61 protein-coding genes and 1 tRNA gene (1 of these 62 running past the window's edge) are annotated in these 115,343 nt (G+C 54.6%); 25 read left to right on the top strand and 37 right to left on the bottom strand.

Annotated features, from left to right (window positions below):
- From Pla22_RS14095 to Pla22_RS14045, 11 genes are all read left to right on the top strand, one after another.
- Positions 1-7,225: the 3' end of a PKD domain-containing protein gene (locus tag Pla22_RS14095; RefSeq protein ID WP_146515494.1), read on the top strand. The gene continues 17,831 nt to the left of window position 1, outside the view; only the last 7,225 of its 25,056 coding nucleotides appear in the window; its start codon lies off the left edge, out of view; the stop codon is at positions 7,223-7,225.
- A gap of 125 nt (positions 7,226-7,350) precedes the next feature.
- Positions 7,351-8,289 (top strand): DUF1559 domain-containing protein, encoded by a 939-nt coding sequence (locus Pla22_RS14090; RefSeq protein ID WP_146515493.1) that lies wholly within the window; start codon positions 7,351-7,353, stop codon positions 8,287-8,289.
- Positions 8,290-8,406: 117 nt separating this feature from the next.
- On the top strand, positions 8,407-8,793 hold the full coding sequence (locus tag Pla22_RS14085; protein WP_146515492.1) for a BlaI/MecI/CopY family transcriptional regulator: 387 nt from the start codon (positions 8,407-8,409) through the stop codon (positions 8,791-8,793).
- Positions 8,790-9,884, top strand: a complete 1,095-nt coding sequence (locus Pla22_RS14080) for a M56 family metallopeptidase (RefSeq protein WP_146515491.1) — start codon at positions 8,790-8,792, stop codon at positions 9,882-9,884. Before Pla22_RS14085 ends, Pla22_RS14080 begins: the two co-directional genes overlap by 4 nt.
- 194 nt (positions 9,885-10,078) lie before the next feature.
- On the top strand, positions 10,079-12,547 hold the full coding sequence (locus Pla22_RS14075) for a glycosyltransferase (RefSeq protein WP_146515490.1): 2,469 nt from the start codon (positions 10,079-10,081) through the stop codon (positions 12,545-12,547).
- A complete protein-coding gene (locus Pla22_RS14070; RefSeq protein WP_146515489.1) occupies positions 12,544-12,858 on the top strand; it encodes a hypothetical protein in 315 nt (104 codons plus the stop codon). The genes Pla22_RS14075 and Pla22_RS14070 overlap by 4 nt, the downstream gene beginning before the upstream one ends.
- Positions 12,855-14,045 carry an LptF/LptG family permease gene (locus Pla22_RS14065; protein ID WP_146515488.1) on the top strand — a complete coding sequence of 397 codons (1,191 nt, stop codon included), beginning with the start codon at positions 12,855-12,857 and terminating at the stop codon, positions 14,043-14,045. Before Pla22_RS14070 ends, Pla22_RS14065 begins: the two co-directional genes overlap by 4 nt.
- Positions 14,046-14,058: 13 nt before the next feature.
- On the top strand, positions 14,059-15,825 hold the full coding sequence (locus Pla22_RS14060) for an ArnT family glycosyltransferase (RefSeq protein ID WP_390620268.1): 1,767 nt from the start codon (positions 14,059-14,061) through the stop codon (positions 15,823-15,825).
- 82 nt (positions 15,826-15,907) lie between these two features.
- A complete protein-coding gene (locus Pla22_RS14055; protein ID WP_146515486.1) occupies positions 15,908-16,852 on the top strand; it encodes a DUF1207 domain-containing protein in 945 nt (314 codons plus the stop codon).
- 366 nt (positions 16,853-17,218) lie between these two features.
- Complete coding sequence (locus Pla22_RS14050; protein ID WP_207310386.1) at positions 17,219-18,505, top strand: alpha/beta hydrolase; 1,287 nt, start codon at positions 17,219-17,221, stop codon at positions 18,503-18,505.
- Between the two features lie 41 nt (positions 18,506-18,546).
- Positions 18,547-19,395, top strand: coding sequence for an alpha/beta hydrolase family esterase (locus Pla22_RS14045; RefSeq protein WP_146515485.1), 849 nt, complete (start codon positions 18,547-18,549; stop codon positions 19,393-19,395).
- Between the two features lie 114 nt (positions 19,396-19,509).
- Here Pla22_RS14045 and Pla22_RS14040 read toward each other — a convergent pair whose 3' ends face one another.
- The 5 genes from Pla22_RS14040 to Pla22_RS14020 all read right to left on the bottom strand — a co-directional run bounded on the left by Pla22_RS14040 (position 19,510) and on the right by Pla22_RS14020 (position 28,966).
- The gene (locus tag Pla22_RS14040) at positions 19,510-20,877 is read right to left on the bottom strand and encodes a hemolysin family protein (protein WP_165440669.1); all 1,368 of its coding nucleotides are present in this window, start codon (positions 20,875-20,877) and stop codon (positions 19,510-19,512) included.
- A gap of 200 nt (positions 20,878-21,077) precedes the next feature.
- Positions 21,078-24,668: a mechanosensitive ion channel domain-containing protein gene (locus Pla22_RS14035; protein WP_146515483.1), complete on the bottom strand. Its 3,591-nt coding sequence runs from the start codon at positions 24,666-24,668 to the stop codon at positions 21,078-21,080.
- Between the two features lie 205 nt (positions 24,669-24,873).
- Positions 24,874-26,028: a sialidase family protein gene (locus Pla22_RS14030; protein WP_146515482.1), complete on the bottom strand. Its 1,155-nt coding sequence runs from the start codon at positions 26,026-26,028 to the stop codon at positions 24,874-24,876.
- A gap of 410 nt (positions 26,029-26,438) precedes the next feature.
- Positions 26,439-28,037, bottom strand: coding sequence for an ATP-binding response regulator (locus Pla22_RS14025; protein WP_146515481.1), 1,599 nt, complete (start codon positions 28,035-28,037; stop codon positions 26,439-26,441).
- The gene (locus Pla22_RS14020; RefSeq protein ID WP_165440668.1) at positions 28,034-28,966 is read right to left on the bottom strand and encodes a response regulator; all 933 of its coding nucleotides are present in this window, start codon (positions 28,964-28,966) and stop codon (positions 28,034-28,036) included. Before Pla22_RS14020 ends, Pla22_RS14025 begins: the two co-directional genes overlap by 4 nt.
- Before the next feature lie 61 nt (positions 28,967-29,027).
- Between Pla22_RS14020 and Pla22_RS25245 the strand changes: the two genes are divergently transcribed.
- Positions 29,028-29,177, top strand: a complete 150-nt coding sequence (locus Pla22_RS25245) for a hypothetical protein (protein WP_165440667.1) — start codon at positions 29,028-29,030, stop codon at positions 29,175-29,177.
- Between the two features lie 241 nt (positions 29,178-29,418).
- Here the strand turns inward: Pla22_RS25245 and Pla22_RS14015 are convergent, their stop codons facing one another.
- On the bottom strand, positions 29,419-29,853 hold the full coding sequence (locus Pla22_RS14015) for a response regulator (RefSeq protein WP_146515479.1): 435 nt from the start codon (positions 29,851-29,853) through the stop codon (positions 29,419-29,421).
- Positions 29,853-31,064 (bottom strand): sensor histidine kinase, encoded by a 1,212-nt coding sequence (locus Pla22_RS14010; protein WP_146515478.1) that lies wholly within the window; start codon positions 31,062-31,064, stop codon positions 29,853-29,855. The genes Pla22_RS14015 and Pla22_RS14010 overlap by 1 nt, the downstream gene beginning before the upstream one ends.
- 461 nt (positions 31,065-31,525) lie before the next feature.
- Between Pla22_RS14010 and Pla22_RS14005 the strand changes: the two genes are divergently transcribed.
- From Pla22_RS14005 to Pla22_RS14000, 3 genes are all read left to right on the top strand, one after another.
- Entirely contained in the window at positions 31,526-33,928 is a 2,403-nt protein-coding gene (locus Pla22_RS14005; protein WP_165440666.1) for a CehA/McbA family metallohydrolase, read from the top strand.
- Between the two features lie 476 nt (positions 33,929-34,404).
- Positions 34,405-34,566, top strand: coding sequence for a hypothetical protein (locus Pla22_RS25240; protein ID WP_165440665.1), 162 nt, complete (start codon positions 34,405-34,407; stop codon positions 34,564-34,566).
- An 18-nt stretch (positions 34,567-34,584) separates the two neighbouring features.
- The gene (locus Pla22_RS14000; protein WP_146515477.1) at positions 34,585-35,541 is read left to right on the top strand and encodes a hypothetical protein; all 957 of its coding nucleotides are present in this window, start codon (positions 34,585-34,587) and stop codon (positions 35,539-35,541) included.
- 296 nt (positions 35,542-35,837) lie between these two features.
- On the opposite strand, the gene Pla22_RS13995 is transcribed toward Pla22_RS14000, so the two are convergent.
- Positions 35,838-37,040: a response regulator gene (locus Pla22_RS13995; protein ID WP_165440664.1), complete on the bottom strand. Its 1,203-nt coding sequence runs from the start codon at positions 37,038-37,040 to the stop codon at positions 35,838-35,840.
- A gap of 397 nt (positions 37,041-37,437) precedes the next feature.
- Between Pla22_RS13995 and Pla22_RS13990 the strand changes: the two genes are divergently transcribed.
- On the top strand, positions 37,438-39,717 hold the full coding sequence (locus tag Pla22_RS13990) for an arginine/lysine/ornithine decarboxylase (protein ID WP_146515475.1): 2,280 nt from the start codon (positions 37,438-37,440) through the stop codon (positions 39,715-39,717).
- Positions 39,718-39,987: 270 nt separating this feature from the next.
- Here Pla22_RS13990 and Pla22_RS13985 read toward each other — a convergent pair whose 3' ends face one another.
- Both Pla22_RS13985 and Pla22_RS13980 read right to left on the bottom strand, forming a co-directional pair.
- Positions 39,988-40,389: a hypothetical protein gene (locus Pla22_RS13985; RefSeq protein WP_146515474.1), complete on the bottom strand. Its 402-nt coding sequence runs from the start codon at positions 40,387-40,389 to the stop codon at positions 39,988-39,990.
- Between the two features lie 101 nt (positions 40,390-40,490).
- Positions 40,491-41,150: a phenylalanine--tRNA ligase beta subunit-related protein gene (locus tag Pla22_RS13980; RefSeq protein ID WP_146515473.1), complete on the bottom strand. Its 660-nt coding sequence runs from the start codon at positions 41,148-41,150 to the stop codon at positions 40,491-40,493.
- Positions 41,151-41,447: 297 nt separating this feature from the next.
- On the opposite strand from Pla22_RS13980, the gene Pla22_RS13975 reads away from it, so the two are divergent.
- Together Pla22_RS13975 and Pla22_RS13970 are read left to right on the top strand one after the other, a co-directional pair.
- Positions 41,448-43,097: a prenyltransferase/squalene oxidase repeat-containing protein gene (locus Pla22_RS13975; RefSeq protein WP_146515472.1), complete on the top strand. Its 1,650-nt coding sequence runs from the start codon at positions 41,448-41,450 to the stop codon at positions 43,095-43,097.
- 289 nt (positions 43,098-43,386) lie between these two features.
- Positions 43,387-44,580: a phosphorylase family protein gene (locus tag Pla22_RS13970; RefSeq protein ID WP_146515471.1), complete on the top strand. Its 1,194-nt coding sequence runs from the start codon at positions 43,387-43,389 to the stop codon at positions 44,578-44,580.
- A 51-nt stretch (positions 44,581-44,631) separates the two neighbouring features.
- Here Pla22_RS13970 and Pla22_RS13965 read toward each other — a convergent pair whose 3' ends face one another.
- Complete coding sequence (locus Pla22_RS13965; protein WP_146515470.1) at positions 44,632-45,573, bottom strand: DMT family transporter; 942 nt, start codon at positions 45,571-45,573, stop codon at positions 44,632-44,634.
- Positions 45,574-45,982: 409 nt separating this feature from the next.
- On the opposite strand from Pla22_RS13965, the gene Pla22_RS13960 reads away from it, so the two are divergent.
- Complete coding sequence (locus Pla22_RS13960) at positions 45,983-48,004, top strand: tetratricopeptide repeat protein (RefSeq protein WP_146515469.1); 2,022 nt, start codon at positions 45,983-45,985, stop codon at positions 48,002-48,004.
- Between the two features lie 43 nt (positions 48,005-48,047).
- Here the strand turns inward: Pla22_RS13960 and Pla22_RS13955 are convergent, their stop codons facing one another.
- From Pla22_RS13955 to Pla22_RS13910, 10 genes are all read right to left on the bottom strand, one after another.
- A complete protein-coding gene (locus tag Pla22_RS13955; RefSeq protein ID WP_146515468.1) occupies positions 48,048-48,926 on the bottom strand; it encodes a glycerophosphodiester phosphodiesterase family protein in 879 nt (292 codons plus the stop codon).
- Positions 48,923-50,953: a glycosyl hydrolase gene (locus Pla22_RS13950; protein ID WP_146515467.1), complete on the bottom strand. Its 2,031-nt coding sequence runs from the start codon at positions 50,951-50,953 to the stop codon at positions 48,923-48,925. The genes Pla22_RS13955 and Pla22_RS13950 overlap by 4 nt, the downstream gene beginning before the upstream one ends.
- A gap of 238 nt (positions 50,954-51,191) precedes the next feature.
- Positions 51,192-51,764, bottom strand: a complete 573-nt coding sequence (locus tag Pla22_RS13945) for an NADPH-dependent FMN reductase (RefSeq protein WP_146515466.1) — start codon at positions 51,762-51,764, stop codon at positions 51,192-51,194.
- A 447-nt stretch (positions 51,765-52,211) separates the two neighbouring features.
- Complete coding sequence (locus Pla22_RS13940) at positions 52,212-56,321, bottom strand: M56 family metallopeptidase (RefSeq protein WP_390620289.1); 4,110 nt, start codon at positions 56,319-56,321, stop codon at positions 52,212-52,214.
- A gap of 4 nt (positions 56,322-56,325) precedes the next feature.
- Positions 56,326-56,727 carry a BlaI/MecI/CopY family transcriptional regulator gene (locus Pla22_RS13935; protein ID WP_146515464.1) on the bottom strand — a complete coding sequence of 134 codons (402 nt, stop codon included), beginning with the start codon at positions 56,725-56,727 and terminating at the stop codon, positions 56,326-56,328.
- 325 nt (positions 56,728-57,052) lie between these two features.
- Positions 57,053-57,484 carry an arsenate reductase ArsC gene (locus tag Pla22_RS13930; RefSeq protein WP_146515463.1) on the bottom strand — a complete coding sequence of 144 codons (432 nt, stop codon included), beginning with the start codon at positions 57,482-57,484 and terminating at the stop codon, positions 57,053-57,055.
- A gap of 38 nt (positions 57,485-57,522) precedes the next feature.
- On the bottom strand, positions 57,523-59,298 hold the full coding sequence (gene arsA / locus Pla22_RS13925) for an arsenical pump-driving ATPase (protein WP_146515462.1): 1,776 nt from the start codon (positions 59,296-59,298) through the stop codon (positions 57,523-57,525).
- Positions 59,299-59,476: 178 nt separating this feature from the next.
- Complete coding sequence (gene arsD, locus Pla22_RS13920) at positions 59,477-59,851, bottom strand: arsenite efflux transporter metallochaperone ArsD (protein WP_146515461.1); 375 nt, start codon at positions 59,849-59,851, stop codon at positions 59,477-59,479.
- 85 nt (positions 59,852-59,936) lie between these two features.
- On the bottom strand, positions 59,937-60,266 hold the full coding sequence (locus tag Pla22_RS13915) for an ArsR/SmtB family transcription factor (protein WP_207310385.1): 330 nt from the start codon (positions 60,264-60,266) through the stop codon (positions 59,937-59,939).
- Between the two features lie 117 nt (positions 60,267-60,383).
- On the bottom strand, positions 60,384-61,376 hold the full coding sequence (locus Pla22_RS13910; RefSeq protein WP_146515460.1) for a TlpA disulfide reductase family protein: 993 nt from the start codon (positions 61,374-61,376) through the stop codon (positions 60,384-60,386).
- A gap of 281 nt (positions 61,377-61,657) precedes the next feature.
- On the opposite strand from Pla22_RS13910, the gene Pla22_RS13905 reads away from it, so the two are divergent.
- Positions 61,658-62,842, top strand: a complete 1,185-nt coding sequence (locus Pla22_RS13905) for a glycoside hydrolase family 5 protein (RefSeq protein WP_146515459.1) — start codon at positions 61,658-61,660, stop codon at positions 62,840-62,842.
- A 105-nt stretch (positions 62,843-62,947) separates the two neighbouring features.
- Here the strand turns inward: Pla22_RS13905 and Pla22_RS13900 are convergent, their stop codons facing one another.
- The 4 genes from Pla22_RS13900 to Pla22_RS13885 all read right to left on the bottom strand — a co-directional run bounded on the left by Pla22_RS13900 (position 62,948) and on the right by Pla22_RS13885 (position 66,764).
- Entirely contained in the window at positions 62,948-63,937 is a 990-nt protein-coding gene (locus Pla22_RS13900; RefSeq protein ID WP_146515458.1) for an NAD(P)H-quinone oxidoreductase, read from the bottom strand.
- Positions 63,938-64,118: 181 nt separating this feature from the next.
- Positions 64,119-64,262 carry a hypothetical protein gene (locus Pla22_RS25235; protein ID WP_165440663.1) on the bottom strand — a complete coding sequence of 48 codons (144 nt, stop codon included), beginning with the start codon at positions 64,260-64,262 and terminating at the stop codon, positions 64,119-64,121.
- A 196-nt stretch (positions 64,263-64,458) separates the two neighbouring features.
- Entirely contained in the window at positions 64,459-65,703 is a 1,245-nt protein-coding gene (arsB, locus tag Pla22_RS13890) for an ACR3 family arsenite efflux transporter (RefSeq protein WP_146515456.1), read from the bottom strand.
- Positions 65,704-66,533: 830 nt separating this feature from the next.
- Positions 66,534-66,764: a PEP-CTERM sorting domain-containing protein gene (locus Pla22_RS13885; protein WP_146515455.1), complete on the bottom strand. Its 231-nt coding sequence runs from the start codon at positions 66,762-66,764 to the stop codon at positions 66,534-66,536.
- A gap of 430 nt (positions 66,765-67,194) precedes the next feature.
- Between Pla22_RS13885 and Pla22_RS26045 the strand changes: the two genes are divergently transcribed.
- Positions 67,195-68,181 carry a hypothetical protein gene (locus Pla22_RS26045; protein WP_242632060.1) on the top strand — a complete coding sequence of 329 codons (987 nt, stop codon included), beginning with the start codon at positions 67,195-67,197 and terminating at the stop codon, positions 68,179-68,181.
- 123 nt (positions 68,182-68,304) lie between these two features.
- On the opposite strand, the gene Pla22_RS13875 is transcribed toward Pla22_RS26045, so the two are convergent.
- From Pla22_RS13875 to Pla22_RS13850, 6 genes are all read right to left on the bottom strand, one after another.
- On the bottom strand, positions 68,305-69,294 hold the full coding sequence (locus Pla22_RS13875; RefSeq protein WP_146515454.1) for a transposase: 990 nt from the start codon (positions 69,292-69,294) through the stop codon (positions 68,305-68,307).
- A gap of 618 nt (positions 69,295-69,912) precedes the next feature.
- Positions 69,913-69,986 (bottom strand) — tRNA-Val (locus Pla22_RS13870).
- A 42-nt stretch (positions 69,987-70,028) separates the two neighbouring features.
- Positions 70,029-70,712 carry a rhombosortase gene (rrtA, locus tag Pla22_RS13865; protein WP_165440662.1) on the bottom strand — a complete coding sequence of 228 codons (684 nt, stop codon included), beginning with the start codon at positions 70,710-70,712 and terminating at the stop codon, positions 70,029-70,031.
- 244 nt (positions 70,713-70,956) lie between these two features.
- Complete coding sequence (mprA, locus tag Pla22_RS13860; RefSeq protein WP_146515452.1) at positions 70,957-73,104, bottom strand: MprA protease, GlyGly-CTERM protein-sorting domain-containing form; 2,148 nt, start codon at positions 73,102-73,104, stop codon at positions 70,957-70,959.
- 753 nt (positions 73,105-73,857) lie between these two features.
- Positions 73,858-74,409, bottom strand: a complete 552-nt coding sequence (locus tag Pla22_RS13855) for a rhomboid family intramembrane serine protease (RefSeq protein WP_242632059.1) — start codon at positions 74,407-74,409, stop codon at positions 73,858-73,860.
- Between the two features lie 274 nt (positions 74,410-74,683).
- On the bottom strand, positions 74,684-77,176 hold the full coding sequence (locus tag Pla22_RS13850; protein ID WP_146515450.1) for a DEAD/DEAH box helicase: 2,493 nt from the start codon (positions 77,174-77,176) through the stop codon (positions 74,684-74,686).
- A gap of 129 nt (positions 77,177-77,305) precedes the next feature.
- On the opposite strand from Pla22_RS13850, the gene Pla22_RS13845 reads away from it, so the two are divergent.
- A complete protein-coding gene (locus tag Pla22_RS13845) occupies positions 77,306-78,643 on the top strand; it encodes a glycerate kinase type-2 family protein (protein ID WP_146515449.1) in 1,338 nt (445 codons plus the stop codon).
- Positions 78,644-78,667: 24 nt separating this feature from the next.
- Here the strand turns inward: Pla22_RS13845 and Pla22_RS13840 are convergent, their stop codons facing one another.
- Positions 78,668-79,036, bottom strand: coding sequence for a hypothetical protein (locus tag Pla22_RS13840; RefSeq protein WP_146515448.1), 369 nt, complete (start codon positions 79,034-79,036; stop codon positions 78,668-78,670).
- Positions 79,037-79,320: 284 nt separating this feature from the next.
- On the opposite strand from Pla22_RS13840, the gene Pla22_RS13835 reads away from it, so the two are divergent.
- Together Pla22_RS13835 and Pla22_RS13830 are read left to right on the top strand one after the other, a co-directional pair.
- Positions 79,321-79,530, top strand: a complete 210-nt coding sequence (locus tag Pla22_RS13835) for a hypothetical protein (RefSeq protein ID WP_146515447.1) — start codon at positions 79,321-79,323, stop codon at positions 79,528-79,530.
- Positions 79,531-79,547: 17 nt separating this feature from the next.
- Positions 79,548-80,237 (top strand): HAD-IA family hydrolase, encoded by a 690-nt coding sequence (locus tag Pla22_RS13830; protein WP_146515446.1) that lies wholly within the window; start codon positions 79,548-79,550, stop codon positions 80,235-80,237.
- A gap of 29 nt (positions 80,238-80,266) precedes the next feature.
- Here the strand turns inward: Pla22_RS13830 and ligA are convergent, their stop codons facing one another.
- Genes ligA through Pla22_RS13805 form a run of 5 tightly spaced genes read right to left on the bottom strand, consistent with a single transcriptional unit; the run spans position 80,267 to position 89,177 of the window.
- Complete coding sequence (gene ligA / locus Pla22_RS13825; RefSeq protein WP_146515445.1) at positions 80,267-82,312, bottom strand: NAD-dependent DNA ligase LigA; 2,046 nt, start codon at positions 82,310-82,312, stop codon at positions 80,267-80,269.
- 53 nt (positions 82,313-82,365) lie between these two features.
- Positions 82,366-84,525 carry a site-2 protease family protein gene (locus tag Pla22_RS13820; protein ID WP_146515444.1) on the bottom strand — a complete coding sequence of 720 codons (2,160 nt, stop codon included), beginning with the start codon at positions 84,523-84,525 and terminating at the stop codon, positions 82,366-82,368.
- Positions 84,526-84,583: 58 nt separating this feature from the next.
- Positions 84,584-86,119, bottom strand: coding sequence for an efflux RND transporter periplasmic adaptor subunit (locus Pla22_RS13815; RefSeq protein ID WP_146515443.1), 1,536 nt, complete (start codon positions 86,117-86,119; stop codon positions 84,584-84,586).
- The gene (locus tag Pla22_RS13810) at positions 86,116-87,069 is read right to left on the bottom strand and encodes an efflux RND transporter periplasmic adaptor subunit (RefSeq protein ID WP_165440661.1); all 954 of its coding nucleotides are present in this window, start codon (positions 87,067-87,069) and stop codon (positions 86,116-86,118) included. The genes Pla22_RS13815 and Pla22_RS13810 overlap by 4 nt, the downstream gene beginning before the upstream one ends.
- Positions 87,066-89,177, bottom strand: coding sequence for a TolC family protein (locus tag Pla22_RS13805; RefSeq protein WP_146515441.1), 2,112 nt, complete (start codon positions 89,175-89,177; stop codon positions 87,066-87,068). The genes Pla22_RS13810 and Pla22_RS13805 overlap by 4 nt, the downstream gene beginning before the upstream one ends.
- A 336-nt stretch (positions 89,178-89,513) precedes the next feature.
- On the opposite strand from Pla22_RS13805, the gene Pla22_RS13800 reads away from it, so the two are divergent.
- A partial coding sequence (locus Pla22_RS13800; RefSeq protein ID WP_146515440.1) for a LamG-like jellyroll fold domain-containing protein occupies positions 89,514-115,343 on the top strand: 25,830 nt, incomplete at its 3' end.

Below are 115,343 nucleotides of genomic sequence, written 5' to 3'. Positions count from 1 at the left end.
CTTTGCCGCTGATGATGGCAGTGGTAGGCGATTATGGATCAGTGACGCGAGCGGAAACACCTATGTCCTTTCGACGACCATTGACGCCTCCAAAATTGAAAATTTGGTGGATGTCAACGGAACGCTGTTTTTCAACATTGGAAGTGAACTTTACCTCAGCGATGGAACCGACAGCGGGACAAAATTCACTCGCCAACTCTCGTCGACTGCGTTCACGGGACTTGGCCGGATTGATAGCTTAGAAATCAACAAGAAGCTTGTTTCGATCGTTCGGCTCAGCAGCGAACAGGTCTTGATCACAGTGACCAATACCGACGGCGAAGAAGTTTCGTCAGCGACGTTGTCCGCCGACAGTTCCGTCCATGTCAATGGTTTTGGGAAATGGGATAACCAACTTGTCGTGGGCTATCAAACTCACGACGGACCGGGGCAAGGGTTCAAGCACTTCGTCGACCTGATGGATCTTGACTCCGGCAGTTTGACGAATCTTGCGACCGAGATCGACGACAACTATGTGGGCGACTTCACGAACTTTGTCCAATCCGGCGATCTCAAGATCTTCGAAGGCTATCGCAGTGACAACATACTCGGCAACGAATTATGGGTTTCTGATTTAACGGCCGCGGGTACCCAAATGCTCGCGCAAACCGGTGGTGGAAGTGGCAGCGAAGGTGGCGTGATTACGCTACGGTTCTCCGGTGGTCGCAATGACATGGAAATCACCGGCGATGAACGCGATGAAGCAGTCGTGTTCGCGATGACTGCCACCTTCCCATCAACAACGGCATTGGTGGACATCGACCTGACGCCCTACGTCGAACAACTGCGATCACTATTCGACCAAGGATATCGTTCAATCGTTGCAACCATGTCGATGAGCTCAGGCGAGGCGACGATCATTGATCCGTTTGACGGAAACAACACGGGTCTGTACTTCGAAAAGTCGGGCGGCATGATCGGCCAACTGCTTGATTCGGAAGGGCGCTTGATCGCAAGCGACTTCAGTTCCTACGACTTACGCAACCTACCGGCTGGTGAGTACTACGTTGGTGTTTCGAGGGCTCCGGGCAGGTCAATTGACTCGCCCGCGGACTATTCGCTGGAAATTGATCCGCCTGGGTTGGGTAGCGCTCACGCAACGGAGTCCAACGATGTGTTGCGAGGCGGTGACGGGGACGACATCGTGGCCGGTGGTCCGGGGAATGATCGCATCGTTGGCGATAGCGGCGACGACGTTTTGATTGGCGAGCTGTTTGAATTTGTGGATGCGACATCGAGTGACGTCACACGTGGCGATTTGACTTCGTCACCTTACGCGGAAACTCGTAGCGAACGTCAATTGCGAGATCCGATCGCTGTCATTGGCGTCGACGTCAATGACTTGGGAATTGGTGAGATCAACATTGGCAATCCAGAGATCGCCGAACGCATCGCCGATCAACTCGGGGTAACAATCCAAACGCTTGTCGATGGCTCGATGAAATTCTCTCGCCCCGTCACGGCGACCGACCTTGCGGGGATTACTGAGTTAGACCTTTCGCTTCTTGGCCTCGATGACATTGTCGGTGTCGAGCACTTGGTCGGGTTAGAGTCACTCGACCTAGGCAACAACAATCTTGCGTCCAACGACCTCGCCGTCTTACGTCCGGCTGCGGCGGGCGCTCGCGGATTGTCAAACCTGCGATACCTGAATCTGGAAGGCAATCGCCTTGTTGCACTTGGCAACTTGAATTCACTGACGTCACTTCGCGCATTGAATCTTTCTCGCCAACGTGACCTTGCCATCACCAATGTGAATCCGCTGTCGGTGCTGGACCAACTTGTGTTCCTGAGCGTGGCGGGCAACCAAGTAGAAGATTTGTCGCCGTTGTCGAATCTGACTCAGTTGCGCGTCCTAGATGTGTCCGGCAATCTGTTCTATCCCAGTTCGGCTCCTGCGGTCGCGTTGCAGCAATTGCTGGGCAGCATTGGCGTGGATGCTTCATCGGCAACCTCAGATCCGGCTTGGAATGTTCACTCATCGAACACGGCGCTTGGTGGTTCGTACTTGGCGCTTGCGCCATCCGATGACGGCGAAGCGCGATGGAGCTTTGAAAAGCTCGTACGCGGTACCACTTACGAAGTCTATGCGTCGTGGCACGCCGACACCTCTCACAATCCGACGGCAACCTATACCAGCGATGGCGTGACGATTGGAACGGCCGACCAACGCATCGCCAGCAGTCAGCGTCCACTTGGCGAAGCCTCGCTCGATCGGATCGGAACCTTCACCGCCGACAGCGATACGGTTGAAATTTCAGTCGGGCATGGTAGCGGAAGCGGAACCACCGTTGCCGATGCGATCTTACTACGCCCGGTAAGCGGATCACCTGCCGATTCGCTGGTTCACCTTGATTTGCGAGGCACGGTCCTTAGCAATGAAGACCGCGCGGTCGTTCTCGGTGAAATGTTATCTCGAAATGGCGTGCTCCACGTCGACGACAATGAGTCTCCGGTTTGGTCGGGCCTTCCGGATGGCATCTCGATCGACGTCGGGGACACCACCGCAATTGAAGATTTGAATCAGTACGTTGATGACGCCGAGAATACAACGATCACGTTCTCTGCGACATCGAGTGACCCAGCGGTTGCATTGCGTTTGCAAGGTAGCGACCTGAAAATTTCGGCAACGTCCGAAGTTGCGAACGTGGTGTACGTAGAAGTCAAAGCTACTGATGCAGCGGGTCTTAGCAGCACGATCACGATTCCCGTCGCGATTGGCTTGCCACTCATCTCAGGTGTCGTTGCTGACGAAAGTGACCAACCCGTGGAAGGTGCCACGGTCAATGCAACGTCGGAAAATGGAAAGGTTTCAACGCTGACGGGTCGCGACGGACGCTATTGGATCCTAGGCGATGCAGGTGCAGTTACGCTTTCGGTCGACCTAGGTCAGAAATTCCAAAAGTCGTCCCCCGATATACAACTCGAGTTCAGTCGACCGGCGTTTGAATCCGACCAGAATTTCAGCGTCACGCGTGGAGTCATCATCTCGGGCACCGCCGGCGACAACGAGGGAGACTTAGTTTCGTTGGTCGCCAGTTCGACGATACCGGGCGGTTCCTACAAGTGGACAGTCGGCGGCGGGCCAGTCTCGGACGTGGTCGGTGAGAACGCACAAAACTTCCAATTCAAGCCAACGGACTCGCGTGTCTATACGGTTCTGCTTGAATACTCCGTCAACGGAAACACCTACATCGAGAATGCGTATTTCTCATTCGGAGAAGTCGTCGGTGTCGCCAGTGATATCGCTGACATCACCTCGCCGGAAGGTCGATTCAGTGAAACGCTGACCATTATTGATGATGGCGGTCTGGACGATACATACAAGCTGTCGATTCACTATGGCGACGGTCGGGTCGATGATTTTGCAAGCCACGTGGGCCCCACTTTCGCATTCGATCATGTCTATTCGGATGCAGGAACTTATCAGATCGTCATTTTGGTCGATGATAATGGCACCGCGAGTGAGAGCGAGTTCACGCTCAACGTCACCGAGACCATACCGTCTCTATCTATCGATCTCGATGAACCGTTCCAAGCTATCGAGCGCGAAGGTAATCTCGAGTTTGGTCTGATTGATCCCTCACGATCAGCAAACCGCTACGAATGGCAGTTCTCGGTGGACTGGGGCGACGGTTCGCCCGTCGAGTCCTTTAATGACCGCGTCAGTTTTACACCGATTGCATCAGGGGTGCGTGCAACCTTTGATTCTTCGCACAACTACGCCGAGGGGACCTACAAGGTGACCTACATCGTGGTCGACGACGATGGCGAGGAACATACTCAAACGCTTGACGTTGTCGTTCGCAACGCCGCACCGATGCTCTCGCTTACCGTGCCAAGTGAAGTTCTCGAAGACGAACTGTTTACGGCGTCTGTGAGTGTGGTCGACGACGATACCGACCCTGTGATCGTATGGGATTTTGGCGACGGTGATGTACCGCAGTTGGGCGAAACGGTCATCCACCGCTTCAGTGGTCCCGGCGAATACGTGGCAACGGTATCGGTGACCGATACGGACGGTGTCACGGTCACTCGTTCGCAAACCATTACAGTGACCGGCGTGAATGACGCACCGCGGCTAGCCCCTATTCCGCCAACGGTGATCACCGAGACCTTTGCTTGGTCGCTGCAAGTCCAGGTGACGGACAACGACGACGATGAAGTTTTCGTTTGGAATGTTCAAAATGCCCCCGCCGGGCTAACGATTAGCGATAGCGGATTGATCCAATGGACACCAACGTTGAGCCAAGGCTTTGGTGAGTACGAGTTCACAGTCTCGGCAACCGACTTAGCCGGCGTTACCGCCACTGCACGCGTCCAAGTTGACGTGGTGGACACCGGGTCGATTTCGGGAACGGTATTCCAAGACGACAATGGATCGGGAATCCAGGAACTAGGCGAACGCGGAAGAGCGGCCAACGTTTCGTTGGACCTCGGTAACAACGGAACCATCGACTACACGACGCGCGCCGACCTCGACGGACGCTACTCGTTTGAAAATCTTGCCATCGGACTTTACCGAGTCGTGGTGAGCGTGCCGAACGGATTCGTCGCCACTTCGCCTGAAGTTCAATTAGTCGATCTTTCGACTCCTTCGGCGATTGAAACGGTGCCCACCGGGGTCAACAACGACATCGATGGGGATGGGGTCAACAACTTGGACGAACAAAACAGTCCCGCCGGCGTTGATGGCAACGGCGATGGCATTGCCGATTGGCAACAAGGCAATGTGATCTCAGTCATGACCGACGGAGGTCCCGTAACCGTGGTGTCACCGATTGGTACTTTGTTGAATGAGGTAACGGTCACCGAACCGGCGCAAAGCACTCAAGACATTCTGTTTCCGTATGATCGGATCAGCTTTACGGTGTCCGGTGTCGCTACCGGAAGCATCGCCAATGTGGAATTGATCTACGGCGTGGACTCAAGCATCAATGCTGTGTTCGCCGTCGATGAATCTCAGCCCGCCGACCTGGTGTTTCGTCAAATCGGCAGCGAGCGTGGTGAGCGAACACGGTTGCTAGGCGACCGTGTTGTAACGGGTGTTCGTGAGGGCGGTGTTAGCGATACAGACACATCGGCAACCAAGCTCGCGGTCTCGTTGCAATTGGCTTCCGTCGACATGGGAACGGATTTGCTGCAGCGATCTGAGATTGGCAACCTTGATAAAGGCATTGCGGTTGCAGACGAAGCGACCGGTGATGGCTTCATCATGCACAGTGCCGAAAGCGTCCACTCGCGATTCGCCGATGCATCCATTCCGTATCAAAACAGCGACCACATGGTGGCAGTTCGATTCTTCGCCGGCAGTTGGCAACTCAATAACAATCGCACGTGGATCAATTTCACTCCGCGATCATCCGATCGTTTGATCGCTTCGGTCGACTTCACCAACGACGCTATCGAATCGCTTCAAGGTTTCAGTGGTGTGACCGATGGCATTCAACGCGGTTACCTTTCGGGTGACTTGACCTTCCAAGCCAACCGCTGGGACGACCGTCCTAACGTGGGCGAATTTAGCGTTCAGGGGACTGAGTTCTTCTCTCTGCAAAGCCTGCCTCCAACGGTTCGCATTCCAATCGGCACCATCAATCGCGGAATTGCAGTTCAGGAAAGTGCCAGCGGAACCGGGTATGTGTTGTTGAGCCACGAAAGTGTTCACACCCGTTTCGCAGACGATCCACCATTCCGCTTTAACAGCGACCGTATGATTGTTGTTCGACTGAATGATTCGGTGTGGCAATACAACGACAATCAAAAGTGGGTCGACTTCGATCCTCGCCCAAGCGACCGACTGATCGCTTCCGTTGACATGGATGCCGATACCATCACTTCCCTTCGTGATGCGGAAGGAAGTGTTGGTGGAATTGCACAAGGCTACGCCGTCAGCGACCTTACCTTTGCGGCCAACGTCTTCAATGGGCAAACCAACGCCAATGAATTCACGATCACGGGAACCTATATCGAAGTCGACGTAGTCATCGCCCCGACGAGTTTTGATCTAGGCGATGTTAACTCAGGTATCGGAGTTCACGATGATGCATCGGGAACGGGATACGTGTTGTATTCCGACCAACCGATCGCTGATCGTTTCGCAGACAGCCCAGGGCACGCCAATAACAGCGAGCGGTTAATCGCAGTCCAGTATCAAGATGGCCATTGGGTCTACAGCGACAATCAAACGTGGGTTTCGTTCATCCCACAGAACTCAGATCGGTTGATCGCCAAACTGGATTTCAGCGCCGACACGATCGAAAGCTTACAAGGACAAACGGGCTTCGTGCGTGGCATCCAACTAGGTTTCACTAGTGGCGACCTGACCTTTGCCGCGGATCGCTTTGCAGACGCTTTCAACAACGGCGAATTCACCGTCGGTGGCACTGAATTTAGCGCCCCCGTTCTTTCAACGCCAACGCAATCTGTGGCTATGGGGGCCAATCAATCGCTCATCGCGGTGCAGGACGACGCAACGGGAAGAGGATACTTGATGTATAGCACTCGGTCGTTGCGAGATCGGTTTGGCGAAGCCAATATCTTCGCCGGAACGGCCGACCACGTTGTCGCGGTTCGCTATCAGAACGGAACTTGGCAATGGAACGACAATCAACAATGGAATGTCTTTACACCAGATGCCGGTGACCGCCTGCTCGCGAGCGTTGACTTCGATTTGGACACCGTCGCACCGATGACGAATGCGGTCAGTACGTTCCGAGGCATTTCGCAAGGCTACGTCGGTGGCGATCTTGTGTTCTTCGCCAATCGCTTTGGTCCTAGCCCTAACTCTGGTGAGTTCACCATCGACGGGTCCTACTTTGAATTGCCGATCGGATCGACTGCCGAAACCGCTTCACGCGCAACACTTCTCGACAGCAATCGTGACGGAATCATCTCTGCTTCAGACGCACTGCGGATCATCAACCGCTTGGCAGTAGTTGCGGAGCCTGATGAGTTCACTGCACCGCCACCGTTTGACCCCAATGCCGACGGCAAGGTCACAGCGCTCGATGCGTTGATGATCATTAACGAACTCGCTCGCGAAAGCTCTGATGGTGAGTCCGAGGGATGGTCCCAGTCAGAAAACGAAGCCCTATCGAACACGCCTTTGAACCCATTGGCGGTGGATCGAGCGATCGGAATTTCCGACGACGACGATTCCACCGACGCCGCGGCGTTGCTTTTCTAATTGCGGCTTCCTTTCGGCTGATTTGCTTGCACTAGTGGCATAGCAATCTGCCTGACATTCCTGGCATTGCCTAATTACTAAAGAATCAGTAACTTAAGAAGCATCAAACGAAAAAGGACTTTCTGATGCCTCTTCAATCTGAGTTATCCCGCTCCCGCAGCGCACGTCGCCTTGCTTTTGAAAGCCGCCGTGCGTTCACAGTTTTGGAACTTTTGGTTTCCATTTCCGTGGTCGGTCTATTGGTCGGCTTGCTTTTACCGGCCGTCAATTCAGCCCGCGAAGCGACTCGCCGCATTCAATGCGTTGATCATCTACGCGAGGTAGGTTTGGCGCTGCACAACCACCACGATGCAAAGAAAAGTCTGCCGGCGGGTTGGAAGTTTGACCCAAGTGGCGAAACGGCGTTTGGCTGGGCCGTAGAACTGCTTCCGTATTTAGGACAACCTGGGCTGTTTGATCAGATCGATTGCAAGCTGCCCGTTCAACATCCCATTCATGACCACGCTCGGACGACGACGCTGGAAGTCTTGCTTTGCCCGTCCGACATCATCGACCCCATGTTCGCTTTGCATGAGGAATCCGAAGAAGACGAAGATGACGAAGACGAAGATGAGGAAGACGAACATCCTGTTCACGTTTACGAATTGGGAACTGAGCCCATCGAACTGATGCGATTGCCGACAGCAAATTATGTCGGTGTCTTTGGAACGCTCGAATCTGATGACAGTGTCCCAGCCCCAATCGGTGATGGAGCGTTCCTGGAGAATCGCCTTGTGCGTTTTCGCGACTTCCAACGCGGACTTTCTCATACGTTCATCGTGGGAGAACGAAAAATGGCGCAGGTTCCCTCGACTTGGTTCGGCGTCCACCTTGAAGGCGAAGACGCAGCGGCTCGGATCGTGGGTTCGGCGTTAGAAGGCATCAATCAACCGCTCGCCGACGAGTGTGACTTTTCGAGTCGGCATCCCGGCGGCGCAAATTTCTTATGGGGTGATGGCCACGTTTCGTTTCTCACCGAAAGCTTGGACCTCGATGAGTATCACCAGTGGTCCAAACTTCGTTGACCCAATTATCGTTGACCTCACTACCAAAGCGTGACGGCGTAGAACATCGCGACGCCGACGTCACCGCCCTTCACCGCCCACGCTACACGAATCCCTAAACCGTTTGGAATAGAGCTGATGCCGAACAAAAACAACAGCACAGAGTTGACCAAATGCGAAGCCGAAGTGATGGACATCGTTTGGGCAAAGGGAACGGTCACGGTGAATGACGTCGTCGAAAGTATCGGTCGCGACCTCGCCTATACCACAGTGATGACGACGATGAAGATCCTTGAGGACAAGCAATTCGTTCAACGGGGGAAGAAGATCGGACGTGCCTACACGTATTCGGCTCGGGTGTCACAACAAGCGGTTCGCGAGGGCATGCTCAATTCGTTGATCGATCAAATTTTTGGCGGCTCAGCCCGATCGTTGGTCTTAAGTCTAATTCAATCCGACACCGTGACGGCTTCGGACATTGAAGCAGTCAAGACGGCAGCCAAGAAGTTGGAGAAGCCATCATGAGTGCCTCGCTTGTTTTTGAAACCATCGTAACGTTGTGTTTCCACGTCGCCGTGATCGTCGCGCTTACCGCATTCCTAACGCGTTGGGTAAATGACGCTCGTCAGAATTCCCGAATGTGGACGATTTGCTTTGTATTGATTCTGTCGTTCATTGTTGCCGCGTTTCTGCTCCCCCACCGTCGGTTGATTGTTGTTTCGGATATGCTGCCGCAATCCACGCTCGCTCAATTGGTGGCATGGCAACGCATGTTTGTTGCGGCACTGGTGATCGTGTGGACGGCCGGAGTATCCGTCTCGTTGCTTTCACGAGGGATCCGTTGCTTCGCACTGTCTCGTTTCCTGGTTCGAAGTTGCCAATCTCTGACAGTTTCCCAACGGCAATCGCTTCCCTTGGATGACAGTGAACTCGATCCAACGACTCAGGTTCTGGTGTCGGATAAAATCCAGGGCCCGTTTTGTTGGCAATTGCACAAACCAACCATTGTGATTCCCCGCTACGTTCTCGACGGTGATTCGACCATCCTGCGTCACGTTTTGCTGCACGAGGTGGAACACTTGCGAACAAACCATCCGATGCAGCATTTTTTGCAGGGAGCATGTTCGACTCTATTTTGGTTCCATCCCGCCATCAAAGTGGCAGCCCAGGGTGCAGAGATTACCCGCGAATTTGTGTGTGACGAGCACGTGACTTCATCGGACGGTAAGTACGCTTCCTACCTGAGAACGCTGGTCAGTATCGCGGAACAATGTGGCAGCGTTTCATGCACGGAAGTTCCCAAGGGCACGCTCGCGTTCGGGAACCAGAAATCTGCGTTGATCAAACGTAGCGATCGAATCGTTCACTTGGCGACCCATCCGGCTAAGCCGAAACGCGTTCGCACAGTGATGGGCACTGCCGGCTTGATCGTCGGTGCAATTCTTGTCAGTCAAGTTTGGTTGCCCACCAACGCGACTGCGTCCACACGGAGTCACTGGTCACCTTGGCCGACTTGGTCCGCGACCACACTGCATAGCTTCGGAGTCAACGCTCGAGACTTTGAACGATTCGATGAGCGAAGCGACATGCACGAGTGGATCTCGGGCGACCGCTAACTACCTGTCACAATCATCCACGTGAGCCACTGGTCACCAAAACGCTCGCGGATTCATTATCTAGAAACAAATCTTAACTAGCTCGACTGGGCTGATGCTCCATCTCGGTTAGACGTTGAATGATTGAAATCGTCCTCTTACCGTCGACCTAACTACTAAACCTTTCGTAACTCAGGAGTGCAAGGACGCACCCAATGAACCACACTGAACACCCCACAAGCATCTCGTTAGTGCTTCCCGCATGGAATGAATGCGAAGTGATCGAACGGGCAATCAGCGAAGCCGACTTGGCGCTTCGCCAAGTTGCGTCCGACTATGAGATCATCGTTGTTGATGATGGCAGTACCGACGGGACGGACCAACTCGTGCAAAAGGTGGCATCGAGCAATCCGAACGTACGATTGGTTCGGCATGATCCCAACCAAGGATACGGCGCAGCGCTTCGCAGCGGATTCGCTGCGGCTGACAAAGAGCTGGTTGTTTTCACCGATGCTGATTGCCAGTTCGATCTCACTGAACTGGACCGCTTCGTGCTGCTTTCGCGACGCTACGACGTTGTTTGCGGATATCGGATCGACCGAAAGGACACGGCGCTACGTTGTCTGTACTCCAAAGTTTACAACCTCTTGGTACGAGTGTTGTTGCGGACGGGCGTTCGCGACGTCGACTGCGCGATGAAGATGTTTCATCGCGACACCGTCAAACACCTCAAGATCACGGGCAATGGTTTTCTCGTGAACTCTGAAATTCTCACCCAAGCTAGGCGACACGGTTGCTCCATCGTCGAAGTCGGCGTCTCGCACCGAGCACGTGTAGATGGAATGAGTACCGTTTCGATCCGCCACATTCCTAAGGTGCTGACAAGTCTAGCGAGATACTGGTGGAACGACGTTCAATTTCCCAGGTCACCTCATGAGTCAATGCCACAAACGGATGCTCGATCGCCCCAACTATCGAAACGGGAGAGACGATTCGATGCATTTGCTCGTCACACCGGCGGCACAGGCGGCCTTCAAGTTGGTTTGCTGATCATCGCCGCGATCTTCTTGTTGTCGAATTTGAACTATCCGCTGATTGATCGAGACGAGACTCGTTACGCCGAGATTCCGCGGGAAATGCTCGCGACGGGCAATTGGATTTTGCCGCAGTTGAACTTCGAAACCTACTACGACAAACCGCCACTGCTGTACTGGTTGACTGCTATTAGTTTTCAACTTTTCGGAATCACGGAATGGGCTGCACGCTTGGTGCCGGCATTGGCAGCCTGGGGCACGCTTGCATCGACCATGTGGTTTGGCACGCGCCATTTCGGCTCACGTATTGGTCTGCTCAGCGGCATCGTGCTGATGTTGTCAGTCGGTTTTGCGTTTACCAGTCGCTACTTAATCCTGGATGGATTGTTTTCGCTGCTAGTGACGTCGTCGCTGTTCACTGCCTACGAATCCATCCGCGGCGATCGAGTGAATTGGTTTTGGTGGGTTTTGTCGGCTGGGTTGTGTGGCCTCGCGTTCCTTGCCAAAGGCCCACTCGCACTCGTGCTTTGGCTGCCACCGATTGTCGTATTCACATGGCTGAGTGAAGGTTATGCCCAACCCAAGTGGCGACACTTTTGGGTGCTCGGTTCCGTCGTAGCAGTCATCGTTGCGCCCTGGCTCGTTGCGGTCACGATGCAGGACGACCAGTTCCTTTTGGAATTCTTTTATCGTCACCATGTTCGTCGCTTCGCTGGCGAGTATCACGTTCAACCGTTCTGGTACTTCATTCCGGTGCTGTTGATTGCTGGACATCCCTGGACTTTCTTGACGATTCCCTACGCGACGTTCTTACTGGGTGATTCTCAGGCGAAAAACTTTCGTCGCCCACCGCTGTTGGGTTTCCTATGTTTGTGGAGCGGTTGGTGCTTCGCATTCTTTTCGATATCACTTTGCAAGCTTCCAACTTACCTATTGCCCGCGGCACCCGCCTTCGCACTGATGATCGGCCAGTACCTCGATCAGGTTTTGGACGATTCCTCGGCCTCATCACCTCACTGGTTCGCGCGTCATTGGTCCGCAAGTGGTGCAACGCTGGCAACGTGCCTCGCAGGAATCGGTTTTGTGGTCTTTGTGGTGATCACTCGAACGGATCTTTCCACGACATCCATGTTGTGGGGAGTGCTGTGGACAACGCTACTAGCTTCGACCGTTGCTTTCGCTCGACGAGCCAAGCGAGACCAGCTTGCGTGGGCGTCCACAGTCGCCGTCGGCTTCCTGCTATCGGTCATGGTGATGCATCAATTTGTGCCAGCCTACAGTCGCGCGCAGTCACTCTTTGGTCCTCAATCACCATTGAATCTGGTGATGAAGAAGGAGCTCGATGCTCAAATCCCTATTGCCACGATCGCGCATGAATTTTCCGGAGTCCCGTTTTACCTTCATCGAAGCGACATCGAGAACATAGACCGTGTCGACGATCACCAAATCGAACGGTTCGTCACTTTGCATAAGCACTCGGTCCTAGTCGTCGAATCACGAGTGACATCTGACGAACTGGCAAAGCACCTGCCGCAACATTCAAGAGCCAGGACACTTGGTCGTCGCGGGCAGGCACAGGTTTTCGAAGTGACGCGAGATGAAACGGTAAACCAGATTGCCGAAGGTCCGACGCCCGAGGTGAAACGATGACCAAACGCCGGATGGGGCTACGCATGCGACATCGGTTTGAGAAGTGCGCAGCTCGCTTGATTGCCACTCAGTTAGTCGTCACTCGGCTAGTCGCCACTTGGCTAATCGTCGCTCGGTTGACCGTCCCCGGGTTAACCGTCACCTGCTTGGTGTTCACGAAGGTGATCGTCACTCTGTTGCAACATCGTCATTTCGTCGTCCGTCCCACGATTAGCGTACAAGAACGACGGTATGTTCAACAACTGATCGAACGACTGGAACGTCAGCAAGACACATCGCTGCAAGGCATCCAGCAGGAGACTCGATCATGACTTTGTTGCAGCGAAGAATCGCGAGAGACATAACGTTCACCTTTTTGGTCGCTTTGACGGCACTGACCTTGATGGTGATGGTGATCGGGGTCGCCCGGGAAGCACTCAGCCAGGGTCTGGGCATTTCGAGCGTCCTGCAAATGATTCCGTTTGCGTTACCCAACGCTCTTTCACTGGCGGTTCCCGGAACCGCATTGCTGAGCGTGTGCGTGGTGTACGGCCGAATGTCGGCGGACAATGAATTTACCGCGTTGCAGTCCGTTGGTATTTCTCCTTTGCCAGCGATGATGCCCGCGATCGTTATCACCACCGTCTTAAGTCTGGCGACGGTAGGGTTGATCAACATGGCGTTCACTTGGGGATTCCACGGCGTCCAAAAGGTTGTGATCTCTTCGGTCGAAAGCATCGCCTATCGGGTGCTTGAACGAGAACTTCGCTTTCAACACGAAAACTTGACCTTATCCGTTGCCGACGTCGACGGTCGTCACCTGATTTCGCCGGTAATCAATATCCGTCGTCCCGGACAAGAAACGATTTCCATTACGGCGCAAGTTGCTGAACTGTCGTACAACGACGCAGCCGAGGGACTTACGCTTAGCATCACCAACGGCAGTGCAAGCATGGGCGAGAAAGCTTCGTTCATGTTTCCTGACACGTTCGTTCATACCGTTCCATTGTCGAAGCACCACAACGAAGACGTGATGTCCGCAAATCCGTCTCACATGCGGATGCGAGAGTTGCCCACCGCGATGGTGCAACAATCAAGCGACATTCATCGACGTGAGGGCGAGATCGCGGTGCACACGGCGTTCTCGATACTCACGTCGCGGCCCGAAGAACTCGGCGGCACTGAATCTAATTCTCGCATTGCCTCTTTGAGTTCTAGCCGACGTCGCGTCCACCGCTTGGACACCGAGATGCATCGGCGTTGGGCTAGCGGATTCACTTGCCTAGCCCTCGCGCTAGTGGGAATTCCCCTGGCCATTCGGCTGAAGACATCAGACACGATGACAACCTTTGCGATCGTCTTCCTGCCGACGCTATTGGTCTACTACCCAATTTTTGCATTGACGCTGAACCTCGCCAAAGAAGGCAGCCTCGTGGCGCAAGGGGTTTGGATTGCCAATGGAATATTCCTGTTGATCAGCTTCGTAATGATGCGACGCGTAATCTATTGCCCCAGTTAAAGAGAACCAGCACGTGATATCGTCCTCGACATACCAACTTCGTTATTGGTGGAACACGATTGCATTTCCAACATCAAGGTACGAAGCGATTTCTGCCAATGATTGCTGGAGCCGACGACAAGAACGCTTCGCCTTTGTGTCACTCTTCATTGCGTCAAGCTTGGTGATGCTGCCGAATTTGTCGTATCCGCTGATGGACCCGGATGAAACTCGGTACGCTCAAATCGCTTTGGAGATGGTTCAATCACGCGATTGGATCACTCCTACGCTTCAAGGCGACGCGTATCTCGACAAACCGCCGCTGATGTATTGGCTTACCGCGGCAAGCTTTAACCTATGGGGCCAAAGCGAAACCGCAGCGCGTTTGCCATCGGTAATCGCAGCTTTGACGACGGTCATGCTGACGTTCGTGCTTGGCCGAAGGCTGGTCGGCAGTCGTGCCGCGTGGCTTGGATCCTGTGCGCTAATTTTGTGCGGTGGCTTTGTGTTGGCCGGACGATTCCTGATCCTTGATTCAATGCTCAGCCTTTTTGTGCTTACTTGCTTACTGACCGGGTACATCGCCGTTCGAGAATCTAATCACCGGTGGGCATGGTGGATTGCGTCGGGTGTCGCTTGCGCCCTTGGTGTATTGACGAAGGGCCCGGTTGCCTTGGTTCTATGCGCTCCTCCGCTGGTCATGAGCGGATGGCTGCGCAACGATCAAACTCGGGTGCGTCTATTCCATTGGGCTGCCTTTGCCGTCCCGATGGCATTGGTATGCGTTCCTTGGTACGTCGCAGTGTGGAAGCTTAACAGCAACTTCGGCGACTATTTCTTTTTGGAACATAACCTCAAACGGTTCACCGAGGGATCGAACCACGAACAGCCCTTCTGGTTCTACTTGCCTGTTCTATTTGCGGGGATGTTTCCTGCTTCGCTGTTGCTGCCTTCGCTCGCCGTATTCCTGGTTAGCCGTTCTGATCGGAAGCGATTGCTGCGATCACAAGACTTGGGATTCGTGTTTTGCAGCAGCGTTTGGATCTTATTCTTCTTTTCAATCGCCCGGTGCAAACTGCCCACGTACATCCTGCCTGCCATTCCGCTGATTTGTCTGTTGTTAGGCAGCATGCTGCACCACACCGTATTCAATTCAAAATTGCAAAACCGGATTACGGAGTTTCTCAAACCGTTTCCCAAACGATCCAACTTAATTCTTGTGGTGGCTTGCTTGATCATCTTAGGCGTCGATTTTTGGCTGACCAATCAAGGGCTGTCGGGTCGTGTTTCCGGGGTCAGTATGGCGGTTCTGCTTGTTTGCATAGTCGTTGTTCTTACCACCGTCGCAAGATGGAAACGAAGCGATTGCGAGACGCATCGAAGCTGGGCGATGACAGCATTGATTGCGGTGGCGTTACTAGCCTTCTCGGCAAGTTGGTTCTTACCCAGGTTAGCAACTCGCCTTTCCGTCTATGCTCACACCGAAAAGATTATCGAACAGTCGCCGGGAACGCCGATTGTCTTTTACGGTGAACGACCGCACGCTGCGTCGCTGCGAATGTCATCGGATGGCGTCGTGTATTTTCCGCTTGAAAGGGACGCCGATTTTGCGTATTTCGTGAAGTCCCACGGTCAAGTCCTTGTGATCATGCACCGAAGCCAAGTCGCCGAGACTTCCTGTATGATCCAAGCCACTCACCAACTCAGTTCCACGGGCACTCATCGCCATCTTTTCTGGGCCAAGCCGTTGCCTTACGTGGCCAAACAAACCGCGGGCACAGACTCGGCGGAGATTCGCTAGAGTGCAGGTGTTGTTAAGATTCATCGCTATCCTAGTGGTCCTGTGCGCGGCACGGGTGTCGGCGGTCGCACAGTTTGACGTGATGTCGCCGCCAACTCTAAACACGGCAGCCACGGATGACCTCGACGATTTTGCTTCGTCCGATCTCGCCGCTACGCCTATCAACGCGTCCCACTTTGTCGACGCTTCCGATTTCGAACCACAAGTTCTCGGGCCGGTGGTTGGAAACGGGTCGGTGGTTGGGAACACGAACGGTAACCGCGAGGTTTGGGATTGGCATTTGCTACCCGATGGCTTGCTTTGGCATTCCTACCTGGCCGACCCTCACGAACCTCGCATGTCGTTGATGGTGTTTCGCGACCAACGTGGTGGTGAGTACTGGGACGCTACCTTGGGTGGACGCATGGGACTTCTTCGATATGGCACCGGTGAAGCCAAACGCCCCACTGGCTGGCAGTGGGATTTGGAAGGTGCGGTGATGACTCGATTGGACCGAAAGAACTCGCAAGATGTTGAGTCGATGGACTTCCGATTCGGAACCGAAATGACCGCCGCCGAGGGTCCTTGGGCTATGAAAGTCGGATACTTCCATGTCAGCTCGCACGTCGGTGACGAGTACGTCGAACGCAATCCCACGTTTCAGCGGATCAACTACGTCACCGAGTCATGGATCATCGGCAGCAGCTATCGCCCCGTGGATTCAATGCGTCTGTACGCGGAATTTGCTGACGCGTTCATTCAATCCGGCGGAGCGAAACGATATCAGGTTCAAACCGGATACGAGTACACTCCGCTTGCAAAAGTGGCCAGGCGCGGCGCACCATTCGCCGCCGTCCACCTCAATTTGCGTGAGGCCGTCGACTACGAGGCATCCACAACCATGCAAGTAGGCTGGGCGTTCCACGGGCCCGATTCAGGTCGCCGGCTTCGTTTCGGAGGCCAGTTCGGCGACGGTCCCACCAGCCAGTACGAATTTTTCACCCGCCGAGAGCAATACGTTGGCCTGGGTGTCTGGCTGGACTTCTAAGCACCGTCTTGAAGGAAGCCTTCCGAGATCTCCGCTCTGGTATCTCTGCTCTGGTATCTCTGCTTCGTTATCTTTGCTCTGTAATCTTTGCTCCGATATGGAAACCGGCTTGGTTGCGACTTGATGCGCAATTTTAAAAGTTGCGTTTGAGCGTAACTTTTGGCTCTCTTTTGGGTTCCATCATCAGTAACCTATGGAGCTTCTTCCCGCGGACCAACGATTGAGTCGTGCCGATTTCACTTCGGCTCTGACATTGCTTGATCTCGGTAACCGGTTGGCGTGGAAAGCTCATCACTTCGGAATGTCAGCGAGACTGCTTTTATGCTTTTTAACCAAGCCACCCAAACGCTCCGCTTCCTAACGCTTATGAGTTCGCTGTTTTGCGTGACTTTGGTAATGGCCCAGGACGCCGACAACACAGACGTCACCGATAACAACGAAACCATGCGGGATGCGACCGCACGGCCACGACGGCCTTTGAACAATCGTGCCCATCGCAATATGGACGCCACCAAGGCGTACCGAGACCTTGCTTACACCGCCGATGCGCACCCGCGTCAAACGCTTGATCTGTTTGTGCCCGAACAATCCGACGGACCAGTGCCGTTAATCATTTGGGTACATGGAGGTGGATGGGCTGCGGGCAGCAAAGACAGTTGCCCGCCGCTGCGATCTGGATACACGCAACGGGGATACGCGGTGGCGAGCATTGGCTATCGTTTGAGTGGTGATGCTGTTTTCCCCGCACAAATCGAAGACTGCAAAGCTGCCGTCCGTTGGTTGCGTGCTCACAGCAAACAGTACAACCTCGACTCGGAACACTTCGCTGCTTGGGGCAGTTCCGCTGGCGGGCACCTGGTCGCGTTGCTGGGGACAAGCGGACACGAAACGTCGTTTGACGTCGGAGACCACCTCGATCAATCCAGCCGCGTGCAAGCGGTATGCGACTACTATGGACCGACCGATCTTTTGCAGATGGACTCGCACGCCATCCCCAGCGCCGTTCTCAAGCACAACTCACCGAGATCCCCGGAATCGCGATTGATTGGTGGCCCCATCCTAGAAAATAAAGACAAGGCCGCTCGCGTTAACCCAATTCCCTATATCACCAAAGATGCGCCGCCATTCTTGATCGTGCATGGTGATCAAGACCCAACGGTAGCACACCATCAAAGCCAACTTCTCTACAACGCATTGAAAGAAGCGGGCGTTCGCGTTCGTTTTCATACGCTCGAGGGCGCTGGGCACGGCAACGGTTTCGGCGGCCCAGAACTCGACGCCATGGTTCAAGGATTCTTTGATCAACATCTCAAAGGAAAATCCCCCAGTGATGATCAACTAATCGCCATTGCAACCAGCAGTCCAGCGGTAAATCGCAATCCGAACGCCAAACCATCGGCGCTAGTACCGCAGACACGTCGGCCACTCGCAGAACAACGCTCAGATCAGCGACGCGGTATACCCTGGCAGGTGATCGAGCGGCGGGAAGATTCCAATTCCGACGGACGAGTTTCGCGATCGGAGTTCAAGGGTCCGCCGATTCTATTCAACCGACTCGATCGCAACGGTGACGGTAACCTGACTCAGGAAGACTTTGCCGACGACGCTGGCGAACGAGACGACGCCAAAACATCTGAAGCCGTGCCCAACTGAAGCTGCCCTCAACTAAAGCCGTACCATTGAAGAGGTTCCCGATGATTCACTACCGCTGGCTCGTTGTCGCCCTTGCCTTATCAACTACGTCGTTGGTGGAAGCGCAGACACAGTCCCCCACGGCTGAACAAGAGCCACAAGCCACAAAGCGTGAATCACAACAACGCACTTGGCAAATCGACGGAGTGTCGCGGCAGGCCATCATCGTATCACCTGCATCGGCAAAAACAGATCCAACCCCCTTGGTCTTTGTCTTTCATGGACATGGTGGCAATAAGAACCAAGTCCTTCGTTCGTACGCGATTGACAAGCAATGGCCCGAGGCGATTGTGGTTAGTCCTCAAGGCCTCAACACACCGGGCGTGCTGACGGACCCCAATGGAAAACGACCAGGCTGGCAAAGTTCGCCTGGAGCCCAAGGAGACCGCGACCTGAAATTTTTTGACGCGATGCTGGAGAGCATTCTCGAAGATTACAAGGTCGACCAACAGCGAATCTATGCGACCGGCCATTCCAATGGCGCATCGTTCACGTACCTGCTATGGGCTGTTCGGGGCGATACCTTTGCTGCGGTCGCGCCGAGTTCGGGAGCAATTCGACCAGACATTCGCAAACGGCTCAGCCCCAAACCTGCCATGATCATCGCGGGGGAAAGCGATCCGTTGGTAAAGTTTGCGTGGCAATCGGCTTCCATCGAATTTGTCAAGCAACTCAACCAGTGCAGCAAACAACCGAAAACGCAGGGGAAAGTCACCCAGTATTCGTCTCACATCAACGCGCCACTTTATGCCTACGTTCATTCCGGTGGGCATAGGTTTGAAAAGGACGCGGTGCCGTCCATGGTCGAGTTCTTTCAAGACCAATCCAAGCCTACGCCAATCGAAAAATAGCAGCTTGGTGCAGGCTGGCGAACGCGTTTTGGCTTAGCGAGGCCACATCCTGGCCGAGGCATCTAGGACAGCCGATCGCCGTTCGAACAGAGCCAATTGTCACCAAACGGTTGACTAAGCGAGAGTCTTGTCGATCTTGAATCGCACTAAGGTCGCGCTCTCGTGCTTCATTTCGAGCACTTCGGCGATGGCCCCTTCCAGCTCGATCACGTCGCCCTGACTAAGCAGACTTTGCCGAAACTCGGTAAGCAGTCCACTGATGGTGTCCGCGTCTTCGGATTCCTGTAAAGGGACTCCCATTCGCTGACGAGCTTCATCGAGCGGCGTCGTGCCCACGACCAAGAATTGGCCAGCTTCTTCGGGCACGATGTTGGGTTCGGCCGTGTCAAACTCGTCATCCACTTCACCCACAATTCGCTCAAGGACGTTTTCGAGTGTGACCATGCCCGTGATGGTTCCATATTCATCAATGACGAACGCCATTAATTGATGCGTCGCTTGGAAATGACGAAGCACACGACTGATCGGCATGGTTTCGGGAACCTTGCGAGGCGGCCGCATGATGGTGCGAACATCAAACGCCTGATCATCCTGGGAAACGTTCAGCAAGTCTTTGATGTGAACGACACCTAGAACTTTGTCGAGCGAGCGATCGCATACCGGATACCGAGTGTGCATGGTTCGGCGAACCAGATCGCGAAAGACCGACAACGGTTCGTTGACGTCAAAGAAATCGACCTCACCACGCGGCAACATGACGCGACGTACGATCATGTCGTCGAATTCGAACACGTTGTTGATCAACGAATGCTCATTGCGTGACAAGTTGCCGTGTATGTGGGCCTCTCGCAGCAACGCTCGAATCTCTTCTTCGGTATTCACGCCTTCGTGCTCAGCAGCTTCGTGAATTCCAACCAATCGCAACAAGTACGACGTCACGACATTCAACACCGTCAAGAACGGATAGAGCAGCACGTAAAAGAACTTCAACGGCAATGCGCACCAAAGCAAGATCTTTTCCGGACGACGAATGGCGAAGATTTTGGGAAACTGTTCACCCACCACCAAGTGCAAACCCGTGATCGCAGTAAACGCAGTGACGAAGCCCAATGCGTGAATCACCTTGGGATCCACGATGCCAAACCAGCTCAGGACCGGCTCGACCAACTTTGCGAACGCGGGTTCCCCCACCCAACCCAGAGCCAGGGACGCCATCGTGATTCCAAGTTGACACGCCGAAAGAGACTCATCGAGTCGCTTAGCAAGCCATTTCGCCGTTCCCGCAAACGCTTTTCCATCGCGGGCAAGCTGCTCAATTCGCGAGATGCGAACCTTCACCAAGGAAAACTCTGCCGCGACAAAGAAGCCGTTGAGCAGGATTAAGAAGATAGCTAGCCCGAGAAATGTCAGCGTCTGCTCCATGGAACCCTCGCTGGCTAGGTATTCGGGCACTTCGGTCGCAGCGAGGAGGAGTAAACTCAAAACCATCTAGAATGTCCAGGAAGATCGATCTCGAGAGAGGGCGGCTGTATTAGTTCGCCTGCTGTCCCGAAACGGAGATCCTAACCCGCATTGGCGAGCGACGCGACGGGACTCCCTCGCAGTCTTGAGCCCAGCACCAAAACATGATGTTTGAGGACCCAATCACTCGCCACGGTCGTTCTCTGTACCAGCCGGACCTACTAGGCGGCTTCACGACGCTGATCGCGAGTTCCCGACTCGTCCGCCAACGTCGACTCGTCCGCCAAGCTCGACTTATTCGCCTCGCCCGATTCCGTATCGGCTTGCAACAGCACGGCTGCGTCCTTCGCCATCGTCCGAATGTGCAAGTCGCGTTGAGGAAAGGCGATCTCAAGACCGGCTTTTCGAAAGGCTTGGTCAATCGATGTGTGCAGTTCCGTGATGACCTGCAGGCGGTTGTCCAAGGTAGGAAGAAATGCCCGAAGCCGCAGATTCAGCGCATTGTCGCCGAATCCTTCGAAGGACGCGAACGCAGCCGGATCCTTCAAAACCATAGGATGATCGTTGGCCGCTTGCAACATGAGCGATCGAGCCAACTCAGTGTCAGCACCGTAAGCAAGACCAACCTCGATCAACACGCGATTTACCTTGTCCGACAATGTCCAGTTCAGCAATCGACCGGTGATGAATTCCTTGTTGGGCACGACGTACTCTTTGCGGTCCCAGTTGGTGATCGACGTCGCGCGAATGCGAATTCGTGATACCACACCGGTCACGTCGTCCACGGTCACAATGTCTCCCACACGAATCGGCCGTTCAAGCAAGATGATCAATCCAGCAACAAAGTTGGCGAACATCTCTTGAAGTCCGAACGCCAACCCAAACGTTAACGCTGTCGCGAGCCATTGAATTTGCGACCATTGCAAACCGATCGTCGAGCAGGCGGCAATCGTTCCGACCATCACAATCGCATAGCTGACCAACGTTGTGATTGCGTACCGAACCGAGGCGTCCAACGGCAACTGCTGCAGCACAGAAATCTCGAGCAGACCAGGTCCGTTGCGAAACAGCACAGTCGTCACCACGACAATCAAGATCGCAAGTGCGAGGTCGGCGATCGTTACGGAATCCTCGCTATCATCATCGAGGACAGTATTCGTTGCCCCCGCACTCGTCGAACCCGCACTCGCTGAACCAGTAGTTGTGGTGGGCATCATCGGCATGGCTGCTTGCGAAGACGACGCAACCTTCGTCGACTTGCCCCACAGCGAGTAGTTGCCCACCATGCTCAGCGCGGGCAATACCTGAATCCAGATCATCCACATTCCGACGACCGCGACCGCCATCATGCCGGACCCAACGAGTCGACGTGATTGCTGGCTGTGAGCTGAAATGTCGGCCTGTTTGTCTTCAGTCACGATTCCCGCTACCGCTTGAGACTCACCAGCAGGATTACTTGACGCGGGGTTTAGCGATCCTTGCGAGGCTAGTTTTGCAGCAGCAGCACGCTGACGTGCTTGTTCCATGCTGAGGTGACGACGTCGGAGCAGCAACATCCGAAAGAACACCGACCGCAGCACTACCAACGTGGTCACAAATACGAAGGTCGCGAACAGTCGCCAAAACAGTGTTTGCGCGGTGTAGAAATAACCCGCCGCAGCCAACGCGGCCAACGACCCCGGCACGCATACACCGACGACGGGATACAGATACTTCAGCTTTTCGATCATGCCGTTTTGGTTGGACACGAAGTAGTCGCGAAGCACGCCACGAGGACGTAGCAACCGAAATACGGTGATGCACACCACCAGCATCCCCAGAACGAATGCGATGCGTTGAATGTCGCTGCGTTCGTGCACACCATCGCTCGAAGCCAACGTCGCCGTGACAAAACACACTGGCAGTGCCACGTAGGTGCTCAAACGCAACTCGCGTCGAAACGCGCTGGTGGCCGAGGGTGACCAGTCAAAATGGGCTTCACCTAAACCTTTGCTGCGACAGGCTTGTCGGATCCATTCGGCGGCAGCCCACAGAACGCCCAGCGTCAAGAACCCGTGACCAATCGCCAAGGTAAATTCAGAGTTGTCAGCGCTCTGCTGCAACCGCCAACCCAGAAAGACACAAAGCGTCGGCAAGCCTAACGAAACGATGCTGGTCAAGAAAATGACCCGAATGGTTGGCCCGATCGACCGACAATTCGACTTCTTCGCCACCAAACCCAAGTCAACGATCAACCGACGCAACGCCTTTCCGCGAGCGACCAGCAAGCCAATGATGGCTAGAAAAACCGTGTAGATGATTGGGTGCGATTTCGCATCGTTCAATAACCGACGACCCGAGTCGGCCCAGCGATTGGATTGGATCAACCAACGGTCCGAAGCTTCCAAATGAATGCCTTCGGTGATCGGTAGCCCGCTGCGAATCCAAAGCACTCGTTGGTCAATGTACGTTTCGTATTCGGCTTCCAAGTTGATGACTTGCCGATCAACCATATCGAGTTCAATTAGCTTGTCGAAGTACTTCCCCGTGTTTCGAACAAGGTCGTCAAGGTACTCGCGTTTACGCACCATCAACTCGCGAGCGGCGGATTCAAGAAAGGCAACATCGTGACGCGAATCCTTCGCTGCGGCCGTCAAGATGGTCGAAATCGTACCGTCAAGCAACGAAAGCTCTTGGTGCTGCTCTTCATATTCGAAGAGTTTGAATTGCGTATCGTTAATCAGTGCTTGCCGATTCGCCACCGATCGACGTCGTTCGTTGACATCGGGAAGCGTCGTGATTTGTTTACGCAACAACGCACCGACTGAACTGGTCAGCCCCACTGAATCGACCTTCTTTCGTGTTTGCGCGAACTGCCGGATCAACCCGTCGTGCAACGCGGTAGCTGCCGTCAAATCTTGCTCGGCCTTCGCGATCGCCTCAGCGGTTCGCTTCGCCTGCTCGGCCAGCTCTTGGTTTTCTTCCGCATAGACTTTTAACGCGGGGGCCGCCGCAATTGCTTCGCGTCGAGCCATCCGAACGGATTCAGCCGCCGCAGCTTCTCGCTCGGCGTTGATACGTTCTTGCAGCAGCGCAATCAATTTCTCGTAATACACCGCGTTATGCGAAGCGACGTCGATTCGCGAACGCACTAGGTCGGCAGATTCCTCGGCATCGTAAAGCGTCAGCTCAGCTTCCAATGCCGGTTTTTCTTTTTCCAAGGTGATCCGACGCGACGCCAATCGCGCCGTCAGCGAATGATTCTGCGGCGAGGCTTCTGCGGTTGCTAGCGATCGAAGTTGCGTGGTGGCGTCGGCGATCTTCTCGTGGATGGCGCCCATCCGTTCGCGGATTTCTTTACGACGCGGCGATCGCGAGTGCAATTCGGCTTCCGCATCGGCGCGAGCTTTCTTGTAGGTCGAAAGCTGTAACTCAGCGGTGGGAAGAAGTTGTTCAAGTTCTTGCAACGTCAGCTTTGACTCTAAAGCAGGCTTCTTGTCCTTCAGGTCAGCTCGTTGACTCTTCAGCAACTCGACGCGTTCCGTGACCGTCGCGGCTTCGGCGCTTAACGCGTGCAAGCGAGCATCACTAGCAGCAGCCGATGTGAGGTTCTTAATGGCGGCTTTGTAATTGTCAGCCGCCTGCAGTTTCACGTCGACGGAGATTTCGTCGCTCTGTTCTAGCTCCGTTAATGCCCTTTCCAACTGTTCAATCGAAAGAGCCGGAACAGCCGAAACTTCAGCGCTGGTCCCCGCGGAATCGCTCGCGGAACTATGGGTAGGAATTATTAACCAATGAGCTAGCAGAAAAACCGCAGCGAACTGAATTGACAATCTGAAACGTGAAACTGACTTCAAACGCAATTTCGGCCTCCTGCCGATCGACGACTCTCAAACGCAACCAATCCGCTACGCATACTTGTCGCCACATTACATGGATCACGGCGGTGACGACAGTACGATTCTTGGTCGGCGTTGGACTCGTTTTCCGTTTGCGTTGCGATTCGCACTTCGCAAAATTAATCGCGACTGAACATGGCTACTTGGCGAGTAAGGCATCGAGCTCATCGAGTCGAAAACGAACGCTCACGACGGAATGCTTTTGCGGCCCAGGTTTGATCTTGATGTAGGTAGTTGCGACGATCGTTCCATCGTCAAGAAGTTCGACGCCGGGATAGCCGCAGTCCGACACGTTGTCGGCGTGGTTATGGAGCAGCTTGACGCGATACTGGCCGGGTTGGTTTTGCTTGATGTCGTCGTACGTACCCACCCAGGCAACGAAGTGACCTCTTGTCGGACTGCCCGGCGCCATGTCTCGGAACGCGATAACGAACCGTCCGTCCGTCGTTTGGATTCCCATGTGTCGGTCACCGGTGAGTCCCCACGCTGTCTCGCGGGGTTGGCTCCACGTTTCGCCTTCGTCTGGTGAAAACATCAATAGGCTTCGTCCAGCGCGAGAATTTTCGCGCATCAGACAACAAAGTTCGTTGCCATCGGGCGAACGAACTACCAATGGCTCGCAAGGGTCTTTGCCCGCAACCGAAGCAACCACCTCTGGCTCGGACCATGTGAACCCGCCATCACTCGTGATCGTTTGCCATACTTCCAGGGGTGATTTGTCTTGGCCGCTTGGACCCTTGTGATAAAGCCCCAGATAGCGACCATCACGTAACCGCACGATACTGCTGAACGCCATCACGCACTTGAACCCAATCGGTGAGACTTCTTCCCAGGTCTTACCGTTGTCGGCACTCATGATACGAGGCATGCCGGGGCCGTCACGGGTTCCCAACGCTGCCGAGAACACCCAAAGCCTTGGTTTTCCATCACCATCGATCAACCGGTAGATGCTTGGACAATTCTGATGCTTCGTGAAACCAGCCGGCAACCTGCTGTCGATCCGCGTCCATGTCATTCCGCCGTCGTCACTTCGAGCCATCGGACCGGCCGAACCACCATGGTTGATGCACCAAACGCAAAAGATGGTTTCGGTGCCCGGCAAACGAAGCGTCGTCGGATGGCCTTGATAAGTCTGCTCTGTTCCCTCGGCAACAATGGTTTGCCGATCTTGTTGGTCCGAGATATCAAGCAGATCAAGATTAGGAAGTTCGTTCGCGGTGGTTGTCGCTGCATTGGAAAGCGTTGCGAGCAGCACAAAGATCTGTAGCACGCGGATGCTGAAGAGTCGAAACATGGCGGGGATCATTAGGCGGGACTGAGGTGGGATCGCGTGGGGCAGGACCGAACCAGAACCAGAACTGAGCTAGAGCAAGGTACATGCCCACAGGAAGGTGGCCCCCGAGCGGGAGCACGGTCAACCTAGTATACGCCTCGGCGAGATCGGTTGGGGGCGATAGCACTGGCGTGACGACACCGTTGCGATGGCGTTCGCCCCCGCCGTGTTATGGCTAGCCAGCCGTGTCATGGCGAAACAGCCGTGTCATGGCGAAACAGCCGTGTCATGGCGAAGCAGCCGCGTCACGGCTAGGCAAGGAAGACAAGGCAGATGAATCGTCGATTTCGCCGAGCGATGCCAAAAGCCGCGAAAGGCGAATCCCCAATCGGCAAAACGGTTGAATCGTTTTGCCCTTTCAGTCGCCTCGACTATCCGGACACACAGGATGCCGTTTCCCGATCTCGGGCTTGCATCTCTTCAACATGCTTCAGCAGTGGACGAAAGGCGATGGGTTTGACCAAGTGCAAATCAAAACCGGCTTGCGCCGCGAGTTCACGATCCTGTTGACTACCCCAACCCGTCAAAGCGATGAGCTTGGTGGTCGAGTGCTGTCGCGATCGACGCAATTGGCGAGCCACCTCGTAGCCGTCCATTCCTGGCAAACCAATGTCCATGATGATTACGGCGGGATCAAACTCATGAGCCTTGCTAATCGCTTCCATTCCATCGTGAGCAAGTCGTACGTCGTAACCCGATGCTTCAAACAAATCGCCCAGAATCATCGAAGCGTCGTGGTTGTCATCAACCAATAGCAGCCTGCAGGTGGAAATAGGCGCCATCGAATCCGGCTCGATCGGTGCGTCACTTCCGAAATCTTGATACACCGAGAACGAATCAGACGTCGATTCGTCCAAGACTGGATACTCAAGCAACGGCAAGGTGACCGTAAAACAACTTCCCAAACCCGGTCCACGACTTTCAGCGGTGAGACTGCCCTGGTGAAGATCCACCAATCGTTTGGCGATGGTTAACCCTACCCCCAAACCGCCATACTCACGGGTACGACTAGCGTCGATCTGGACGAAGGGTTCAAAGATTCGCTCGCCGTGATCAGGTGAAAATCCAATGCCGGTGTCGATGATCGCAATCGTGGCAGTGTCTTCGTGCTTTTCCAACACCAACCGAATCCGCCCCGACTTGGGTGTGTATTTCGAAGCATTGCCAAGCAAGTTTGCGGTCAGTTGAGCCAAGCGGACTCGGTCGCCATCCACCCAAACGGGAGTGTCAGGAATGAGCGATTGGAATCGTTGCGACTTCTCGGCAAATGCACTCTCAACCATCTCGATGGCATCGTGAATGGATACACGAAGATCAATCTGCCCGACGACCAATTCGATGTGGCCGCGGCAAAACCGAGAAACTTCCAGCAAATCATCCGTGATGCGAATCAAGTGCTGGGTTTGGCGGCCCACAATTTCACGTACGCGACGCACGGTATCCGGTGACGTCTCGTTGCGTTCCAACAATGCCATGCTCGACCGGATCGGAGCCAACGGGTTTCGCAGTTCATGCGCAAGCAAGGCAAGAAATTCATCCTTGCGTTTGTCGGCCTCTTGCAGATCCGCCCCCAATCGAATGTTTTCGGAAGCTCGATTCACCGCAATTCGCCGTTGCCGTTCGGCTCGATCGAACAACAAGACTGCCACGCAGTTCACGATCATGTAGATCAACAACTGCACCAATTCCGGCACTCCGTCGATCAACAAACTGCTAGCCGGTGGCACGAAGAAATGCGCGGCCGCAAACGTGCCCAGGACAATCGCGAATACCGCTGGCCCGGAACCGGCGACCCACGCCGTCAATAAAACACTTAAATAGAACAGGCTGAAAGGACACTCTTCATTGAGCCAGGGCTGCAGCAGAGAGCGAAACCAAATCACAACCGCCGTGCTGATGACGGCGATCGAGTAGCGTCCAATGTTAAGTGTCCAATAATGAGTAACTCCATTGTTCAACGCCAGCGTCACTGCTTCACCTCCACACTGTCAGCCATCACACCGTCAGCCATCACACCGTCAGCCATCACACCGTCAGCCATCACACCCGAATCCACTCCGTGCGCATTCACCGCACCTTGGGCGACTAACGAAGGGGATTCGATCGACAAACAATCTTCACGGATGGCATCCACTAATTGTTGAACGTTGACCGGCTTGGCAAACCATCGGTCCCAACTGCGTCCAACAGGTTCGTCGGCAGGATTTCGATGCGACCCCGTGACGGCGTAGATCAACAAATCGCTAAGCGTTTCGTCCTGACGAAAACGTCTAAGGGCTTCGTGTCCGTTGGCGAACGGCATGTCGATATCCATCAAAACCACGTCCGGCAGCCCGCATCCACGTCGTAACTGTTCGAGAGCTTCAGCGCCATCGCGTGCGACATAGACGATGAAGCCGTGGGACGCCAACAGGAATGTCATCAGCCCGCGTTCGTTGTCGGAATTCTCGACGACCAAAACACGCAATTGACGCGCATTCTCGCTGACTTCATTGGCTGGGACAGGTGACGGCGTTGCGACTTCGTAGTCCTCGAGGTCGAGACAATTCACCAGAGTTTGAACCAATTTCTTGGCGTCCACATAATCGCCTCGTTCCAAACGCATTTGAACGGCGTCGATGTAAAGCTGAAGCGTGTTGAGCTGGTTGCGACGGTGGTGTTCGCGTTCATCGTGCGAACCTTTGTCGTTAGCGGTTGAAACGCTAGATGTGACAGTTCTTGCGGACGATTGCGGGGCAGGATCGGGCAAGTATTCGACTTCGTTTCGTTTGATCTTCACGTGACGGGGAGCTTCAATCCCCAACTTCACGATTCGACCTCGAACTTGCAAAACACTAAGCGTGATCCCCAATCCAGGGAATACAATTTGCTGCTGCGCGCGACGGGATAGAACCAGCATTAACAGAGATCCTCCTGAAAACATGCCAGTTGTTTGCAAACGCAAAAGAGAGAGTTGCGTCTTGAAACAAAAGATTCTTTGGACGCAAGAATTCGAGTCGCGTCCTGCCCTAGTCGTCGGCGGCGTCTTCATCGACATCGCGACAACGTTTCAAGCTAGCTCCGGCGTATTCGTCTACGCTTCCCTGCCTGAAACACCGTCGCAATTCTAGGCATGCTTCGGAATCTGGTCAATTCATCCTTGCGCGTATTCGTGGCCGACGATTGCTAGCACCACCGCGTGTATTGGCGTGCACCTAAGTCCGACTTCATCGTCCGCTTGAGGACGTGATCCTGAACGGGTTCCACTACGGTGACACGTCCCATTCTTCGGTGAGTCCAAGAACAACCAAGGTGAGTCCAAGAACAACTAAGCCTTTAAGAACAACCAAGACTTGCTTGGATTCACGGCCGCTAGATGTCGCGGGAACCTTTCGTTGAATTCCAAGCCTGGAACTTTCCAATGATGTCTTGCAGTTCTTCAAGCCGAATGGGCTTAGTCATGAACGCTTTAACGATGTCGTGACGTTCGACGGTTTGCCGATCATTGCCGAACGCCGAGGTGGTCAGCATGATGACGTACAAGTCGTTGACCCTATCGGGCAAACCCGCTTCGATCGCGTCAATGAACTCGATTCCCGACATCCGCGGAATGTTCAAGTCAACGATGATGATCTCTGGCAATTCATCGGGCTTATTCAGAAGCTTTTGCAGTGCATCGTCCGCGTATGGTTCTAGGTCAAGACGTCGAAACAAATGATTCCGAGACTCGATGCGTTGAAAGATCGCTCGATCGATCGGATCATCATCGATGACCAACACCGTCGGTTTCGCTGCGTTATCCGCCATCAAGCCGCCCGTTTCAGTTTGATCGTAAACCGCGTTCCGATGTTGGGAGTCGAGATAATCGAGATCGATCCGTCGTGCATGTCCACGATTCGCTTGCAGATCGACAATCCCAAACCGGTGCCCGGGTAGTCGCTTTGTGAGTGCAACCGCTCGAACATCTTAAAGATTCGATCGAAATGGCAATCCGGTATCCCAATGCCGTTGTCCACCACACTCACCTCGACATTCTCACCGGCCTCACGTACCCCCACCTTCACCGAAGGGCGTCTTCCCTTTTCACGAAACTTGATAGCGTTGTCGATCAGGTTTTGAAAGAGTGACTGCAGCAAGGGACGCGAACCAATAACCTCGGGAAGCGGTGACAATTCGATCTGCGCATTACTTTCTTGAATGATGCCTCGCAATGCAGAGATCGCGTCCTCGAAGATTTCGTTCAGGTTGACCGGAGACGAAACAAACTCGGTTGCCAGGACTTCGTGAAGCTCTGCGAGTCCCGTGATCTGCATCCCCATCCGCGATGTCGCTTGCATCCCCAGTTCCACAAGTTCCCGGTGATCGACCTCGTTGGATTCGTTGAATGCCTCTTGCAATTCAGACAACAGGTAGTGCAGCGAATTCACCGGTGCTTTCAAGTCGTGTGAAAGAGCTTGAGTGAAGGCAAGTTGCTCTGCGTTCAACGACTGTACCGTCAACAAACTCGAACGCAAACAAACCACGTCCGAAACGCATTCGGCAATTCGAGCCATTAGGCTGACGTCTTGGTCACTCCAGGCTCGCGGCTTAACGTCGATCGCGCACAACGCACCGATCGCTAACCCGTTGGAATCCACGATCGGATATCCCAGGTAAGCGACCACGCCAAGGTCACGTACAGCAAGGTTTTGAGCCACCAAGGGATCTTCGTGAGCGTTATCAACTCGCAACAGTTGGCTGCAACGCGTCACGTGCTGACAAAAGGAATGCGACAACGGAGTCTGGCGTGACGTCGCCCATGGCTCGGGAAGTCCTTGAGCACTCTTGAAGTATTGGCGGTTCTTGTCGATTTCTACGATCGAGATTAGCGCCACCGGTACGTCGATTACGTCACGAACCAGCAGAGTCAGCTTGTCAAACTCGGGCTCGGGAGGACTGTCGACCAATCGCAAGGTTTCAACATTGCATGGTCGCAAGGTCAACGAATGGCATGCGTCGCTGTGAGTGCTCGTCAACATCGTCGCGAATTCCCCAATTCCTTCGTGCCCTGAATAAGACGAAAATTCGCCACAATCGTTATCGGCGAGTACCGAGCTGGAATCCAATGTTTCGTCTCAAGACGAACGAGTCGCAAGCCAGCCACGCGTCATCAATTTGGTTCTCACGCTCCCCAAATCATGCAGACCTCTTATAGCCAGATCGCAAGTCGCAAGCATCTACTTAAGATTGCTAGCGCGATTGAATCAGGGTGCCAACTGACCTAACTACTCACTTGGCTGGTCCTGGCGTGACAAATTCCGGCGTGGCTTGATGAACACGCTGCGGATACAAACCATTACGATTGATAGAAACGGGGATACCCCTTGAACAGGGCATTATGAACAGGGCGCTGTGAACAGGGCGCTGTGAACAAGGCGTTTTGAACAGGGCACTGTGAAGCGTTGTCGCCCTGCCGAGTTCTCTAACCATCAAGCCAATCATGCGAAATATCGTTGCACTCTTGGGAACGTTGATCGCGTTGTCCGTCGGCCCGTCCGAGCCAAAACTATACGCCGATGATCTTTCCGTCGTACGTCAGGTTCCCACTCAACCGTTCGTCTCGGCGACCGAACGTTTGATCGAAGCTCTCGACTACTCGGGAACTCCCTTGGACGAAACCGTGGTCAACCAATTGCGTTCGGCGGGTAAACTCGAAAACAAAGCCATGGCATCGCAACGCATTCAAGAAATCCTTGACCCGCTGTGCTTAGTTGAAGTCCATATCAATCCCGAAAGCCGAGTGAAGGTGAAGTCCGGTCCCGTGGAACCTCGATTGCTGGAACAAGGATGGCGAGCGTTTCTGGTCAAGGTTCACAATGAAGCTGGCATCAACCCCGAAATGATGGTCGAGAGCCCGAATGCGGCTGAGGTCTACGAGAAGGGTCAAGGGGCACGCGAGAAGCCGCGTTCGGACGAGGATTTGGTGGACCCAAGCGACGTCCCCAATCGCTGGCTCGATCTTTCGATGCTTAACCGACAACCAATGACGCGTCGGCTTTCAGGTCTAAAGGTGGAATACCGCGTCGTACTTCTATTCGCCCGAGATGCCGGCAAGCACGAGGCTTCATTATCGTTCAACATCGGGCAAGGGACTCAAGACATTGGTTTCCGAAACGCTGTTCCGATCTTGTTTGATTGTGATCCTGCGGTCGACGTGCGTTTGAACATCAAGGACGTCGACGGCGAACCTTGCGTTGCGGCTCTGGAAATTCGCGACTCGCAAAACCGCGTATACCCCAACCCAGCCAAGCGGCTAGCACCTGACTTCTTTTTTCACAATCAAGTCTATCGTGGTGACGGGGAATCAATTTTGTTGCCGCCGGGTGACTACAAGGTGAAAGTCACTCGCGGTCCCGAATACGAACCCATCGAGATCCAGGTCGAAGTCCCGGAAGTAAAACGCCACTCGATCGACATACCATTAAAGCGTTGGATACACCTGGCGAAACAGAATTGGTTTTCCGGCGACCATCACGTCCACGCTGCGGGCTGCTCGCACTACGACAGCCCCACCGAAGGCGTCGGTCCGGCCGACATGATGCGACACATTCTGGGCGAAGACCTGAACGTGGGCTGTGTGCTCAGTTGGGGGCCGTGTTGGTACACCCAAAAGAACTTCTTTGAAGGTGACCTGTCGAAGCTTTCGACACCGACCAATCTGATGCGTTATGACGTCGAAGTCAGTGGCTTTCCGTCCTCTCACGCCGGTCACCTTTGCCTGCTGAAGTTGTCCGAAGATGATTACCCCGGTACCACCATGATCGAAGAGTGGCCTACATGGACTTATCCCGTTTTGAAGTGGGGCCAAGATCAAGGTGGTGTCGTCGGTTACAGCCATAGTGGCTGGGGGCTGGCGTTGCCCGACGTGATGCCCGATGGAACTCGCAAGTTCGTCGGAACCCCATGGGGCGGAGCCACCGAAGGATGGAAGGGCAGTCCCGCAAACTCGTTGCCGGATTACTCGATGCCATTGTTTGATGGGATCGGTGCGAACGAGTACATCGTCACTGGCGCGTTGGGTGTCTGTGATTTCATCTCCGCCGTGGATACGCCTTCGATATGGGAATTGAACATTTGGTATCACACTCTCAATTGTGGCATCACCACTCGAATCAGCGGCGAGACTGACTTCCCTTGCATTTATGGCGAACGAGTTGGACTCGGGCGAGTGTACGTGAAATTGGATGATGACAAGCGTCTCAATTACGAGGACTGGGTCAGCGGACTCAAGGACGGACGCAGCTACTGTGGTGACGGAATGAGTCACATCGTCGATTTCCGAATCAACGACTTTGAAATGGGCACAAGAGCAGCCCCCGGCAGGCAGGCCAGCCGATTGGACCTAGCCTCCCCCAGTTCCGTCACAGTCACCTTTGATGCTGCCGCTTTGTTACAGCCTGAGCCCAACGATGAAACTCGTCGCATCAAGGGACTTAGACTCGACGACAAACCGTATTGGAACATCGAACGATGTCGGATCGGTGAATCGCGCAAAGTACCGGTCGAAGTCGTGGTGAACGGCCAAGTCGTGTCGACGCAAGAAATGGAAGCCGATGGGAACATGCGATCGTTCGAAGTCCCCATTGAAATTGAATCGTCCTCTTGGGTGGCAGTCCGAATCCTTCCTTCGGTCCATACCAATCCGATATTTGTGCATGTAAACGACAAGCCAATTCACGCTGATTCCAAGAGTGCTCAATGGTGCATCGATGCCGTACGACAATGCTGGGAATCCAAACAAGCGATGATTCACGACGACGAACGCGACGCCGCTGAAGAGGCTTATCAAAAAGCAGAGGATTACTACCGTTCGGTCCTAGATACCATCACGCCCGGTCTCTAGCGTGGACTGTCGACACTCGTAGTGATCATTGCGTCAAGCAATCCGAAACCGCAACAGAAACCGCTTCCGCTGGGCAACAGATTTTCAAGCGTTCAACCGTTTGCCGGCGCTGGTAAAGGGTCCTCCCCGCGTTACTCGAGCGTTTTCGCAACTGCAGCGGTGCCGATCTCGTCTATGAGAAGAGACAAATTCCCCTCAACAAAGTTCAGATGACGCTTTTCAACGTACGATCAATACCAAACGTTCGTGACCCAGGAATATAGTATGACGCCTGGGACAAAGGCTGTCTTTGAAGCGGCTCTTGAATCAGTTTCGGAAACGCTTGTTAAACTTGATGCCGGCGAAAACCGCTCGCAATAAAGGACGGTTAGAATAGAGCGTGCGAGCTTCGTGCGATGATTCTTGGCTCTCAAGGCCAAACGGAACGATCAGCAATCGGAAATCTGTAAGAAATCAAGTCGAGAGGAACGTGATTGATGCCAACCGCGCCTACTGAAGAGCCCGTGACGGTGCCCGCTGAACCGACGACTGAGCCAACTCCAGCGCCCGCTCGTCCTTCGCGCAGCCCGCAACCCGAAAGTGATCCGTTCGACCCACCTTGGCCTGCGGGACGTCCGATGCCAGCTCCGAAAGCCTGACGCTTGGTTCCGCCCCGCATGAACGCGCACGAGCGAGATCACTTCCACAAACGTTGGACGCTGAACACGCTTATCCAGGGCGCTGCTTCGCATATCCACGTCACGGCGCCTCACATGGTTCGTGAGTCACTCGACGCGTTGATCCCAGGACTGACGCGACAATACATTCAGTTCGTATTGATGGGTCAACTCAACTACGTGTGCGGCGACCTGATGCTGATGCAGGGCCGCCCCAACCACTGGTTCGGCTTTTCATCAAAACCCCAAAAGGTCATCGCCGACCATCCAGTGTTCGCCCAGCATGGCAATCGACTCGCTCGCGCCGAAGCCAAAACGCTCAGGTCGAAAGCGAGAGCCCATCGCGTCAGGATGATTCCTATGATCACACCGATGTTCATGATGCGCAAGATCAATCGCCTCACCGAAACCGAAGCCCCTTTTCGTGAACCACTTCAAAAATTAGCAATTCAAATTGCTACCGAGATCTATGACATCGCTCCTGACCAGCTCGATGCAACCCTGACCAAAGAAGTCGCCTTTGGCAACATCGCCCCCGCGGACAACTTTATCACTGAGGTGATCGGCCAAAGCGTGATCGGGTATGGCGGGGTGAATCGAGATCAAGAAGGCAAATGGAAAGTGGTGGCTCGCGCTTGGATCTTCCCACTGTTGGTCCATGAATTGATTGAGGGCATCACGGAACTGATTTGTATGCATGGCATGAGCGATTGGGACGAAGCGACTTATCGCAATGTCACAACGGCGGCTGATCGCTTGGACCACGAAACGATGTGCATTCAAGTCGGTCCCGAACTATGGCGACGATTGCTTGGTGTTGTTCCACGTCGGGTGCCACTGGCCAAAGTCGTCATGCAGATTGCCAAGCTGCCACCGGATCCGCTGCATGAGCTTATCAATCAGGTGATCGCGGACCCCGAACTCGCTCGCGTCCGCTTGGTCGAACTCACTCGCTAAGCCGTATCGCTATCGATGAACGATTGCTCGAAGCGCCCGGATGGCTAGTTTTCGTCAAGTCATTCGAACCGATGTTCGTGCAAGACGCATCTGCACGGCCAGGGGAATCCGTAGCACGAGCGAAGCAACCGAGTCTGATCACCCGGTCGCTGGGCGATCAACTCGTCCGATCAAACCGAGTCGCGAAAATTCGCATCGGATCGACTCTGTGGTGTCGCCGATAAGATCGCACCCTTCGCACGCGGGCTTTCCGCAACGCATGGCGGCGGAATCTGCAACCGCATTTACCGCAGCAGCTAAGCCAGGGCGCTCGACAATTCAACAGACTCGGTGATATCCAACCTTGCATCAGGCACCATGGCGTCTTTGGCGGCCTGGACGTTGACGAAAATAGGCTGCCGGATTTGTGATCCCAGGCGTCGAATCTGACTGACCTGCAACTCAGTCAATTGTTGGCCTTTCGTTACGACCACGGTTCCGTCGCGAGTTTCAATGTTGCAATCCGTCACCATGCCTGGTCGAAGGGCGGACACCGACACTTCTTCGACTTCCATAGCGAGTTGTTGTTCGACGTGCTTGCTAAGAACACCAGCAATCGTGGGAGAGAATTTCCTTGGAGCAAGACGGATCGTTGCAGCAGCACGAAGCGGTGAAATGCCGGCTTGCAATAGGCGATCGTATTCCAGCGACACATGCAAATAGTTGGCGCGTTGAATGAGTTCTGCTTCGTCGGGATAGTCCATGGCATCGCTAAAGGGACGCAATTGGGCGGCGATCAAACGACCAATGTTCTCTAGCCGTGGTATTCGAGAAACTAACTTGCTGCCCAATTCAGGGTGCCTCGCAAATTCAAGTTGCTCGTGAGCCGTCAAGGGTTCGCCATAGTGCAGCTTTTGAAGGATCTCTTCGTTAAGCGAAATACAACCGACTTCGCATAACATCGCAGCGAGCACGATTTCCCAGGACGACGATACGCCGCTGAGCCCACAAAGACCTTCGACCGTTCGACGCACGCGTGCTGCGCGGCCGAATGCGAGCGGGCTGCTGATGGAAAGCATATCCACGAGCAAACGAACGCTGCCGCTAAGTGTCTTATCGAGCAAGTCCTTTTCGGCCCGTTTGATCCGATACTGCTCTAACGATTCATCAATCGTCTTGGCCAATTGCTCGGCGGGGCATGGCTTCGTCAAGAAACGAAAGACTTGACCTTGGTTGACGGCAACCGAAGCGACCTCGCGCAAATCGACGCCCGTCAACATGACTCGGACGGACTCGGGCGACACTTGCCGAACTTGGTTCAAGAATTCGGCGCCGCTCATGCCACCGGGCATGTTCATGTCCGACACCACTACCGCAAATTGATCCTGCGCAGCGATTAACTCGAGGCCGATTTCACCGCTGTGCGCAATTTCTATTTCGTATCGGTCGCCAAGCTGTAATTGATACAGCTGGACGATCACGTCTTCGTCATCGACGATCAGGATACGTTTATTCGTCATCATGGTGCCCAGATTGAAGTTCTCCGAAAGCGATCGCTGAGAACCATAAGCCCTGTCGTTCCCAGAATTTGGTGACGTATCACCATCCGCTTTTCGCAGATCTAGAAAAACCTACGTCAACAATTGGGTGTGATCATTCATATTTCCCAAGAAATCTGGGCCTATCGACCAACCCCAGCGACGATGACGGGGATGTCATACTGGCGATCGTGATTTCGTCGTATACGCGGATTGTGCGGGTCACACGGCTTGCGGGTGCCGATTCGGCAGATCGGTTGCCTGACCGGTTGTTGCCCCGCGAAATTTCGGTTGGGCTAAGAGTCCAAAGAAGACCCTGTGCCGATGGGCGAAAGGTGCTTAAACTTCCCGCGTCTCTACCTTTCTTGAAAGTCCCTCTATGAAGTTTCGATTTCCGATTCTGATCATTGACGAAGATTACCGCTCGGAAAACACATCCGGCCTGGGCATTCGCGCGCTTGCCGAAGCGATGGAGCGCGAGGGTGCGGAGGTCATCGGCGCTACCGGTTATGGCGATTTGTCTCAATTTGCACAGCAACAATCGCGTGCATCGGCGTTCATCCTGTCGATTGACGACGAAGAAATTTTGCATGGGCCCGAAGAGGGACCAGCGATTGAGATGCTACGCGAATTCATCCAGGAAATCCGCTTCAAGAACAACGACATCCCGATCTTCCTGTACGGGGAAACCAGAACGAGCAGCCATATTCCCAATGATATCCTTCGGGAACTGCATGGCTTCATTCACATGTTCGAGGACACACCCGAATTTGTCGCTCGGCACATTTTGCGAGAAGCGCGGGCCTATACCGATTCTCTGGCTCCTCCGTTCTTTCGAGCATTGCTGGAATACGCCAGCGACGGATCTTATTCCTGGCACTGTCCTGGTCACTCGGGCGGTGTAGCTTTCTTGAAAAGCCCTGTCGGGCGCATGTTTCACCAGTTCTTTGGCGAAAACATGTTACGAGCCGACGTTTGCAACGCGGTTGAAGAACTCGGCCAACTGCTCGACCACACGGGCCCCATTGCCGCCTCGGAACAGAACGCAGCGAGGATCTTTCACGCCGATCACTGCTTCTTTGTGACCAATGGAACGTCCACATCCAACAAAATGGTGTGGCATTCCACCGTCGCTTCGGGCGATATCGTGGTCGTCGACCGTAACTGCCACAAATCCATCTTGCACTCGATCATCATGACCGGAGCGGTACCGGTATTTTTGACACCGAAACGCAATCACCTTGGATTGATCGGACCAATTCCGCTCGAAGAATTTTTGCCCGAAAGCATTCAGCGAAAGATCGACGCCAACCCGTTTGCGCGTGCCGCCCAGGATGCGAACCCAGGACGCAAACCGCGGATCTTGACAATCACGCAAAGCACCTATGACGGCATCGTTTACAACGTCGAGATGTTGGAAACCTTGCTTGACGGTAAAATCGACACGTTGCACTTTGACGAAGCTTGGTTGCCTCACGCCACCTTCCACGATTTCTATCGCAACATGCACGCGATCGGACGCGACCGACCACGTTGCGATCAATCAATGGTGTTCGCCACTCACTCGACCCACAAGTTGCTCGCGGGCATCTCGCAAGCGTCGCAAATCTTGGTCAAAGAACCCAAGGGCCAAAAACTCGATCGACACATTTTCAACGAGGCGTACTTAATGCATACCTCGACCTCGCCGCAGTACGCAATCATCGCGTCTTGCGATGTTGCTGCCGCGATGATGGAACCGCCCGGCGGGACCGCGATGGTCGAAGAATCTATTTTGGAAGCCTTGAACTTCCGCCGTGCGATGCGAAAGGTCGATGCGGAATGGGGCGACGATTGGTGGTTCCAGGTTTGGGGCCCTGATGAGATCCCCGAGGACGGAATTGGCGAACAAGCAGATTGGATTTTACGAAGTGACGCGTCATGGCACGGCTTCGGCCATGTCGCCGACGGGTTCAACATGCTTGACCCGATCAAAGGCACAGTCACCACGCCTGGCTTAAATCTGGACGGTCAATTTTCGGAATGGGGAATCCCAGCTTCCATCGTGACGCTGTACCTGTCGCACCACGGTGTGATCGTGGAAAAGGCAGGGCTGTACTCGTTCTTTATCATGTTCACGATCGGCATCACCAAGGGGCGTTGGAATACGCTGGTCAGTGCGTTGCAACAGTTCAAGGACGATTACGATCGAAACCTGCCGATTTGGAAAGTCTTGCCCGAGTTTGGACAGGCTTATCCAATCTACGAACGAACGGGACTGAAGGACCTTTGCCAGTCGATTCACGAAACCTACAAAGACAACGATATCGCACGCGTTACCACCGAGATGTACTTGTCCGACATGGCACCCGCGATGGTGCCCTCGGATGCTTACGACATGATGACGCACCGCGAAATCGACCGCGTGCCCATCGATGAACTCGAAGGCAGAGTTACGGCAGTATTGCTGACGCCTTACCCACCTGGCATTCCGTTGTTGATCCCAGGCGAATGCTTCAACAAAACGATTGTGGAGTACCTGAAGTTTGCCAGAAGCTTCAACAAGAAGTTCCCTGGATTCGTCACCGACATCCACGGTTTGGTGGAAGAAGAGATCGATGGTGAACGACACTACTATGTCGATTGCATCCGTATGCGACGCGATTACGACGTGGACTAGTTGGATCGGTGGTTGGATCGACCGTCGAATCGTCGCACCAAACAAGCCGAACCAACACCCTTGCTGCATCAAACAGATGCCGAGAAAATGCTAGGGGAAGCCCCGAAAAAACATTGGGGAAAGAGCCGGCAATGCGCTGAGTAACCGGCGAGAGAATGTCAAACCGTTCTCGAGTGTCTACGAAATCACCACCGCGTCGCAATGAGCAAGGCGGTGGTGAATGAAGCCGCCGGCGTACCGGCGGCGAGTTCGCGGTTGCTTGGCAACCAATTACGCAGCACGACGACCGGCCTTCGCCGTCGTCTTGGTTGCAGCAGGCTTGCGAGCCCGAATTGCCTTGGTGGCAACAGGCTTTTGGGAGGCTGCTTTTTTAGCAGCCGGTTTGCGAGCCGAGACGGTGGTCTTCTTAGCGATTGACACAGTCTTGTTAGTGGACGACGTCTTCGCGGCTGGCTTTTGAGCCTTAGGAGCAGACGCCTTCTTTGGCTTGGCTTCAACAGCCGTCTTCAAAACAGGGCTAGACTTCTTCGCAGCGGGAGCAGTCTTCTTGGCTACCGGAGACGCTTTGGCAGCAGGTGCCTTCTTCGGGGTGCTCTTGATAGCCGTTGTCTTGCTGACAGCAGTCTTCTTAGCAACCGTCTTGGTCTTCGGTGCAACTGAGTTCTTCGACATTCTTTGTTACCTATCGAAACTACGAATCTGGCAGGCGATGTGCCTGGTGCGGGGTAAATAGCAAATCCCAAATCGGTTAGGAAAGATCACTCCTGACACTTTCAAGATTGATTTGTGATTTTGTTTTCGTCAGTCGGCTTCCCGTCCGTCGTTACCGCCCCCTGGGATTCGAGCAATTGCCGATACCAGGACTCGACCGACTGCGTCCGACCTTGCAAAACAACCGTTCCCCAAATGATCGAAAGAGTTCGCCGTGTGTCGGCATGGGTCTTTGTTCGCTGGGAATCCTTGACCGCGTTGGCACAGGGCCCTTTCGCATCGGCAAGGCAAAGCAAACCGCCGATATCAAGGGTTTGTCCCGACCGGTTAAATACGTACTCGGCTCCCTCGGGTGCGACCAGAATCTCGACCGGCTCGGTAACCAAGTCCAAGTCCACCACACTGATCGGCAATCCGCTGTGAAGCGAAACCAGGTTGCATACATCCACTGCGAGATTGATCGGCGAAAGCGGCTGCTCCCCAGACGCCTTGATCAAGTACTCCGACGCCGGCTTGCTTCGCCCCGTTGGCTTGAATCCGCCCTGGCGAAGCAGATCCCGGACGGCCTTTCGGATTTCATCAGAACTTGAAAACAAAGTCTGCGCATCCCGATCGAGCATTGCTAACAACTCTGGACCGCTTTGCATCTCACCTAGCGGCTTTGGAAACGTCGTGACAAACGATCGGCAATCGAGCAACGGGTGAGCTGTAACTTTCAGCATGGTTCAACCTTTCAGCGGGGGGCTTCCAGCAAGGCTGGTAACTTCGCTCTGTGACGATAGGGTTCGGTGTCGATATTCAACAAAGAAAAACAATTCGTTTCGTCGCTTCAAAAGCGATACAATGCAAGCGGGGATGACCGGGCCGTGCCAGGACTTCACCGCAATTTCGTGCCTCGGATTCGCATCGGTCACGAATGCCTTATCAAAAGCTTTTCCAATGATTGCTAGCCTGCGAACCCACCGCCTGCGAATTCACCGCCTGCGAACGTACCGCCTGCGAACCTACCGCGTGCGAACATGAATACGCGTGCGAACATGAACTCGACCGTTCCCAATGCGCCGGTGATTCTACCTGGGAAAGAATCTAGCCCAACCACAGAGTTCCCCCCGCAGCACTCTGGTCGCCGTTCATTCTTGCTGGCCCAGAGCTGGTTAGTCAGTTTTATCATCCACCTCAGCTTGCTCTTGGTTCTGGCACTGCTATCAATGTCTCAAGGCGTCGCGTCTAAGACGTCACCACTAGTGGTCGCCTTCGCAAATCCGGGAAAGCAAGACGCCGGTTCGATGGTCATCACGCGGTTCGTACCGCCGGACCCGAATCTTGGCTCGCTGGATTCGGCATCTCGCCAAACTTCCGATCTGGCCAATGGTCAAAGACCGGACGCGATTGCCACGGACTCGATCGTCCCAGACTTCACACCCGCATTGCCGAGAAAGGTCTCCCGTTTGTTGGACCCGGCGGCCACGATTGACCGCGAATCAACCGCCGCCTTAGTTTCCAACACCGACTTGCCATCCAAGCTCCCCGAAGTCTTCAAGCTAGTGCCGTTGGTCACATCGGTTGAAAGTCGCACGAAAGAGAACAAAGCGATTCTGTTAGAAAGATTCGGTGGTTCAAAGCAAAGCGAAGAAGCGGTTCAGCGTGCTTTGATTTGGCTCGTCAACCACCAAGCCGTCGATGGAGGTTGGACGTTCGACCATCAACAAGTTTGCAATGGGAAATGTGACGGGTCCGGTCACATGGCCGGATCGCGAAACGGTGCCACCGGACTGGCCTTGTTACCCTTTCTCGGTGCTGGCGAAACTCACTTTCAAGGAAACTATACTGACGTGGTTCAGCGCGGGATTGATTACCTGCTCGCTCATCAGGAACGTGTTCCCAACAGCATGACCGCGGGCTCCTGGCATGAATCTGGCGGAACGATGTACTCGCATTGCCTCGCATCGCTTGCCATTTGCGAAGCGTATGCGATGACGGGTGATTCGCGACTTCGCTTACCAGCCCAAGCTTCGCTCGATTACCTGGTCTTGGCCCAGGATCCTTACCGAGGCGGTTGGCGTTACAGCCCTCGGCAAGCGGGTGATACATCCGTGGTCGGTTGGGCCGCGATGGCGCTAAAGAGTGGCCAGATGGCAGACCTTGTCGTTCCCGAGAAAACACTTGTCGGAATCGATCGCTTCTTGGATTCCGTCAGCACCCACTACGGTTCGAACTATGGATACACCGGTCCGTCTGCTGGACATCATGGCGGCCGAGCGACCAGCGCCATTGGATTGCTGTGTCGAATGTATCGTGGCGCACCGCCCACTCATGCGGCACTGATCAATGGTTCCGCCAAGCTTGCCGCTCCTGGACCCGGCGGCGACAACCTTTACTGCATCTACTACGCCTCGCAAGTTCTCCGCCATCTCGGTGGTCCTCAATGGGATCAATGGAATCGAGCCATGCGCGACCCATTGATTTCACTTCAGGTGCCGCTTGGCCACGCAGCAGGAAGCTGGCCTCCGAAGGCAATTCAAGGGATAGGCAGCATGGCGGGCGGTCGACTTTATTCGACATGCATGGCCACCATGACGCTCGAAGTATATTACCGCCACATGCCGCTTTACAGCGAAGATGTTCTCGAAAACCTGCAAGCTGACGCTGAAGACGACTTTGAGCTGTAACGGCATTGGTGGTCGCCTCGTTATCGCAGGATGATTTCGTTTGATGCGAAAGATGGCAGCTTGAACCTGCGCACTAGGCGGCGAATACGCATTGAACGGGCCGCGGGCAACTCCCCGCGATAGCAACCGCCATGCATCGCCAGCGATGGTTTGGTCGCTTGGCGGGGGGGCCAATTTACGGTGGCACTTATTGCGTTGGGGGCCAACACCGGGATAGAACCGGTCTGTTGCGGTCGCTAGAGAACAGCATCGCTGGTCATCGATCGACATATGAGCAACAATTTTGCTCATGAATACCGATCTGCGCATTGACCCCACGTTGTCTGAAGATGAAGTTCGTTCGCAAATTGAAGCGGCGTGTACTCGGATGGAACAAACGTATGCCGATGGCTACTACTCCAAAATCTCAGTCTTCCGAAACTGGTCCAAACACAACCCAGAATTAACCGGCAAGATCGCTCGTCCACGAGCGTATCGCTGGTACCTTCGCCGCGAACTTTTGAAGCTCGCCAAACGCGGCGCCGAGATCACGGTTTCGCAATCTCGGGCTCGAGTCGATTTGAATGATCCCAATCTTTTGGAAAAGATCGACGAGACGGACTTCGACCTTACTCGCAAGAAGGTGTTTCTGTTTGGCCCGGAACGCTCGGAGTTGTCGATTGCTCGCTTGGAACATTACACGGGAACGTCTTCGGAAGACTTTCAACGGTACGTGCTGTTAACTAACTATCAAATGCACGTCACTGCTTTCATCGAACAGTTTCCCGATTGCGTGAGGCCAAACCGACCCGATGTGCAAATGCCGGCGCTGCACCACAAGGAACCCGACAATCGCGGCATCAGTATCGTCAACATCGGCGTTGGCCCTTCCAACGCTAAGAACTTTACCGATCACTTGGCGGTACTGCGTCCTGATGCGATGTTGATGGTGGGTCATTGCGCCGGCGTTCGCAATCACCAAGATGTGGGCGACTTTGTCTTGGCATCGGGATACATGCGGGGCGACCACTTGCTCGACGAAGCGTTGCCCCCGTCGGTCCCGATCACGCCCAGCTTTTTGCTCAACCGAGCGTTGGCGAACGCGCTCGACTTCGCCAAACTGACCTATCGAATTGGCGCGGTCTACACGACCGCGGATCGAAACTGGGAACTATCGCTCCGCCGAACTCTCGAGAATTTGCGAGCCAGTCGAAGCATCGCCGTCGATATGGAATCCGCCACGGTCGCCGCCAATGGATTTCGATACCGAATCCCCAGTGCAACATTGCTATGCGTTTCTGACAAACCACTGCACGGCTTACCGAAGTTGCCCGGCGAGGCCAAGGCTTTCTATCAGGACACCAAGAAGCAACACATCGCAGTCGCCACAGCCGCCATTCGGATGATCAAAGATCAATACCCCGGTGGTCTGCCCAACAGCGACATTCGATCTCTCGATGAACCACTACTCGAAGGCCCCGATCACCAAATGAACATCGACTAGCCTAAAACAGGTGATCGCACTTGAGATCACTCGCCCGTGGAATCCGTTCGCTTATTTCCTTGCGACAAGGCTGACGCCGTAGATCGCAACCGCCATCCCTAGAAAGTGCTGAAGGGACGAAGGTTCGCTAAGGACAAAGATCGCGAGCATCATGGTTAGCACGGGACCGACGGAACCAATCACGGTTGTCCGAGTCGCTCCGATCCGCATGATGGCTTCGTTGATCATAAAGCTAGGGATCACTGTGCAAACGAACGCGAGTATTAATCCGTAGACGTACACAATTGGCTTAGCTTCCACCAGCGATGTCAAAGGCTGTGTCGCTGCAAAGTGGACTCCAACAAAGAACGTCGATCCAATCATCGCCAAGCTAGTGAATTGCTGGCTGCCAATATGCTTCATCACCGGCTTAGCGAACAGGATATAGAACGAATAGCTAAGCGCCGAACCAATCACCAGCATCACACCCAAGCTGGTGTCGCCGACCGATGTGAAGGCACGCTCCTGACCGTACATCAATAGCACGCCGAAATACGACAGCGCGATCGCCAAAACAATCTTTCGATTGATCTGCTCGCCAAGAAACAACCACGCCAAAACGGCGACCATCGCGGGATAAGTGAACAAAGTCAAACGTTCGAGCTGAGCCGAAATCTGTTCAAGTCCTGCCAAGTCCAAGTACGACGCGAGGTAGTAGCCCAAAAATCCGAGCGTGGTCGCTCGAATTACGTGTTCGCGCTGAAGTGGCTTGCGATCTTCGCGACGGCGCAAGTACCACAAAACCCCGACATAGAACGGCAACGCCAATGTCATGCGAATCGCCAACACCAACGTGGCATTCGCACCGGCGGCAAACGCGAGCTTGATGAAGATGGACTTCAGGGCAAACAGGAACGTCCCCACGATCGCCAGCGTGACTCCCCAAGTTCGATCGGCGGGCGAAGCTAATCCCTCAAGCTTCCTATCTACGACGCCTGCGTTTGATGACCGCACCACGTTCAACCCTTCCGGACCAAGACAGAACGACGAGATTGCAAGTAGCGTCGCGCGGGTCGTAGGTCCCGATGCGTCGGTTCCGGTGAAACAGGTTGTTGTATTGCTTTAGGCATTGGTTCGCTCATCGGGTCGCTCATCGGGTTCGCTCATCGGGTCGGTTCGGGAAGGTCCGCCCCGCGTCGATTGCGGCACGTCCTTGTAGCAACTTGGCTTTTTGACTCTTCATTCCTCAAGCGGGATGACAACCCTGCGGGACGACAAGTTCGCAAGTATCGAAAAATTTCGCAATCCGTTCTGCTGGGAATGCTTATCCCCGTCCTAACTCGATCATTGGTCGCGTCGGCTCGCTCGGCAATGTACGCTATTTCAAAATCCTAATGGCGGAACGTGCTCCAAACTCTAAGCAATGAACCTCGTGAAACCGACGACGCAACTTAATCATCGGCAATCCCTTTGGTTTGCGATTGCGCTGACCCTGCTGACGATGTTTGCTTACCTGCCGGCAATGAATGCTGGCTTCATTTGGGACGACGACGACTACGTCATCAACAACGATACGCTCCGGGACGTCAACGGATTGTGGCGGATATGGACCGACCCGGCAGCAACGCCCCAGTACTACCCGTTTGTGCATTCAACATTCTGGCTTGAATATCAAACTTGGGGGCTCAACGCTCGCGGCTATCACATCGTCAACATCATCATTCACATGCTGAACGCTCTGTTGCTTTGGCGTGTTTGCCGGCGTCTAGATATTCCATTGGCATGGCTAATCGGATTGATCTTCGCCCTGCATCCGGTGCATGTTGAATCCGTCGCTTGGATCACCGAACGCAAGAACGTTCTGTCAGGCCTGTTTTATCTAGGTTCCGCATCTGCGTACCTGCGTTTCCTGGGCTCTTCCCCCAGACAAGATGGTGAAGCGGGTAAAGCGGCGTCGGGATCAAATTCCAATTGGAAGTTTTACGGCTTATCGTTAGCCCTGTTCGGCGCGGCGTTGCTCAGCAAAACAGTAACCGCGACCCTGCCAGCAGCGTTGGTGCTGTTGATCTGGTGGAAGCACGGAACGGTCTCGCGCAGGCGTATTCTCGAGTTGGTTCCGATGTTCGTGGTCGGAATCGGGTTTGGCATGCTGACCGTTTGGCTTGAAAAGTACCATGTCGGTGCCGAGGGCATTGATTGGGACTTATCACTGCTTGAACGATTTCTTATTGCCGGCCGAGTGATTTGCTTTTACGCCGCCAAGTTGCTCATGCCGCTAGGGTTGGTGTTTACGTATCCCCGCTGGGACGTCGACGCCAGCCAAACTTGGCAATACTTCTTTCCTATCATCGTGGCTGGCACCATCGTCAGCTTATTCGTGTTGCGGAATCGAATCTCACGAGGCCCCGTGGTCGCATTTTGCTTCTTCTGCGGAACGCTGTTTCCTGCTCTCGGTTTCTTCGATGTCTATCCGATGAGATTCTCGTTTGTGGCCGATCACTTCCAATACCTGGCAAGCATCGGCATGATCGTGCTGTACGTTCAACTGGTTTCGTTGGCGTTTCGCAAACTCATCGGCTCGAACGAACAGTCACGCAATCGTGGATTGATCGCGGTAGCCTGCCTCTTGTCTTTGGTGCTAGGAACACTTACATGGAAACAAACCTTGATCTACAAGGATCTCGAAACGCTCTGGCGAGACACTATCGCTCGGAATCCGACAAGCTGGATGGCTCACAACAATCTCGGGGCTTTACTGAATCGGCGAGGGGACTACGCGGAGGCGTCCGAGCACTTGATGGAATCAATGAGGCTCAAACCTAACTTTGCCGATTCAGTCAGCAACTTAGGCAAAGCTCGCGAAGGCTTGGGAGATTTCGCACAGGCTCAAACGCTTTACGAACAAGCGGTTCAAATCAGCCCTACTCATGCCAAAGCTCTTAACAATCTTGCCGCGATCTATGGGATGCAAGGACGGCTTGATGAATCTCGACAATTGATTGATCGAGCCCTGCAAAGCGATCCAACGTTGGCTGCCGCCTTCGGTAATCTCGGATCATTGGAATCCGTACAAGGCAATCTGCCCGCCGCCATCGAGCACTATCGGCGGAGCCTCGAACTTGACCCGTCATTGACCGACGTAAGACTGAACCTTGCCAAGCTGTTCATTCAGAAAGCAGACTTTTCGTCTGCTCGCCAAGAACTACAAGCCGTCTTGGATCAGTCGCCGCAAAACGTGAGTGCTCTGCTTAATCTTGGCATCGTCTACGTGAACCAGGATCAACTTTCGATGGCGGTCGATGCGTTCGAGAAAGTCCTAGACACTGACTCCGAGAACGTTCCCGCGATGCGAAACTTGGCTTACACTTTGCGACTGATGGGACGCGATGAGCGAGCCGAGGCACTATCGGCTGCGGCTGATCGAATCGTTAACCCGCCGCAATGACCGGACGCCTACGGGGGCACATGCAAGTCGTACAATAGAGTCTTTACTCAACACCACGATCTCGCCAACCGTTTTGATTCAAAAACTTCAGCATTAAATCAGGCTTGCTGGTGTGGAACATGCGAACGCCTAATTGAGCGAGTTCCAACCATTGACTGGGCTCGCCGTCGCTGTGGGTTTCCACCAATACTGCATTCGCCACCGCCTCGCGTATCGCTGCCTTCTCGGTGCGAGAGACAATATCACCGGCCGCCAAATTCACTTGGATGGTTTTTGGTTGAAAGTCGCGGATGATCGCTCGCACTTGGGCTTCGCTTTTGACCTTGAACATCACTTCCACGCGTGGCGTTCCATTGTCAAAACACTGCTTGATGGTCGGTGCATCCTTGAATCCAGTTCTTAGAAAGACCTGATCCGCCATTTCAAGCCGTGAAATCAATCTGGCCAATTCGTCAAAGTGTTCGATGATCCCGGGCTTCAGATCAGGCTTGAACAGAATCTTCCCTTTTCCTGCGACCAGCAGATCTTCGAGCGTCGCCACCGATTGATCCGACAACGATCCATCTCGATATCGCTTCTTGAGCTTCTTTAACTCGTTCCACTTCATGTCCTTGGCCATGCCAGTGCCATTGGTCTCTCGATCAATGGTTTCGTCATGGATGATGACGAAAACACCATCGGCGGTACGCTGGATATCCGTCTCGAAAACGTCGTACCCTTGCTTGATTGCAACGGCGACATTGGCAACCGAGTTTTCCGGTGCTTGGTTTTGCTTGTCGTTGGCGTAGCCGCCGCGATGAGCAGCCACCATTACAAACTTGCTTTGATTGCCGCTAAGCCGATGATTGGTGCTTGGCGATTCCGCTTGCGCGAACGCAACTGAGACGAAACAACCAACGATGAATGAGACGAGAACTTTCATGCGGTTGAAACTCGACTGCCTTTTCGCTTTCGAATGTAGATGACGATCGCAAACATGCCGAGCAACGACACGGCTGCACCGCTTGGTTCTGGCACTGCCGTCACGCCGATAATTCCATCGCTGCTGAACTGAGCAAAATCCCACTGGGCATTCGTGAGAGCCGGAGCTTCGATGACTCCGAACGATCCGCTGAACGATCCGCTGAACGATGCAAAGTCTAACACATCGAATGAGTCACCAACGCTAGGCATGTAACCGCCCAGCAGTTGAATCTGCAGAATCGCACCTGGATCCACCACAAGCGGTCCGTTCAAAACAAGCCGATCGAATTCGGTGAACGACAACAATTCGATGCATAGCGTCGATCCGGCAGCAAAGTCAGCACTGCCGGCGGTCAACGTCCCTGGACTATTCCCCGGCGCAACAATGCCGCCGTTATTCGCGTCAATCATCGCCGCGATTTTCCCTGTCCCCCCAAGCGTTCCACCGTTGTTCACCAACACGTCGTTGCCACCAATTGAACCGTTGACGACCAAAGTCCCTTCATTGACCCTGGTGTACCCCACGTAAGTGTTGTCGCCATTGAGGATCATGTTGGCGACTCCTAGTTTGACGATACCGGGATTGTTACCCGCCAACACTCCGTCAACGGTAAGGTCATCGTTGGTGGTGAAAAAGGTCTGGTTGTAAATCGTACCGACGCCACTGAGCGTGACAGGACTATCGACCGTGACCCTTCCGGCGCGATATTGAATGTCGTACGGAAGTTCAAAGCTGTTCGCGTCCGCGGCATTGCCCAACTTCAAATGAGACCCTGAGTCCAATCGCAGTTGACCGGTTCCCTGAGCGTTCGTTCCGGAGCCTGAGATGGCCAACGTTCCGGTGTTACCCGCACCCCCGAGCAATCGAATCTCGCCGTCGTGGTAGAGATCAAGATTTCGCCAAGTGACCGTGTTGGTTCCGATCTTTTGAAGCGATGCTCCCTCTTCAACTCGCACGGATCCCCAACTGTGCATCCCCCAATCGCCCGTTCCACCCATGCTACTGGTTGCGGTGCTGCCGTCATGATTGGCCATCGCGTAGATCCGTCCGACAGCATTGTTGCCAAGGGTCGATCCGTCGTTAATTAGACTCCCGCCGCGAAGATACATCATGTCCAAACCGACGGGGCTACCACCAAAGTCACGCGAGTCACCGCTTAGCAACGTTTTGTTGTAATAGTCGCCAACCTGTGTGGGTCGCCAAAGACCGTAACCGTCTTTCGTCGCCAGTCGCGAATCGTCGTTATGGTTCCACCATCCGTATCGAGTCACATAGCTACGAGATTCCAAACCTGGGATCGCGGTTTGCAAGAACGTCGCGTTCCACTCCTGCATTTGTTCAGTCGTGTAATTGCCACCAAAGTCGAGTCCCGCAAACTCTGTCACCCAAACATTACGGCCATAGGTTGTGTGGTATTGATCGACCTTGTTGAGAAAGCTGTTGGCGGTTGCGGTAGGGTTGTTGATGTTCACGGTTCCGTACCAATGAAACGCGATTTCATCGACCACCAAATTCGGATCGGAATCAACCTCCGCCATAAAGTCCGCCAACCATTCTCGGCCCGACACCGTATCCGATACCGCGGGGCTGACTAATTTGATGCCCGTTCCTGCGAACCCGTTGCTGATGGTTGCCCATTGGCTTACCGCATTGGCGACCGTCATGTTGGCTTGGTCGCTGCGTTCAGGTTCATTGAAACCCAAGACGTAGTTGATGTTGCTGTAGTTCTTGATCGCATTGATCTTGGTCGACAAGTTTCCGCCGGCCCAGAACATCGGGACATATTCCCCGTTGTACGCATTTGGGCTGTCGTAATTCCAATCGTACGCCCAGCGTGAGTTGACTGAGTTCGCCAAGAATCCATCGCCAGCACCAATGCCGCGTTTTGTGTCTTGCGAAAATACGACCGGCGAGCAAACGAAAACGATTGCAGTTAAAGCAATCCAGCACCGCGTCGCTCGAATAACGTAAAGAATCGAGATCACCCTATAACCTTCGCTTGAGGAGAGACAAGACACCACTCCTGTTCGCTGATGCGAAAGCACTGGCGCAAATGCGATGGCCAGGATAACTCAAAACCGAGCCCGGTAAACAGTTGAATACCAGTGGCAAACCTGAAAAACTTGATTCTTCATTCCGCGGTGATGATCACCATAGAAATCAACGAGTTGCCCACAGATACAAACCGAGACACAAGCCAGCTTTCCCCACGACGGTCGACGTCTATCCATGCAGTTTGTTGGTGGTTTCGACAAGTTCCTTTGCGAGTCCGGCAACCTTCTCCGCCGTTCGAGCATCGACCAACGTTCCGGTGTCATCGAACACGTCCATCACCCGTGGCACCGCAATTTGATTGGCGATCACCGTGACGCCGATATTTCCCAGAATGGCACGGACATGCACTAGGCCTCGAAGTCCGCCCAGGGCACCGGGCGAAGCACTCATCAGAGCGGCAGTCTTCCCCGCGAACGCAGCCATCGGTGGGTCGCCGTCACGCGGTCGTGACACCCAATCAATCGTGTTTTTCAAAACACCCGTGATCGAACTGTTGTATTCCGGACACGCCAACAACAGCCCCTGATGCTCCTTCATCATCTCGTACAACTCGGTCGCGTGCGGCGGTTGGCCTTCCGATTCTTCAAGATCACCATCGTAAAGTGGCATTGGATAGTCACGAAGATCAACGTGAGTGACCTCACCACCGGCGCGTCGCGCATTCTCCACCGCTGCTCGCAAAAGCATCTTGTTATAGGAGCCAACCCGGGTACTTCCTGCAAATGCGATGATCCGTGACATAGTGCTTCCCTTGTAAATGTTTTAATAATTGACCTAAGTTGCCCAAGCGGTGCCGCTGAGAAGAATCGACTCAGCGCCAAACGACTCAGCGCTAAACGATTCAGCGCGAAACGAACCGAGTGCCAACCCGCGACTCATGAACTTCATCTCCAATGACGTTCATGAAAGTTTGCCCAGGCACACCATCGCCACAGTCACAACCTTCGCCCCATCGTTCCCTCGAAAAGTGTACGGTATCTCGTCGGACCTTCAAACGGAGGTGCCGCGACCGCCTTTTCGCACAACTTGTTCTCATAGATCAGGCGGGCGACAACAAGATTCGCCGAGCGACCAAAGCTCCACACCAGCCACATCGCAACGAGCAACGAGCATTCATCTAACGGAACCCTTCAACCCCCGTCACCGCATCGCAAAGCCAACTCTTTGCCCGCATCGCTGATCATGCGATCAAGATCGTTCGATGCTAGAAATCAAAGCGTTGATTTCTTTGTCCGTCATTCGCCGACGACCGACTTCAAGCATCCTTGAGAAGTGCTTGACACCTTCAAAACTAGATGGTGATCCGATATTCCCCATCGGCCCATTGCTATCGATAAGCCGCTTGCCGTTGGCATCAAAGATCACATGAAATGGGATACCGGGCCACGCTTGCTGCAACAGGCGATCGAAGATTTCCGGCTGGCTGGTGCGATCAGCATCGTCGAGCTTTAACATCACAAAATCCTGACTCAACGATTGCGAATGTTCGTCCAGCAATCGCGACAAGGTGTAGCACGGGGCACAGTATCGGCCACCAATTCGCACCCAGACTCGACGATCCGTTCGCTTCGCCAGAGCAAATGCCTGATCCCAAGCTTCTTGCACGTTCATGGTCGCCGGGGCATTCGCATTTAGAAATTTGTCCAAGTGCTTAACGCTATTTGCATCATTCACCACAAACGTTATGCGGTCGACTTCGGATCCGGCGAGGTTGTAAGCAATCACAGTCACAGCGCCATCGCTCGGCTTCTTGACGCTTAACTTGGACTCAAATTCAGCATCCCCGGTTCCCGTGTCGTACGTCATCGTCATGAAACGAGCCGCAATTGGCATTTTGCGCGCACGCGTCAGATAATCGCTGACGAATCGCTCGACCTCGTTCGAATTGTTTTGTACGACCAGCAACGAGTGATAGCCTCCCAGTTGGCCGTTTCGCAGCGTATTTTCCCAACGCTCGATGTTCGACGTTGTCGCTACGGATTTTTTTGCGTCGACACGTTCAAATTTCCAAGTCGCCCGTTTCCGCTGCTCACCTGGTTCCAAGTACGCGTCGCCCACCGGCCACTCTTGTCCCTCTGAGTAAAAAGAAATGGGCAGTCGAGTTGGCAAGCCTGAGAAGGTCACCTCACCTTTGTCATTTGTTTCACCTCGCTTGTTGAAAGCTAAGAACGACGATGGATAGTCGATGCGCCCCCTTGCACTGACTTTTTCAACCTCTTGGATGTCCTTCATCTGAATCCTCGCGGCCACGTTGCGATTTGCGATCACGTTTCCATCGACATCAACGAGAGTTGCCGTATACGATTGCGTAGGTCGCAATACGATCTCGATGGGGTCTGTCAGACTCTTCGTGATCACGTGTCCTGAATACTTTTGATCCTCGGTGATCGCTAGGATTCCTAACTTGCTGGCGACTGTCGAAAACGCGAATCGACCACCAGCATCTGTTTTGATCGTCTTTATGTCTCGTGCTTTTCCATCGAGCGATCCCATGGCAAGCGTACATTGCCTTCCTTGATAAAACGGATCTTCAAGGTCGCCCTTGGACATTACGACACCACCGACCACTTCGTGCCCCTCCACGATATCGCGATGAATCGTGATCGAATTATCGCCACCGCCGGTAACTTCGATGGTCCTAGTAGTCTGCCAGTCTGATTGCATCACAGCGACTTCAACCATTCCCTCAGGAAACAGAGCAGTGGCAACCCCGTCGTCTCCAGTGACCACTGCCAAATCGCGACTCGCCCGACCAGTCGTTTGTCGGTCATCTTTAACGAACTCGAACGAGTGGTCCGAGTGGAATCGTACGATCTCGTTGACGATTGGAAGCCGATTCGGTCCAGAGGTTAGTTTGACAGTTACTAGAACACCTTGTTGAAGTACCACCGTCGGTGAGTTCGCTTGATTGGTCGCCGAATCGAACAGTACGACGTCCGTGTGTCGACTTACCAAATCGGGCGAATCGACAAAGATCGAATACGTCGATCCTGGTAAAGAGTCAATCCAAAACTGGCCATCTCGATCGGTGAATGCCCGTTGCGATTCAATGCGAGATTCTTCGTCCCCCTGATAACTAAACGCATACACCGAGATTCCGGTCAAGCGAGCTTGGTCGATTGGCAACGGCCCTGGCGTGACTCTTCCCCTGACTCGTTCTCGTTTCGCTCGTGGCTTGACCGCCACCTGCAGCGTTTCGCTGACCCACTGACCTTTTTGCGAAAGTGACCATCGGTCACCTATGAGCTCCACATAGCTGTGCACTTCTGGCCAATCGGGATACCAACGGACGATGCCTTCGCCACTAGCGTTAGTCGTTAAGATCTGGTCATCAACGATGCCGAGATAGTTAAAGTACGGCTGCGGTGTGGCAATTTGCATTTGAAACCGAACCCCTTGGACCGGTTCGCCTTCCTCGTCGACTATGCGGACACGTTGTTCGCGGCAACGAAACATTTCGATGGTTTGGACCGCGGCGTCACGATCGCGGATTGGTTGCTGATGAAATTGATAGCCACCAATTAGCAGGTCATTGGTTGCAGCATTGACGGCGTTTTCTGATTCCCCGATTGTCCAAGCGGTCAATGTGCGTAATTGTTCTTCACCATACAGATCAATGTTCACCACGCCTCGCTCGTCTGTTTTCGCCTTTGCAATACGTGCATCACTGAGGATTGCTTTTACTTTGGCATTCGCAACGGGTGCACCTTCATGAGTCACATGAATCGATACCGAGCGATCGGGAGAGTGAAGTTCAAATCGCAACGGATTGACAGCAATTTGCCGGAGTTCGTGACGTCGATAGAACTGGGACGACAACAGATTGCCCTGCGAACACTGGATATTGATCCCTTGCCAGTTCGAACCGTTTGCCGGTACCCAAACTTCGAATGCGTTTCCGCGAATGGCCGGTTGAATATCAATACTTTCGCTACCAACCTTCAGCGCGACCTCAACCTCCGGTTCAGTCACGGGTTGGCCAAGCGAATCGACCACGTGGCCTCGCACGCGCATCCTTAGAGACGCGCCCGTTCCTTCAATCCAATCAAGGCCCTCCTTATCACCACCAAGCACCTCAAAGGATCGCTCCGCTGAATCCTCTTGCGCTCGCGCGACCAAACGAAGAGCCGACGTCATTCCGCTGACCGACATTACGACCACTAGCATTCCTATGGATGCCGAACGACTCAATGGAATGTGTGATCGTGTCTGGTCGAGTAACGATTGCAAGCGACACGCCAAGTCCTTTGGGCGAGCCATCGCTAATCCGACGCTACGCTGGGAACGCCGGTAATCTTTAGCGACGTCAAGCAGTACTTGCGCATAATCCGTCGCTGCGAAACCCGATTGCAGCACGTGATCGTCACAAGCCCGCTCGCGTTCCAAACGCAATCGAGATACCGCCAACCAAACGAGCGGATTGAACCAATAGCAAGCACGACCTACTTCAGCCAAGGACTGAATGAGTAGATCACGACGGAGAACATGGGCCAATTCGTGCAGCAGCACCGGTCGCAAACGTTCGGTAGGCCAATCCATCGCTGAATCTGGCAGCATGACGACCGGCCGGAACCAGCCAGCCGCACACGGCATCGCTAGGTCGGAGCAACGCAGCAAAGGAACCGGCCCCCGCACAGCCAAACTGCAGCAAATATGTTCGTGAAGTGACGTTACTTTTGGCCTACTCACTGCCACGCCACTGGCGATCCAACATCTTGTCCGCAAGCTCCGAAACAACCACGGGACGATCAAGGTGAAGGTCCCGAGTGCCCAAGCTCCCATCAACCAAGACATCCAAAGATTCGAATCAGTCGTTTCGCTTGAGACCACGGAGTTGAACTCTGCTGGCTCAGTCCAACCAGAACCAAAACCAGATCGACCGGGATCAGACGCCATCACTGAACTATCCCAACCAATTTGGTCTGCACGATGGTCGGACAAGTTCGATCGTGAAGGCGAACGGTTGACCGAAGTGTTAAGAGCTGAGGCTGTGTTCTTCAACCTCGGTTGATTGGGAACTTCTTGACCTGAAACCCCGATCGTTGAGTTTCCCTGCACGAAGGCCGTTTGGATTATCGAATCCGGGTGTGATCCTTCCTGGACTGGTAAAAGAGCGAGCTGAAACGTCGGAAGCAGGGCACTAAACCAAGGGAGCAACAAAACGCTCACAATTCCAAGCGTCCACATTCGGTGTCGGATTGCAGCAGATAGGCGTCCACAGAGACTTGCGAGTATCGCGACAACAAGCATCACTACAAACGACTTCAGGGCGACATCAACGAGGAATGATTGCCACATCATGCTAGGCTCCCTCTTCGCGAGCTTTGTCGATGGCTTGCTGCAGTTGAGCAAGTTCCTGGTCCGTTAGCTGAGACGATGATTCGTCCAGTAATGCGGCGAACATTTTGCTGACCGATCCATCGAAGAACGTCGACTTCAAATGAGCGATCGCATTTCGTCCAGCACTTTCACGCGATTTGGTCGCAGAATAGCGGTGACGTATTCCATCACGATGACGACGTAGATAGCCTTTGGATTCCAAAAGCCCCATCATTGTGCGAACCGAAGAATAGCTCGGCGGATCCTTCAGCAGCGACCGCACGTCCGACACCGAAGCGCAGCCAACGTGGTAAACCGCGTCCATAATTTGACGCTCGCGAGCACCCAGCTTGGGCGGCTCAACCTTTCGACTTTTCTTTGCCATCGACAACGGCCTCCTGTGTCAACACATTAACACATGCCAATGTATTAACACAGACAACCGGTTGTCAAGCAAATTGCGGTTCAACCGATCGAATCTTTCTACGTCACCGATCTTGCGCTGAGAACTCGCTCGGGGAAGCGATCGGGGCTGGGACTAGCACCCCATGAATCACACGTTTCCAAAGCGAAAACGGCACCGATTGCGAAGCGTTGTGTGGGTAATTGCTTGAGAACCGACCGAACGAGGGAAAGGGTGTTGCGCATTCGCTTTGGTCGGGTTGTTGTTGCGACGACGGACGCTGCGGGGTGCTGATGTCGCTGGCGACCTAGAGCAACAGGTCAGGTAGCTTTTCGACAACGAAGTGTTGAATCTCATCACGCACCCGTCGGTAGTGGTCGAGCGCTTCGTCCTCGCTAGCGGCATCCTTGGCGAGCTTCGGTGGATCGTCGAACCCAACGTGTACCACCTTCGCCTTGGTTAGAAACGTCGGGCAGTTTTCGTCAGCATGACCGCAAACGGTTACCACCAAGTCGAGCGCAATGTCCTCAAGTGAATCGGCAAGCTTCGACGCCTGGTCGGAAATATCGACTCCCGCCTCTTTCATCACGTGCGCGGCATTGGGATTCAATCCATGGGCTTCGATCCCGGCCGAGTAGGCCTCGATCGCTTCGTCATGTACGTGACGCGTCCAGCCTTCGGCCATCTGGCTACGACAGGAATTGCCGGTGCAGAGAAACAAAACCTTTTTCTTACTCATTCTTCTTCCATCAAGTTGTTGTCAAATGTAGAAAACAATTAGGACGTTAGCGACGAGTCCGTTCCGACTACGCGACGCAGTCCGGCAAGGCCCACCGGCGACTCTATCTGCCAAGGAATCAACGCAACGCGTTTCGCCAGCGATGATCGTACCTCATCGATAAATCGCAATTCGTGTTGCTGCCGATGACGCAGCGCCGAATCACTCACTTGCAACGGCACAAGACTTTGGTTGATGACCCAGGCAAACGGTTCGATTTGGGCTCGTCGCAAATCTTGCTGCAATTTGGCTGCTTCGTGAACCGGAGTTGCCTCGGGCAGGGTCACCACCAGCACTCGCGTGAACTCGGGGTCTCGCAAACGGGGCAATAAGTTTTCCACGGACTCTGACATCCCGCTTGATTGCCGTGTGACTTCGCGATGGTAGGCGAGTGCCGAATCAAGCAATAAGACCGTGTGCCCGGTTGGTGCCGTGTCCAACACGACGAAGCGATCCTCCCCTTCCGCTACCGCTCGGGCAAAGGCACGGAACACGGCGATTTCTTCGGTGCAAGGCGATCGCAGGTCTTCCTCGAGCAGAGCCCTTCCCGCTTCATCCAAACCAACGGCCGCAGTCCTCATCACTTCTTCAGAGTACTCAGCGGTTTCTCTTGCTGGATCGATACGCCCGACGCTCAGCCCCGCCAATTCCTCGGCGGCAATGGTGGCCGTGACATGAGCCGCCGGGTCGGTGGTGGAAAGGTGAACGTCGAATCCACGCTCAGCCAGGGCCACAGCGACCGCGGCCGCGACGGTCGTCTTGCCAACGCCACCTTTGCCCATGGCCAGGATCACGCCGTGCCCCACTGCCGCCAAGTCGTCGATCAACGACCCAAGCCCATCCGGGTACGAATCAGTCCAGGAAAGATCATCGTCTTCGCTTCCTTGAGTCACCGCTGGCTTGCCGACTTGCCGTAACGCGTCGATCCCCATCAAACCATTCCAGGTCCACGGAATGATCGTCCGGTCTAGCTGCCCAATTGCATCGGGAATCTGCGACAGGGCAACATCACCGCGCTGCTGCATCGCGGTTGCAATCGCATCGTCTTGCGATTCAGACTTAAAAACGCCGTTGACGATCAGGTGTTGATTGTTGACGCCAAGGCTTTGCAATTCAACGCTCGTGCGAGCAGCCTCGCGAAACGCCGCTGCATCGGCGCGAGTCACCAGCACTAACGTTGTCGCACCGGAATCCGCGAGGGCTTCCACCGTTTGTTGGTAGACCAACGCTTGAGCTTGAAGTCCCGCTAGCGGACCCAAACATGACGTCCCCGTCGTATTGTTTTCGATGTACCCCGACCATGCCGAAGGCAGTGTCAACAAACGCAGCGTATGTCCGGTCGGCGCGGTGTCAAAAATGACGTGATCGAACTCAGCGGTAGCACTAGGGTCGCCGAGCAACTTCGAAAACTCATCGAACGCCGCGATCTCAAGCGTGCAGGAACCCGAAAACTGTTCCTCCATGCTTTGCACCGCCGCGTCAGGCAACACGCCACGATACGGGCCCACCATTCGTTCGCGATACTCCGACGCGGCCGCTTCGGGGTCCAGGTTCATGGCGTACAAATGCGGGACTGATTCAACGGGCGTGGCGTCGCTGCTTAGCTTGGTGCCTAGCACCTCGTCTAAATTCGACGCGGGGTCAGTGGACACCAACAGCACTCGCAATCCACGGTCAGCCAACTGTACCGCCGTCGCGCACGCCATCGACGTTTTCCCAACACCGCCTTTTCCGGTAAAGAACAAGTTTCGTGTCGGAGCTTTCAAGAATTGCATCGCATGAGTCCATTGAAACGTAATCGAGTAGTTAAACGCGGTCTGTCGCGGCTAAGCTAGCCGCGACCGAGGCGATGGCCGTTACTGAATTGATGGCCTTAACGCCGCCAACATCCTGGACCGTCAAACTTTGTTGATCAGACTCAATCGACCGATTGAACCTGAGCGTCCCAGGGTTTTAGCAACACCCCGTGCTTCCACCGCAACAGCCCGAATTCGTGGCTGTTGGCAAGCTGACCTTTGGCTTGACTGAGGTTCCAGACCACAGGGCTAGGTTTTCGCGGGAAGGGTATTCGCTACGACTGACCACGCGACCGTCAACCAACACCAACGGGAGGCATTCGACACCTTCATCGGCGAGCATCTGCTGCACGACCGCGTTATTGGCGAACGCTGCGGGTTCTTGGGCCAGGTTGTAACGATTGACTTCGTGGCCTTGGCCTTTCAACCAATCCAGGTCTGCAGCAAACTTTGGCAACACCGGATCAACTTGTGGCCCACACACGCCCGTCGAGCAACACATCGCCTTGTCGTAAATTTCAATCTTTGTCATCGTTTTCCCTTGTTTAGAAACGAGCCTTCAATCCACCTATCGCCCATCGCCGATTCACGATAGCCGTATTCAAAAAAACGGACATTCACAGCCCCGCTACGAATGCCTTTAACTGTTCGAGCCGCTTGGGGTTAATGCAGTAGCATACCTTCGGCCCATCGACTTCCCCTTGAATTAACCCAGACTCCTTCAAGATCTTCAAGTGCTGGGAAACCGTCGATTGAGCTAACGGTAAGCAGTCCACGATCTCACCGCACACGCAGGCTTTGCGGCCAATCAACAGCCGAACAATCTGCACGCGAGCCGGATGAGCGATTGCCCAAGCCAGCTTTGCGAAATCTTCAGCCGTCGGATCCGCCTTCAGCTTCACCGGCGTCGTATCGCACTTCTTTTTGAGACCAATTTGCTTTGTCATTAACCCACCTATCGTCTATCTACGATTAACGATACCAGTAATTCTCGATTGAGTCAACAAGAAACAGCAAACTATCGCGTGACAACTCAGTTGCCCAAGCCAAAGCCAGACTGGTTGCTACTGAATATCTGCTGCCATCCGAGCAGCCTCGGTGCCAGGGTGGTCCTTGATAATTTTGCTCATCATCGCGGTAACGCGAGCCGGTTTGGCTCGACCTGACTCGATGATGCTTTGCGCCAGACGCCACAACTTTCGACCGGCAAGTTCCTTCGCGACCAGTCCGTCGTCAGCCAAACGGTTCAGTTCCGAGTCAACCACATCAGGCAACTCATACCCAGCGAAATGCTCATTCACTTCTTCGTACTTCTTAAAGGCCAACCAAGAATCATCCGCCGCGACGGCGGATTCGGCTTCGCTTAACGCGATGGCAATCTTATCGTCCACGTAGCTCTGCAGTCTTTCGGCCGCAGCTTTGACATCGGGTTTGCGATCGCGTCGAAATCGCGTCAAGCTTTTGGCGGCCGGCGCATAGTTGCCAAACTCGATTTGCCGCCATAAAGGAATCATCGTTGGCGGAATTCCAACGGGGTCAACATTCCAAGACGCGGTCTGAGCAGCGGCTTGCATCGCGGCTGGAATGTCGCCGCCACTCATTCGCCTCGAGTTTCCTTCCCCATCAATCAAGTAGGCTTGAAAGATGTTGTTCAAGCTAATGGTACCGACGCCCGCTTGCTTTTCTAACGAACGGTCTTGATCAATGATGACCGGAATCTTCAACCGATTGCGTTTGACATACTGAGCCACCTCGGCGGGTGAGGAACCTGAATTGACGGCGATCAACATCACGGGCTTCGTTTGATTCTGCATGACCGCCGCTTCGACCGCAGGCCAGTTTTCGCGACAGCGCGGGCAGCCCTCTTCAAAGAAATACAACACCACCGATTTGCCAGCCATCGCTTGTGTCGAGATTGGACCACTATTGATCCATGCGTTTGGGTTCTGCGGCAACACGATGGATTGGCCGAATGTGTCATCCGCGTTTGAAGCTGTCATTGCCGACAAGATCGTCAACAGGGCAAAGCCATGAGCCAACATGAGTCGCGACTTCATTAATCCATCCAGGTTTTAGGTTGAGTTCGGTTGCGTGAATCACGCGTTTTATACGTTCTTGCCTAGCGAATGAGGCGATCGTTCGACACGCGTATGATAGAGGATATGCGGCGTTGATTGATGTGGTGATGTGCCCATTTTGAACGGAGTCATCGACGAAATCGTAGCCTGGTTCGGACTCGCGATTCATCTGACAATGCGATTTGCCCGTTCCAAAATTTGACAACACACCTTCCGCGGCAATACGATCGGGGATTCGCTATCCCAAAATAAGGTGAACGATGAAGTACTTCCTTTTGGCGGCAATGCTCTGCGTTGCGAACGTGGCTCAGGCATCCGACCCGATGGACTATTGGGATCATCAACGTCGTGGGGCCAACGGAGACGGCGCCGATGCCACTGATGAGTGGTTTAACGATGCGTCACAACAAGGCATCGAGTTCATGCGATTGCAAGTCACGGAAATGACACCCGTGGGGCGAGATTTTTTGATCGGTGATGCGGACGATTGGAACGGAATTCCAGAACAGGACATGGACCGCTTGCGCAAAGTGCTCGATCGCGCCGCGAAACACGATGTCCAAATTGTGTTGTCGATGTTTAGCGTGCCCGGTTGCCGCACCCGACAAAAAAACGACGGCCAATTCGACTATCGCCTCTGGCATGATCAAAAGTATCAAGATCAAGCGATTGAGTTTTGGACCAAGCTAGCGACCGAACTGAAGGATCATCCAGCCATTGTGGGCTACAACATCCTGAACGAACCGGCGCCCGAACGCGAACATGAACACGAGCGACCGACGGCAGAATTTATGCAGTGGCGACAACAAATCGCTGGCACCGTCGCTGACCTGAACCACTTTTACCGCAACGCTGTGACCGCCATTCGCAGCGTCGATTCGAAGACCCCGATTGTTCTTGATTGCTGCTTCCACGCTCACCCGGAAGGAATGACTTCAATGGAACGGATCGACGCTCCGAACCTTTTGTATTCGTTTCACTTCTACGAGCCGTGGAACTACACCACATTTCGAATCAACCAAGGGCGATTTCACTATCCCGACCGAATGCCTGTCGGTTGGACTGGCGAGACAGTCCGATGGGAAAGGGATGAATTTGAGTCTCGGATGAATGCCGTGACCCGATGGGCGACCGAACACGACGTTCCCGCGAACCGAATCCTTGTTGGCGAAGTGGGCTGCAATCGAAGAGTCGGCGGCGCCCACCAGTACCTGAGCGACACCCTGGACGCTATCGAAAATCAGGGCTGGCATTGGGCCTTCTATTCGTTCCGTTCGGGTACCTGGGACGGCATGGATTACGAACTCGGTACGGAACCACTCGGCGAGGGTTATTGGGAAAGCCGCGAGGCAGGCCAATCGCACGATTCGTTGGTTCACCGCCATCCCAATCCCCTATGGAACATGCTGTCCGGTCGACTCAAAGCTTCCAATAGCAAGCAATGATGTGCAGTCTGGTGGTGAACTTACACCGTGGATTCTGACTCCGTGTCTGATACGCATGGGTTCACCAATCCGTAGCCCCGACGCACGTGCAGGCTTCAGATCGATTCACTGGGATTCGCTTTCGCCAAACACATGCAAAACGATCTTGCCGATGTGCTCGTTGCTCTCCAAGTACCGGTGAGCGTCAGCGGCCTGCGACAGATCAAACTCACGGTCCATGACCGGTGCAATTTCCCCCGCATCAAGAAGCGGCCAAACGTGCGTTAACAATTGATTGGCAATCTCGCTCTTTGCATTGTCTGACTGCGGGCGAAGCGTACTTCCCGTGATCGTCAAACGACGCATCATCAGCGACGCGAAGTTCAACTCGACCTTGGCTCCGCTCAAGAAAGCGATTTGAACGAGTCGACCATCCTCGGCCAACGCCTTCAAGTTTCTTGGAATGTAGTCACCGCCTACCATGTCGAGAATGACATCGGCACCTCCTTGCCCACGAACAATCTCAACAAAGTCCTGCTGCGTGTAGTCGATCGCTAAATCAGCTCCCAAGTCGCGGCAGGTTTGACGTTTGGCCTCGGTGCTGGCGGTCGCGAATACGGTCGCATGCATCGCCTTGGCTAGCTGGATCGCCGTGGTCCCAATTCCTCCGGCGCCACCGTGCACCAGAAACTTTTCTCCCTTTCGCAAACCACCTCGCATGAACACATTGGACCAAACCGTGAAGAACGTTTCCGGCAAGCATGCGGCCGACCTCATGCTCATCCCCTTCGGAATCGGCAGGCAATGAACTACTGGAGTCGCGGCATACTGGGCGTAACCACCACCGGGCAACAAAGCGCAAACGCGATCGCCCACTGACCACTGGGAAACGCCCTTGCCCACCTGCACCACCTCACCGGACGCTTCGAGCCCGGGCAAATCGCTCGCTTGTGGCGGTGGATCGTACATCCCAGCGCGCTGAAGTGCATCAGGACGATTCACCCCGGCATAGGCAATCCGCAACACCACTTCACCGTCACCCGCCTTGGGAACGGGACGCTCACGAACTTGCAATACGTTCGGGCCACCACTCTCGGTAATCTCCACCACACGCACCTGAACGTCTCCCTTGAATCACTTGCATCGCTAAAAGAAGGCCCCGGGGTTATCACTCAAACCGCGGGCACCATTCACAACTCATCAGTTTCCATTGTACAAGTGCAACAACCTAAGCAAGTTGCTCATCGGGACTGACGCTCAATCGCAGTGCGGGTTGATTGTCATGACGACCACCTCGTCAGCGGTACGCCTCATAGCGAAGTAGTTCCCCGGTCGATACGTCGCCGGTCAATACTTCACGGGTCAGTTGTTCATCAGTCAATACTTCGCCGGTCAATGGCTCGCCGCGACGGCTGTTTCCAAAGCTATCTTCGCCATGCAAAGTTGATAACAGCTTTCAAATTCGGGACACCTTCGGCACTCGTCCCATTGCTGAATGTCTGCCCTGGTATTCACGTGGGCACGCATCATCCCTGCGGGAGCATCGACGCGTACTGAGAAGACTTTTCCAGATTGCTCACCGATGCCGATTGAGTGAGGAAACATTGTCCCGAAGCACTCTTGGTGCTCGATTGCGTTCATGTGACAGGTTCCTTTTCAACCGAGACGGGAACGTCATCAACGCTGGAACCAGACGTTTCAGCGGGGAACCAATCCTTCGTCTTAAGACAAAACTTGACCAAACCCAGCATCAAGGGCACCTCGATCAACACGCCCACCACGGTTGCAAGAGCAGCGCCCGACGACAATCCGTACAACATCGTTGCTGTCGCGATTGCCACTTCGAAGTGATTCGATGCACCGATCATTGCCGTCGGTGCAGCAGACTCGTAGGTGAAACCCATCGCTTTGCTGACGCCGTAGCCAAGTGCAAAGATCACCAACGTCTGAATCGTCAACGGAATTGCGATCCACAGAATGGTCAACGGGTTTTCAACAATCGTTTCGCCTTTGAATGAAAACAGCAGGACCAAGGTTGCCAACAGCGCGGTGATCGTAACGGGTGTCAGGAAATGCAAGAACTTGTCGCGGAACCAGTCTTCGCCTTTGGTCGCGATTAGCCATTTGCGTGACAGGTAACCTGCAACCAAGGGCAACGCTACGTAGACACCGATCGACAACAGCAACGCTTGCCAAGGTACCGGAAGCTGGCCGACCCCAAGAAGGAACCCACCGAGGACACCGTACAAAACGAGCATCGTGAGCGAATTGATCGCGACCATCACCAACGTGTGTCCGTCGTTGCCTTTCGCCAAGAACCCCCAAACCAAAACCATCGCCGTGCAAGGAGCGATGCCGAGCAAGATGCACCCGGCCAAATAGCTCCGCCAAAGCGGGACCTGCAACATTTTCACGCCATCGATCAGCACCACTTCACCAGCCCCATAGGTCGCTCCGACTTCAAGGTTGCTACCCAACGGAGCCTTCACGTAGTCAACGGCATCCGGGCCAATGAAACCTAAAAACAACGTCCCCAGGAAAAAACTGGCGATTGCGTACATCGTGAACGGCTTGATCGCCCAGTTGATCAACAGCGTCAAACCCACGGGCCGAATCGACCGACCAGCTTTCACGACTTCGCCGAAGTCGATCTTGACCATGATCGGGTACATCATGAAGAACAGACAGATCGCGATCGGAATCGAAATCACCGGTGCGTCGTTCACGTAAATCGCCATGCCATCGAGCGACCTCGCAACTCCAGGAGCGACTTTGCCCAAGGCAATCCCCGCGACGATGCAAAGTCCTACCCAAACGGTCAGATAGCGCTCAAAAAAACCGATTCCAGGTTTGTCCATCGGGCACGTATCAGGGTAATTCATCTTCGCGTCTCTCCGTAATTAAAAACCAATCGCCTATCGCCGCTAAACGATAATACGAAACAAAAAAATGCGGTCCCAGCTCTGTCAAAAGCGTTTTGTTGTCACCCGATCTACAACCGAATGCTTTGCCCCCCAGCCTGACTGCAATCACCCGCGCAAGTTTGCCAAAACACTCGGTCGTCGAATCAGCCTTCAGCCGCACCGGAGTGGAGTGGAGTGGAATGGAACGACAGGGTTTAGTTGACCATTCCTTAACCACACCACCGTCCCTTTATCGTATATCTGCGATACACGATATCGCCAGCTCTGCAAACGGCTGATCACGGAAAAAGGCTCGCCCGCCATGGATCGCCTCCCATCGCAACCATTTTTTAAGGGCTCGGTGATCGCACTGAATTTAAAAATTCTGAGGCAGCGGATCTATGTATCCGACCGCAGAGCTCCTGGCACGAAATTCGCTTCACTGGGCAAGACGCCCCATCTTGCCAGCTTGATTGTCACGTATCACTTTTGTGAATTTCGTCGCGAGTGTTCATGACGAATGGCCCCTGACCGTCAGCTCCGACTTACTCCCTTCGCGGATTTGCAGATCCCAAACATTAAGTGGTGTGAAGATCACCGCAGGTCCTTTCGCGTCGAAAAACTCACCCGCAATCACGCGAGCGGTGCGTGCGTTATTGCGTTTGAAATGTTGAGAAATTCATTCAGCGACAAGCTTTGATAATTCGGCGCGGACTTCTTGGCGACTATTGCCGACGGTACACCTACTAAAAAAAGCCGTTGCCAGCTCGTGACAACGACGTTCTGTAGTTTCTCGGGAAGCGAACTTTCTAACGCTTTCGACGAACGATTAATCTGCCAATAGCCAGGGTAAGCAAGACAGCCACTGAACTTGGCTCTGGCACCGCAGTTACATTGGTGAGCGTGTAACCATCTAACGCGATCGTACGGATTCCGGGAGAGCCGAGTCCGAGTGCAGCGGCATTAGATGCCTGAATGGTACCCACCATCTGATCGACGCCGGCAATATTGCCGACAGACAATCCGGGGCCGTTGTTCAACGTAAAGTCGCTAAGTAGGTGAGTCGTTTGGGAAAGGTGTCGGACACCTTTGTTGACCGGACACCTTTGTTGACGTCGCAAAAAACGCCGCACAGCAATGACGCCTGCAGGGTTTCTGATGATGGGCGATACAGAATTCGAATCTGTGACCTCTACGGTGTGAAAAACGACCGTGATTTACGGCGTTTTCACTCGCCATCGTTTTGAGTCCGTGATTTACGAAGGAAACAACGTGTTCGATGTCACACGCAGCTTACCGCCTTGCAACGGTCACTGCAAGCAAATGCGTCATTCCGGAGTATTCGTGGCTGCGTTATTATGCCCCAGTGCCACAAATCCTGTTCACGTCTGCTTATGCGCCCTTCGTCTTGGCGCGCTTACCCTGACGTTACCCGACTTAGCGTTGACACTGTCTGATTGAATTGCCCTGATGAACGAATCCTGGAAGCTAACGTCAACTATCCGTAGCGGTGTACTACTTGTCGATGAATCATACGGCTTCGACCTCAGGAGTGAGATTGAAAACCACCCCAGGATTTTCATTAGTAAGCCGGAACGGATCGACCCGTCAGAGCAAGAATGGAATGGATGGTCCAATCCATCTTGGAAGTACACCGTTACGATCATCTTTGACGCAACATCAGAGAAGGAAGCGGAGCAAAGAGCGCGACGAAAACTCGAAGAGTTCACAGCGCGATTGTCGTTTCTTGGTTCAATCGCTGTTGAAATAGAAACGTACGGAGCGCTTACGAACGCCCCAGAAACTCCTGAGCCTGGTAAGCAGTACACGACAATTGTTGCCACAAACGGCGAAAGAAAGGCAATGGAAGACAACTGCGTAGTGACCATGGATCACGCCCAGGCACTAACCGATTTCTTGGTTCCCGATCAACTACTCACTGAAGGGACAGAGCGACTGCAAAGAAGTTTGAGATGGCTACAGAATAGCCATGTCGCAAGCGACCCGATTCACGAGTTCACATGCCTGATACTCGCGTTCGAGGCATTATCGCACCTTCTTCGTAAACCAGCGCCCCGACATTGGACATGCTCCAAATGCCATTCAGCTATGCACGAATGTCCTAAATGCGGTGGATCTACTGAATGGGTCGGAAGCGGTCAAGGATCGCTGCGTCACTTCGTTTGCGATGTTTTGAATTGGACCGTTAGCGATTGGAAAAAGGTGTGGAAACTAAGAAACACAATTTTGCATGGAGCGTTAGACTTGTCTTCTGATGACCAAGCCTTGGTTCATTCATACTTGATTCCACTCGAAGGAGCGGTTGTGAATGCCATTCGCAGCCTGCTAAACATCCCTGACGGATGGCCGCCAACGTCTTTACGCTCTCGCCTTTCCTTTTCTGACGCTACATTAACCTTCAAGTGGACAGCGTCAGAACAAGATAAAAGTGATTGATGATGGCAATATTTGCTCATCACAACGATTTAGTACAACCAGAGGCAAGCGACCACAAAAAAACGCCACACGATAGCCGTGTGGCGTCCTGGGCATTTCTGCAAGCGGGGAACCTTACCGGGGTCAGGTTAGGTTTTCGGTTTTCAGGCCTAAGTTGTACTCGATGTCTTCGATTGCTTTGCGAAACTGCTTTGAATTTTCTATCCTGACTTTTGCTCGTCGAACGAGGTTGGACGCGCTGTCGGGGTGCGCCAAACCGAATCGCCTAGAGAGACTAGCGATCGTTTCGCCGGTCCAGCGTCGACACAAGAGAGCCGCAAGTTCTCGCCCGGGAGCCAGACTACGAAAGCCAACATACTCTTGTGGTGATACATCGTAATAAAACGCCGTTTCCTCGATGATCTGCTCTGCCGTGACTGCCTTGAGCCGACGCGTGGTCCGCTGCCGCTTCTGGTCATCGTCGGACTGGGCAAGTGCGATTGCTTTTTTCAAGAACGACTCACTACCGAGCACCCACCCGCCAAGCGCACTCGCAAGCGGATTCTCGGCAGTGTTTCGTCCGGCCTTAACATACTGGCGATACGCTGCAGCTGGATCTTTTCCACCATTTTGGGCAAGCCAGTAGGTGTGGAGCTCATCATACTGAACCCAATCAACTTGCGATGTTTTACGAGCGTAGCCGGGATAGCTGCTATGCGTCCACTGCGCGAGATCCTGGGCCAGAGGTCGCGTGCCATTGCAGGGGTTCAGGTGAATGTACCGACTGAGCGACCAGAGATATCCGGCGTCTTCGACCAAGAACGATTTGTAGCGGCCTTGAAACAAGTGCCCCACACGCTGATTTCGTTTGGAATACCAATTCGCATAACCAGACAACCAGTGCTGCATGCCGCTAGCAAGATTTGGTTCGGGCGTCTGAACCAGCAAGTGGATATGGTTTGGCATCCAACAGTACGAAAGCACTTTCCACCCACTGCGTGTGACTTCATCCTTGAGCCCGCGAGTGAGTCGATCATAGTGACCATCATCGTGGAAAATCTGGCGGCGGCCATCGCCACGAGTCACAACATGGTAGATCGCACCAGGAAACTGAACGCGAAGTTGTCTCGCCATGGCAGGTACTCACAAACGGGTTTACCGAGAAGCAATGCCCACCAGTCTAACACGACGAAAACCGAAAACCTAGCCTGACCCCCGCGAAGCGTTTTTCCGGTGGCCGCCGAGCATGTCCGATGTTTCCCGAACTTCGTCCATATCTTGAGGATTTGGACGCACTTGCCGAGAAGGGCGACGAATTCGTTGTCCCGCGATGCGGCAAATCATCGAACCTGCGAACCATGTTCATTGCGATTATCGAACGGGCTGGCCACGAGGCATGGCCAAAGCTGTTTCAGAATCTTCGGGCCTCCCGCGAGACCGAGCTCCTGGCACTCTATCCCGCAAAGGATGTTTCGAGCTGGCTCGGTAATAGTGTTCCCGTCGCGATGAAGCACTACGCGATGGCACGCAAGGAAGTCTTCGAGGACGCCGCGCTCAAACCGTCAGGTGCGATGCCCGAAAACGCAGATGAAAAAAGCGAAGCAGAATCCGAAGCAGATGCGAAGCAAAATGCTAAGCAGACCGTAGCGACCGCGAATGGACGGCAAGAGCACGTCCAAAAGAAAAGCCCGCCAAACGCGGGCTCATTTCCACTTCCGCCCCCTTTGCTCCACTCGGAGCAAAGCGGCGGGATGGGCGATACAGAATTCGAATCTGTGACCTCTACGGTGTGAACGTAGCGCTCTAACCAGCTGAGCTAATCGCCCGAGTTGCTTCCCGGTTGGGACTCTCTTGGGATGGGCTCTAGGTTAACGATTCGTGATGGGGCCGACAATTGGGGAATTGATGGGTGTGCGCGTACGGTGATGAGCACGCGATCGCGAAGGTCGTGAGTCCGAAGCGAGGGCATGGCGGGTGGGTGAACGGTGGATGCACGACAGGGCAAAACTGATTGCGCCGGTGAACGCGCCGGCTAGGTGGGATTGAACCAGCGGTGTGAAGGTGTCGCTTTCCACAAACAGCGTGCCGCCGGTTTGAAGTTCGTAGATGAGTTTGCCCAGTAGCGCGATGACCGCCATTGCGGATACAGCACACATCGTTCGATTGCCACCACGGAAGGCGTCGCGAGCTTGGTCGAGAATGAACCAAACAAATAGGCCGGTGTCGATTCCCGACAAGCCTCGATAGGTTTCGATCGTCGGGCAAAACACAGCGATCGCGGCTGAGATGCCCAGTAGGCTGACCAACATGGTAATGAGGTAGTGTTTGCGATGACGATGTTCGCAGGCTGCCGACAACACGGCGAACATGATCAGGTCCCAAAACAGATGGCTGAATCCGTGATGAGTAAAGTGACCAGTGATCAGCCGCCACCATTGACCGTCGGCGACGAGAGCAAAGTCGAGCTGCAAGGCGGGCGCGAGAGCCGGGATGCCTGCGGTGATGATCGACAGCAGGACAATGAAGATCGTGACCGGATAACGACGAAACATGGTAATCGTGTTCAGTAAAGTTAGAGTGAAACAAATACTTGGCTCGGCACCGTTCGATTCCGTCGGTACTTCATCATCTTTTTGCATCCTGCGGTAACCTGCTGTAAGTCCCTGCACCCTGAAGTAACTTCCTGCACGCTGCAGTAACTTCCTGCACGCTCTTGCACCCTCCCGCTGCTTGCGGGAAGGGTGATGCGAGGCAGTGCCAAGCATGCGGGTTGAGTGACGCTCAACGGGTCGCTGGCTAAGCCAACTTCTTGCGACGTCGTGCGAGTGCAGCAGCGCCGGCGGTCGTTAGGGCGATCGTGGCAGTGATAGGATCAATGGCACCGCCGCCTCCTCCGCCACCGCCACGATTGGGTGAAAAGTCGAAGTCGACGCTGCGGGGTGCATTGGGAGAAGACGACTGCGGTGCCGCGTTGGACGACGTTTGATCAGGCGATACCGAACTGGTGTCTGTGCCTGCGTTCCCGAGTGCTTTGTTGGGTTGGGGTGCGGATGTGAGTTGGTATTGGTTCCTTTCTCTTAACGAAGCGAGTTTCCTATCGAGTTGTTCGCGTGAAGCTCGATCTCGAGTGATCCGCGTGGCGTTTCTTTGTTCGATTTTCCAACGCTTGTACTCACGGTCGTTCTCGAGAACCAGCATCGAAGCGTAGGGAGAGACAATGGAATAGCCTTCGCACAAACGGACGATCTCGGCTTGGTGGTTGGCTTTCGTTTCACGTTCTTGGCCAAGCAATCGAGACACCCGCCGCAGTGCCCAGATGCGTTCGATAGGAGAATGGCCTTCGTCCTTTGTGGGCAATTCGATGTTCACGGTTTGTTCCCATGGGCTGCCTTGAATCTCGCCTCGCAACGTGACCTCCACGGGCCCGCCATCGGCGTAGCGTCCGAGCAAACGAAGTGGTGTTCCGTAGAAAAGGTTACCCAAATTCGCGGGCTCGACTTCGGTGATCTTATCGCCAGCAAATGACACTGACAGGTTACCAATGGCGGGACGAATCAGCTTTTGACGCATCAGGTGAGCTTGCCGTGCGAAGGAGTCTTCGGTGGAAACGAACGAGGCCAGCCCACCCGCCTTCGTCGCCATTTGCTGCAGCAGCGGTCGGTTCACTTCGTTGCCCACGCCCACACAGAACACTCGCACTGCGTCGGGACGCGAGCTTATCAAGTTCAATAATTCACTCTGCTCGCCTGCCTCCGTCATTCCATCACTCAGCAGCACCACGTTCAAAGGTCGATCCGAATCGCGGTATCCATACGCGGCTCGCAGCGCCGGACCGAGAACCGTGCCACCGCGAGCACGCTGGGATGCAAAGAACTCCGCTGCCTCGTTTAGGTTTTCCGGAGTGGCAAAACGCGATTCCTGGAACAGCGGGGTCGGTGCCAAGTTGAAGGCCAGGCACTCGAAGCGGTCTTCGGGGGCGAGTGATTCGATGAACGCAACGATGCTGCGGCGACTGATCGCAAGTTTTTCGTCGTACGCCATGGATCCCGAGATATCGAGCAAGAACACATAGTCCATCGGCTCGCTGGTGTCGCTGAGATCTTCGCCGGGAGTGACGGTCATCATAAAGTACCCGTCTTCGCCCTGCGGCCGCGAGGTAACAACATCGACTCCGGTTCGAGGTCGCTTGGTCTGGAACGCCATCACCACGTCGCGAGAAAGGTCTCCTTCGCCAAGTTCCAGTGATGCTTGAGCGTAGTCTTGGGTGTGGTTAACGACCACGAAGTCGTCGGCGTGCGATTCGCTGGTGAGTTCTTTGATCGGTACTTCGCTGAGCACTTCAACGTTGATCGAGAAACGACCTTGAACTTTTGTGTCGATCGGACGGCCTGCGGTGGCGGTCGCCAACGGATAGATGTATGTCGCCCAGTCGTGGTCGAGATTGAGTTCTTGGTAGTACTCAATGCGGACTCGTTGTTCGGCGCCGGCCGCAATGGGGAAGATCCGCATTTCGAATTGTTTGTAGTCGACCTGTTCGAGTAGCCCGGGATCGCGACGCACTTTCTTGTACGAATCATAGATTTCGCGGGCGCGGGCTTTCTCGACAACTTCGCCGATCATTTCTTTGCCCTCGATCCACATGCTGAAGTTGGAAACGCTGGCACCCGAGGGTACTGGGAACGTATACAAAGCTTCGACGATGCGGTCTTCGGTGTTAACGAACGTTTGATCCACTTGCGTCACAGCGATTTGATTATTGATGGTCACTCGAACGTCTTGGTTCTTGATTTCCAAGACGCCGCCGAACCCACCGTCGGCAACGAGTAGCCCCGCCCCTTCGGCGCTGTTGGGTCGGGCGACCGATGATGATGCCAGTGCAATGAACGCAACGAGCGTGAGGGGAACGAGTGAGTGTCGCGACGAGCTTAAACGCAAGAATCGCATGGCTGGGTCTCCGCAGGGGTGAAGAAAGCAACCTGTGGTGACATCATCACAGTGATGAAGGTCGGGTCGCTTTGATCACAGAGCCCACGCCGCGAATAACTTGCGCGCTGATTGCTGCGTGCTGATTGCTGTGCGGCGACTAATGCGCTGCGACTACTGTGCGATCGGTGTGGAAGGATGATTGCCGACTAGGTGCAGTCCGCTAGCGGTTGATCAAGTAACACACCTCGAATCACTGAGCCAATTGGCGTGACCGGTGTAACCGAAAGAATGCTTACCACGGATGGGTGTTCTTGTCCGTCAAATCCGCTTTCGAACCAGAATGGTTCGTCAACTTGCGATGTAAGCCAGTAGAGTTTCGCAACAGCGCACCCAGCTTCGCAAAATGCCCCCTGTCGTCGAAGCTGGTAGATTGAAGGGGAGGGATGAATCGGCTTTGTGCCCCAATGCCGATCGCATCCCTCCCTCATCAATTTGCCTCTGCCCACGCCGAGTTTCAATCATCCCCCTCGGCCCTTAAAACATCGGACCCTTAAACTTGATGTGCTCAAAATTAGCATCAGGTTGAAACTGACTTTTTATTCAAGCAAGTCACACGTCCAACAATCGGCAGAATGGGATCGCAATTTAGCGCATCGATTTCAACGTCCGCGTTTTGCCTCCGCATGGTGACCCAACAGTCACCCCACCGATCGGGTGCCATCTTATCGACACTGTTAGCTTCAACGTGACGAACCATTCGTTACCAGGCGACTAGAAGAACGATCGCGTCTTTTCGGTGGTAACGTAACCAACAACCAGACCGGCCACCGCACCGCACAAATGCCCTTCCCAAGAAACCGGAGAAGTGAAGACGGGAACGACGCCGCTGAGAAGTGTTCCACCAAAGAGGAAGCCAACGAGCACGGCGATGCCGAGTGAGACCATTTGCTTTTCGCGAAAGCCAACGGTGATCAGATAGGCGATCAAACCAAAGACAAGTCCGCTGGCGCCAACGTGGCTGGCGTTTCGTCCCACGATCCATAACAACGATCCGCCACCAAGTGTGATGGCGATGATCACCGGCCACGGACGATGGCGAGATGAGATCGTCAGCATCAACAAGATCACCAAGGGAATGGTGTTCGAAATCAGATGCCCGAATCCACCATGCAGAAATGGCGAAAGAGGAATCCCGATCAACCCCGTCAACGTTCGCGGGATGAGCCCCCAGGTGTTCAAGTCAGCGGGGATGATTGCATCGACGATGCGAACCAACCACATCGCCAGCACCACCAGGAAAACGGAATACGCGGATTTTGACATAGTGAACATCGTAAAGAGGTTACTGCGGGCGAAGGGCCGGAAAACTCATCGTCCTTAGATCGGTTTCGTTCCGTGCACTTTCATTGGCACAAGAAGCGTCGAACAAGGGCGGACGAAACGCAACATTTCGTCACGGTTGAATCGAAGTGCTGCGTTGGGACAAGGTCAACAAGTCCGAGTCATTGATTTTGCATCGACTGCTCTTGGTGCTGTGTTCTCGCCTCAAGGGCCGCACTCACCGATATCTCACAGCGCTGAATCGCGATACGGCCGGTCACGAATTTCGCCGACCTTTTTCAATCAGCTCGATCTCTTCCTTCACTTCTGGATCGGCGAGTATCTCGTCGGTGCTTTGAGGGTCGATCTTTCGGCAGCAACGGGTCAGTTGATCGGCCAAGTCATCGAGCGGATCTTCCCAAGTCTCAACCGTGGTTTCAAACGGAGGCACGTTGGCCATTTCGTCGAGCAGCAAAATCATTCGCAAGCAGTGTCGAAACAGAATGCCTTCTTCTTTTTGCAGCTTACGTGCGGTGACATACTTGTTGAAGTCGAAACCAAATTCCGCCAGTTCGCCCACAATCCAAACGGGCGTCACGCGAACGTCATGCACGCGAGGGAACTCATGCTTGAAGAGCCGCAAGATCTTCTCGCCGATCGTCAGCGGCCAGACGCGAGGTTCCTCGAACATCACTCGACCGAACCCGCGATCCTTGACCTCTTCTTCCTCGCCGCCTTGGGCTCCCAATTCTTCACTGGTGGCGAGTCCAAGTTGCAAGAGTTGCGGATCCAAACGCAACGTCGCCAATGACCCCGCTGGCATTTCGTCAATCTTTGGCATTCGACAATGCTTCGCCACACTGCCGGGAACTTCCAACACACTTTCCAACACCGCAATCCGTTCAAGCGGATCAGCGATGGCGATTTGGTCGGCCACGTAAACACCAAACAACGGTTGGATGCTTCGCAAATGCACTAGCCGTTGCAGTCGATCCGTAGGTGTTGCGGTATCGGGTTTGTAGTCATCGACTTCGTAACCTCGGCTCTCGATCAACAGCGGGTCGCTCGGATCTTCGGGTTCTTCGGCTGAAACGCTATCGGGCTGGTCAGTTTTCATCTGATCCAAGATCTCGCCGAACAATCCGCCGGTTCCTTGCCGTTCCTCTTCGGACTTGCCACCTTTGAAGTCGCCTTTCTTTGGCGGACCTTTGGTTGCCGCGGCGGCACGAGGCTTAGGGTCGAGTTCGATGTAGCCGGCCGTCCAAAACGTGATCAGCATCCGGTTCAGATCGCGTTGCGCTTCTTCGAGTCCTTTTTGGTTGAGCAGGCGTTTGCCAACGAGTTCGCGAATGGGTGCAACATGGGGATCGCGTCCGAACAGGTAAGCCAGCAAACGCCAGGGCAAACGACCGCGACTGGACAAGTCCGCCGAATCCGCATTTCGCAATTGTTCAAATTGAGCTTCGGTCCAATACGTTTCACCGGCTCGCCGTTTGGGCATTTTCTTTTTGAGCTGCTTCTTGGCTTTCATCAATCCTGGGTCTTTGGTGTCCTCAGGAATCGAATCGTATTTCTCTCGCCAACGATTGAGCTTTACATCGTCTTCATGAGCGAGCGCGAACACGTAACCGCGATCATCAAACTGTGGCCGTCCGGCGCGACCAAAGATCTGCTGGGCCGACGCAATCTCGACCAGCTTTTTCTTGTCCTTAGGGCCTTTCAACAAACTGGGAAGCACCACGCTTCGTGCAGGCAGATTGATTCCCGCAGCAAGCGTTTCGGTGCACACGCAAAATGCCAATAGCTTTCGTTGAAACAAGTCTTCGACGACTCGGCGGTATCGGGGCAAGACGCCCGCATGGTGAACCCCAACGCCCCGCATCAAAATCGCTTTCAACTTCGGGCCCGCGCCTTCACTCATGTCGATCGTCTCGAGGTAGTCAACGATTTGCTTTTGACGAACCTTGTCGATGACCGACTTTCCTTTAAGCAACTCCGCCGTGGTCCAACATTGGGCTCTTGAAAAACAGAACATCAAGGCCGGTGTTTGACGGACCGTTTCATCACCAGCGGCAATGCGTTCAGCAAACTCGGGCAGAAGTTCGTCATCGATCCATGAATATTCAAGCGGCACTTTTCGTTCGGTGCCGACGACAAGTTGCAAACGGCGATTGAGACTACGTGACATCCACGACGTGAACTCCATCGAGTTGCCAACTGTGGCGGACAACAACAACGTTCGCACGTGGGCGGGCAATAGCCCCAACGTCAACTCCCAAACGATGCCTCGCTGAACATCGTTGAAGGAGTGAAATTCATCCATCACCACCGACGTTACATCAGTGAAGTCAAACGCTTCAGGATTGAGCAAACGGTTGAGCAGAATTTCGGCAACGACGACCAACACGGGTGCATCACCGTTGACCTTGCGATTTCCCGTGACAAGGCCCACCTGGTCCGCCGAGAATCCCCATCGAACCGCCGACAGCCGGAGCTCTTCCAGTTTTTGATCGGTCAGTGCGATCAATGGCGTGGTGTAGTACATCTTCTTGCCGGTACGCAGCGCTTCGTAGACGGCGGCTTCCGCAATCAGCGTTTTCCCAGTTCCCGTGGGCGCGCAAACGAGCACTCCTTGATCGCCACGATCTGGATCGCCGGCAAAGTACGATAGCAGTGCTTCTTCTTGAACCGGGTACGGGTCAAACTTCAACAGGTCAAAGTACTCGGCGGCGATATCGTCTCGTGATGGATTTTCATTGGGTTGGTTCATGCGTAGAGGATAGTGGTCGCCCCTAAAGCCTGCCACCGTCCGTTGTTTTGCCTTTCTCGTTTCCGTCAAAGCTCGTGTAGATTGCGACATTGCGAACAAGCTAACTTAGTCGTCTTTGGAAAATGCAAAATGACGAAACATCCCACCGAAGACGCCACCGCGATTTGGAACGCGGGTCTCGATGCGGTTCGTGCCAAGCCTTTGGTCACGCGAGCGGTATCGGTCGACGGCGATCAACTATTAATCAACGAGCATTCTTTTTTCCGAAGCGACTACGACCGTGTGTTGGTGATTGGTGCCGGTAAAGCTGCGTCGGCGATGGCGCAAGGCCTGCAAGAATCCCTGCACGATTGGTTGCCGATTTCCGGATGGGTCAATGTGCCCGAGGGAACTCAAACCAGCATCCCCGGCATCGTCACTCATCCCGCGCGCCCAGCGGGCGTGAATGAACCGACTCAGGCGGGCGTCGAAGGTACTCGCAAGATCCTAGACTTGGCCGCAAGCGCTGGCCCACGCGACTTGGTGATCGCGCTGATTTCAGGCGGTGGAAGCGCCCTGTTGCCGCTGCCCAAACCAGGGATCACGTTGGCGGACAAACTCGCCGTGATTCGCCACCTGAGTTCAAGCGGAGCGACAATCAACGAGCTGAACACCGTTCGCAAACATCTTAGCGACATTAAGGGCGGAGGACTGTTGCGTGCTTGCGAGCGTACTAATCTGGTGACGTTGATCTTGTCGGACGTGTTGGGTGATCCGCTGGACCTGATCGCATCCGGACCCACTGTCGCGGACACGTCAACGCCGCAAGACGCGATTGATGTGCTGGCTCGATTTGACGCTGAACGCGAACTGCCCCACCGAATCTACGACGTGATTAACCATTCCGACGTCGTCCGAGCTAAGCCCGCGATCAACATCGTGATCGGCAACAATGCCGTCGCAGTCGACGAAGCCGGTATCAAGGCGGAAAGCTTGGGTTACAACCATGTGATGCAGTGCGCCAGTTCAAGTGAAGGCTTGGCGGACCAGATCGGTCGCCACTTAGCGGCGATGACGGTGGCGATGCTGCGAGCGGATGCGAACAAGCATCGCAATGATTGCTTGCTTCAAGGTGGCGAACCAACGGTGGAGCTTTGCGCCGCGGAACAGCGAGGCCTTGGTGGGCGAAACCAACATCTCGTGTTGGCGGCCTATGAAGAACTATTGTCAATCGACTTGTCAATTGACGAATGGAATCGTCTTTGCCTGTTGTCCGGTGGAACCGATGGCGAAGATGGACCAACGGATGCGGCCGGGGCTTATGTAGATGCCAAGGTGCATCACAACGCGGTGCAACTGGGACTCAATCCCGCAGACTACTTGGCTCGCAACAATGCGTATCGCTTCTTTGAACAAGCCGGCGGGTTGTTAATCACTGGCCCCACGGGCACGAACGTGTGTGACGTTCGAGTAGCATTGGTGACCTAAAGACGAGAACGAATCGTCGTCTCGTTAGCGAATGTAGACCGGTACATAGATGGTGGGGCGACCGTAGCGGCTGGAAGTCTGAGGCATCGCGTTGAATTGCGGACGCAGTGGCTCGTACCCCATCCACAATTGTCGTTCACGTCGCAACATCCGCTGCTCTGCTCGGTAGATCGCGCGTTCTTGGCGCAGTTCTTGGACGCTCTTCTTTTGGTAATCACTCGCCGACGATCCACTTGCGACGGGACGTTCGCGGGTGCCAAACAGTTCAATCTCGTTGATCATGTCGTCAACGGACTTCGCTTGCACCGGGTCTTGAGCACTCGAAAACGAAGCCGTCGCGGCGATTGACAAGAACAATCCGAGTCGAATGGAATGAGTAAGCAGAGTTTTCATGTGATTCACATGACCCGAGTAGTGACATTGAACAATCGAAGGTACGTACCTGAATAATCGGAATAACGCCGGCTGGCGTATGATTCGTACCAAGCTAAGGGGTAACAAGTACACCAAAGTCGCAGGGAGTCGCGCCGGTTGTACCGGTTAGGTAAGGACGAAAACGGGAAACGAACCGCGCCCAAGCAATGACATTCGATCAGTCATGCCTAGGCTATCCCAGTGTTGGTGGTTAAACTTCATCGTATCCCAATATTCCCCACCCTCTTCGGAGAAACCTAACCGTGAATTCTGCCTTTCAAGTCGTAACCGGACTCGCCGCTGCCCTGATGCTCACCTGCACGATCGGATGCGGTCCCAAGGCTCCCACCAGCGTCGACACCTCGACCGATGTTGCTGCACCTGCGGCTACTAGCAACGTGACAGCCAACGCTGAAATGCCTAGCAGCAACACCACCACGGGCGCTGAAACTCCAGCCGGCGAAACCCCGTAATTTTGGGTTCAAGCTGAATGCCACCGAAACATTTCGAGTGGGTTGTTTTTGACGCGACGGGGACACTGTTCTTCCCGTCGCCTGAGCCCGCTGGAGCCTACTTAAGCGTGGCCCAAACACATGGCCTTGAGTCACCCGACTCGCTTGATGCCATGCGTCGCAAGCTGGCGGCTGCGATGCGAAATCATTTCTCCGCTGACGCAGCCAAAGATCCAACGGATGAAACTCGCGAGCGAGCCCGATGGAAGCGAATCGTCGCCGATTGCTTTGCCGATCAGTCCACCATCTTTATCGATCGTGTCTTTGACGATCTGTGGGATCACTTTGCTAAGTGCGACCAATGGATGATCTATCCGGATGTCGAATCAACGCTGATCCGGGTTCGCGAAAACGGATCTCGAATCGCGATTGCATCCAACTTTGATGCCCGACTTCGCATGATCATTGACGGATTCGATATCCATGATTGGTTCGACGAAATCCTGATCAGCAGCGAAATCGGTTGGTGCAAACCCAACGTCGAGTTCTATCACGAATCAGCAAGACGACTCAAGCTTTCGCAACCCGATGCGGCGCTGATGATCGGCGACACCAAGCCCGGTGATGTGGATGCCGCCATCGACGCCGGTTGGAATGCATTGCATCTGGTGAGACAGCATGAGACTTCGCTGTCGGATTTACTTAGTGATGTTTCGACGGGCACCTGAACTGCGAAAGTCTTATCGGCCCAGTGCTGTCATGATTCGATCATCGCCTTGAACTCATCCTCGCTCAAAATTTTGATCCCGAGTTCTTCTGCCTTTTTCAGTTTGCTGCCTGCCTTTTCGCCGGCAACCAAAAAGTCCGTGCTCTTGCTGATGCTGCCCGATGCGCGTCCGCCGTGCTGAACGATCAGTTGTTTGATCTCGTCTCGCTTGTATTGCTTTAACGTTCCAGTGACGACGATGGACTTGCCCGCAAAAACACCATCGCCCGTCGCCACTTGTGGCTGAGTCAAATCCAAACCCACGTCTTTGAACTGGGCAAACAAATCGCGACCGTAATCGCTGTGACAGAACTCATGGATGCTCTTTGCAATCGCATCACCGATTTCATGGATGCCCGCCAGATCCTCGATGCTCGCTTGGCACAATTGATCGAAACTGGGGTGCTCTGCCGTTAGGATTCGAGCAACACTGGGCCCGATATGGCGAATCGAAATCGACGACAACAACCTCGCCAGCCCGCGAGATTTCGTTTCGGCGATTCCTTTGATCAGCTTTGCTGCGTTTCGTTCCCCAAAGGCAACGTCGATTTGTTCGCCATCTTTTCCTTTGCGTTTCTTGGGCCACACCAAGCCGTTGACCTGGTCTTGCGTCAACCGGTAAAGGTCCGCGTAGTTGTGGACAAGGTCGTGGCTAATCAAAAGGTCTACCACTTCCTCGCCTAATCCATCGATGTCCATGCCGGGCCGAGACCCGAAGTACACCAATCGTTGCCGCAGTTGAGCGGGACAGGCGGGCGAGGGACAGCGGATGTAAACGCCACCTTCGTCGCGAACCAACGGTGTTCCACATTCGGGGCAATGAGTGGGGAATTCAAACTTAGGTAGATCGCCTTTTCGTTCGTGCTTTTCAACTCGCACGACCTTGGGAATGATTTTGCCCGCTTTTTCAACGACGACGGTGTCACCTTCGCGGACATCAAGTCGTTCAATTTCGTCAGCGTTATGCAGAGACGCTCGAGAGACGGTGGTATCGGCAATCTCAACAGGAACCAAATTAGCAACAGGCGTGATCGTTCCCGTTTTGCCAACTTGAACGGTGATGGTTTGCAGCGTGGTGACCGCTTCGTAACGCTCAAATTTGTAGGCGATCAACCACCGCGGGCTCTTACTACGAATGCCAAGTCGTTCGCGTTGAGCGAAATTGTTCACCTTGAAGACGATCCCATCGACTTCGAACGGTAAGTCCGGCATCTCCTCTTCCAACAACGCCACCGCATCAAGTGCCGCTTTGGAATCCTTCAAGAGCTTCACATGAGGCGTCGGCGGAATCCCGAGCTTGCCCACTTCATCAAGGAACTCAATATGATTCTTCGCTTTCAATCCATCCGTTTCACCCACGCCGTGGCAAAAGAATCGCAAATTGCGTTCGGCGGCGACGGACGGGTCGAGCAAACGAATCGTGCCCGCGGTGACGTTTCGAGTGTTCTTGTAAGCCTCTTGGCCCGCATCGGCTTGTCGCACATTCAAGTCGGCCAAGTCCGAATTGGTCATGTAAACCTCGCCACGAACTTCTAATACTTTCGGGGCGTTTTTCCCGGTTGTTCGCAACGGCAAGTCGCGGACGGTGCGAATGTTGTGGGTGATGTCATCGCCCACGTTGCCGTTTCCCCGCGTCAACGCCAAAGTCATCAAGCCTTCTTCGTATCGAACCGAAGCCGCGACGCCGTCAATCTTGTACTCCATTACCCATTGGATCGACTCACCTTCAAGCTGCTTTTCGGTTCGTTCGAAGTACGCCGCCAAGTCCTCGCGGCTGTACGTGTTGTCGATCGAAAGCATCGGCACGCGGTGTTCGACTTGAACGAGGTGCTCGACCGGCGCGTCGCCCACGCGCTGAGTGGGCGAATCGGAGCTCTGCAATTCAGGGTGTTGCTGCTCGAGCGACTTGAGTTCCTCAAGCAGCTTGTCGTATTCTAAGTCGCTTACCGCGGATGTCGCTTCGACGTAGTACAGATGATCGAGGCGCCGGATTTCTTGCCGAAGTTCAGCGACACGGGTAGCAGCGTTTTTGGCCATGGACGAACGGTTCAATGCATGGAGGAGGCGAGACATTCAGCGAGCGTCGAATTCTAACGCTTCAGCGAATCCATGACACGGGCGGCAAGCGATCGCGTGTCCGAGATGGTCATTGCACCGAGCTGCCCAGTTTGAATTTCGCTGCTGGTCAACGCACTTAACTTCACGACGCTTTCCATCTGCGGTTCGATCGGACGAAGTTCGCTTGAACCGGTCGACGGATCCGGCGCCGGTTCCACGGGCAAGGGTCCACCCGCGTTGGCCCCCAGCGCCGGGTGTGGCAACGTCAGCCTGGCTCGCGGTCGCAGACTTTGCGGCTTGAGTCGAAATTGGCTTCCGCCACGCAATCGCACTTTCGACATTTCGCCGCCATCGACGGCTCGCTGATACGCGTCCATATCGCCGGGCGAAACGGAAACCAGCAGTTCCTTTTCTTGAGGGTCGCAAACGCTTAGCAATTCGGTGCCCTTGGAAACGTAACTGCCGAGCAGATGATCGATGGATTGGGAAACCACAAGACCTTCGCGCTGAGCATAGATATTCAAAGCGTCCACTTCAGCGCTAAGTTCATCGAGTTGACGTTGCAAGCTTTCCGCGTTTTCACCCTCTGCGGCCGAGAGGGCTAAGTTTCCTAACTGGCGAAATTGAATTTGCCGCAGTTGTGCGGTTCGCATGTCGTCGGCTTTCTCGTCGCGTTGCACAACCAGATCGGGATTCTCAAGCCGCATCAGCAGCGTCCCGGCTTCGACACGTTGACCTCGCGTCACGTGCACTTCTTTCACGAACGCGTCGCTTGCGGCTCGGACCACTTGGGCTTCATGAAAACGGACCACGACGGGAACTCGCCTCGCGATGGGCGATGGCATCGTCACCAAGTAAGCAATCAGGGCCATTCCAATGATGGCGACTCCCACCAAGCGACGCCGATGCACTCCCAACGACATTGCCGCTTGCTCGTTGGTGCTGGGTGCATGACGCCAGACACTGATAAACCAACGCGATAGTGGAATGACTGCCCACAAGGTGGTGGCGACTGCGGCCAAGACAACTCCTAGCCCTTTCGCCCACATCGCGACCCCGATGACCAAACCGCCCATCCAAACCAACTGGAAAAGAACGCTTCCCAACGCGTGGGCGGTTGCGAACGGGCGACGCCACCCGTGCAGCAGCGAAGCTTGACGAGGAATCTTTACCAGCCACCAATTCAACATCCCACCAAGTTGATTTCGACCGTGCATTCGCAAGTTCGGAATCTCGGTCAAATCCGAAACCACGTAGTAGCCGTCCAAACGTAGCAGCGGATTCGCATTGACGAGCACCGTCGCGGGGCCTGCGACAAGAAAGAACTGAGCCGCCAAGTGGCCCGCGTAACCATCGGGCAAGTACCACCAAAGCCAAGCCGCTGCGGATGCGATCGCGAGTTCAACATAGACGCCGCCCATCGCAATTTGAATGCGCTTCCAACGACTTGATAGCCGCCACGCATCAGTCACATCGACATACGCCAACGGAGCCATCATGAAGAACATGATCCCCGCCTTCCCGACTCGAACGTTGTGGTAACGAGCGGCGGTGGCATGCCCGAGTTCGTGAAATACTTTGGCGATTACCCAGATCACGACCATGGCCACCCATAATCCTTGATCGAACAAACGCGACACTTCATCGGCGAAGGCGGCACGATGGCTGCTGATGACGACTAATCCGCTAGCTACCCAGGCCACCCAGATCGGAAGTGCGTACGGTGAGAACACTGCACCGAAGATTTTGTTCATTCGATCTGCCAGCGGGTTGCACGCGAAGAGCGGGATGCGTTGGCTAATCATGAACGAAAGCAATTGCGGAACACGTCGATCCCATGGCACCGGAGCGTTCGTGGCCGGCGGAGCGGCTTGCGCCGCACCGTCGATGATTGGCATTGCCAGCTTGGACGTGATGAAGCGTTTGACCAGCTCTTCGACGTCGGATGCTTCCCACGCCAGACCATCGGTTTGCAGGATAGCGACAATGTCGCCGATGTCGCGACTGCCGTCGAGCAACGTAGCGACATGGTGCTCTTCACACCCCATGTGGAAAAACTTACCCAACGCGTTGTGGTGGGCAACGTAGCTGGTCTTGTTCCCAACATGCCGAGCTTCGAAGGTAACGGACGGATCCATCACGACGCGAACGCTGGGAGCGGCTTGCTCTTGCATGGCAGATGATTCATTCATTGGTAAGCAATCTCGCTAAGCACCTTCGGAAGCCGCACTCTTCACTTTTGACTCTTCACTAGTACCCAATCCACCACATCGCTCGTTCAACCCATGATCTTGTCCACGACCAAATCCACGGCCGCATCGGACCGTACGCGGTCGCTTCGCCTCGCATTCCCGGACGAAGCGCGCCGTCTTGGTTGCCGACCTTCATGCGTCCGACAAAAACGTTTTTGTCTTCACGCACTTCAGCAGCCGGGAAGATCTCGTCCAAGGGCATGAACATCGAACTGCCACCGATGGCGTCGATCTTGATTCGTGTCTCCATTCCTTCGGTCGCAAATCCAATCTCGTGTTCGGGAATTTGGAGCTCGATGATCATTTCTTCCATCGCAGCAACCTCCATCAAAGTCTGGCCACGTTCCAGCGGCATGCCAATGTTGCGTTGCAGGTCACCGCTGACAATCAAACCGCTAATGGGGCTGACAACATTTAGGTTTTGCAATCGACTTTCGATCAGGTCGATTTTGCGTTGCAACTTGCGTTGCTTTAGCGCGATCTGCTGGGCGTCCGCAATACGACGACTCGACCGCGCGACGTCTTCTTCCTTGGCAGCTTGCTGTAGCTCAGCCTGCAGCGACTCTTGTTCCAAACGCAGTGGTCGACCATCAAGCACCAAAAGAACTTGCCCCGCTTCGACCTGATCGCCCGGCCGGACAAACACCTCTTTCAGCGACGCTTCAAACGGCGTAGCGATGAATCGCTGGCCACTGGTTTCGACAGTTGCTTCACAAGCGATTCGGTAGCGAGCTGGCCAGACGGATAGCAACGCAAGGCCCACGACTATCACCAGTATCCACGACTTCGTGCGGGCTGCCATCGCTGACATCCACGTCGGCAAGCTGTGGTGCGGGCGACTCCAAAAGACGTTCGTTACCGTCTCGTGCACTGAATGGATCCACGAAACCGCAGCTCGATCGTTATCGATCCAAAGCACGCAGTTCCCGCCGCCTTTGGGCTGTGGCAACTTGATTGAAGCGAGCGTTCCTTCTTCGACCCTCTGTTCCCCTTCGCCTCGGACGATAGCACTGAAGTCACTTTTGCACGTTTCAAAGACCCGCGAATCCGATCCCATCCAACCGAGTTTCGAATCGTAGAGCCAACGCAATTGCTTGCCACCGAGTCCGGCCCGTACATGCCCGGACGTTTGAGGGGGACAAATCAATCGCGCCATCGACTCCAAAGCGCCGCGACGGTTACCCGCTTGGCAGATCCCGTCCACCAACGCCACGGTTGAAGCCACGTAAGCGGCCTCCAGTGGTGTCGGCGGCTGAGGCTGTTCCGCCTCCGCAGGCATTCCCACGCGAGCAGCCGCTTGCAATTTCGCGACCGCATCATCAAGAGCCTTGGTGATCGATTCAGAATCGGCGTCGAGAGCCTTGGTGATCGATTCGGAATCCCTGTCGAGAGCCTTGGTGATCGATTCAGAAGTGCTGTCGTAAGCGCCGGCATCACCATCGCGCGCAGACGCTCCTCGAACCAAGTCTTCCCGACTGGCTTTCGAACCATTCCCGATCATTTCAGCGTCGTGCCCCGACGCTTGCCAATTCATCGTGAAGTCGCCTGGGGTGGATGAAGATTGTTTGGCAGATTGAACCGGCCCACACGCGGAGCGATAGCAGGAGCGTTAACCGAACTTTCGGGAAGGTCGTTCAAGATCTGCAGAGTGCAACCGTCGCCGGGCAACAGCAAACCGTTTTCGTTCGGCAATTCGACACGCACTTCGACCGTACCACTGCCCCCGTCGATCTTGGGCGTGATTGATGTAATCTTCGATTCGATCATTTGCCCGCCGCTTCGCAATCGAACTCTCGCGCGGGTACCCACGCTTAGCGCGTACGAATCTTCAGCGGGCACCACGAAGACGCCTAGCAACTTATGCACCACCAACAACTCTACGATCGCGGGCTCACCGGGCGAAATGTACTCGCCGGGCTGCATGAATACTTCTGCGATCACACCGCTGGCTGGAGCCAACACGCTGCGGCGTTGCAGTTGCACTTTGGCTCGTTCGAGCTCGGCTTGGCGGACAGCGATTTGTTCTTCGATGCTGGCAACTCTCGCTCTCGCGATCCGCGCATCCGCTTCGGCTCGAACCAATTCGTCGGGTCGAGTCATCCCGTTTTCCGATAGCTCACGAAGTTTCGTCAGACGGCTATCGTTGAGTTCCGCCTCGGATTGAGCCGCGTGAAGTTCACCGGTGGCCTGGGTTTGAATCTGCGCCACCTTCAACGCGGCGATCTGCAACCCTTCATCGAGTCTGGCAATCAACTGCCCTTGTTCGACGCGATCACCGACCTTGACCATGATTTCATCCACGCGGCCGATTTCAACCGCCGCTAGATGAATCTGTTGGTAGGGCTGGGTGAATCCGTCGTACACCATGACTGTCAAATCGCCCACCGTTTCCGCGCGAACCATCGGCGCAAGTGGCATGGACCATAGGCATGACATCACCACCCACGCTCGCAGGGACTTCATTGGATGTTTCGATCGTTTCATTTTTTCAATCCTTGATCGTCGGTGCTTGGCGTAACCACCGTCTCGTCGGTAAATCTCTTGAAGGCGTCGTTTTCGAGCCATTGAGTATCGATAAGTCCCTTCACGTCAACTTCGATGGGTTCGCTCAGGTGCACGGGGACGGGAAGGTTGGGACTGCCGATCTGGGCTTCCGTTGAGTTAGACACCGCTGAGTTGTGCATCGCTGAGTCGGGCGTCGCTGAGTTGGGCGTCGCTGAGTTAGACACGGGAGTATTCAACGTCGGGCTGGGTTGGATCAGTTGATCGATCACTTCGAAGTCGTCGGTTGACATCGTGTCGGCGATCAGCCGAATGGTGTTATCACAGTTGTCCGTGATCGGAGTGATGCCGGACTTGATCAGTAGCGTTCCCATCGCCTGTTGCAACTGCACCAGCGAAACAACGTACTGCGTCTGAGCAGAAACCCAATCGCGTTCGGCATCGACGCGGCGCTGTTGCGCATCGAGCAAGGTTTCCAAAACAACCCCGACATTGGAACCATCGCCAGCCATGCTTTGCCATCGGCCAGTCAAAATCCGTTCTTCTTCGGTTGCCGCGACTAAGATTTCGCGACGCATGTGCCTCGCTTTGGCTGCTGTCTGCAGAGTAACGATCGCGACCTCGATTTCGGCACGAGTCTGCTGAACGGCTTCGCGTAATTCTTCGGTACGAATCTTGTATCGGTGGTGGGCTTCCCGGTATCGCGACTTCGCCAACCGTCGACCACGAGGAAGTTCGTAGGACAGCCCCGCGGAAATCCCCGGTCCGCCAGTGCTGAATTGGTTGGTGAATGCTTCAGCGGCGTTGTATTGACCGGTCAAGCCTGCCAAGTAGGTGTCGAAGACGGCGTTGAGCTGCGGTTCGAGTTCGGTGCGAGTGACGCGAATTGAAAGTGCCGCGGATTCGAGTTGCGAGGCTGCTGCTTTGACCTCAGGACGGTTTTCCAAGCCCGTTTGGACCGCAGTCTTCAGCTCCACATCGATCTCAGGGATCATCGGTTGGTTGACGGGAATCAATTCCAAACTACCCACTGCACCGGCCAGTTCTTCCGCTCCCACAAGCAAGGCCAGCCGAGATTGAGTCTTGCGAACTTCGCCTTCGAGTCTCAACACGCGATCGGCTCGCGATGCAACCCGTTGCCGAGTTTTCGCCAATTCGATCTTTCCGGTGTCAAAGTCTTGCCGAGCGACAAGCAAGGCCTCGATCTCACGAGAGCGTTCTAACAAAGCCTTGCTTTGCACCAAGTGGCATCTCAATTCGTAGAGCTGCCAATAGGCGGCGACGACGTCAACAATACGCGTTTCGACTTCGGCACGCATCTGCTGCCATGAAACATCGGAATCGAACCGGGCTTGAGTCAACAACCGTTCGTTGTAGTACTGATTGCCGCGACCGAGTAAAGGTTGCGCAAGCGACAAGCTGAGTCGCGAGTTGCCTTGGTCCTCGGGATCAAAGAACGTACTGTTGCTGTTGAGCAAGCCTAGTTCCTGGGACAAATCAATGGCTCCACCTCGCCGAGTCGTTTTGCGAATTCCGGCACTACCGACCAACGAATCCTCGATCAATCGCGATGGTCCACCCGTGGTGAGCGAATTGCCAACCGGGTCGTTGTTGCGTTGACCGCGCGTATCGAACAGGACGCTGGAATCGAACGCCGCATCTTGCTGGACAATTCGCTCAAGCGAAACGCTGACATCCCCCGCGACGATCTGGATTCGTGGACTGTGTTCAAGCGTGTCCAACAATACGGTATCAAGGCCGAAGGAAACCCAGTGCGGGTGATCGAGTACCGACGTGTTGACCTCGCTTCGCCACCATTGCATTTCGTCGTCCGGCGATGCGGCAACGAAGGGTTCAATATAGATTTCCGATGCGATCGGCGATTCGTACTCGTCCCCTATCGGGAATGTATTTCCCGGACCGGGTGCATCAATGCTCGGAACATGCAGAGGCTCAAATTCTTGGGCCGTTGCGATTTGAAAGCCGTTCGTCGATCCCAGCACCCAAAGCGCAGCAGCAACCGCGACGACAATCCCTTGATTCCGTTTACGGTTGGTTGGAGTAACGATACGAGGAAATGGGGACTTCAACTTATTCCGTGAAACTGGTGGGGCAGTTCTCCTGAACTTTTCATTCAGGATACGGAAGCGCGCAGGCCCAAATGTTTGGACATAGCGGTTCCATATCTGTCATCTTTCGGTTGCCGTGCTCGTAACGATCATTCGGACTGGATCGAACATACCTGCACGTTCGGGGAAACCTACTTGCAACCGGTTCGACTCAACGGGTCTGCGTAATCGTTAGAGTCGATGGGATCCGAAAACAGTCGCTGCTTTGCCGGACCGCCCCCCATTTGTGCCGAATCCCAAGGATGAGACGGATTTCTTTAAGGCGCCACCGGTTTGTCTCGACCGGGTGGCAGAACGATGGATCGAACTGTGGACAACAAGTCGCCGAAACGAACGTTCAACTTTTACCCCCTCGAAGACCGAGTGCTGCTAAGCGGCGAGGGCCTCGAAGGCATTGACGCCACCGATGCGCAGAATGCGGAACTGGCCGATTCGGTGTTTGACGTTGTTGAGGCTGAGCATCTATCGCCCGCCGGTGAGGCTCCGCAATCGCCGGACGATCAGCCTGCCCCCCTTAGCAATGACACCATCGATACCCCTACCTTCGATCCAGCTCTTCCGTTGGAAGTGGTGTTCGTTGATTCGGGAGTAGAAGACGCCGAAACGCTACTAGCTGATTTGCGAGACGACTCGAACGGTACGCAGTGGCTGGTGGTTACTTTGGACGCCGATCGCAACGGCATCGATCAGATCACCGATACGCTAAGCCAGCTATCTGGCATTGATGCCATCCACCTGATTTCGCACGGCGATGGTGAGGGAATTCAACTTGGAAATTCTCGCTTGGATCTCGATTCAGCGCCCTCTTACGCCGGCGATATCGCCGCGTGGGGCCATTCCATGGACAACGATGCTGACCTTCTGATTTACGGTTGTGACTTAGCGAGCACCGAATCGGGACGTGACCTGATCGAGATCATTTCCTTGGTCACCAACAGCGACGTCGCCGCAAGTGACGACGCCACCGGGCATGAAGATCTCGGTGGTGATTGGATCTTGGAATACAGCGTCGGGGATGTTTCGACGGACGTGGCGTTTGGTTATGCGGCACAGTCGAGCTGGTATAGCAAGTTGGACATCACCAGCAACCTGGTTCTACACAACACTTTCGACACCGACGCCAGTGACAGCAGCAGTAACAACTATGACGGAACGCTGACCAACGGTGCAGTGATCGACACCAATGGTGGTACCAGTCGAATTGGCGACGGAAAACTGAGCCTGGATGGTAGCAACGACTATGTTGACTTCAGTTCGCATGCCGCGAATTTCCAAGGAATCACTGAAGGAACAATCTCCGTGTGGGTGTATCACGACGTCAACAGTCGCGATGTAATATTTGAAACCTCCGACAGCGGCGATGACGACTCGCGAGTCGTCCTATTTCGAGATATCGACGGTTCGTTTGACTTCTATGTCCGCGAGGGTTCGACAACACTGCTGGACGTTTCCACTGCGGCTGGTGTGATCCCACAGAACACCTGGACTCACGTCGCGGTGACGGTGAACAGCTCTGGAAACAAGCTATACGTCAACGGCGTGCAACAAACGGCCGGACTCACTTACGACGTAGGATCGTCAAGCACGAATGTGTTCTTCGATGATGTTGCCAATCTCGATTTTGGCAGTTGGGGCGTCGACAAATATGGCGGATCAAGCTTTACACGCTACTTTGATGGTTTCCTGGACGATGGTCGCGTCTACGACCGGGCACTGACCTCGAATGATGTTGGAGAACTGTATTCACAGTCATTTACGATCGAAGTCGATACAACGAACGACACGATTGATGGGACTACCACAGACGTGGCCACCCTGTTGGCCAACCGCGGTTCCGACGGATTCATATCGCTTCGCGAAGCCATCGTTGCAATCGAGAATGATGTCACCGGCAACTGGACGATCCAACTCAGTGCTGGTACTTACACACTCGATGACACCGGTGCGGGAAATTCGACAGCGGCACTAGGAGACTTTGATATTACCAATCAGATCACCATCGTGGGCACAGGAGTGGGTGACACGATCATCGACGCCGCATCGCTTTCCGATCGCGTTTTTGACATTGACGGTTCCGGTGATCTAACGCTGCAGGACTTGACCATTGCCAACGCGAGCTCCTCGAACCAAGCCGGCGGAGCGATCGAAAACGATGGAACATTGACGGCAACGAATGTGGTGTTCGACAACAACGCCAATACAAATAACACGGGTGGTGCGATTTCATCCGACGGAACGACCAACCTGACGAACGTTGCGATTGTTAATAACTCGGCGGCAACTGGTGGCGGATTACATGTTGGCGGTGGTGTCACAACCGTCACGAATTCAACTTTCAGTGGCAACGAGTCGTTGTACAACGGCGGTGGAATTTCGGTATCTGGCGGAATTTTGAACCTGGACCATTCAACGGTCGCCAGCAACGCAACACTCTCCAGCGGATCCGGCGGCGGTTTGAACCGGTCAAGCGGAACGGCGAATATCAGCAACTCGATCTTTGCTGATAACACGTCACAAAACGGGGGACGAGATGTCAACGGCACGATTGTCAGTGGCGGTTACAACATCATCGAATACAACGCCAATTTCACCGGCACCGTTGGAACGGACATCCTGGGCAGCGATCCGGCACTTGCAGCGTTGGCGCAGACCAACGGCACCTACGTCCATACCTTCACCACGTCCAGCATTGCCTACGACGCTGCTGTCGGATCGTCGCAAACGAGCGATCAACTCGGGTCTGCACGTGATGGATCCCCGGATATTGGTGCTTATGAGTTGGCAGCCGGTCCTCTGCTCTTTACCGTCGACACAACAGCCGATACCGTCGACGGCGCGACTACGGATGTCGCAGCGCTGTTGTCCAACCGTGGTGCGGACGGATTCATCTCGCTGCGGGAAGCCATCCTCGCGGTCAACAATGACTCCTCGACGGATTGGACCATCGAAGTGGGCGCAGGCACCTACACGTTCGCGGCCGGGGCAAACGATATCGCCGGTGACTTTGATATTCGCAACAGCATGAAGATCGTCGGCGCTGGCATCGGCAACACGATCATTGATGCGAATCAAAACGAACGTGTCTTTGAAGTCTTCTCGGGAACCGTCACCTTTCAAGACATGACCATTCAAGGTGGTCAAGGGAATGCCGTTGGTTCCGGTATCGATGTGAACGCGGCGGCCAATGTTACACTCGATACCGTTCGCATGTTCAACAACGAAGCCAACAATGCCCAAGGCGGAGCCATTTTCAGCTCCGGCACGCTGACGATCCTCGATTCAGAATTTGATTCCAACTATGCAACCGGTGCCCAGGGCGGTGCCATCAGCAGTTCGGGAGATTTGACGATCGAGCGAACCACGTTCACGAACAATTGGAGCAACAATCACTTTGGCGGTGCCATCTATCAGTCCGGAACTGGGACGGGGACCATTTCCGATTCTCTCTTCGTCGGTAACTCAAGCAATCTTAACTCAGGAGGCGCGATTTACGGTGCTGGTGACCTGACCATCACCAACACGACATTTAGTGGTAACAGCGCCGGTGCCTCTCACCATGGCTCAGCCATTTTTGTCACTAACGGAACGACGACGCTGCAGAACGTCACGGTGACTGGCAACACCCATGGAGACATGGGAGCGGTCCGCGTTTCCAGCACAGGCACACTCGACATCCGCAACACCATCATCGCTGGCAATAGCGGCGGTGGGTACGCCGACCTTTCTTCCGGAGGCACGGTCAATGATCTGGGCAACAACCTGATCGGCGATGGAAGCGGTCAAACCACCCTGGTCGATGGCGTCAATGGAAACCAAGTCGGAACCAGCGGCAGTCCGCTTGATCCCATGCTCGGCGTGCTGGCCGACAACGGTGGTCCGACATGGACTCATGCTTTGTTGACAGGCAGCACGGCAATCGACGCGGGTAGTAACACGGGTGCACCCGCAACCGACCAACGCAGTGTCGCTCGCGATGGCTCGACGGACATCGGCGCTTATGAGTTCGCCGATGCTGCGCCAAGTGATATTCAAACCTCTGGCACAACGGGTGGTGGGCTGAGTATCAATGCCGATTCCGGCAACGATGTCTACCTACTCGCTGATGACGGCAGCTCCATTCTTGGCGGGCTTAGTTCGCTGAGCTACGAGGTTCAGTTCGAAAGCACTGATGCCGGCGGTGGTGTCCCACTGCTGTCCTACGCGACCGGTGCATCCAGCAACGAAGTTCTGTTTTACATCACCACCGGCGGAGATTTACAACTGGGGATTGGAAACTCGAACGCCTATTCGGATGCGATGGATTATCGCGACCTTCTTGACGGCCAAAGGCATAGCATCGGGTTCACCTGGGACGGCGGCACCGGTGAATGGGTCTTTTATCTTGACGGTGAAGTCGCCGACAGCCGCGCACTTTCCGGAGATCCGCTATTGCAGCAGAGCTACGTCACGGCAACCGGCGGTGCGATCGTGTTTGGCCAAGAGCAAGACTCCGTCGAAGGTAATTTCCAAACTGACCAGACATTCAGCGGCACCCTGTTCAACGCCCGGATCTTCGGCGATGCCCGCACCAGCACACAGATGTATCAAAACCATCGAAGTGAAATCCCGCATAACGAATCGGGATTACTGGCCCAGTGGAACTTTGGTGATCTCTCTAGCAATGGCGTGATCACCGAATCAGTCAGCGGAAACAATCTTACGGTCAAGCATACTTCTGAAATTGGATTCACTTCCAGCGAGCCGAACTTGACGTTTACCACTGATGAGAACTCACTTACTGGCACCATCGTCGGCAATGTCTACGGCGTAGATCCCGAGCGTGATGCGAGGATCGCCGCGCTGCTGGCAGCCAATTCCAATTTGGTCTACAACGAGGAAACCGGCAAATTTTACGAAGTCATCGTTGGTTCGTTTGAGTTTGCCGCAGCCCAGACGGGTGCCGAAAGCGACACGTTAAACGGCGTCAACGGACAACTCGTCACTGTTCGTTCGGCGACCGAGAACGAGTTTCTCGCCTCCTACGCCGTTAGCTTTGATTCGGATTTCTGGATAGGCGGATCGGATGCCAATGTCGAAGGCGAATGGCGTTGGGTGGAAAACGGCGCCGAAGCCGATCTGTTTTGGAACGGGACAGCCGATGGTTACGCACCCGCGGGGGCCTACCACAATTGGTTTTCGGGTCAGCCCAACAGCGCGGTCAGTACAGAAGATGGGATTCGATTCCTTGCAACGACAGGCGAGTGGTTTGACCACCGGGTCACCGGTAGCGGTTCGGATCTTAATTACTTGGTCGAATGGGACGCCGACGATGTTCTGGATGCAACCGATGCCCTGACCTACGCGATCAACTCTCAAACTGTTGCCGGTGCATTCACAATCGATACGAGCACGGGCGCGATCACCGTCGCCGACGGTTCGCTGCTGGACTACGAAACCAACGCGACGCACTCGTTGACGGTTCGTGTGACAGATGTCAACGCGAATACCTACGACGAAGTGTTCACGGTTTCATTAAATGATCTGGTCGAGTCCAACAGTCCGCCCTCCGATCTTTCCAGCGGTATCGAACTAAATACCGATGGTGGCAACGACAGTTATCTCTACATCACCGATGGTCGACCAGTCCTTGGCGGATTGACCGAATTGACATTGGAAGCATCGTTCCAAATTGACTCGGTGCCCAGCGGATCGATCCCGATCATTGACTACCAGGAAAACGGCATTGCAACCGAGTTTGGTGTTGCGATCAATCCCGATGGAACAATGGTAATTTCGGTTGCTGACGTATCCCATTCCACCTCAGGGATGTATTCGCAACTGCTTGATGGTGAACGACATCACATCGCCGTCGCGTGGGATAACACACAGGGTGCAGTTCAAGTCTTCATCGACGGAGAATACGTCGAGTCGCTTAGCGGAGTGGGCACGGGAGTTGCCTTGCACAATGCCAGCGCGACGCAACTGGTGCTTGGCCAAAATCCAGACGACGCAGGCGATTTCTATTCGGATGAAGCGTTTAGCGGAACGCTTTTTGATGTCCGAGTGTGGGATGAAGTCCGCAGCGAAGCCGAGATCTCGCTCAACTACCAAAATAAGTTCGATAGCGGAAGTTTGCCCACTGGCCTGGTCGCCAATTGGCAAATGGATGGATTCAACGGGGCCAGTGAAGTTGTCGATGTGGTCAGCGGAAATAACCTAAGCGTCGGTCACGCCACCGGCACGGGCTTCACCGCCAGCACGCCCGTCGAAGACTTGCACATCAGCGAAAATGCCACCAACGGCTCAACGGTTGGTTATGTCATCCCGAGCGATCCGGATGTTAGCAATGATGTTGTCAACGATGGATTGTTTCAAGAGGCTTCACCGCCGTCGGGTGGAAGCACTTCCTATGCGGCATCAACCAGCTTTGGCGACTGGACGGTGGGTGATACGACCGGCGTGGTGCTGTTCAATGGCGATAATGCAGAGAGCCCACCAAGTGGCGGACATGTCGTTTCCCTCAACAATGCCTACGCTTCGATTTCTCAAACGCTGACCACAGAAATTGGCAAGCAATATCAAATTGTCTTCGACCATGCCGGCGGATTTGGCGATGGGGTGGTCGACCATGTCACGACTCGCGTCAGCGCGGATGGTCAGTCGCAGGATTTCACGCTGGAAAAACCGTCCGGATGGAATTTCTATTCCAACCTCGGATGGGAAACTCACAGCATGACATTTACTGCCAGCGACATCTCCACTGAGCTTATCTTTCAGACGACAAACGAAACGCTGAAAGACAGTGGCATGATCGCGGGCATCCGCGTCATCGAAATCCCTGCCGCTGTCACCACGATCCTGAACAACGACCCGACGCTTTCGTACGACGCGGCGACGGATAAGTTTTATCGGTTTGTTGATTCACCGACCAACTTCAACGCGGCTTTGGCTGCGGCGACGGCAGATTCGGTGAACGGTGTTTCCGGGCAACTGGTAACGATTCGCTCTGCTTACGAAAATGATCTCATTCGGCAGTTCGCGTTGGATTCCGCACAAGACATTTGGCTGGGAACGTTTGATACCAACAACGACGGAGACTGGAACTGGCTGGATGGCAACGTCGAATCGGACGAACAATTTTGGACCGGCGGAGATCTCGGGGCAGCCGCAGCCGGATTCTACGCGCCAGAGTTCAGTCAGTCCGAGGTCGATGGTGAAGACTATGCTCGGTTGTCCCAAGACGGAATCTGGGCTGATACCAGCGAAAGTGGTAACCTCGCCTATGTCGTTGAGTGGGACGCCAGCGAAGTCTTATCCAACTTCACGTTCAGCCTGACCGACGACGCCGATGGTCGATTTGCAATCGCTGCGAGCACCGGTGAGATTACTGTCGCCACAGGCGCAATTTTGGACTACGAAATCGCAGCCTCGCACGACATCCGTGTGCAGGTCACCGATGCCGCTGGAAACAGCTACACCGAAACGATGACGATCGCGGTTGATGATCAGAGCGATATCTTCCACGACCTAACCGACGGAAATGATGATGGCATCATCACCGGCACAGGCGGCGGGAACACGATCTATGGTGGTAACGCTGATGGAGTGGCGGACGGCGGAGCGGTCGTCAACGACACGATCAATGCAGGAAGCGGAAACGACGAGATCTATGGTGGTGATGGCGACGACGTGATCAACGCCGATGACACGACGGTCGCCGATATGTTGGCCGCGGATCCGTCGCTCGTTTACAACGAATCGACTGGCAAGTTCTACAAGCTTGTCACTGGCACCACCGATTGGGACAGCGCCAAAGAAGCTGCCGAATCGTTCAGCGTGCTCGGGCAATCGGGACGTTTGGTGCAGATCGGCACCGCAGCGGAAAACGCTTACGTGCAATCGTTGGCCGGTGGAGCAACGATATGGTTGGGTGCCAGCGACACGGGACACCAGGACGCTTTCGTATGGAACGATGGAACACCAATCAGTTACGAAAACTTCGTATCCGGTGACCCTAATGGTGCTCAGAACGAAGACGCTCTGATCCTGAACGCGGACGGCACCTGGAGCGACGCTTCCGAAGTGCTGTCTTATGCGTACGTGATCGAGATCCTTCCTGAACACATGGACGACGTTATCACTGGTGGATCCGGTGACGATGTGATCGAGGGCGGGATCGGTCGCGATGTGGCCGTGTTCACCGGCCAAGCGTCAGACTACACCATCACCGACAACATGGACGGGACGTGGACGGTCACCGACAGCAACACGCCGCGTGATGGCAGCGACACGCTATCCGGTGTCGAACAGTTTCGTTTCAGCGACCAAACCTACGAAACCGCCAGCAGCAGCTTTAACTCGGCTCCCACCGATATTGAACTGGTCACGCCCGGCGACGACTTGATCGCCCAACCAATTGAGGACCTTCAGACCTACACCGGTTACAGCAGTATTTACAGCTCTGTCGTGCCCAAAGCCGACGGTGGTTACGTGCTGCTGTACACCAACTACGACTACAACTCGGGCTATGACATCATGGCCCAGCATTATGATGACGATGGCGTGGCGGTTGGCGAGCCCGACATCATGAGCCGGCAAATCCTGACCTACAGCGATCTTGAATTTGATGTCGCGACGTTGGAAGACGGCACTCACGTCGTCACTTGGTACGACAACGCCTACGAGATCCGAGCACAGCGCTTTGACGCCGATTTCAACGAACTCGATGACGCTTTCACGGTCAACACAACCGGAACCTATTATCAGTATTACCCGGATGTCGCATCCACCGGTGATGGCGGGTTTGTGATCACGTGGCGTAGCCAAGTCGATGAAGACAGTGATGGCTATGCTGACTTCAGCGACGTGTTTGCACAGAAATACGATTCGACCGGTACCGCGGTCGGCGCGGAGATTCATGCGACCACACAAACAAGTCACCAATACCAAACCGCAGTTGCTGGATTCGCGGATGGCAGCTTTCTGTTGACATGGCGAAGCGACAACACCGCCGATGATGGGTCGGGATCGGCGATCATGGGCCGGTTCTACAATACCGATGGCACGGCCAACGGAGCAGAATTCCTGGTCAACACAACCACCAGCGGCACGCAGCATCGTGCTGAAATGGTTCAACTGGACGCCGACAGTGTGCTGGTGACCTACGAGTCTTCGGACGGCAGTAGCTACGGCGTCCAGGGGAAGATCTACAACGTCAACGGGACTCTTGAAAAAGACGAGTTCCTCCTGAACGTTACCACAACCAGTAATCAGTTCCACCACCAAGTCATTTCGCTCGACGACGCTGGGTTCCTGGTTGCCTATGTATCCGATGACTCGGGAACGAACGGACGGATTCTGGCTACCCGCTTTGACAGCGCCGGCAATTTGGTCGGCAGCGAATTCGAGGTCAGTACAGAACAAGTCAACTACCAACAGTTGCTGCCCAGCGTCGCCCAACTAGAAAACGGCGAGATCGTATTTGCTTGGGAAAAGACCAGCAACTACTCCGAGGCCACTGAAACCAACGACAAGGTTTTCCGACGACACTTTGATGTGGACGGAACTGCCCAGACCGCCATTCTGGAAACCGAGACGTTTGCGCAAGTCGGCAATCTGTACCCACATGTGACGGCACTTGCCGGTGGTGGTCACATCACGCTCTGGCACAACTACGGATTCGAGGCCACAGGCGGAACTTCGGCGGGAATCATTGCACAGATTTACGATGAAGCCGGTGACCCCGTCGGTGCGCAGTTTGTGCTTAACGTTGAAACAGTTAACAGCGAACTCTACCCGGCGGTGGAAGCCTTGCCGGGCGGCGGGTTCGTTGCCTCTTGGACCACCACCAATGATGGCAACAGCTATGGTGTGATGGTCGCTCGCTATGACAGTTCCGGCACGATGGTCGGAAGCGAACAACTGGTCAATACAGTCACCCACTCGGTGCAGCAGGTGCCGGACATCGCGGTGGCCGATGACGGCAGTTTCGTTATCACCTACATGAGTGCGCAGTACGACAGCGTCGCGAACTCCTACGAGCAACTTCTCCAACGCTTCGACGCCTCCGGCAACAAGGTTGGCGTCGAGACGATGGTCAACCAGAATGTCTCGGGCGTTCAGTACTACGGCGAAGTGAGCTACGGCACCGATGGCAAGTTCCTGGTCGCTTGGGGCGACTCCACCGGTGACAGCAGCGGATGGGGCGTCAAAGCACGACTGTTCAACGCCGACGGCACGCCGGCCGATGATGAATTCCTGGTCAACACCAGCGAGTACAGTTCACAACTTCATCCAACGGTTGTCACTCTTTCTAACGGCAAGTACGCCGTGGCATGGCAGAGCAGTGGCACGGATGGAAGTCGATACGGCGTCTACGCGCAACTTCTAGATGCGGATGGAACGCTCAGCGGAAGCGAATTCCTCGTCTCGCAGATCACAGCCGGAGATCAGGACTCAGTCAAACTACAATCGCTTAGCACCGGTGGATTCGCAGCCACTTGGATCGGCAGCGGTGACGGCCAAAGCGCCGCCATTTGGGGCCGCACGTTCGATGCCACGGGAACCGCGACCAGCGATGAGTTCCGAGTCAGCGACACCTCCGATGGTTGGAACGTTTCGCCAAGTCTAACCGAACGTGCCGACGGCTCGCTGATCTTCGCATGGACCACCTATGACCGCGAATTGGGAAGCGTTGTCCAGCAACGGATTTACACCCAAGGCCTCGTCGATAGCACCGAAACCGGCGCCATCATTGGTAAGTTCACTACCACCGATCCGGACGCCGCCGACACGCACACCTACGAAATCGTCGCGGCGGACACGAATGACTTTGAAATCGTGGAAGGGCACTTGAAAGTCAAAGCAGGTGCAGCGTTTGATGCTGAAAACGATCCGCCTCGTAGCGTGACGATCCGCACCACCGACAGCGTCGGAAATACGTTCGACAAAGTCTTTGTCATCAATCCTCAGCCGACCAACTACGGGCCGACTGATTTAGTACTGCCAACCAACACGGTGGCCGAAAATGCTGGTACCGGAACCGTCGTGGGAACGGTCACCGTCAGCGACCCCAACCCGGCCGACACGCACACGTTTGAACTCACCGATGATGCGGGCGGCGCGTTCCACATCGACGCCAATACGGGTGTGATTTCGATTCTAGACAGCACGCTGCTTGACTATGAATCGGACGCAACGCCTGACTTGACCGTACGGGTCACCGACAGCGGTTCGCTCGTCTACAGCGAAACGTTCGCGATCAATTTGACGAACGAACTGGACGCCAATCAAATCGTTCCAGGACCTCAATCGGTCGCTGAAGACGAAGTGTTGACGTTCAATGTTGCTAATGGCAACGCGGTTACGATCGGCGATGACGGAGTGGCCGACGATTGGTTCCAAGTTTCGCTTTCCGTCAACGATGGTGTATTGACGCTCTCGCAAACGACAGGGCTAACTTTTGTCGAAGGCAGCCAAGACAGCGGTTCGATGGTCATCAACGGAACCGAGTCTGATATCAACGCAGCACTCGAAGGCATGACATTCACGCCGGATGCGAACTTCCATGGCGCCGTGACGTTGAACGTAACCACAGCGCTCGCCGTTGACCTCGAAGCGCATTACACCTTTACAGGCAGCAACGCAAACGACCAAAGCGCCGGGACTTCGTACGACGGAACGCTCAGCGGCAATGCAAAGATCGTCGTCGATGGGACTCGCGGCGATGTCCTTAGCCTGGACGGCACGGCTGACTATGTTGAAGTGGCGAGTCGATTTGGTCAGCCCGCTAACGTGACATTGGCTGCCTGGATCAACCTCGATAGCCTAGGCGCAAGCGGCTCCGACATCATCAACATTAGCAACAACCTTATTCTGCGAATCGACGATACAGACGGGCTCACCGCGCAGTTCCACAACGGATCGGCATTCCGAAAACTCGTGAGTAACATTCATCTGGAAGGCACAGGATGGCGGCATGTTGCCTTCACGTTTGACGATGCCGGTAACCAACAAAGTCTGTATTTGGATGGAGCGATCGTAGCGTCGAATACCTTGAACGAGTCCATTAACCACGGCACACTCGACGTGACTCGTATCGGTGCCGACGACACCAACGCGAACTGGGACTTTGAAGGTCTGATCGACGATACTCGCATCTACACGCGAGCCCTTTCCTCCGATGAGATTTCGGCGCTTGCAGCAGACGAAGCCGAAGCCACCGACACGGTCGCGATCACGGTCACTTCAGTCAACGATGATCCTATCGCGGTCAACGATCGTTCGGGTTTGACATTCGACGGTGTCGATGACTACGTCAATGTCGGAGACGACGTATCACTGGAAATCACCGGTTCGACGCTGACGATGGAAGCTTGGGTCAATCCAGCTGCCTACAACGCAGGTCCGGGTTCGCTGGTGATGAACCGCGAAGGTGAGTACGAAATCGGTATCAGCGAGACAGGTACGTTGCGCTGGGCCTTTGACAACACCGACCCGAACTGGGCATGGCACGATACAGGCTACGTTGTCCCGCTCAACGAGTGGTCTCATTTGGCAGTCAGCTATGACAACGGTGTTGTTAGCACGTACGTCAACGGAGTCTTGGTCGAAGTGTATGAAGGATCCGGAGCGATCACAGACGCGAACGCGCCGATGGACAACTTTATCATCGGTGGACGCCAGAACAATCCGACCGGGCAATACTTCAACGGTCAAATCGACGATGTTCGCATCTGGGATGTCGCTCGGACCCAATCCGAAATCCTTACAAACATCAATCAAGACCTAACACCACAAGCCGGACTGCTGGGAAATTGGCAGTTCAATGAAACCAGCGGAACGATCACGGCTGATTCCGGTGGAAGCAACGGCGGGACGCTGGTCGACGGTGGTTCCGGTGCGGCTGGTCCTCAGTGGACATACTACACCACTGACCAAGATACGGTCCTGAATATTGCGGCCGGGAGTGGAGTTCTTGCCAATGATGTCGATAGTGATGGCGACACGTTGACCGTCACCCAAGTGGAAGGCAGCGGCGTGAATGTCGGCGCAGCGACGACGCTGGCCTCTGGTGCAACCGTCACGGTGACTTCCACAGGATCGTTCGACTACAACCCGAACGATGCGTTCAACCATTTGACGCCTGGCCAAACCGGCACTGACTCGTTCACTTACCAAGTCAGCGACGGCAACGGAGGCACTTCAACCGCCACGGCATACGTGACGGTCACCGGTGACAACGATGCGCCGACACTCGATAACAGTGCGAATTTTTCGCTCGATACGATTTCGGAAGACGATGCTGGAAATAGTGGAAACACCATTGCAGAGATCATTGCTAGCGATGGTGGAGACCGCATCACCGATGCTGACGGTGATTCCGAAGGCATTGCGATTTTCTCAACCAGCGGAACCAATGGCACTTGGCAATTCAACACCGGTTCAGGTTGGACAGACATCGGTACGGTCGCAGTCAACAGTTCACTGCTGCTAAGGTCAACCGATAGCATTCGATTCAACCCGAATGGCCAAAACGGCGAAGTCGCGATCATTTCGTTTGCAGCCTGGGATCAAACCACGGGAACAGCCGGATCCAAAGTGGACGCGTCTAGCTTTGGTGGAAACACGGCATTTAGCGAAGACACCGATTCGGCAAACATTACGGTGACCGCGGTCAATGACGCTCCCGTCATGACACCGTACGCTCCCACCTACAGCACGACTGAGAATTCGGCTCCGTTCGGCGCACCGGTATCGACGTTGTTGGGATCGAGCGTCTCGGACGTCGATTCGGGTGCCGTCGAAGGCATCGCTGTTTACAATTCCACTGGATCCGTCGGAACACTGGAATACAGCGTCAATGGAGGCAGTTCTTGGCAGACGTTCAATTCGCTTTCGGCAACAAACGCCCTGCTGCTTCGTGCAACCGATTTGTTCCGTTATACGCCTGATGGAATGAATGGCGGAACGATGACGCTGGACTATTACGCCTGGGATCAAACCAGCGGAACAGCCGGATCATCCGTCGACGTGACTACTCGAGGCGGGACGACCGCGTTCAGTTCGGTCGACGATACGGTGACAATCAACGTGTCGGACATCAATGACGAACAAGTCGTCTCGACCAACGATGGAGCGACATTCGACGAAGGCTCGTCTAGCAATACCATTTCTCAGGCAATGCTGGAAACGACGGATGCCGACAACACCACCAGCGAAATAATCTACACGGTGACGGGATCGCCCAGCTACGGCCAATTGATGATGGACGGAATGGTCGCTACCACGTTCACTCAAGCCGATATTAGTTCTGGTCGGCTTTCCTACGACCACGACGGCAGCGAGAACTTTGCGGAAAGCTTTTCGTTCAGCGTCGACGATGGAACAGGAACCGCGTCGACAGGCTCTTTCAGCATCACGCTGAATCCCGTGAATGACCAAGCCGTCGCGATCACCAGCGACGGTGGCGGTGCAACCGCGAGCGTCAACGTCAACGAAACGATTTCGTTTGTCACGCAAGTCACCGTCAGCGATGGCGATATGCCTGGCGATACGATGACGTATTCGATCATCGGCGGTGCCGACCAGAACGACTTTGCAATCGACAGCAGCGGCAACTTGACCTTTGTCAGCCCTCCGGACTACGAGAACCCCGATGACGGCGACACCGACAACGTCTACACCGTCACCATTCAGGTCAGCGATGGTATCCACACCGATGCTCAAGCATTCACGATCACCGTTGCCGATGTGCAAGGTTCAACACTGACCGTCACGACGACATCGGATGTCGACGACACCGGCTTGGGTGCCAGCTACACGATCGAAGAACTGTACGCGGTGGGCGGCGGGAGCGATGGCTTTGTTTCGCTTCGGGAAGCAATCACCGCGGCCAACAACACTCTCGGCCAAGACACAATCAACTTCGCGATTCTCAACACCGACGCCGGATATACCGGAACGGATGGCGTGGATGCGTACTGGCAAATTTCGCTCACCGCAGCTCTGCCGACCATCACCGAATCCGTGATTCTGGATGGAACGTCTCAAACCACGTTTGGCGGGAACGTGAATCCCGGCACTTTGGGAGCCGTTAGCGAAGTTGGGGTGAATGATCAGGCCATCAGTGACGTCGAACGTCCAGAAATCGCGATTGTCGGTGCGTCTGGTTTCTCTGGACTGGTTGTCTATTCGGACGACGTGACGATCCAGGGTTTCTCGATGTATGGATTCTCGTCCGCCAATGCCATCTTCATTGACGACGGTTACCAGAACACTCTAATCGACTCCAATGTCTTCGGCGTGAGCCCAACAGGAATCGCCGATCCGGGTGCGGCGTTGAACTCGCAAATGCACGTTCATACCAACGGTGCCGACAATGGCGTCTTGTCGAACAACATCCTGGCCTACTCGACCTCCACAGGCTTCTACGCCGGCAATGGTTCCGACGGTTGGACGATCACCGGCAACCAGTTCATCAACAGCGGATACAACCACATCAATGGTGACGCCATCGCGATGGGTGGTTCGACGGGTGGTACGATCGACGGCAACTACATCACCGGCAGCTCAACGCAAGCGATCATTCTGTCCGGTTCCACCACTGGCGTTACCATCAGCGACAATACGATCGTCGGAAACGCGGTGGGCCCGATTTCTGGTACGCACACGCAGTACGATGCCATCGCGTTTCGCAGTGGGACCAACGATATCACGGTCAGTCAGAACATCATTGCCAACAACTATGGTGCCGGCATCACGGTGAACAATGGTGCTTACGGCATCGAGATCACACAGAACTCGATCTACGGCAACGGCACGATCCTGTCGCTTCAGGGTAGCGCGGCCAGTGGCATTGTTGGCCTCGACTTGCAGGGCACTGGCGAAGACGTTGCTCAAGGCACGGCCCCCTACTACACAGCCAACGACGCCGATGACGTCGACACCGGCGGAAACTCACTGCAGAACTTCCCGGTCATCGACTTTGCCAGCAGCGATGGAAGTCAGTTGGCGGTATCCGGTTCGTTCAATAGTCTGGCCAGTCGAACGTATCGGCTTGAATTCTTTCTATCCGATGAATATGCCAACGGTCATGGACAGGGCGAAACCTATCTAGGATCGATCGACGTCACCACTGACGGCAGCGGCAACGCGACGTTCATCACGACGTTGACGGCGACGATCCCGACAGGCATGCAGGTGACTGCAACCGCGACCGACTTAACGACGAAAGAAACGTCGGAATTTTCACAACAGTTCGCCATTAACGACGCGCCTCATATCTTGGGGCAAAATGCAATCACCAACGCTCAGTTCACGACCGACCTGAGTGACTGGTCCGCGACCGGGGACGTCGATTGGCAAAGTTCGGAAGCTCGATTCGGGCAACTTGGTGGTGCTGCGGGCGTTCTGTCGCAAACCTTCACCACGGAAGTTGGCAAAGAGTACTTCTTGACGTTCGAGTATGGCGATCGCAGTGCGACTAAGTCTCAATCGCTTCAAGTCGATGTGAACGGCGCGGCATCGTTGCTGGCCGAAGCGATCACCAGTGGCGTCGCTGAAGATGCGTTACAGCTCTACACGTACAGCTTCGTTGCCGATTCCACCTCAACGACGCTTACCTTTACCGATACGTCTGCCGATCACTCGGGTGTCCGAGGCTATATCGATTCCGTCGAAGTTCGCACTGACAGCACACCTCTTGCCGCGATTGATTACACCGAGAATGACGGGGCAGTCCAAATCAACAACGGCTTCAACTTTGCCGACGTTGACGACAGCAACCTGGAATCCGCCGTGATTTCAATCACGGGCAACTACACCGACGGCGAAGATGTGCTGGCGTTCACTAACACCGCAAATATCACCGGCGTTTGGGATTCGGGAACCGGAACTCTGACATTGACCGGAACCGACACACTGGCCAACTACGAAGCTGCCCTTCGTAGCATCACCTACACCAACACTAGCGATGATCCGTCAACGTCAACTCGAACAGTTAGCTTTACCGTCAACGACGGGGACGAAGATTCCAATGTCAGCACACGTGATATTGACGTCACCGCAGTCAATGACGCACCCGTCTTGGACAACACCAACAATCTAACGCTGACGACTCAGGCCGAAGATGATGGGCCGCCCGTCGGTGCCGTTGGAACGTCTATTGACAGCCTGGTTGATCTACAGGGAGGCGGCGGTAACGACAACGTGACCGACCCCGATGCTTCGCAATTAGGAATCGCACTGACGGGAACCGACACGACCAACGGAACGTGGTGGTATTCGCAAGACAACGGTACCAACTGGACCGCCGTGGGCAGCGTTAGTGATTCATCGGCACTGCTACTGAACGCGAACTCAAACACTCGCATCTACTTTGAATCCGACCTCGATTACAACGGCACCATCAGCGACGCGATTACGTTTCGTGCGTGGGATCGAACCACGGGATCGCCCGGGAACACCGCAGACGCTTCATCTAATGGTGGAACAACGGCGTTCAGCACCGACACGGAAACCGCTGACTTGACGGTCACGTCGGTGAATGACATTCCAACGATCTCGACCGGCTTTGATACCTTCATCGGTGATTTTGGCGGAAGTACATCCAATTCAATCCTCGGCAAGGGGACCATCGCAACGAACAATTGGATCGCGATTGATCCTAGCCAAACCTATGACATCTCCGCGACCGCTTTCTCGGGCGACGGAGCAGGTGGGAACTACGATCCGAGCGAAGTTCACTACCTTGGGTTCTTCAGCTATGACATCGATGGCAACCAAATCACGTCGATGCACACGGGGCGTCACGCGGGCGCCGTGGACACGACCCTTGCCGTTGACCTGGTAGCAGGTGCAACTCAAATCGTTTTGTCCGATGCAACGGGATGGTACGAAGGCTCGTCTCTGAACAATCGCAGCTTTGCTTGGTACGGGTACACCAACGACCTCGGTGAAACCTACGCGGATTACACCTACACACGCAACACGATCACCAATCTTTGGGACCAGAATGCCATCGACCATGCGACGGGAATCATTACCCTGCGAACGCCTTGGGCTGGCCCCACAATTTTGGCTGGTGAAGCCGTTCGAAACATGTCTCCCACCGGTGGCACTTACCAGTATCCACTAGCCTCAGCCCTCGCCATTGACGAAACGGGCGCGACATTTACCACCACACTCGGTGGCGGTTTCGACAGTGGCTCCACCAGCCAAACACTATTCCGACACGGCACTGCCTACATTTCGCCGTTGGTGCTCGCCAACTTCACTAGTACCAGCAATCAACTGAACGTCAGTGATTTCACAATCGAGACGAATCAAGGCACGACCGTGTTCACCGAAGACGGTGGGCCGATCGCGATCATCGACACCGACTTTGCAATCACGGACAACGACGACATTCACGCTGAATCAGTCACCATCTCGTTGACTAACGGCAAGGCTGGCGACATCCTGCACGTTAACGAAGCGGCGATCAACGCGCTGGGTATCTCGGTCGCGGGCATTCCTGCGGGCGAACTATCTGGGAACGGAACGATCACACTGACGTTGACCAGCAACGTCGCCAACTCGGTCACCTTCGCGGATTACCAGAACGCGATCAACGAAATCACGTTCGAAAACACCAGCGACGATCCCGATACAACCGATCGAACGATGACCTTCGTGGTCAACGATGGCGACAACGATTCGGCCACTGAAACGCTGGTCATCAAGGTCCACGAAGTCGACGATGCTCCCGTCGTCTCGGTGACGGCTGATTCGCCGACCTGGGCCGAAAGCGGGCCTGTCGGATTGTTCAGCGACGCAAGTATTGATCTGGTTGAAGCCGGTGAAGTGGTCCAGTCCATCGTCTTAACGGTCGATGACATCGGTAACGGAAGCGACGAGCGTTTGATAATCGACGGCGAATCGTTCCGACTGCTCGATCTCGTTTCGGGTGTCACGGATACGAACGGCTATCAGGTGTCTGTCTCGGTCACCGGGTCACAAGCAACGGTAACCATTACCAAGTCCGGCGGAATCAGTGCAGCCAACGCAGAGACTTTGATTAACGCGGTCGCCTATGACAATCTGAGCGATGCACCGACCGGAACAACGCGTACCGTGACTCTGCAGTCCGTCACCGAGTCGGACATCGATGGCGTCAACGACACGACCACCAGCGTCGCATCGGTGGTGACGATCGCTGATGTTAATGATGCGCCCGAGTTTGTTGGCCCCGAACTGATTACCAACGGTACGTTTGATACGAACTTGACGGGTTGGACAACCACGGGGGCCACGATCAATCTAGGCCCAGGCGAACTGAACTTCGGCGGCGGCGATGTCGCTGGTCCGCATACCGCTTCGCAAACGATCGCGACCGAAGCCGGACAAACTTACCGTTTGACCTTTGATTATCGTGATGGCTCAACGACAAAGACACAATCGCTGCAAGTCACCGTTGATGGCAGCAGCAATTTGTTGACCACGTCTCAGATCGTCACTGATGTCGATGGCAACAGCTTTGTCCGCTACGAATACACATTCACCGCGGACTCATCAGCATCGACACTGACGTTTACCGATACTTCCGATACCGCGGGCGTATCCGATGGCACCACGTCGGTCGACGGAAAGGTCGACAACGTTTCGGTCAAGCAAATCGACGGGCTTTTAGGTACGGTCGGATTCACCGAGGGCGGATCGGCGGTGGTTCTCGATACCGACGTCACGTTATTTGACGCCGAAATAGAAGCCGGGCTGGATAACTACGACAATACGACGTTAACCATCGTCCGAAACGGTGGCGCAAGCGGCAATGATGTGTTCTCGGCCACTGGAAACCTTGATCCATTGACGCAAAGCGGCGCGTTGGTGTTGAGTTCACAAACGATCGGCACCGTGGACGTCAATTCCGCTGGCACGCTGACGCTGCGATTCAACAGTTCGGTGAATCAAGCGATCCTGAACGAGGTCTTGCAGTCGATCGCCTATGCAAACACTAGCAATGACCCAAGCAGCAGCGTTCAATTAAATTGGACATTCGCCGACGACAACTTCGGTACCCAGCAGGGCACCGGTGGTGAGCAATTCGCAAACGGATACACCGTCGTCAACATCACATCCGAGAACGACGCGCCAACCATCGACGTATTGACTGGCCAAACCGTCTCGGAAGGTGGTGGCATTGTCCTGTCCTCGGACAACCTTTCGTCATCGGACTCCGACAACGACAATTCATCACTGGTCTACACCGTTGACAGTGGTCTGGCTAACGGCTTCTTGGCGCTAAGCACCGCCAAGTCGACTCCGATCACCACCTTTACCCAGGCTCAACTTGATGCTGGTCAGGTGATCTACTTCCACGATGGCAGCAATACGACCAGCGATTCGTTCAACTTCACTGTTAGTGACGGATCGCTTAACGATACAGGCACCTTTAACCTAACGGTCACAGCGGTGAACGATGCGGTCCTTGCCGTGGATGACACCAGTGCCTTCACTGTCGCCGAAGACGGGTCCGTCAACTTTGACGTCTTGAGCAACGACACGGACAGCGAAGGTGATACGCTCACAATCACGCATGTCGACGGCCAAGCGATTTCGGTAGGGAACAGTGTTTCGGTTGCCAATGGTTCGGTACGTTTAGAAGCTAACGGCACGCTGACGTTCACGCCGGCCCTGGACTACAACGGGCCGATCGCTTTTGAATACAGCGTCAGTGACCGCCCTACCGCCAGCGGATTGGCTGGTCAATCGTTGTCCATCGAATCAGCAGCCGACTTTGGCAGCCAGTTGTTCTCGGTTGATTTGGATACGGGCGAAAAGACACTGATCGGTGATCTTTCGATCAATTCCACCGCGATGGCCTACGACGTGGCGTCCGACATGGCGTACTTTATCACCAGCGATGGTGGAATCTATGCTTGGCAGCGGGGTGAACCGACCAGTTCGCTTGCCTTGGTCGGCAACATCGAAAGTACCGGCGACGGTTGGTCGGCGCCCGTTCCGTCGGCATACACCCACCAAACGGCCGCCTTCTACAACGGTTCGCTGTACTTGGTACCAACGGCGAGACCCGCTGGCAGCGTCATTGATGATGCACTTTACCGTGTTGATTTTTCGGACCCCACGACCATCAGCGATGTGGTGAAGGTCGCTGACTTGACCGGCGACGCGTTCGAATGGAACAACAACGACGACATCGCCATCGATCAGGCGACCGGCATTTTGTACGGTCGCGCCGACCACAATGACACGGGCAACAGCCTTCGTACGTCGTTGCTTTTCTCGTACAACCTCAATACCGATACGTACACCGAGATCATCCGCACGACTTACGCGTACGACTACGTCACAACATCGAACAACCCCAATTCCTTCGATGATTTCCGCGATGCGAGCACGGGTTTGACAGTCGGTGCCGACGGCAATCTCTATGGTACCGACAGCGCTGGAAAACTCATCCAGGTGAACACGACCGATGGCAGCGCGACGACCGTTTCGACGTGGTTGATTCAGGACAGCGACGGACGGGCGGGTGGTGACCTTGCTGCGGTGACTTCCACCGGGTCAATCTCGAACGGCGTCGTTACCGGTAATGTGACTGCGGTCAACGATGCGCCCGTTTTGGACAATTCGGGAGATCTGACCCTGCCGACGATCACGGAAGACGACGTCAACAATGGCGGCCAAACCGTGGCACAACTTTTAGCAAGCGACGGCGGCACACCGATCTCGGACGTGGATTCTGGATCGGTTGACGGCATCGCGATTACGACTCGAAACAATGGACCGGGAGTCTGGCAATACTCGACCGACGGCGGAACTAACTGGTCGAACGTCGGCACGGTATCCGATTCGTCAGCACTGCTATTGCGTTCAACTGATTTGATTCGATTCGAGCCTAACGGTGAAAACGGCACCACGAAGGATTTCACCTTCCGTGCTTGGGACGGAACTAGCGGAACAGCGGGTAGCAAGGTCGATGCATCGAGCAACGGTGGTACGACTGCGTTCAGTTCTGCAACCGAGACCGCATCGATCGTTGTCACTAGCGTCAACGATGCACCGACGATCAACGATGGTTCAGTATTCAATTTTGCGGGAACCAACGAAGACACCAATTCGTCCAGCAGTACTGCGGCAGACATCTTGGCGTCGAGTTCCTTGAACGATGTTGATTTCTCGTCGCAGAGTGGGCTTGCGATCACATCATTGACCGGCAACGGAACGTGGCAATACTCGACTGATGGGTCAACGTGGACATCGTTCGGCGCCGTGTCGGCGTCCAACGCATTGTTGCTTAGCTCCACGACTCAGATTCGATTTGCACCGGATACCGAAAATGGTGAAACGGCGACGTTCAGCTACCGAGCGTGGGATCAAAGCAGCGGAACAGCTTCGACGAACGGATCGACCAGCCACGGCGATACGTCGACCAACGGCGGCGTGACGGCATACTCATCGCAAACCGCTTCAGCGCAGATCACGATCACGGATGTCAACGATGCACCTTTCTATAACACGGCTGGCGATACAGAATTCACAACGATCACCGAAGATGATCTGAACAACGCGGGTGAAACGGTCGCTGACTTGATCGCCAGTGCAGGTGGTAACCGGATCACGGATGTAGATGATGGTGCCGTCGAAGGCATCGCGATTCGATCGGCTCAGGCAGGTAACGGCACGTGGCAATACTCGCTTAACGGCGGAACGAGCTGGTTGGACGTTGGTACGGTCACGAACTCGTCGGCACTGCTGCTTCGCGATACGGACATGCTTCGCTTTCAACCCAACGGCGAAACCGGAACGACGGCACACCTAAGCGTTCGCGCTTGGGACCAAACAACGGGAACGGCTGGCACGAAAGTCAACACCAGCGTCGGTGGTGGCTCGAGCGCTTTCGGCACAACCCCCGAGACGATGTACATCACCGTTACCGATGTCAACGATGCACCTGAGGTCACCAGCCCGACGACCGCTACGGTCATCGAAAGCGGTTCATTGATCTTTAACAGCGGCGGAGCTGGACTGATCGATACCACGGATGTCGATGGCGATACCCTGACGGTTACCCTAACGGCCAATCACGCATCGCTTGTATTAGCTCAAACGACCAACCTCGTCATGATCGACGCAGACGGGACCGATGGAACATTGCAGTTCAGCGGTAGCGTGGCGGACATCGATGCCGCGTTGAACGGACTGACGTATAGCTCGCAAGCCGGATACAACGGCAGTGCGACGTTGGCCGTATTGGTTGACGACGGCAGCCTGACCGATTCAACAACCGTCGCAATCACGGTCAATCCGGGTCAAACGACCTTCACTTGGGACGGCGGCGGCGCATCGAATGATTGGTCTGACGCTGATAACTGGGACCATGACTTGGTACCCGAAGCCGACGACATTGTCGTGTTTGACATTACCAGCACCAAGGCATCGACCGTTGACGCATCATTCGTCGGTGCGATCGCCCAGATCACTGTCACCGCGGACTACACCAATACGATTACGCAGGCACGCGATCTGAACGTGACCGGTAACATGAACTTCCAAGGCACCACGTGGAATGCGTTCGGCGCGACACTTGATGTTGACGGCGACTTCACCGTAACCGATCTTCGCAGTGGTGGTGGTGATCTGTTCTTCGGCGGTAACTACACCCACACCGGCGGTGCCAACAACTTCAGCGGCACGTGGACATTCGATTCGACCGACGCGCAAACGATCGACGTCGCGCGAACCATCGGTTCGGTCGACTTTGCGTCCGACAGCACTATCACTTTAGCTAGCGATCTAAGTGTATCGGGTGACCTTACTCATTCGTCGGGCAGTGTCGACTTTGCTGGCCACGAAGTGATCATCAGCGGTACTGGCAACCAAGCGATCGACGCAAGTGGATTGACGTTCGACGATTTCCGATTCGACAACGCATCGGGCACGATCACCATCACGGGTGGATTGGACGTCGACGGCGACCTTACTTACACCAATGCCGCGACAATCAACGGAGCAGGGATTTTCGCATCGGGCAATGTTGTCACAACTGATGCTGCGATTTCCGGCACCAGCTTGCTGACGCTCGATGGGACCACTGACCAACAGATATCCACCGGTGGTGGAACAGGCGAACTTGGCAACCTGGCAATCAACAAGGCATCCGGTACCGTTGAGTTGCTTAACGACATTGAACTGGGCGGCAACTTCACGCACACGTCCGGTGGTTTTGACGCGGGCGGCAACACAGTCGAGTTTCAAGGGCACAACACCACCATCACGGCGGGAACCGCCACCTTCGACAATGTAATTCTTAACAGCACCGTGTCAGGAACTCGCAACATCGTCGGCACGCTCGACGTTGACGGAGACTTCACTCTATTGAGCGCCGGTTCGCTCAATGGTGGCCAGATCACGGTGGCTGGAAACATGACCTTCACTGACACGCTCTACAGCGGAGCCACAATGATTGTGGCCAATGGCACTGGCAATCAATCCATCTCGGCGGGGGCCGCTGGCGCGAAGGTTGAGCACCTAACGATCAACAAGGCGAGCGGTACCCTCACCTTCGGCACGGACTTGATCATCGCCGGAGCGCTCACTCACACCGCAGGCAATGTTGCTGATGTCACACACACCATTACCTTTGGCAACAACTCGGGAACGATCAACGCCAGCGGAATCAACTTTGGCGACGTTGTTTTTGATTCGAACTACAACAAAAACATTGTTGGCGTATTGAACGTTGACGGAAACCTAACCATCACCAGCGTGATCGCGATCAACAACGGCGAATTACGCGTCGCCGGTAATGTCACCTCGACGGACACCACTGTGGGTGGAGACGCCACTTTGACTTTGGTGGGAACCGGGGATCAAACAATATCGGGCGATGACTTGGCAGGTGGTGATATCACGATCGACAAGGCGTCGGGCACCGTGATTCTTGCTGATGCATTGGTGCTAGACGGAACGAACCAAGACCTCAACGTCATCGCCGGTTCGCTCGACATGAACGGACAAACCATTACCACCACCGGTGATGTGGTTGTGGATAACGCGACCCTGATTGGATCGGGAACCGTTACCAATGACTTGACCATCCAGAACAACGGTCTTGTCCAATTGGCAGCTAGTTCGACGAGCGTGTACGAAACGATTTCCGTAGGCGGCAACCTGACGATCAGTGCGGATAGTGATCTGCAACTCGATGTGTCTGGAATGTCCGTCGGCGGCTATCTGAACGACATCTTCACATCGGGTGGATTGAGTGGAACGTGGGACACCATCACGCTTATCAATGATGGCGTCGGCTTCACGGTTCATGATGAGTACAACAACCCATCGGGCTCTGTTGACCTATTCCTGAACTCCAATCCAACCGGCACCATTTCAGATGTCACCGTAGACGAAGATGCACCCGACACGGTCATCGACCTAGATGCGGCGTTCAGCGACTTAGAACATGCGGACAACGAATTGACATACAGTTTGGTCGGCTACGCGGGTCCCGCATTCTTGGACTCGGCGACAATCGACAACGCTGCTGGCACACTGACGCTGGACTACGCCGCAAACCAATCTGGCAATGTTGAGATCACCGTCCGAGCAACCGACGCTCGTGGGCAATACACCGATGTATCGTTCGACGTAACGGTCAATGCGATCAATGACGCTCCCGTGGCCAGCGATGGAACGGACAATGCTACCGAGGACGGAAGCCAAATATCGGGAACACTCGTCGTCACGGACAACGATCCTGGTGATACGCATACGTTTACTTTGGTGAGCGGAACTAGTGAGGGAACTGCGGTTGTCAACTCCAATGGTTCCTACACGTTTGACCCCGGTGCAGATTTCCAAGACTTGGCCGTTGGTGAAACTCGCGACGTGACGTTTGTCTATCGTGTCACCGACGACGGTGTTGGCAATCTGAACGACGAAGCAACCGTGACGATCACGGTCACCGGCACGAATGATGCGCCGGTTGCTCAGGCTGGTACGAACTCGGCTACCGAAGATGGCGCGACCGTTAACGGGCAACTGACGGAAACTGACGTCGATACCAACGACACGCACACCTACGCGTTGATTACCGGGACCAGCGAAGGCACGGCAGTGGTCAATGGCGATGGTTCCTACACGTTTGAT

This window comes from Rubripirellula amarantea (assembly GCF_007859865.1).
GTDB lineage: Bacteria > Planctomycetota > Planctomycetia > Pirellulales > Pirellulaceae > Rubripirellula > Rubripirellula amarantea.
The sequence above is the reverse complement of the archived record's forward strand: the minus strand, read 5'-3'. Positions and strand labels throughout refer to the sequence as shown.

Excerpts from the sequence above, each read along its gene's own strand:
- Pla22_RS14090 (WP_146515493.1), top strand. The coding sequence starts at position 7,351 with ATGCCTCTTCAATCTGAGTTATCCCGCTCCCGCAGCGCACGTCGCCTT.
- Pla22_RS14085 (WP_146515492.1), top strand. The coding sequence starts at position 8,407 with ATGCCGAACAAAAACAACAGCACAGAGTTGACCAAATGCGAAGCCGAA.
- Pla22_RS14080 (WP_146515491.1), top strand. The coding sequence starts at position 8,790 with ATGAGTGCCTCGCTTGTTTTTGAAACCATCGTAACGTTGTGTTTCCAC.
- Pla22_RS14075 (WP_146515490.1), top strand. The coding sequence starts at position 10,079 with ATGAACCACACTGAACACCCCACAAGCATCTCGTTAGTGCTTCCCGCA.
- Pla22_RS14070 (WP_146515489.1), top strand. The coding sequence starts at position 12,544 with ATGACCAAACGCCGGATGGGGCTACGCATGCGACATCGGTTTGAGAAG.
- Pla22_RS14065 (WP_146515488.1), top strand. The coding sequence starts at position 12,855 with ATGACTTTGTTGCAGCGAAGAATCGCGAGAGACATAACGTTCACCTTT.
- Pla22_RS14055 (WP_146515486.1), top strand. The coding sequence starts at position 15,908 with ATGTCGCCGCCAACTCTAAACACGGCAGCCACGGATGACCTCGACGAT.
- Pla22_RS14050 (WP_207310386.1), top strand. The coding sequence starts at position 17,219 with ATGAGTTCGCTGTTTTGCGTGACTTTGGTAATGGCCCAGGACGCCGAC.
- Pla22_RS14045 (WP_146515485.1), top strand. The coding sequence starts at position 18,547 with ATGATTCACTACCGCTGGCTCGTTGTCGCCCTTGCCTTATCAACTACG.
- Pla22_RS14030 (WP_146515482.1), bottom strand. The coding sequence starts at position 26,028 with ATGTTTCGACTCTTCAGCATCCGCGTGCTACAGATCTTTGTGCTGCTC.
- Pla22_RS14020 (WP_165440668.1), bottom strand. The coding sequence starts at position 28,966 with ATGCTGGTTCTATCCCGTCGCGCGCAGCAGCAAATTGTATTCCCTGGA.
- Pla22_RS14015 (WP_146515479.1), bottom strand. The coding sequence starts at position 29,853 with ATGGCGGATAACGCAGCGAAACCGACGGTGTTGGTCATCGATGATGAT.
- Pla22_RS14010 (WP_146515478.1), bottom strand. The coding sequence starts at position 31,064 with ATGTTGACGAGCACTCACAGCGACGCATGCCATTCGTTGACCTTGCGA.
- Pla22_RS14005 (WP_165440666.1), top strand. The coding sequence starts at position 31,526 with ATGCGAAATATCGTTGCACTCTTGGGAACGTTGATCGCGTTGTCCGTC.
- Pla22_RS25240 (WP_165440665.1), top strand. The coding sequence starts at position 34,405 with ATGCCAACCGCGCCTACTGAAGAGCCCGTGACGGTGCCCGCTGAACCG.
- Pla22_RS14000 (WP_146515477.1), top strand. The coding sequence starts at position 34,585 with ATGAACGCGCACGAGCGAGATCACTTCCACAAACGTTGGACGCTGAAC.
- Pla22_RS13995 (WP_165440664.1), bottom strand. The coding sequence starts at position 37,040 with ATGACGAATAAACGTATCCTGATCGTCGATGACGAAGACGTGATCGTC.
- Pla22_RS13990 (WP_146515475.1), top strand. The coding sequence starts at position 37,438 with ATGAAGTTTCGATTTCCGATTCTGATCATTGACGAAGATTACCGCTCG.
- Pla22_RS13985 (WP_146515474.1), bottom strand. The coding sequence starts at position 40,389 with ATGTCGAAGAACTCAGTTGCACCGAAGACCAAGACGGTTGCTAAGAAG.
- Pla22_RS13980 (WP_146515473.1), bottom strand. The coding sequence starts at position 41,150 with ATGCTGAAAGTTACAGCTCACCCGTTGCTCGATTGCCGATCGTTTGTC.
- Pla22_RS13975 (WP_146515472.1), top strand. The coding sequence starts at position 41,448 with ATGAATACGCGTGCGAACATGAACTCGACCGTTCCCAATGCGCCGGTG.
- Pla22_RS13970 (WP_146515471.1), top strand. The coding sequence starts at position 43,387 with ATGAATACCGATCTGCGCATTGACCCCACGTTGTCTGAAGATGAAGTT.
- Pla22_RS13960 (WP_146515469.1), top strand. The coding sequence starts at position 45,983 with ATGAACCTCGTGAAACCGACGACGCAACTTAATCATCGGCAATCCCTT.
- Pla22_RS13955 (WP_146515468.1), bottom strand. The coding sequence starts at position 48,926 with ATGAAAGTTCTCGTCTCATTCATCGTTGGTTGTTTCGTCTCAGTTGCG.
- Pla22_RS13945 (WP_146515466.1), bottom strand. The coding sequence starts at position 51,764 with ATGTCACGGATCATCGCATTTGCAGGAAGTACCCGGGTTGGCTCCTAT.
- Pla22_RS13940 (WP_390620289.1), bottom strand. The coding sequence starts at position 56,321 with ATGTGGCAATCATTCCTCGTTGATGTCGCCCTGAAGTCGTTTGTAGTG.
- Pla22_RS13935 (WP_146515464.1), bottom strand. The coding sequence starts at position 56,727 with ATGGCAAAGAAAAGTCGAAAGGTTGAGCCGCCCAAGCTGGGTGCTCGC.
- Pla22_RS13930 (WP_146515463.1), bottom strand. The coding sequence starts at position 57,484 with ATGAGTAAGAAAAAGGTTTTGTTTCTCTGCACCGGCAATTCCTGTCGT.
- arsA (WP_146515462.1), bottom strand. The coding sequence starts at position 59,298 with ATGCAATTCTTGAAAGCTCCGACACGAAACTTGTTCTTTACCGGAAAA.
- arsD (WP_146515461.1), bottom strand. The coding sequence starts at position 59,851 with ATGACAAAGATTGAAATTTACGACAAGGCGATGTGTTGCTCGACGGGC.
- Pla22_RS13915 (WP_207310385.1), bottom strand. The coding sequence starts at position 60,266 with ATGACAAAGCAAATTGGTCTCAAAAAGAAGTGCGATACGACGCCGGTG.
- Pla22_RS13910 (WP_146515460.1), bottom strand. The coding sequence starts at position 61,376 with ATGAAGTCGCGACTCATGTTGGCTCATGGCTTTGCCCTGTTGACGATC.
- Pla22_RS13905 (WP_146515459.1), top strand. The coding sequence starts at position 61,658 with ATGAAGTACTTCCTTTTGGCGGCAATGCTCTGCGTTGCGAACGTGGCT.
- arsB (WP_146515456.1), bottom strand. The coding sequence starts at position 65,703 with ATGAATTACCCTGATACGTGCCCGATGGACAAACCTGGAATCGGTTTT.
- Pla22_RS26045 (WP_242632060.1), top strand. The coding sequence starts at position 67,195 with ATGAACGAATCCTGGAAGCTAACGTCAACTATCCGTAGCGGTGTACTA.
- Pla22_RS13875 (WP_146515454.1), bottom strand. The coding sequence starts at position 69,294 with ATGGCGAGACAACTTCGCGTTCAGTTTCCTGGTGCGATCTACCATGTT.
- rrtA (WP_165440662.1), bottom strand. The coding sequence starts at position 70,712 with ATGTTTCGTCGTTATCCGGTCACGATCTTCATTGTCCTGCTGTCGATC.
- mprA (WP_146515452.1), bottom strand. The coding sequence starts at position 73,104 with ATGCGATTCTTGCGTTTAAGCTCGTCGCGACACTCACTCGTTCCCCTC.
- Pla22_RS13855 (WP_242632059.1), bottom strand. The coding sequence starts at position 74,409 with ATGTCAAAATCCGCGTATTCCGTTTTCCTGGTGGTGCTGGCGATGTGG.
- Pla22_RS13850 (WP_146515450.1), bottom strand. The coding sequence starts at position 77,176 with ATGAACCAACCCAATGAAAATCCATCACGAGACGATATCGCCGCCGAG.
- Pla22_RS13845 (WP_146515449.1), top strand. The coding sequence starts at position 77,306 with ATGACGAAACATCCCACCGAAGACGCCACCGCGATTTGGAACGCGGGT.
- Pla22_RS13840 (WP_146515448.1), bottom strand. The coding sequence starts at position 79,036 with ATGAAAACTCTGCTTACTCATTCCATTCGACTCGGATTGTTCTTGTCA.
- Pla22_RS13830 (WP_146515446.1), top strand. The coding sequence starts at position 79,548 with ATGCCACCGAAACATTTCGAGTGGGTTGTTTTTGACGCGACGGGGACA.
- ligA (WP_146515445.1), bottom strand. The coding sequence starts at position 82,312 with ATGGCCAAAAACGCTGCTACCCGTGTCGCTGAACTTCGGCAAGAAATC.
- Pla22_RS13820 (WP_146515444.1), bottom strand. The coding sequence starts at position 84,525 with ATGAATGAATCATCTGCCATGCAAGAGCAAGCCGCTCCCAGCGTTCGC.
- Pla22_RS13815 (WP_146515443.1), bottom strand. The coding sequence starts at position 86,119 with ATGAATTGGCAAGCGTCGGGGCACGACGCTGAAATGATCGGGAATGGT.
- Pla22_RS13810 (WP_165440661.1), bottom strand. The coding sequence starts at position 87,069 with ATGAAACGATCGAAACATCCAATGAAGTCCCTGCGAGCGTGGGTGGTG.